The organism is Rhodopila sp., assembly GCF_035548095.1.
Lineage (GTDB): Bacteria > Pseudomonadota > Alphaproteobacteria > Acetobacterales > Acetobacteraceae > Rhodopila.
In genome coordinates, this window is the sequence record NZ_DASZUV010000020.1 from 1 (window position 1) to 112,987 (window position 112,987).

General features: G+C 67.3%; 103 protein-coding genes and 1 tRNA gene (1 of these 104 cut by a window edge). 53 read left to right on the forward strand and 51 right to left on the reverse strand.

Features of this window, described 5'->3' with window-relative positions; translation table 11 throughout:
* Positions 1–210 precede the first annotated feature (210 nt).
* Together VHC04_RS14555 and VHC04_RS14560 are read right to left on the reverse strand one after the other, a co-directional pair.
* Positions 211–873, reverse strand: coding sequence for a protein tyrosine phosphatase (locus tag VHC04_RS14555; RefSeq protein WP_325683064.1), 663 nt, complete (start codon positions 871–873; stop codon positions 211–213).
* Positions 874–906: 33 nt separating this feature from the next.
* Positions 907–1,788: a Kdo hydroxylase family protein gene (locus VHC04_RS14560; protein ID WP_325682475.1), complete on the reverse strand. Its 882-nt coding sequence runs from the start codon at positions 1,786–1,788 to the stop codon at positions 907–909.
* Positions 1,789–2,107: 319 nt separating this feature from the next.
* Between VHC04_RS14560 and VHC04_RS14565 the strand changes: the two genes are divergently transcribed.
* Positions 2,108–4,594 carry a GNAT family N-acetyltransferase gene (locus tag VHC04_RS14565; RefSeq protein ID WP_325682478.1) on the forward strand — a complete coding sequence of 829 codons (2,487 nt, stop codon included), beginning with the start codon at positions 2,108–2,110 and terminating at the stop codon, positions 4,592–4,594.
* Positions 4,595–4,803: 209 nt separating this feature from the next.
* Entirely contained in the window at positions 4,804–5,244 is a 441-nt protein-coding gene (locus tag VHC04_RS14570) for a hypothetical protein (protein ID WP_325682480.1), read from the forward strand.
* A 174-nt stretch (positions 5,245–5,418) separates the two neighbouring features.
* Here VHC04_RS14570 and VHC04_RS14575 read toward each other — a convergent pair whose 3' ends face one another.
* From VHC04_RS14575 to VHC04_RS14605, 7 genes are all read right to left on the reverse strand, one after another.
* Complete coding sequence (locus VHC04_RS14575) at positions 5,419–6,267, reverse strand: TauD/TfdA dioxygenase family protein (protein WP_325682482.1); 849 nt, start codon at positions 6,265–6,267, stop codon at positions 5,419–5,421.
* 50 nt (positions 6,268–6,317) lie between these two features.
* The gene (locus tag VHC04_RS14580) at positions 6,318–7,013 is read right to left on the reverse strand and encodes an ABC transporter ATP-binding protein (RefSeq protein WP_325682484.1); all 696 of its coding nucleotides are present in this window, start codon (positions 7,011–7,013) and stop codon (positions 6,318–6,320) included.
* A complete protein-coding gene (locus tag VHC04_RS14585; protein WP_325682486.1) occupies positions 7,013–7,762 on the reverse strand; it encodes an ABC transporter ATP-binding protein in 750 nt (249 codons plus the stop codon). The genes VHC04_RS14580 and VHC04_RS14585 overlap by 1 nt, the downstream gene beginning before the upstream one ends.
* Positions 7,759–9,024, reverse strand: a complete 1,266-nt coding sequence (locus VHC04_RS14590; protein WP_325682488.1) for a branched-chain amino acid ABC transporter permease — start codon at positions 9,022–9,024, stop codon at positions 7,759–7,761. Before VHC04_RS14590 ends, VHC04_RS14585 begins: the two co-directional genes overlap by 4 nt.
* Complete coding sequence (locus VHC04_RS14595; protein WP_325682490.1) at positions 9,021–9,968, reverse strand: branched-chain amino acid ABC transporter permease; 948 nt, start codon at positions 9,966–9,968, stop codon at positions 9,021–9,023. The genes VHC04_RS14590 and VHC04_RS14595 overlap by 4 nt, the downstream gene beginning before the upstream one ends.
* A 134-nt stretch (positions 9,969–10,102) precedes the next feature.
* On the reverse strand, positions 10,103–11,350 hold the full coding sequence (locus VHC04_RS14600) for a branched-chain amino acid ABC transporter substrate-binding protein (protein WP_325682492.1): 1,248 nt from the start codon (positions 11,348–11,350) through the stop codon (positions 10,103–10,105).
* Positions 11,351–11,808: 458 nt separating this feature from the next.
* Positions 11,809–12,252 carry a c-type cytochrome gene (locus VHC04_RS14605; protein WP_325682494.1) on the reverse strand — a complete coding sequence of 148 codons (444 nt, stop codon included), beginning with the start codon at positions 12,250–12,252 and terminating at the stop codon, positions 11,809–11,811.
* 144 nt (positions 12,253–12,396) lie between these two features.
* On the opposite strand from VHC04_RS14605, the gene VHC04_RS14610 reads away from it, so the two are divergent.
* A complete protein-coding gene (locus VHC04_RS14610; RefSeq protein WP_325682496.1) occupies positions 12,397–13,020 on the forward strand; it encodes a TIGR00730 family Rossman fold protein in 624 nt (207 codons plus the stop codon).
* 25 nt (positions 13,021–13,045) lie between these two features.
* Here VHC04_RS14610 and VHC04_RS14615 read toward each other — a convergent pair whose 3' ends face one another.
* Together VHC04_RS14615 and VHC04_RS14620 are read right to left on the reverse strand one after the other, a co-directional pair.
* The gene (locus VHC04_RS14615) at positions 13,046–13,582 is read right to left on the reverse strand and encodes a demethoxyubiquinone hydroxylase family protein (protein WP_413789120.1); all 537 of its coding nucleotides are present in this window, start codon (positions 13,580–13,582) and stop codon (positions 13,046–13,048) included.
* An 8-nt stretch (positions 13,583–13,590) separates the two neighbouring features.
* On the reverse strand, positions 13,591–14,091 hold the full coding sequence (locus tag VHC04_RS14620; protein WP_325682500.1) for a disulfide bond formation protein B: 501 nt from the start codon (positions 14,089–14,091) through the stop codon (positions 13,591–13,593).
* 60 nt (positions 14,092–14,151) lie between these two features.
* Here VHC04_RS14620 and VHC04_RS14625 point away from each other — a divergent pair, with 60 nt between their 5' ends.
* Together VHC04_RS14625 and VHC04_RS14630 are read left to right on the forward strand one after the other, a co-directional pair.
* Positions 14,152–14,862 (forward strand): glutathione S-transferase family protein, encoded by a 711-nt coding sequence (locus tag VHC04_RS14625; RefSeq protein WP_325682502.1) that lies wholly within the window; start codon positions 14,152–14,154, stop codon positions 14,860–14,862.
* A 63-nt stretch (positions 14,863–14,925) separates the two neighbouring features.
* Positions 14,926–15,336, forward strand: coding sequence for a GNAT family N-acetyltransferase (locus VHC04_RS14630; RefSeq protein WP_325682504.1), 411 nt, complete (start codon positions 14,926–14,928; stop codon positions 15,334–15,336).
* A 114-nt stretch (positions 15,337–15,450) separates the two neighbouring features.
* Here VHC04_RS14630 and VHC04_RS14635 read toward each other — a convergent pair whose 3' ends face one another.
* Both VHC04_RS14635 and VHC04_RS14640 read right to left on the reverse strand, forming a co-directional pair.
* Complete coding sequence (locus tag VHC04_RS14635) at positions 15,451–15,987, reverse strand: glycine cleavage system protein R (protein WP_325682506.1); 537 nt, start codon at positions 15,985–15,987, stop codon at positions 15,451–15,453.
* 18 nt (positions 15,988–16,005) lie between these two features.
* Complete coding sequence (locus tag VHC04_RS14640; protein ID WP_325682508.1) at positions 16,006–16,704, reverse strand: SDR family oxidoreductase; 699 nt, start codon at positions 16,702–16,704, stop codon at positions 16,006–16,008.
* A gap of 250 nt (positions 16,705–16,954) precedes the next feature.
* On the opposite strand from VHC04_RS14640, the gene VHC04_RS14645 reads away from it, so the two are divergent.
* Positions 16,955–18,121 carry a pyridoxal-phosphate-dependent aminotransferase family protein gene (locus VHC04_RS14645; protein WP_325682509.1) on the forward strand — a complete coding sequence of 389 codons (1,167 nt, stop codon included), beginning with the start codon at positions 16,955–16,957 and terminating at the stop codon, positions 18,119–18,121.
* 72 nt (positions 18,122–18,193) lie between these two features.
* Here VHC04_RS14645 and VHC04_RS14650 read toward each other — a convergent pair whose 3' ends face one another.
* Positions 18,194–19,099, reverse strand: a complete 906-nt coding sequence (locus tag VHC04_RS14650; protein ID WP_325682511.1) for a transcriptional regulator GcvA — start codon at positions 19,097–19,099, stop codon at positions 18,194–18,196.
* 110 nt (positions 19,100–19,209) lie between these two features.
* On the opposite strand from VHC04_RS14650, the gene VHC04_RS14655 reads away from it, so the two are divergent.
* The 4 genes from VHC04_RS14655 (at position 19,210) to VHC04_RS14670 (ending at position 23,421) form a co-directional block, all read left to right on the forward strand.
* Positions 19,210–19,431, forward strand: coding sequence for a DUF1127 domain-containing protein (locus tag VHC04_RS14655; protein WP_325682513.1), 222 nt, complete (start codon positions 19,210–19,212; stop codon positions 19,429–19,431).
* Between the two features lie 152 nt (positions 19,432–19,583).
* On the forward strand, positions 19,584–20,444 hold the full coding sequence (locus tag VHC04_RS14660; RefSeq protein WP_325682515.1) for a CmcJ/NvfI family oxidoreductase: 861 nt from the start codon (positions 19,584–19,586) through the stop codon (positions 20,442–20,444).
* 186 nt (positions 20,445–20,630) lie between these two features.
* Positions 20,631–21,944, forward strand: coding sequence for an MFS transporter (locus VHC04_RS14665; RefSeq protein WP_325682517.1), 1,314 nt, complete (start codon positions 20,631–20,633; stop codon positions 21,942–21,944).
* A 244-nt stretch (positions 21,945–22,188) separates the two neighbouring features.
* Positions 22,189–23,421 carry an ABC transporter substrate-binding protein gene (locus VHC04_RS14670; RefSeq protein ID WP_325682519.1) on the forward strand — a complete coding sequence of 411 codons (1,233 nt, stop codon included), beginning with the start codon at positions 22,189–22,191 and terminating at the stop codon, positions 23,419–23,421.
* 82 nt (positions 23,422–23,503) lie between these two features.
* On the opposite strand, the gene VHC04_RS14675 is transcribed toward VHC04_RS14670, so the two are convergent.
* Complete coding sequence (locus tag VHC04_RS14675) at positions 23,504–25,390, reverse strand: AMP-binding protein (protein ID WP_325682521.1); 1,887 nt, start codon at positions 25,388–25,390, stop codon at positions 23,504–23,506.
* A gap of 120 nt (positions 25,391–25,510) precedes the next feature.
* Between VHC04_RS14675 and VHC04_RS14680 the strand changes: the two genes are divergently transcribed.
* Positions 25,511–26,272 carry an SDR family NAD(P)-dependent oxidoreductase gene (locus VHC04_RS14680; RefSeq protein ID WP_325682523.1) on the forward strand — a complete coding sequence of 254 codons (762 nt, stop codon included), beginning with the start codon at positions 25,511–25,513 and terminating at the stop codon, positions 26,270–26,272.
* Positions 26,273–26,536: 264 nt separating this feature from the next.
* Here VHC04_RS14680 and VHC04_RS14685 read toward each other — a convergent pair whose 3' ends face one another.
* Complete coding sequence (locus tag VHC04_RS14685) at positions 26,537–27,502, reverse strand: alpha/beta hydrolase (RefSeq protein ID WP_325682525.1); 966 nt, start codon at positions 27,500–27,502, stop codon at positions 26,537–26,539.
* Positions 27,503–27,576: 74 nt separating this feature from the next.
* Positions 27,577–28,392: an SDR family NAD(P)-dependent oxidoreductase gene (locus tag VHC04_RS14690; protein ID WP_325682528.1), complete on the reverse strand. Its 816-nt coding sequence runs from the start codon at positions 28,390–28,392 to the stop codon at positions 27,577–27,579.
* Positions 28,393–28,526: 134 nt separating this feature from the next.
* On the opposite strand from VHC04_RS14690, the gene VHC04_RS14695 reads away from it, so the two are divergent.
* The 5 genes from VHC04_RS14695 to VHC04_RS14715 all read left to right on the forward strand — a co-directional run bounded on the left by VHC04_RS14695 (position 28,527) and on the right by VHC04_RS14715 (position 33,408).
* The gene (locus VHC04_RS14695) at positions 28,527–29,738 is read left to right on the forward strand and encodes an LLM class flavin-dependent oxidoreductase (protein WP_325682530.1); all 1,212 of its coding nucleotides are present in this window, start codon (positions 28,527–28,529) and stop codon (positions 29,736–29,738) included.
* Between the two features lie 490 nt (positions 29,739–30,228).
* Positions 30,229–30,642 (forward strand): YidB family protein, encoded by a 414-nt coding sequence (locus tag VHC04_RS14700; protein WP_325682532.1) that lies wholly within the window; start codon positions 30,229–30,231, stop codon positions 30,640–30,642.
* A gap of 12 nt (positions 30,643–30,654) precedes the next feature.
* Positions 30,655–30,915: a PsiF family protein gene (locus tag VHC04_RS14705; protein WP_325682534.1), complete on the forward strand. Its 261-nt coding sequence runs from the start codon at positions 30,655–30,657 to the stop codon at positions 30,913–30,915.
* Positions 30,916–31,192: 277 nt separating this feature from the next.
* Positions 31,193–31,801, forward strand: a complete 609-nt coding sequence (locus tag VHC04_RS14710; RefSeq protein WP_325682536.1) for a ComEA family DNA-binding protein — start codon at positions 31,193–31,195, stop codon at positions 31,799–31,801.
* Between the two features lie 212 nt (positions 31,802–32,013).
* Positions 32,014–33,408, forward strand: a complete 1,395-nt coding sequence (locus tag VHC04_RS14715) for an MmgE/PrpD family protein (protein WP_325682538.1) — start codon at positions 32,014–32,016, stop codon at positions 33,406–33,408.
* 55 nt (positions 33,409–33,463) lie between these two features.
* On the opposite strand, the gene VHC04_RS14720 is transcribed toward VHC04_RS14715, so the two are convergent.
* The 5 genes from VHC04_RS14720 to VHC04_RS14740 all read right to left on the reverse strand — a co-directional run bounded on the left by VHC04_RS14720 (position 33,464) and on the right by VHC04_RS14740 (position 42,482).
* On the reverse strand, positions 33,464–34,231 hold the full coding sequence (locus tag VHC04_RS14720; RefSeq protein ID WP_325682540.1) for an MBL fold metallo-hydrolase: 768 nt from the start codon (positions 34,229–34,231) through the stop codon (positions 33,464–33,466).
* A gap of 278 nt (positions 34,232–34,509) precedes the next feature.
* Positions 34,510–36,141 (reverse strand): thiol reductant ABC exporter subunit CydC, encoded by a 1,632-nt coding sequence (cydC, locus tag VHC04_RS14725; RefSeq protein WP_325682542.1) that lies wholly within the window; start codon positions 36,139–36,141, stop codon positions 34,510–34,512.
* Positions 36,141–37,841 carry a thiol reductant ABC exporter subunit CydD gene (cydD, locus tag VHC04_RS14730; RefSeq protein ID WP_325682544.1) on the reverse strand — a complete coding sequence of 567 codons (1,701 nt, stop codon included), beginning with the start codon at positions 37,839–37,841 and terminating at the stop codon, positions 36,141–36,143. The genes cydC and cydD overlap by 1 nt, the downstream gene beginning before the upstream one ends.
* 331 nt (positions 37,842–38,172) lie before the next feature.
* On the reverse strand, positions 38,173–41,328 hold the full coding sequence (locus VHC04_RS14735) for an efflux RND transporter permease subunit (RefSeq protein WP_325682546.1): 3,156 nt from the start codon (positions 41,326–41,328) through the stop codon (positions 38,173–38,175).
* Entirely contained in the window at positions 41,325–42,482 is a 1,158-nt protein-coding gene (locus tag VHC04_RS14740; RefSeq protein ID WP_325682548.1) for an efflux RND transporter periplasmic adaptor subunit, read from the reverse strand. The genes VHC04_RS14735 and VHC04_RS14740 overlap by 4 nt, the downstream gene beginning before the upstream one ends.
* 132 nt (positions 42,483–42,614) lie before the next feature.
* Between VHC04_RS14740 and VHC04_RS14745 the strand changes: the two genes are divergently transcribed.
* The 3 genes from VHC04_RS14745 to VHC04_RS14755 all read left to right on the forward strand — a co-directional run bounded on the left by VHC04_RS14745 (position 42,615) and on the right by VHC04_RS14755 (position 45,749).
* Positions 42,615–43,469, forward strand: coding sequence for a crotonase/enoyl-CoA hydratase family protein (locus VHC04_RS14745; RefSeq protein WP_325682551.1), 855 nt, complete (start codon positions 42,615–42,617; stop codon positions 43,467–43,469).
* Between the two features lie 40 nt (positions 43,470–43,509).
* Entirely contained in the window at positions 43,510–44,973 is a 1,464-nt protein-coding gene (locus VHC04_RS14750) for a cryptochrome/photolyase family protein (protein WP_325682553.1), read from the forward strand.
* 95 nt (positions 44,974–45,068) lie between these two features.
* Complete coding sequence (locus VHC04_RS14755) at positions 45,069–45,749, forward strand: metallophosphoesterase (RefSeq protein ID WP_325682555.1); 681 nt, start codon at positions 45,069–45,071, stop codon at positions 45,747–45,749.
* Positions 45,750–46,974: 1,225 nt separating this feature from the next.
* Here the strand turns inward: VHC04_RS14755 and VHC04_RS14760 are convergent.
* Entirely contained in the window at positions 46,975–47,358 is a 384-nt protein-coding gene (locus VHC04_RS14760) for a hypothetical protein (protein ID WP_325682557.1), read from the reverse strand.
* Between the two features lie 209 nt (positions 47,359–47,567).
* Here VHC04_RS14760 and VHC04_RS14765 point away from each other — a divergent pair, with 209 nt between their 5' ends.
* Both VHC04_RS14765 and VHC04_RS14770 read left to right on the forward strand, forming a co-directional pair.
* A complete protein-coding gene (locus tag VHC04_RS14765; protein WP_325682559.1) occupies positions 47,568–47,771 on the forward strand; it encodes a hypothetical protein in 204 nt (67 codons plus the stop codon).
* 799 nt (positions 47,772–48,570) lie between these two features.
* Positions 48,571–49,881: an MFS transporter gene (locus VHC04_RS14770; protein ID WP_325682561.1), complete on the forward strand. Its 1,311-nt coding sequence runs from the start codon at positions 48,571–48,573 to the stop codon at positions 49,879–49,881.
* A gap of 273 nt (positions 49,882–50,154) precedes the next feature.
* On the opposite strand, the gene VHC04_RS14775 is transcribed toward VHC04_RS14770, so the two are convergent.
* A complete protein-coding gene (locus tag VHC04_RS14775) occupies positions 50,155–51,027 on the reverse strand; it encodes a DUF72 domain-containing protein (protein ID WP_325682563.1) in 873 nt (290 codons plus the stop codon).
* 212 nt (positions 51,028–51,239) lie between these two features.
* Positions 51,240–52,184 carry a LysR family transcriptional regulator gene (locus VHC04_RS14780; RefSeq protein ID WP_325682565.1) on the reverse strand — a complete coding sequence of 315 codons (945 nt, stop codon included), beginning with the start codon at positions 52,182–52,184 and terminating at the stop codon, positions 51,240–51,242.
* Positions 52,185–52,325: 141 nt separating this feature from the next.
* Here VHC04_RS14780 and VHC04_RS14785 point away from each other — a divergent pair, with 141 nt between their 5' ends.
* From VHC04_RS14785 to VHC04_RS14805, 5 genes are all read left to right on the forward strand, one after another.
* Entirely contained in the window at positions 52,326–53,465 is a 1,140-nt protein-coding gene (locus VHC04_RS14785; protein WP_325682567.1) for a pyridoxal-phosphate dependent enzyme, read from the forward strand.
* Positions 53,462–55,003, forward strand: coding sequence for a M81 family metallopeptidase (locus VHC04_RS14790; protein WP_325682569.1), 1,542 nt, complete (start codon positions 53,462–53,464; stop codon positions 55,001–55,003). The genes VHC04_RS14785 and VHC04_RS14790 overlap by 4 nt, the downstream gene beginning before the upstream one ends.
* Entirely contained in the window at positions 55,000–56,097 is a 1,098-nt protein-coding gene (locus VHC04_RS14795) for an alanine racemase (protein ID WP_325682571.1), read from the forward strand. Before VHC04_RS14790 ends, VHC04_RS14795 begins: the two co-directional genes overlap by 4 nt.
* Before the next feature lie 278 nt (positions 56,098–56,375).
* Positions 56,376–56,924 (forward strand): TspO/MBR family protein, encoded by a 549-nt coding sequence (locus tag VHC04_RS14800; protein WP_325682573.1) that lies wholly within the window; start codon positions 56,376–56,378, stop codon positions 56,922–56,924.
* A 119-nt stretch (positions 56,925–57,043) separates the two neighbouring features.
* On the forward strand, positions 57,044–57,718 hold the full coding sequence (locus VHC04_RS14805) for a hypothetical protein (RefSeq protein WP_325682575.1): 675 nt from the start codon (positions 57,044–57,046) through the stop codon (positions 57,716–57,718).
* A gap of 244 nt (positions 57,719–57,962) precedes the next feature.
* Here VHC04_RS14805 and VHC04_RS14810 read toward each other — a convergent pair whose 3' ends face one another.
* Positions 57,963–58,265 carry a hypothetical protein gene (locus VHC04_RS14810; RefSeq protein WP_325682577.1) on the reverse strand — a complete coding sequence of 101 codons (303 nt, stop codon included), beginning with the start codon at positions 58,263–58,265 and terminating at the stop codon, positions 57,963–57,965.
* 165 nt (positions 58,266–58,430) lie between these two features.
* Between VHC04_RS14810 and VHC04_RS14815 the strand changes: the two genes are divergently transcribed.
* A complete protein-coding gene (locus VHC04_RS14815) occupies positions 58,431–59,273 on the forward strand; it encodes an MlaA family lipoprotein (protein WP_325682579.1) in 843 nt (280 codons plus the stop codon).
* Positions 59,274–59,303: 30 nt separating this feature from the next.
* On the opposite strand, the gene VHC04_RS14820 is transcribed toward VHC04_RS14815, so the two are convergent.
* Positions 59,304–59,378, reverse strand: a tRNA-Gln gene (locus VHC04_RS14820).
* A 221-nt stretch (positions 59,379–59,599) separates the two neighbouring features.
* Between VHC04_RS14820 and VHC04_RS14825 the strand changes: the two genes are divergently transcribed.
* Genes VHC04_RS14825 through VHC04_RS14835 form a run of 3 tightly spaced genes read left to right on the forward strand, consistent with a single transcriptional unit; the run spans position 59,600 to position 61,587 of the window.
* A complete protein-coding gene (locus VHC04_RS14825) occupies positions 59,600–60,382 on the forward strand; it encodes a coenzyme F420-0:L-glutamate ligase (RefSeq protein WP_325682581.1) in 783 nt (260 codons plus the stop codon).
* Positions 60,383–60,403: 21 nt separating this feature from the next.
* Positions 60,404–61,231: a hypothetical protein gene (locus VHC04_RS14830; RefSeq protein WP_325682583.1), complete on the forward strand. Its 828-nt coding sequence runs from the start codon at positions 60,404–60,406 to the stop codon at positions 61,229–61,231.
* Entirely contained in the window at positions 61,213–61,587 is a 375-nt protein-coding gene (locus tag VHC04_RS14835) for a glycosyltransferase family protein (RefSeq protein WP_325682585.1), read from the forward strand. Before VHC04_RS14830 ends, VHC04_RS14835 begins: the two co-directional genes overlap by 19 nt.
* A gap of 39 nt (positions 61,588–61,626) precedes the next feature.
* Here VHC04_RS14835 and VHC04_RS14840 read toward each other — a convergent pair whose 3' ends face one another.
* From VHC04_RS14840 to VHC04_RS14850, 3 genes are all read right to left on the reverse strand, one after another.
* Complete coding sequence (locus VHC04_RS14840) at positions 61,627–62,595, reverse strand: 4-(cytidine 5'-diphospho)-2-C-methyl-D-erythritol kinase (protein ID WP_325682587.1); 969 nt, start codon at positions 62,593–62,595, stop codon at positions 61,627–61,629.
* A gap of 14 nt (positions 62,596–62,609) precedes the next feature.
* On the reverse strand, positions 62,610–64,289 hold the full coding sequence (locus tag VHC04_RS14845; RefSeq protein WP_325682589.1) for a tetratricopeptide repeat protein: 1,680 nt from the start codon (positions 64,287–64,289) through the stop codon (positions 62,610–62,612).
* 277 nt (positions 64,290–64,566) lie between these two features.
* On the reverse strand, positions 64,567–66,204 hold the full coding sequence (locus tag VHC04_RS14850; protein ID WP_325682591.1) for an electron transfer flavoprotein-ubiquinone oxidoreductase: 1,638 nt from the start codon (positions 66,202–66,204) through the stop codon (positions 64,567–64,569).
* A gap of 86 nt (positions 66,205–66,290) precedes the next feature.
* Between VHC04_RS14850 and VHC04_RS14855 the strand changes: the two genes are divergently transcribed.
* From VHC04_RS14855 to VHC04_RS14870, 4 genes are all read left to right on the forward strand, one after another.
* Positions 66,291–67,058 (forward strand): CbiX/SirB N-terminal domain-containing protein, encoded by a 768-nt coding sequence (locus VHC04_RS14855; protein ID WP_325682593.1) that lies wholly within the window; start codon positions 66,291–66,293, stop codon positions 67,056–67,058.
* A 127-nt stretch (positions 67,059–67,185) separates the two neighbouring features.
* On the forward strand, positions 67,186–68,247 hold the full coding sequence (locus VHC04_RS14860) for a lactonase family protein (protein ID WP_325682595.1): 1,062 nt from the start codon (positions 67,186–67,188) through the stop codon (positions 68,245–68,247).
* A 158-nt stretch (positions 68,248–68,405) separates the two neighbouring features.
* A complete protein-coding gene (locus tag VHC04_RS14865) occupies positions 68,406–69,254 on the forward strand; it encodes a cupin domain-containing protein (RefSeq protein WP_325682597.1) in 849 nt (282 codons plus the stop codon).
* A 15-nt stretch (positions 69,255–69,269) separates the two neighbouring features.
* Positions 69,270–69,623, forward strand: coding sequence for a YkgJ family cysteine cluster protein (locus VHC04_RS14870; protein ID WP_325682599.1), 354 nt, complete (start codon positions 69,270–69,272; stop codon positions 69,621–69,623).
* 227 nt (positions 69,624–69,850) lie between these two features.
* Here VHC04_RS14870 and VHC04_RS14875 read toward each other — a convergent pair whose 3' ends face one another.
* The 5 genes from VHC04_RS14875 to VHC04_RS14895 all read right to left on the reverse strand — a co-directional run bounded on the left by VHC04_RS14875 (position 69,851) and on the right by VHC04_RS14895 (position 74,344).
* Positions 69,851–70,504, reverse strand: a complete 654-nt coding sequence (locus VHC04_RS14875; protein WP_325682601.1) for an HAD hydrolase-like protein — start codon at positions 70,502–70,504, stop codon at positions 69,851–69,853.
* A gap of 41 nt (positions 70,505–70,545) precedes the next feature.
* Positions 70,546–71,694: an acyl-CoA dehydrogenase family protein gene (locus VHC04_RS14880; RefSeq protein ID WP_325682603.1), complete on the reverse strand. Its 1,149-nt coding sequence runs from the start codon at positions 71,692–71,694 to the stop codon at positions 70,546–70,548.
* A 122-nt stretch (positions 71,695–71,816) separates the two neighbouring features.
* Complete coding sequence (gene pimC / locus VHC04_RS14885) at positions 71,817–73,013, reverse strand: pimeloyl-CoA dehydrogenase large subunit (protein WP_325682605.1); 1,197 nt, start codon at positions 73,011–73,013, stop codon at positions 71,817–71,819.
* A 92-nt stretch (positions 73,014–73,105) separates the two neighbouring features.
* Complete coding sequence (gene msrA / locus VHC04_RS14890; RefSeq protein ID WP_325682607.1) at positions 73,106–73,660, reverse strand: peptide-methionine (S)-S-oxide reductase MsrA; 555 nt, start codon at positions 73,658–73,660, stop codon at positions 73,106–73,108.
* A 66-nt stretch (positions 73,661–73,726) separates the two neighbouring features.
* A complete protein-coding gene (locus VHC04_RS14895) occupies positions 73,727–74,344 on the reverse strand; it encodes a DUF5666 domain-containing protein (protein ID WP_325682609.1) in 618 nt (205 codons plus the stop codon).
* A gap of 210 nt (positions 74,345–74,554) precedes the next feature.
* Here VHC04_RS14895 and VHC04_RS14900 point away from each other — a divergent pair, with 210 nt between their 5' ends.
* The 8 genes from VHC04_RS14900 to VHC04_RS14935 all read left to right on the forward strand — a co-directional run bounded on the left by VHC04_RS14900 (position 74,555) and on the right by VHC04_RS14935 (position 83,663).
* Entirely contained in the window at positions 74,555–76,783 is a 2,229-nt protein-coding gene (locus tag VHC04_RS14900) for a heavy metal translocating P-type ATPase (RefSeq protein ID WP_325682611.1), read from the forward strand.
* A 70-nt stretch (positions 76,784–76,853) separates the two neighbouring features.
* The gene (locus VHC04_RS14905) at positions 76,854–77,429 is read left to right on the forward strand and encodes a hypothetical protein (protein WP_325682613.1); all 576 of its coding nucleotides are present in this window, start codon (positions 76,854–76,856) and stop codon (positions 77,427–77,429) included.
* 197 nt (positions 77,430–77,626) lie between these two features.
* Positions 77,627–78,367: an ABC transporter ATP-binding protein gene (locus VHC04_RS14910; RefSeq protein ID WP_325682615.1), complete on the forward strand. Its 741-nt coding sequence runs from the start codon at positions 77,627–77,629 to the stop codon at positions 78,365–78,367.
* Positions 78,364–79,095 carry an ABC transporter permease subunit gene (locus VHC04_RS14915; RefSeq protein ID WP_325682617.1) on the forward strand — a complete coding sequence of 244 codons (732 nt, stop codon included), beginning with the start codon at positions 78,364–78,366 and terminating at the stop codon, positions 79,093–79,095. Before VHC04_RS14910 ends, VHC04_RS14915 begins: the two co-directional genes overlap by 4 nt.
* A 3-nt stretch (positions 79,096–79,098) precedes the next feature.
* Positions 79,099–80,994 carry a GldG family protein gene (locus VHC04_RS14920; protein ID WP_325682619.1) on the forward strand — a complete coding sequence of 632 codons (1,896 nt, stop codon included), beginning with the start codon at positions 79,099–79,101 and terminating at the stop codon, positions 80,992–80,994.
* A complete protein-coding gene (locus tag VHC04_RS14925) occupies positions 80,991–82,070 on the forward strand; it encodes a DUF4340 domain-containing protein (protein WP_325682621.1) in 1,080 nt (359 codons plus the stop codon). Before VHC04_RS14920 ends, VHC04_RS14925 begins: the two co-directional genes overlap by 4 nt.
* Positions 82,067–82,498 (forward strand): NUDIX hydrolase, encoded by a 432-nt coding sequence (locus tag VHC04_RS14930; protein ID WP_325682623.1) that lies wholly within the window; start codon positions 82,067–82,069, stop codon positions 82,496–82,498. Before VHC04_RS14925 ends, VHC04_RS14930 begins: the two co-directional genes overlap by 4 nt.
* A gap of 109 nt (positions 82,499–82,607) precedes the next feature.
* Positions 82,608–83,663, forward strand: coding sequence for a glycosyltransferase family 4 protein (locus VHC04_RS14935; RefSeq protein WP_325682625.1), 1,056 nt, complete (start codon positions 82,608–82,610; stop codon positions 83,661–83,663).
* A gap of 128 nt (positions 83,664–83,791) precedes the next feature.
* Here VHC04_RS14935 and VHC04_RS14940 read toward each other — a convergent pair whose 3' ends face one another.
* Entirely contained in the window at positions 83,792–85,033 is a 1,242-nt protein-coding gene (locus VHC04_RS14940) for an LLM class flavin-dependent oxidoreductase (protein ID WP_325682627.1), read from the reverse strand.
* A gap of 64 nt (positions 85,034–85,097) precedes the next feature.
* Entirely contained in the window at positions 85,098–85,889 is a 792-nt protein-coding gene (locus VHC04_RS14945; protein ID WP_325682629.1) for an alpha/beta fold hydrolase, read from the reverse strand.
* A gap of 256 nt (positions 85,890–86,145) precedes the next feature.
* On the opposite strand from VHC04_RS14945, the gene VHC04_RS14950 reads away from it, so the two are divergent.
* The 4 genes from VHC04_RS14950 (at position 86,146) to VHC04_RS14965 (ending at position 89,683) form a co-directional block, all read left to right on the forward strand.
* Entirely contained in the window at positions 86,146–86,487 is a 342-nt protein-coding gene (locus VHC04_RS14950; RefSeq protein ID WP_325682631.1) for a hypothetical protein, read from the forward strand.
* 173 nt (positions 86,488–86,660) lie between these two features.
* On the forward strand, positions 86,661–87,494 hold the full coding sequence (locus VHC04_RS14955; RefSeq protein ID WP_325682633.1) for an undecaprenyl-diphosphate phosphatase: 834 nt from the start codon (positions 86,661–86,663) through the stop codon (positions 87,492–87,494).
* A 142-nt stretch (positions 87,495–87,636) separates the two neighbouring features.
* The gene (locus VHC04_RS14960; protein WP_325682635.1) at positions 87,637–88,458 is read left to right on the forward strand and encodes an ABC transporter permease subunit; all 822 of its coding nucleotides are present in this window, start codon (positions 87,637–87,639) and stop codon (positions 88,456–88,458) included.
* Positions 88,459–89,002: 544 nt separating this feature from the next.
* Complete coding sequence (locus VHC04_RS14965) at positions 89,003–89,683, forward strand: GNAT family N-acyltransferase (RefSeq protein WP_325682638.1); 681 nt, start codon at positions 89,003–89,005, stop codon at positions 89,681–89,683.
* A 74-nt stretch (positions 89,684–89,757) separates the two neighbouring features.
* Here VHC04_RS14965 and VHC04_RS14970 read toward each other — a convergent pair whose 3' ends face one another.
* Positions 89,758–91,278, reverse strand: coding sequence for a YifB family Mg chelatase-like AAA ATPase (locus VHC04_RS14970; protein ID WP_408903818.1), 1,521 nt, complete (start codon positions 91,276–91,278; stop codon positions 89,758–89,760).
* Positions 91,279–91,331: 53 nt separating this feature from the next.
* Here VHC04_RS14970 and VHC04_RS14975 point away from each other — a divergent pair, with 53 nt between their 5' ends.
* Positions 91,332–91,739 (forward strand): DUF2237 family protein, encoded by a 408-nt coding sequence (locus VHC04_RS14975; RefSeq protein ID WP_325682640.1) that lies wholly within the window; start codon positions 91,332–91,334, stop codon positions 91,737–91,739.
* Between the two features lie 40 nt (positions 91,740–91,779).
* Here the strand turns inward: VHC04_RS14975 and VHC04_RS14980 are convergent, their stop codons facing one another.
* The 3 genes from VHC04_RS14980 to VHC04_RS14990 form a co-directional block, all read right to left on the reverse strand.
* Positions 91,780–93,306, reverse strand: coding sequence for a S41 family peptidase (locus VHC04_RS14980; protein ID WP_325682642.1), 1,527 nt, complete (start codon positions 93,304–93,306; stop codon positions 91,780–91,782).
* Positions 93,303–95,243, reverse strand: coding sequence for a ribonuclease R (gene rnr, locus VHC04_RS14985; protein ID WP_325682644.1), 1,941 nt, complete (start codon positions 95,241–95,243; stop codon positions 93,303–93,305). Before rnr ends, VHC04_RS14980 begins: the two co-directional genes overlap by 4 nt.
* Before the next feature lie 268 nt (positions 95,244–95,511).
* Complete coding sequence (locus VHC04_RS14990) at positions 95,512–96,609, reverse strand: polyprenyl synthetase family protein (RefSeq protein ID WP_325682646.1); 1,098 nt, start codon at positions 96,607–96,609, stop codon at positions 95,512–95,514.
* A gap of 203 nt (positions 96,610–96,812) precedes the next feature.
* Between VHC04_RS14990 and VHC04_RS14995 the strand changes: the two genes are divergently transcribed.
* The gene (locus VHC04_RS14995; RefSeq protein ID WP_325682648.1) at positions 96,813–97,019 is read left to right on the forward strand and encodes a DUF2007 domain-containing protein; all 207 of its coding nucleotides are present in this window, start codon (positions 96,813–96,815) and stop codon (positions 97,017–97,019) included.
* A complete protein-coding gene (locus VHC04_RS15000) occupies positions 97,013–97,735 on the forward strand; it encodes a tRNA1(Val) (adenine(37)-N6)-methyltransferase (protein WP_325682650.1) in 723 nt (240 codons plus the stop codon). The genes VHC04_RS14995 and VHC04_RS15000 overlap by 7 nt, the downstream gene beginning before the upstream one ends.
* 43 nt (positions 97,736–97,778) lie before the next feature.
* Here the strand turns inward: VHC04_RS15000 and VHC04_RS15005 are convergent, their stop codons facing one another.
* From VHC04_RS15005 to VHC04_RS15015, 3 genes are all read right to left on the reverse strand, one after another.
* Positions 97,779–98,087 (reverse strand): hypothetical protein, encoded by a 309-nt coding sequence (locus tag VHC04_RS15005; protein ID WP_325682652.1) that lies wholly within the window; start codon positions 98,085–98,087, stop codon positions 97,779–97,781.
* Positions 98,088–98,462: 375 nt separating this feature from the next.
* The gene (locus VHC04_RS15010; RefSeq protein WP_325682654.1) at positions 98,463–99,455 is read right to left on the reverse strand and encodes a ribonucleotide-diphosphate reductase subunit beta; all 993 of its coding nucleotides are present in this window, start codon (positions 99,453–99,455) and stop codon (positions 98,463–98,465) included.
* Between the two features lie 146 nt (positions 99,456–99,601).
* On the reverse strand, positions 99,602–101,224 hold the full coding sequence (locus tag VHC04_RS15015) for a thiamine pyrophosphate-dependent enzyme (RefSeq protein WP_325682656.1): 1,623 nt from the start codon (positions 101,222–101,224) through the stop codon (positions 99,602–99,604).
* Positions 101,225–101,643: 419 nt separating this feature from the next.
* Between VHC04_RS15015 and VHC04_RS15020 the strand changes: the two genes are divergently transcribed.
* The gene (locus VHC04_RS15020) at positions 101,644–103,356 is read left to right on the forward strand and encodes a thiamine pyrophosphate-requiring protein (protein WP_325682658.1); all 1,713 of its coding nucleotides are present in this window, start codon (positions 101,644–101,646) and stop codon (positions 103,354–103,356) included.
* Positions 103,357–103,458: 102 nt separating this feature from the next.
* Here VHC04_RS15020 and VHC04_RS15025 read toward each other — a convergent pair whose 3' ends face one another.
* The 3 genes from VHC04_RS15025 to VHC04_RS15035 form a co-directional block, all read right to left on the reverse strand.
* A complete protein-coding gene (locus VHC04_RS15025) occupies positions 103,459–104,328 on the reverse strand; it encodes an FTR1 family iron permease (protein ID WP_325682660.1) in 870 nt (289 codons plus the stop codon).
* 315 nt (positions 104,329–104,643) lie between these two features.
* Complete coding sequence (locus VHC04_RS15030) at positions 104,644–105,381, reverse strand: GNAT family N-acetyltransferase (protein ID WP_325682662.1); 738 nt, start codon at positions 105,379–105,381, stop codon at positions 104,644–104,646.
* Positions 105,382–105,413: 32 nt separating this feature from the next.
* Entirely contained in the window at positions 105,414–106,373 is a 960-nt protein-coding gene (locus tag VHC04_RS15035; protein WP_325682664.1) for a D-2-hydroxyacid dehydrogenase, read from the reverse strand.
* 321 nt (positions 106,374–106,694) lie between these two features.
* Here VHC04_RS15035 and VHC04_RS15040 point away from each other — a divergent pair, with 321 nt between their 5' ends.
* Entirely contained in the window at positions 106,695–108,413 is a 1,719-nt protein-coding gene (locus tag VHC04_RS15040; RefSeq protein ID WP_325682666.1) for an N-acyl-D-amino-acid deacylase family protein, read from the forward strand.
* Between the two features lie 81 nt (positions 108,414–108,494).
* On the forward strand, positions 108,495–109,280 hold the full coding sequence (locus VHC04_RS15045; RefSeq protein WP_325682668.1) for a 2OG-Fe(II) oxygenase: 786 nt from the start codon (positions 108,495–108,497) through the stop codon (positions 109,278–109,280).
* 42 nt (positions 109,281–109,322) lie between these two features.
* Here the strand turns inward: VHC04_RS15045 and VHC04_RS15050 are convergent, their stop codons facing one another.
* Both VHC04_RS15050 and VHC04_RS15055 read right to left on the reverse strand, forming a co-directional pair.
* Positions 109,323–109,952 (reverse strand): NUDIX hydrolase, encoded by a 630-nt coding sequence (locus VHC04_RS15050; RefSeq protein WP_325682670.1) that lies wholly within the window; start codon positions 109,950–109,952, stop codon positions 109,323–109,325.
* A 4-nt stretch (positions 109,953–109,956) separates the two neighbouring features.
* Positions 109,957–110,100, reverse strand: a complete 144-nt coding sequence (locus VHC04_RS15055; protein ID WP_325682672.1) for a hypothetical protein — start codon at positions 110,098–110,100, stop codon at positions 109,957–109,959.
* Between the two features lie 226 nt (positions 110,101–110,326).
* On the opposite strand from VHC04_RS15055, the gene VHC04_RS15060 reads away from it, so the two are divergent.
* Complete coding sequence (locus VHC04_RS15060; protein WP_325682674.1) at positions 110,327–111,907, forward strand: ABC transporter substrate-binding protein; 1,581 nt, start codon at positions 110,327–110,329, stop codon at positions 111,905–111,907.
* Positions 111,908–111,928: 21 nt separating this feature from the next.
* On the opposite strand, the gene VHC04_RS15065 is transcribed toward VHC04_RS15060, so the two are convergent.
* Entirely contained in the window at positions 111,929–112,708 is a 780-nt protein-coding gene (locus VHC04_RS15065; protein WP_325682676.1) for a DUF169 domain-containing protein, read from the reverse strand.
* A 102-nt stretch (positions 112,709–112,810) separates the two neighbouring features.
* Positions 112,811–112,987, reverse strand: the final stretch of a protein-coding gene (locus tag VHC04_RS15070) for a TIGR02466 family protein (RefSeq protein WP_325682678.1). Its footprint extends 450 nt past the window's final position; 177 of the gene's 627 nt are visible here — the last part of the coding sequence; the start codon falls outside the window, past its right edge; the stop codon is at positions 112,811–112,813.

Below are 112,987 nucleotides of genomic sequence, written 5' to 3' on the forward strand. Positions count from 1 at the left end.
GCGGCCCGACGCGCCGTGCCCGCATGACGACGCCGATGGCCGCGATCTGCTCCACCCCGCGTTCCCCACCGCCCCGGCACACGCCGCCGCAGCAGAGCCCCGCACCGAGGCCGACGGCTCGGTCCACCGCCGGATGGCGGCGGCCACCGCGGTACACGCCGCCGCCTGAGGCCAGGCGGCATGGATGCCGGGTGGCGGTGGGCCGGCGGCCTACTCGTGCGCCAGCACCCAGTCGTTGACGAAGCTCGCCAGCCCGTTGGCACGGAACTCGCGGCGCAGCGCCGCCTCGTCGTAATCCTGGCGGACCCAGTCCAGGAAGGGCTTTCGCCCCTCGGCCTCACGCTGGTAGCGCAGAAAGAACGCGTCCAGCACGCCTGTCTTCGATTGCCGCACATGACCGAAGCGCCAGGATAGCTGCTTCAGCGCCTCGGCCGCCGTCCCGCCCTCGAACAGCACGATCAGCCCGGCGACCAGCCCGGCCCGGTCGGCGCCGGACTTGCAGTGCAGGATGGCCGGCGTCTGCATGGTCTGCCAGATCCCGTGCAGGCGCAGGATGCGGTCGCGATGCGGCGCGCCGCGGCTTTCGAACGCCATGTCATGGAATGCCAGCCCCAGCCTCGCCGCAGCCTCCCGCGACAGCGCGTCGGAGCCGCTGCGCGTCCGGCCGCGCAGGTTGATCAGCGTCTTCAGCCCCAGCTTCCGGGTCAACCGCGCCAGGCGCCGCGGCGTGGGATGGTTGCAGCGATAGACCTTGCCGGGGATCACCGGCGCCAGGTTGCTCCAGGCCAGGCGGAACACCGCATGATCGATGAAGAGCGAATCGATCCAGGCGACGACGCGGCCGCGCCTGGTGCTCAGATCACCCTTGAAGATGGAATCCATGCCGGTCTCAGGACCCACCGGCCGTCATGCCAGGACCCGGCCGGTCAGCCGCTCCAGCACGCGCAGCGGCGCGGTTTCGGGCGACGCCATGGCGCTGACCGGCAGGTAGAATGTCTGCTCCAGCGCGAAATGTCCGGCCATCGCGGCATGCGGTACCTGGTCGGTGAACACCATCCAGGTGGTGCCCGCCGGGAAGGACCAGGGCAGCGCGGGCGCGCGGCTTTGGTACGCCTCGTCCAGCTTCATCGTGTCATGCAGGGCCAGCATCAGCTGGTCGTACCCGCTGCGCACGCCTTTTGTCAGCCCCAGCATCGCATACAGCCGAGCGCGCGCCGCGGTCGGGGTCGGCAGGGAAGGCAGAAAGCGCGCGGCGAGGCTGGCGAACGGCTCGCCCACCCGCCATGCCCGCGCCTTGCCGTCGGGGGCGATGTTGGCGAACAGCCGCAGGATGCGATCGCCATGCAGCGGCCGGGTCGGAAAGGCATCGATGTGCAACCTCCGGTCATCCTTGCGTGGCGAATAGGATCGTCCGGCGATCTCGGCGGGGCGGAAACTGGTGCGGCCGGCACGTAGAGCGGCGCCGTACGGCGCCAGCAGGCCGCGTGCGAGAGAGTCCGCCTGGAACGCAAAGCGGCGCATCAGCGCCTCCAACGGCGCGGGCACAGCCGCGGCGCCGCCGATCTTGCCGGTGGCCCGGTCGAGAGAGATGTTCTTGCGCCTGCCGCTCAACAGATCCGCGGACAGCACCGACAGCTCGGCGGGCTCCGCGGCAAAGGCCAGAGCCGGCAGCACGATCACACGCCCGGCTTCCAACGCCGAGACGGCGGTCTGAACAATCTGCGGCCCGAACGGACCGGTCCAGCCGGTGACGGGAAGTTCGGTGACCACCTGGTCGGGTTGCATCATGCCTGTCCGTTTGCGGAATGGCTTTCCTTACCGGGTCCGTCGCAGGCCGGAAAGGGGAGTCTGGTCCTGGCCGGCATGCTGCGGCATGGCCAACCGCCGCGACGGCGTTGCGCGGCTTTCCGATGGTCCCGGCCGCGCGGGAAGCCAGGCACCGCCCGGTGTCGCCACCGCGGCGCGGTGTGGACGGCCGCGGCCGCCTGCCCCATCGGGTGGCAACCACGCGGCGCCGGGCATATCCTGATTGCCACTTGCGCCGATTGCCACTTGCGCCGAGAGCCTGTCCTTCTTCTATGCTGCGGCGCAGCATATATGGGAAGCCATGTCGGTCCCTCGCCTCCACTCCGTCGGCCGTTTCGATCCGGCCAGCCTGTTCAACCCGAAATCGGTCGCCGTCCTGGGCGCCGACAGTGAGGCTGGATCGCAGCTCCTCGCGAACCTGGCCCTGGGCGGCTTCAAGGGAGACATCCACGTGCCGCGCGCGGTGGCCGATCTCCCGGCCAATACGTCGCTGACGGTGCTGGCGTTGCCGGAGGATGAGATCGGCCCGGCCATGCAGCTCATGGCCGGCCGCAACTGCCACGCGGCGATCGTGCCCGGCCCGTGCGCGGCCCTGCGGGATCACGCGGACCGGACCGGGGTCCGCGCGCTGGGGGCCCATTCTTTCGGGCTGGTGGTGCCACGCCATGGCCTGAATGCCGCGCGCACCCATGTCCAGCCCCCGTCGGGCCGGCTTGGCCTGATTTCCCAGTCCGGCGCGCTGACCCGAGCGGTGATCGACTGGGCGGGGCCGAACGGCATCGGGTTCAGCCATATCGTCGGGCTGGGCGGCAACAACGATATCGGCTTCGGCATCACGCTGGACTGGCTGTCGCGCGATCCCGGCACCGGCGCGATCCTGCTTGACATCCGGCGGATCAAGGACCCGCGCATGTTCCTGTCCGCCGCCCGCGCCGCGGCGCGCATCCGGCCAGTGGTGGCGATCCGGGCGGGGCTGCGCTTGCTGGATGAGGACGGGTCCGCCGACCGCGCCTTCGACGCGGCCCTGCGCCGGGCCGGCGTGCTGTGCGTCACCCATATGGAAGACCTGCTGGCGGCGGCCGAGACGCTGACCCGGGTGAAGCCGATCCGCCGCGATTCCGTCGCCATCGTATCCAATGCCATCGGCCCGGCCCGGCTGGCCGCCGATACCGTGCTGCGCCACGGCCTGTGCCTGGTGAAGGACCCGGCGCTGGACCACGGCATCCTGCACGTGCCGTCGGAGCGGCTGGCGGCGTGGGCGCACGAGATGGCCGGCCGCGACGGCCTGGGCGCCGTGCTGGTGGTGCACGCGCCGATGGGGCCGCCGGACACCGCCACGATCGCCGCCCTGTGTGAGAAGCGGCCACCGCCCAAGGCCGCCATGCTGTATTGCATCATGGGCGAGACCACCGGCGCGGCGCATCGCCAGCAGGCGGGCGCGGCCGGCCTGGCGGTATTCGACACCCCCACCCAGGCCGTCGCCGGCTTTGCGCATCTGGTGCACGACCGCCGTAACCGCGAGGCGGCTCGGGAGCTGCCCGGCAGCGCGGTGCTGGCGCTCGCCCCCGATCAGCGCTGGGTGCGGCGCATCTTCCGGGGCCTGCGCGACCGCGACCGCCTGGTGCTGACCCAGGACGAGGCGATGGACGTGCTGACCGCCTATGGCATCCCGGTGGTGCCGACCCGGTTCGCCGCCACGCCCGAGGACGCGGTCACCGCCGCCGACCTGCTGGGCTATCCGGTGGTGGTGAAGCGGCGCTCGACGCAGCGGCCGGCGGAACGCCACCATGGCGGGATGGCCTTCGACCTGCCCGACAGCGCCGCGACCCTGCAGGCGGCGCGCGTGCTGGCCGGACGCGACTCCGCCAGCCTGCTGGTGCAGCGCCAGGTCGGACGGGCACGCGAGCTGGCGGTCGGTGTGGCTGATGACATGACCTTCGGTCCGATCATCAGCGCCGGCGCCGGCGGCACGCTGCCATCCGGCCACGACGTCGCCGCCGACCTGCCGCCGCTGAACCTGCCACTGGCCAACGCCCTGCTGCGGCGTTGCCAGGCCGGGGCATCGCTGGCGCGGGCGTTGCGCGACCGCCCGGCCGCCGATGGCGGCGCCATGGCCGAGGTACTGGTGCGCGTCAGCCAGCTGATCGTCGACTTCCCCGAGATCGAGGCGCTGGATATCCCGTCCATCTTCGTCGACGATGACGGCGTCGCGGTGGCCGACGCCTGGCTGAAGCTGCGCCCCGCCACGGCGCACGGGAGCGGCCTGGCCATCGCCCCCTACCCGACCGAGCTGGTCACCCATCGCGTGTTCGGCGGCGAGGCCATCACGATCCGCCCGATTCGCCCCGAGGACGCCGAACAACACAAGGCCTTCTTCCAGCGCCTGTCGCCCGAGGACATCCGCTACCGCTTCTTCAGCGCCGTCCGCGAATTATCGCCGGAGCAGATGGCGAGGCTGACCCAGGTCGATTACGACCGGGAGATGGCGTTCATCGCCAAGCGCGACGCCAACGACGACACGCTGGGAGTGGCGCGGCTGGTCATCGAGGCCGACGGGCAGAGCGGCGAATTCGCGGTGATCGTCCAGCCCGACATGAAGGGGCGCGGCCTCGCCCGCGAGCTGATGCTGCGGCTGATCGACTGGGCGCGGTCGCGCGGCCTGGCCGAGATTGTCGGCCAGGTGCTGGCCGACAATCCGGCCATGCTGGCCTTCGTCCGCCGGCTGGGCTTCACCGTGCGCCGGATGGAGGACGAGCCGGATGTCATGGAGGTGCGGCTCGCGACGTAAGCCGCGCGCCGCCACCCATGACGTGCCCAATGACGTATCCAATGACGTATCGGGGGCGATTGGCTCCGCCGCTGTGGCAGGATCGTGGGCGAACATGTTGAATTGAGACGCGGGGGGCGGCGATACCGCGGAGGAATTGAAACCGCTGGTTGCTTGCCTCCCGACCATGTTCGACGCATACCCCGGTCGGGGGAACTCAGGAGATCGCTATGCCAGCCATTCGACGGCTCGCGGTGATCGCTGCCTGCGCCGCTGGGGTCGCCCTGCCGGCCTGGGCGCAGACGCCGCCACCGGGTGACAGTAAAGTGTCGTTCCAGTCGGGACTGATCCAGCGGAAACCGAAGGCCGGTCCTCCTGACGTGCCCGCGCCGCCGCAGGCCTGGCCGCGGCTGGATCCGGGCGCCGTGCTGTGCAAGACCGAGGATGACCTGGACCGGCTGGCCGCCCGTAATGCCGGCGAGTCCTCCGGCGGACCGGTGGATTGCCGGATTCTTCAGAACACCACGGCGATCACGATTTTGAACCGGTTCGGCCCGGGCAAGTCCGAGGTCAAGCTGACCAGCGGCCAGGTCGGCACGGTCGGGTGGACGAACACCTGGCTGCCGGAAAGCCCGCCGGGGATCAAGCGGACGGCGGCGCGGCCGCAATAACGGCGCCGCGCGCGGCGCCGTTGGAACGAGGCCGGGGCCGCCTGCCCCGAGCCATGGCCCCTTGGCCATAAGCCCTTGGCCCATAATCCTTTGGCCCATGACCTCTTGCCGGTAACCCTCGCCATGTCCCGCGGCCCATCGCTCTCGCGGCTCGTCATGCCTGGGCGGGGCGGGTCAGTGCCGCGTGACGTGATGTGGCCAGTCCTTGATCGAGGTGCGCCAGTGGATGCGATCCTGCTCCGGCGGGTAGTCGCCCGCCGCCTTGTGATAGGAACAGCGATTATCCCAGATCACCACGTCGCCGACATGCCATCGATGACGATATTCGGCGTCGGGCTGGATCATCAGCGCCGTCAGCTCCTCGATCAGCGCATCGCTGTCGGACGGGGTGAAGCCCTCGATCGCCAGGATTTTTCCGGGATCGAAATACAATGACTTGCGCCCCGTCTCGGGATGCGTGCGGATGATCCTGTGCCTGGCCGGCGGCCGGTCCCGATCCTCGGGGTTCAGCAGGGCGTTGTTCTTCCTGCGCCCGCCATAGGTGAAGGCGCCGATGGCGCCGTCCAGCCGTTCCTTCAGTCGTTGCGGCATCGCCGCATAGGCGGCGTAGCCGCTGGCGAACAGCGTGTCGCCGCCGCGATCGGGGATGGCGACGCCGAACAGCTGCGTCGCCTTGAACGGGACTTCGTCATAGGCGCCATCGGTGTGCCAGCCTTCGGCGCCGCGGCGATAGATCGCCTGGTTCAAGCTGCCATCCGGGTTGAACTTGTTGACGCCAAGCATGGTGATTTCCGGAATCTCCGGATGTCTCGTGCTTTTCGACGGGTGCGGCGACACCGGTCCGAAGCGGCGGCTATGTGCCAGGAACGCCTGCAGCGTCAGCTCCTGCCCGGTCACCACCATCACATTGGCATCCAGCCACGCCTTGTAGATGGTGTCGAACATGGCGTCATCGATCGTGCGGAGATCGATGCCCGACACCTCCACGCCGATATGGGGACCCAGCTTGCGGATCTGCACCATCGTCCTGCCCTCCCGGTTTCCCGGAAGCGTTCACCCGAGCGGCGGCGCTGTCAAACCTCCAGCCATTCCTGCCGGATTCGCGGGTTGGCGGCGAGTTCATCAGGGGTGCCTTCGAACACGATCTGGCCGTGCCCCATGACATAGAGGCGATGGCAGATCTTCAGCGCGATCGTCAGCTTCTGCTCGACCAGCAGGATCGCCACGCCGCGGCTGGCGATTTCCGCAAGCAGCACGCCCACCTGCTCGACCAGCAGCGGTGCCAGCCCCTCGGTCGGCTCATCGATCAGGATCAGGTCCGGATCGCCCATCAGCGTGCGGCACATGGTCAGCATCTGCTGCTCGCCGCCCGACAGCACGCCGGCGGGATTGTTCTGGCGCGCGGCCAGGTTGGGGAACAGCCGGAAGACGTCATCGAAGGTCCAGCGGCCGAACCTGTTGGCCCGTTTCAGGCCGAGTTCCAGGTTCTGCCGGACGGTCAGGGTGGGAAACACCTGCCGATCCTCGGGCACATAGCCGATCCCCGCCCTGGCCACGAGGTCGGTGCGCAGGCCGGCGAGGTCCTTGCCCCGATACAAGACCTGCCCCACCGGTTCGACCAGGCCCATGATCGCCTTGCACATGGTGGAGCGGCCGACACCGTTGCGCCCCAGCAGGGAAACGATCTCGCCGTCCTCGACGTCTATATTGACGCCATGCAGGATGTGGCTCTGCCCGTAATAGGCGTGGAGGTCGCGGACTTGCAGCATCAGCCTTCCAGCGCTCCCAGATAGGCTTCCTGCACCGCCCGGCTCGCCCGCACCTCGGCCGGCCGGCCCGAGGCGATCACCTGGCCATAGACCAGCACGGTGATCGCGTCGGCGAGGTCGAACACCACCTTCATGTCGTGCTCCACCATCAGCAGCGTCTTGCCCTCCGTCACCCGGCGGATCAGCGCCATGGCATAATCCGTTTCGGTGTTGCTCATGCCGGCGGTGGGTTCGTCCAGCAGGACCACGCTGGCGCCGCCGGCGATGGTCATGCCGATCTCCAGCGCCCGCTGCTCTGCATAGGACAGCAGCCCGGCCGGGATGTTGCGCCGGTCGTGCAGGTTCAGCTCCACCAGCAGCCGCTCCGCTTCCTCATTCAGCGCCGTCTGCCGGCCCAGCGGCGACCAGAAGGAATATTTGTAACCCCGGCTCCACAGCAGCGAGCAGCGCAGGTTCTCGAACACCGACAGCCGGTGGAAGATCGAGGTGATCTGGAAGCTGCGCGACAGCCCCATGCGGTTGATCCGATGTGGCGGAAGCGTATCGATCCGCCGTCCCTTCAAATGGATCTCCCCCGTGGTGATGGGGAAGCGGCCGCTGATCAGGTTGAAGCACGTGGTCTTGCCCGCGCCGTTTGGACCGATAATGCAATGACGCTCGCCCTCCGCGATGTCGAGCGTGACGCCACGGATGATCTCGGTCGGGCCGAAGCTCTTGCGCACGTCGCGCAATGACAGGGCGGGCGTCACCGGTTTGGCCTCAGATCGGCGATCAGGTCCTCCCAGACACGGTGAAAATGCCCGGCCTCGAATTTCAGCCAGACGGCACCGATCAGCAGGCTGCCGCCCGACAATGCCCATGGCAGCGCTGCCTGGACATCGATCTGGCTGCCGAACAGGACCAGCTTCTTGCCCTGCGCCGCACCGATGGTCAGGAACGACAGCAGCTCCACCATGCCGACGAAGCCCAGGACCAGGGCGATGCCGGGCAGCACCAGCCGGGCATAGGGTACGATCAGCCCGCGCAGCCGGCCGGCCCGCCGGATCGGGCCATGCGCCACGATCATCCCGGCCAGGCCGGTGGGCGCATAGATCACCATCGCAATGAACAGCACGCCCACATAGATCAGCCAGGAATTCGACAGCAGGCTGACGCCGCTTTGCAGCACGGTGATCAGGATTGCCCCCAGGATCGGACCGCCGAACACCGCCGTGCCGCCGATATAGGCCATCAGCAGCGCGTTCGCCGACAATGGCGCGGCGAGCGAGTCGAAGGTGACGATCTCATAGGTGATGGCGTACAGGCCGCCGCCGATCCCGGCGAAGAATCCGGCCAGGGTGAATTGCAGGAAGCGCACCATGCGCGGGTCATACCCCATGAACTGTGCGCGCTCGTAATTGTCGCGCGTGGCATTGGCCATGCGGCCCAGCGGGGTCTGGGTCAGGAAATACATCAGCGCGATGGCGATCACGGTCCAGGCCAGGATCAGGTAATAGACCTGCAGTCCGGAGGCATAGGACAGGCCGAACAGGCTGTTGTCGATCATCCGGTCGGTGCTGACGCCGCCCTCGCCGCCGAAGAAGTGATGGAACATCAGCGCCGATGTGGCCATCAGCTCACCGATGCCAAAGGTGATCATGGCGAAGGCGGTGGCGCGCTGCCGAGCGGCGATGGAGCCGAAGACGGCGGCGAGGGCGAGGCCGGCGCAGCCGGCCAGCGGCGGCATCAGCTCCATCGGCACCGGGAAGCCGTCCTTTCCCGCGGCATCCAGCAGGTGCACCATGGCGTAGCCGCCAATGCCGAAAAACGTCGCGTGGCACAGCGAGAACAGGCCCGCCTGTCCCAGCAGCATGTTGTACGACAAGGCCAGGATGACCATCATGCCCATCTGGCTCAGCATGGAGATCATGAAGCCGGACTGCCGATGATGCACCCAGTCGTAGAACACCCATGGCATGGCGGCCGCGACGGCGATCAGCACAAGCAGAACCAGGATCCAGCGCGCCTTCATGTGTCGCGGGTCCCCATCAGGCCGCGCGGCCGCACCGCCAGGATGGCCACCATCATCACCAGGGGCAGCAGCGCGCCGATCCGGGCCACCGGGACCGTGAGGACCTCGGTCAGCAGCGTGTCGCCGCTGATCGCGATGCCCAGCGGCCTCACCAGGTCGGCGAAGGACCAGTCGATGACGACGGCGAAGGTCTGGATCATTCCCATGATGATGGAGGCGATGAAACAACCGGCCAGCGAGCCGAGGCCGCCGAACACGACGACGACGAAGACGATCGGCCCCATGGCGTCGGCCATGCCCGGCTCGGTGGTCTGGTAGTTGCCGCCGATCACGCCCGCGAGGCCGGCCAGCAGGCAGCCGCCGGCGAAGACCGTGGTGAACACCACCGGCACGTTATGGCCCAGGGCGCCGACCATGCCCGGATGCGTCAGGGAGGCCTGGATGATCAGTCCCACCCGCGTCTTCTTCAGCAGCAGCCAGGTGCCCAGCAGCATCAGCGCCGATACCAGCAGCATGAACCCGCGATAGGCCGGGAAATTCGCGCCGTACAGCGTGAATAGCGGGAAATCCAGCAGCGGCGGCACGCGATACGCCATCGGCAGCATGCCCCATGTCATCTGCACCGCCCGGCCGATGATGAAGACGAGGCCGAAGGTGAACAGCAGCTCCGCGATATGGCCGTTGTGATGCACGCGGCGCAGGCCCCAGACCTCGATCGCCGCGCCGATCAGCCCGCACAGCAGCGGCGCGACGATCAGCGCCGGGAAGAAGCCGATCCATTCGCTGATCTGATAGGCGAAGTAGGCACCCAGCATGTAGATGCTGGCGTGGGCGAAGTTCAGCACGCCCATCATGCTGAAGATCAGGGTCAATCCGCTGGCCAGCATGAACAGCAGCATGCCGTAGACCAGCCCGTTCAGCAGCGAGATGACGAAGACCTCCATGCGCCGGGATCTCCGTCAGACCGTCTCGGGGCGCGTCATGCTCGGACCGGTCCGGTCCAGGCATGACGCATCGGCAACCGTTGCGGCACGCGACGGGCACATTGCGGCCTCCGATAAGCGGTGTCGCGACGGCGTCAGGAGGCCGGCCGCTTCATCTTGCACGTGGTCGGCAATGTCAGGTCCTTGCTGGTGGCAATGAAGTCGGTCTTCCAGCCGAACCCGGTCTTTTCGGAGTCGAACTTGACGCCCTTGGTGAAGGTCGCGGCGTAGAACGGCATCAGAAGCTGGTGATCCTGTTTCCGCATCTCCACCGGCGAACCGACGAGATCGGTCGCCTGCATGCCCTCCAGCGCCAGCGCCACCTTCAGCGGATCCGTGGACCCGGCCTTGTCGATGGCGCGGGACAGCATCTGGAACATGGTCAGGAACGGCACTTCCGAGAAATCGGTCTCATGGTTGGCACGCCAGGCCTCGACGAAGGCCAGGGCCTCGGGCTTGTTCAGCTCGACCGGCACGTTCGGATGGAACTCGGTGATCGTCGACAGCCGGTTTTCCCCCGCCGCGCCGATTGCGGTCGGGCCGCCGATCAGGTGCGCCAGATAGGTGTCGAAACGGACATCCAGCCCGGCATCCACCCCCGCCTTGATCAGCAGGTTCAGGTCCCGGTTATAGTTGCCGGTGATGACCGACTGCGCGCCCGACGCCCTGATCTTTTCGATATAGGACGAGAAATCCTGCACCTTGCCGAAGGGCATCAGCTCATCGCCGACGATCTCGATATCCGGGCGGAGCTCCTTGAGGTATTTGCGCGTGTCATGCTGGATGGACTGGCCGAACAGGTAGTCCTGGTTCAGCAGATAGACCTTCTTGACGGTTGACGGCAGCGCCTTGACCCGCGCGGCGGCCCGCATCTCCACATTGCCGCTGAAGCGGAACTGCCAGAAATCGCATTTCTCATTGGTCAACTCGGTGGCCAGCGCGCCGCAGTTGAGATACAGGACCCGGTGGTCGGGATTGCGGGCGTTGTTCTTCGCCACGCCTTCCACCAGCGCCGAGCCGACATTCGATCCGGTGCAGGACATCACGAACGGGATATTCTGGTCGACCGCGGATTTCAGCGCGATCAGCGCTTCCGCCGGTTGCAGCTTGTCGTCGAACGGCACGAGCTCGAACGTGCGGCCCAGCGCGCCGCCATCGGCGTTCACCTTCTGCAGGATATAGGCGAACACCTTCAGGAATTCGTCGCCCCCCGAGGCGAACGGTCCCGAGAACGGATCGATATAGGCAACCTTGATCGTGTCGGCGGCCATGGCCGGGCGCAGGCCCAAGGCGGCCGCGGCCATGACAACTGTCACACAGGCATATCGGATCAGGCGCTTCATGTTTCCCCCCGGCCGCAGCCGCGTGGCGGCTGCTTGTTTGATAAAGCATGATGGGGTCGGATTGACCCGTCACGCTTTATCAACTCCTTGATTCAAGGGCGCGATTCTCGCCTTCCCACCGCCGGCTTCAGGCGACCGCGCTCTGCCGAGACACTAGGCATCGGCGTGCCGGCAAGTCAATCCGACGCGCCGGCCGTTCAGGCCGGCCCGGGTTGACGGAACCGATGTACCGAACCACCGATGTACCGAACCAATGTATCGGCGCTGGCGCGCCGACGGGACCCCGGCGGGACCAATGTACCGGCGCTGGCACGCCGGCGGGACCGATGCACCGGCGCTCGCGCGCCGGCCGGTTCAGACACCGCGTATATACAGAAACGGCACTTCCGTCGTGACAGGGCGGCAGCGCGGCACGGCACCATGCCCGCGATGTCCGGGCACGGCGGCCGTCACGGATGTTACTTCTTGCGGAACGTCTTGTGGCAGGCGCCACACGCCTCGCCCACCGCCTTGGTGGCCGCGGCGACGCCGGCCTCATCCCCCGCCTTCGCCGCGTCGGCGAGCTTGAGGGCGGCGGCGCTGAAATCATCGGCCGCCTTCTTGAAGCCGGCCGCGTCCGACCAGATGGCCGGCAGGGCCTTGGTGTCGCCCTGGTCGCTGCCCGGCGGGAACAGCGACGGTATCAACTTGCCCCATTCCGCCATGCCGCGTGCCGGCCCCTCGATGGGCTTCACATCCAGCTTGTTGGCGACGATGGTGCGCGCCAGCGTAAAGGAGCCGGAATTCAGGTCGAAGATCGTCTTCCGCAGGGTGACCGGATCAGGTGTCTGGGCCTGGACCTGTGCCGCCGCGCCAGCCACCAGCAGCACCGCGGCCGGTATCGCAATCCTGTGCAATCTCACTGAGAAATCCCCCCGCTTGGCATCACGTCTTGGCATCATGTTTCGGCGGCTCTGCGTCACGTCAGACCCTCCGATTGCTCGTTAGCAGATCGGCGCGCCCCGCGACAGACTGGAACTTTGACGAAAAAGGACTTTGATTGGGGCATGGTTACGCCGTCCCACGCGACCCGATCCACCTCGGCCCACACCCCCTCCATCCGGTCCCTTGCCGTGTTCTGCGGTTCCCGGGTCGGCAATAACCCGGCCTATACCGAAGCCGGGCGCGCGCTTGGCGCCGGCCTGGCGGTGGCCGGCATCCGCCTGGTCTATGGCGGCGGCCGCATCGGCATCATGGGCGTGATCGCCGACGCGGTGCTGCAGGCCGGCGGCACCGTCCTGGGCGTGATCCCGGATTTCCTGAAGCAGTGGGAGGTCGAGCATCAGGGCGTCCAGAAGATGATCGTCACCGATTCGATGCACGAGCGGAAGACGCGGCTGTATGAAGAATCGGATGCGTTCCTGACGATGCCCGGCGGGCTGGGCACGTTCGATGAGACGTTCGAAATCATCACCTGGCGGCAGTTGCGCCTGCACGACAAGCCGATCCTGCTGTGCAACGTCGAAGGCTGGGCCGATCCGCTGATCGCCATGCTGGAGAATGCGATCGGCGACGGCTTCGCCGCCGCTTCGGCGCGGGCGCTGGTGGAGGTGCTGGATGACGTGCCCGCGGTGATGGAGCGCCTGGCGAGTCTGCCGCGGGTCCAGAACGGGTCGGCGGCACGGCTGTGATCCGCCGGCCTGCCGGCCGCCGACGTCACACCCGTTCGCTGATGGCGATCGCCGCTCTGCAACCGGCCTTGATCAGCCCGGTCAGCAGCCGGTAGGCCGGCGCCTGCTCCGCCCCGTTCTCCAGGCCGATGTCGCGATGTTCCAGCTCTTCCCGCCGGAAGGTCTCCAGCGTCTCCCGCAGGTCGGGCGCCACCTCGTCGGTCTCCTCGATCTGCCGGGCGTAATGGGCATCGATGGTTTCCTCCACCGCCACGGTGCAGGCCATCGCCGCCTTCGCCCCCATCGCGGCGGTCACCGCGCCCAGCGCGAAGCCGGCCAGGTGCCAGAACGGCAGCAGCGCGGTGGGCCGCACCCGCCGTTCCACGATCAGCGTGTTGAACGTGTCCAGGTGCACCTGCTCCTGCGCCTCCATGTGGCGCAACAGGTCGCCCTTCGGTCCCCGCCCCAGCACCGCCAGCTGGCCGGTATAGATGCGGGCGGCGCCGTATTCGCCGGCCTGATCGACACGGATCATGCGTTCGGCACGCCGGCGCACCGAAAGATCACCAGGCAGGTTCGGCATATTCCGCATCAGTGGTAGCGCCGCCTTTCGCGCAGGGAGAGTCCGAGGCCCACGGCAAACGCCAGGGCAAACACCATGTTCGCCGCCGCCACCGAGACCGGCACGCCAGGAAGCAGGAAGGTCGGGTCATCGCACGGCTTTGCCGGACGGTCCGGCATCGAGGCCAGGCGGTCGGCGATCGAGCCGCCCTGGAAACGGGGTGCCGCGCATTCCGGCAGCGGACTGGGCCACCAGCCGAACTCGACCCCGACATGCACGAAGCCGACGGCGGCATCGAACAGCAGCGCCACCACCGCCAGCGCCAGCAGCACCCGCGCCGGCCGTCGCGGCAGAATGGCGGCGACGAGACCCAGCACGATGACGATCCGGTATGGCCAGCGCTCCAGCAGACACAGGGCGCAAGGCACCAGCCCGCCCCAATCCTCCAGCACATAGGCGAAACCAAGCGCCAGCGCGCCCAGCAGGGCCGCGGTCAGGGCGATCGGGCGCGTCGAGGGGCGGCGGCGCATGTACGCGATGTGCGCCCACGGCGCGGCGGTGGCAAGATCTCATCACGTGGCAGCTTGCGAATGACGGTGAACACGGGAACCATGCCGCCGCGCAACGGCGGCATCGGGAAGGGCCAGGGCATGGGCGGCAGTCAGCAACGCATCGTCTGGGGACGCGCGTCATCCAGCAACGTGATGAAGGTGCTGTGGGCACTGGGGGAACTCGACCTGCCGTTCGAGCGGATCGATGTCGGCGGCGCGTTCGGCCAGACCGATACGGCGTCCTATCGCGCGATGAACCCCACCGGGCTGGTGCCCACGCTGCAGGAGGCCGATTTCACCCTGTGGGAAAGCAACGCCATCGTGCGCTACCTGGGGTCGGTCCATGCCGGCGGCGGCGCGCTGTGGCCGGCGGAACCGCAGGCGCGCGCCCATATCGATCGCTGGATGGACGCGCAGCAGACCCTGCTGAACCGGCCGATGAGCCAGGTATTCTGGGGCCTGGTGCGCACGCCGGCGGACCAGCGCGACATGCCGGCGATCGCCGCCGCCATCGCGGATACCGCCAAGGCCTGGCGCTATATCGAGCCGCGGCTGGAACGCCATGCGTTCATCGCCGGGCCGGATTTCACCCTGTGCGACATTCCATGGGGCGTCCACGCGCATCGCTGGTTCAACATCGACTATCTCGGCCTGAACCGTCCGGAGCTGCCGGCGCTGCGCGCCTGGTACGACCGGCTGTGCCAGCGCCCGGCCTATCGGCAGCACATCGTCGGCTGCCCGATCACCTGAACCGCCCGTCTCCTCACGCGCCAAGGTCCCATCCCCAAGGTCCCATCCCCAAGGTCCCATTCGATGAGCACCATCCGCTATGCGCAGGAACCCGCGTTGTCGGCCGACGAATTCATCGCCGTGCTGCAGGCCTCCGGCCTGGCGGAGCGGCGGCCGGTGGCCGATCGCCCGCGCATCGAGCGCATGCTGGCCCATGCCACCCTGATCGTCACCGCCAGGGACGAGTCCGGCCGGCTGGTGGGGGTGTCCCGCGCGCTGACCGACCATGCCTATTGCTGCTACCTGTCGGACCTGGCGGTGGACAGGGCATGCCAGGGCCAGGGCATCGGCCGCCGGCTGATCGCCGAGACGCGACGGCTCGCCGGGCCGGAAACGATGTGCCTGCTGCTGTCGGCGCCGGACGCGATGCCGTTCTACCGCGCCATCGGCATGCCGCAGCCGGACAACGCGTTCATGTTCAAGCGGGAGCGGTAGCAGGCGGCAGCCCATCCGGCGCGCCCCCTGGCATCGTCGCGCCCCCGGCGGACATCGTCGCGCCGGCCGTCGTCATCCGGCCGCCGTCATCCGGACGTCGTCATCCGGACGTCGTCATCCGGTCTGGGGATCGGTGCCCGTGGTGTCGGCGGCCGGGCGGATATCCACCATCAGGTCGTTGCCCAGGGTTTCCAGCCCGGTGCGGACCGCGTCGATCGAGGCGGCGGTCGGCGCGCGCAGCCGCGCCACCGCGCGGAACAGCGTGCCGCCGGAGAACGAGGCATCCTCCACATGCGTCGCCAGTTCCTCGATGTTCACGCCGCTGCCGGCCAGGATGGCGGTGACGTCCCGGACGATGCCGGGCCGGTCGTTGCCAACGACCTCCAGCGCCAGCGCCTCACCCGACCGGACGGTCGGCGCTTCAGCGCCCACCAGCTGGCCGGCGATGCGCAGCCCCTCGCGCTCCAGCGCCGGCAGATCGTCCAGCAGGGATTCCGGCGCCTCCACCCGCACGATGCCGGCGAACTGGCCGGCCAGGCGCGCCATCCGGCTTTCCAGCCAGCTGCCGCCGCGCGCCGCCACGGCGTGGGACAGCATGTTGACGAGGCCGGGCCGGTCGGGACCCACCACGGTCAGGATCAGCGATGCCATGCGCGGCCTCCTGCCTGCTCAGCCGACCTGCACCAGCTGGCCGGTCACGCCGCTGGCGGCGCCGGACAGCAGGAACAGCATGGTCTCGGCCACCTGCTCCGGCGTGACCCAGCGCGTGGTATCGGCGTCCGGCATCGCGGCCCGGTTCTGCGGCGTATCGATGGTCGTCGGCATCACCGCGTTGACCCGGATATGCTCCGACCGCAGCTCATCGGCGAGACTTTCGGTCAGGCGCAGCACCGCCGCCTTGGTCGCCGCATAGGGCGCCATCTGCGCGCCGCCCTTCAGCCCGGCGACGCTGCCGACACCGACCAGGGCGCCGCCGCCACGCGCCCGCAGCGCCGGCACCGCGGCCTGGTAGATAGCCCAGGTGGTCTTCACGTTCAGAGCGAACATCCTGTCCCAGTCCGCCAGGCCGGTCTGATCCAGCGGCGCCATGGCAAAGCCGCCGACCGTGGTGACCACGCCATAGAGCCCGCCGAAGGACGCGGTGACCCGCGCGACCAGCGCGGCACAGGCCGCCGGGTCCAGCAGGTCGACCCCGGCGCAGGCCAGGTGCCTTTCGGCATGCGGCAGCGCAGCCACCGCCGCCTCCAGCCTGTCCTTCACCATGTCCACGGCAGCGACGCGGGCGCCCCGCTCGGCCAGCAGCCGTGCCGCCGCGCCGCCGACATTGCCGGCCGCGCCGGTAACGATGATGGGCAGATCGGTGAACATGAAACCCTCCCGCTCGCGTCGTGGCTCAGCAGCCCGCCCGGTCCGACATCACCGCCGCCGCCGGGCCGGGGCGGATGTCTGAACCGGGACACCCGGAACATTAGCCTGTCCTGCCTCCGCACCCTACGGATCGCCGCGCGGTTCGCGAAGGGGGCATGCTCCCGGCAACGCATTCCACCCATACGGGTTCGATGATTGTCATCCTGCCGGCGCCGTGCTTGGAGCCACGGCCTTGGAGGATTTCATCGCCATGTCCGAGTTCGTTTCTGGCCGCCATTTCCTGCACACGCCTGGACCGAGCAACGTGCCGGACCGGGTGCTGCGGGCGATGGACCGTAACGGCATCAACCATCGCGGGCCGGAATTCGGCGCGCTGGGCCGCGCCGTGATCGCCCAGATGCAGGAGGTATTCCAGACCCGGGGCATCATCGGCATCTATCCGTCCTCGGGCACCGGCGCGTGGGAGGCGGCCCTGGTCAACACGCTGGCGCCGGGCGACCGGGTGCTGGTGAACCGCACCGGCCAGTTCGCCCATCTCTGGGAACAGATGGCCCTGCGCTTCGGCCTGGACGTGGTTGCCCTGGAGACCGACTGGCGGCACGGCGCCGATCCCGCGGCGATCGAGCAGGTCCTGGAACAGGACCGGGAGCACCGGATCAAGGCGGTGTTCGTGGTGCATTCCGAAACCTCCACCAGCTGCATGTCCGACATTCCCGCCGTGCGCCAGGCGATGCACCAGCATCCGGCGATGCTGATGGTGGACGCCATCTCCTCGCTGGGCTGCTGCGAGTATCGGCATGACGACTGGGGCGTGGACGTCACGATCGCCGGCTCGCAGAAGGGCCTGATGGTGCCGCCGGGCCTGTCCTTCACCGCGATCAGCGACAAGGCACTGGCCGCCTCCCGCGCCGGCGGATCGCGCCGCAGCTACTGGGACTGGGAACCGCTGGTGACGGCGAACAAGACCGGCTTCTTCCCCTATACCCCGGCGATGTCGCTGCTGTTCGGCCTGCACGAAGCGATCCGCATGATGCAGGAGGAAGGTTTCCCGAGAGTCTTCGCCCGCCACGCCCGCTATGCGGAAGCGACGCGCCGCGCCGCCCATGGCTGGGGGCTGGAGCTGCAATGCGCCGATCCGGGCGCCTATGCGCCGGGCGTGACCGCGATCCGCGTGCCGGACGGCCACAGCGCCGACAAGCTGCGCGCGGTGATCCTGGAGCGCTACAACATGAGCCTGGGCAACGGGCTGGGCCGGATCGACGACAAGGTCTTCCGCATCGGCCATATGGGCGACCTGGGTGTGCTGTCGCTGACCGGCGCGCTGACCGGCGTGGAGATGGGCCTGCGGGCCGCCGGCATTCCGCACAAGGCCGGCGGGGTGCTGGCAGCGATGGCCTATCTGGCCTCGACGGACTGACCGCCGATCCGGCGGTAGGGCCGGTCTGGCCGCCGGTCCGGCGGTAGGGCCGGGACGACAGCGCGGCCGCGGTCAGACCGGCGGCTGGGTGACGGGCGTCGCCCGCGCGGCCTTCAGCAGCCAGTCCCGGAACAGCGTGATCTTCGGGCTGTCCGCCCTGCTGTCCAGGCTGACGACATAGTAGCCGGCGTCCTGCGGCAGCACCGTGTCGAACGGCACCGCGAGGCGGCCGGCGGCGATGTCGGCCGCGACCAGGTGGGTGCGGCCCAGCGCGACTCCCATCCCCTCCATCGCCGCCTGGATCGCCATGAACCACTGGTCGAACACCGGACCGCGGCGGGCGGCGGCGGTGGCCGGCAGGCCGGCGGCCGTCAGCCAGACCTGCCAGTCCTCCCGCGACGTCGTGGTGTGCAGCAGCGTGTGGTTGGCGAGGTCCGCCGGGCTGCGCAGCGGCGCCGGACCAGTCAGCAGCGACGGGTGGCAGACCGGAAACAGGTGCTCCGCCAGCAGCCAGTCGGCGCGCAGGCCCGGCCAGGACCCGCGCCCATAGCGGATGCCGATATCCACGTCCTCCCGCCGGAAATCCACCAGATGCGCGGATGTGGTCAGCCGCACCTCGATCGCCGGATGCGCTTCCTGGAAGGCGGCCACGTGTCCGACCAGCCACTTCGCCGCCAGCGAGGCGGTGGTGGTGACGGTCAGCACCCCCTCCTGATCCGCGCGGCGCAGCCGGTCCGTGGCTTTCCGCAGGTCGTCGAAGGCGGAGCGGATGGAGGGCAGATAGTCCCGCGCTTCCGCGGTCAGCGCCAGGGCACGGTTGCGGCGGATGAACAGCGTCAGGCCCAGCTGCTCCTCCAGCCGGCGGATCTGATGGCTGATCGCGGTCTGGGTGACGTTCAGCTCCGCCGCGGCCAACGTGAAGCTCATGTGCCTGGCGGCGGCCTCGAAGGCGCGCAGGCCGTTCAGGGAGGGCAACATCGCTCACGCGTATCATGAATTTATGTCATCTGAAAGCTGACAATTCGTCGTTTGCGGATACCCGCTACGAACCCAGTTCTGGTGCTGACCATCCAATCTGGAGGCACAGCATGGCTTTCTGCAGCCACGAATCCCTGACAATTTCTCAGGCAGCGACGATCCCTGCCCCACCCGGCCTGCTGACGCGGATGCAGCACCTGTTCGATGTCTGGACCGAGCGGCGGCGCGGGCGGGCGACGTTTGCCCGCATGTCCGAGCGCGATATCGAGGATACCGGCATCGCGCGTTGGGAGATCGAACGCGAACTCGCCCGGCCGTTCTGGCGGGACTGAAAGGCCCGGGCATGACGGGTCGGTCCGACCCTGCCATGCTCCGCTCCTCCCACGCTCCGCTCCTCCTTGCTTCCTCTTTGCTTCAAGGGCGCGATCCCCGCGTCGCGGCCGCCGGCTTCAAACGAGCACGTTCTAGTTCCGGAGACTCTGCAATGAATCATGTGGTTTCCCAGTTGGACCCCGATCTCGGCGCGCTGGCGCATGTGGAAGCGGCGCTGCACTACACCGCCGCTTCGGCGGAGCGGCCGTTCACCTATACCTTCGACCCGCCGGCCGGGACGAAACGGACCAACATCGTCCAGGATACTCGCCTGGTGCCGATCCACGATCTGCGGCCGATCGCCGGCACGCTGGAGCTGGACCGGGGGGGATTCGTGTTGCTGCACGCGCCGACGGCGATGGGGGATTTCGGCGACGAGGACGCGATCCGCCGCTACTACTACCCCGAGACCGAGCGGCTGATCGCCGAGGCGACCGGCGCCAGCCGGGTCTTCATCTTCGATCACACCGTGCGCCGCCGGGTGCATGGCGCGGAGGATCGCTCTGCCGGGACGCCGCGCCAGCCGGCGACGCGGGTCCATGTCGATCACACCGAGAAGTCGGGTGCCCAGCGGGTCCGCGACTTCTTCGGCGATGCGGCGGAGGAACTGCTGAAGGGCCGTGTGCAGGTGATCAACCTGTGGCGCCCGATCCGTGGCCCGCTGCGCGACGCGCCGCTGGCGTTGTGCGACACGCGGTCGGTCGGACCGGACGATCTGGTGGCGTCGGACCTGATCTACCGCGACCGTGTCGGCGAGATCTACAGCGTGCGGTTCAATCCGGCGCATCGCTGGTTCTACGTGCCGGAGATGCAGCGGGATGAAGCCCTGCTGCTGAAATGTTACGACTCCGCGACCGACGGACGGTCGCGCTTCATGCCGCACTCCGCGTTCGAGGACCCGACGGCGCCGGCCGATGTGCTGCCGCGCGAGAGCATCGAGATCCGGTCACTGGTGTTTCACCCGGCCGGATGAAGACCGCCGCGATGGCGGTGCATGATGCGCACGGTGGTGGCGCGCAAGGTGGCGGCCTGCGTTTTCCGGCAGGCCGCCCGCCCGCGCCGATGTCTCCGAGCTTGACGCCATCCGCCATATCGCCGACCTGATCGGCCAAGATGGACGCCCCGCACCGGGGCATTTTCGACGCTCCGGAGCAGGACGATGACATCCGCGACCCCGCGCTGGCCGGCGCACCTGCCCTTCTATTTCGGCTGGGTGATCATCGGCGTCGCCTTCGTCACCATGGCCATCGGGGTCACCGCGCGCACCGCCTTCTCCCTGCTGCTGCCGCCGCTGATCCAGGAGTTCGGGTGGGACCGCGGAGAGGTCGCGGGCGCCTTCTCCTTCGGGTTCCTCGTCTCGGCGTTCCTGAGCCCGATTGCCGGGCGGATGATGGACCGGCAGGGGCCCCGCGTGGTGATCCTGGCCGGCGTCGCGTTGATGTCGAGCGGGCTGCTGCTGGCACCGTGGATCGCCAGGCCGTGGCAGCTTTACCTGACACTGGGCGTGCTGGTCGGCTGCGGCACCAACCTGGCCGGCTACACGGTCCAGTCGCTGTATGTGCCGAACTGGTTCGTGCGGCGGCGCGGGCTGGCGATGGGGCTGGCGTTTTCTGGCGTCGGCATCGGGGCCGTGATCCTGCTGCCCTGGCTGCAATCGCTGATCGTGCAGCAAGGCTGGCGCGCGGCAAGTCACGCCATGGGCCTGCTGGCGCTGATCGTGCTGGCGCCGCTGAACCTGCTGGTCTGGCGCCGTCCGACGGATGTGGGCCTACTACCGGACGGTGTCCGCTCCATCGACGCGGCCCGGCCTGGCCGCGGCGCGGCCCATATCGTCGACCCCGCCTGGACCGGCATCGGCTGGACGCTGCGCCGCGCCATCCGCACCGGGCGGTTCTGGTGGCTGAGCCTGGGGTTCTGCATGGCGCTGTTCGTCTGGTACGGCGTGCAGGTCCACCAGACGAAATACCTGGTCGAGGTCGGGTTCAGCCCGCTTACCGCCGCCTGGGCACTGGGAATCGTCAGCCTGGTCGGCATTCCGGGCCAGATCGGCCTCGGCGCGCTGTCCGACCGTATCGGCCGCGAGGCGGTATGGGCCATCGCCTGCCTGGGCTTCGCCATCTGCTACGCCGCCCTGATCGCGCTGGAGCACACGCCGTCACCGGCGCTGCTCTACCTGATGGTGCTCGCCCAAGGCTGCCTGGGCTATGGCCTGACCTCGGTCATGGGGCCGATCGTGCTGGAGATCTTCGAAGGTCCCCATTACGGCTCCATCATGGGCACCATCAACATCGCCGCGATCTGCGGCGGAGCGCTCGGCCCCTGGGTGACCGGCCTGATCCACGACCGGACCGGCAGCTACCAAGTGGCGTTTCTGATCGCCATCCTGTGCTGCGCGGTCTCGGCCGCGTCGGTGTGGATGGCGTCGCCACGCAAGATACGGTCGGTGCCGGGACGCGCGCGGGTCGGCCGGTGACCGCCGGGCGATGGTTGCGCGCGCATTCCGTTTCTTTCCCCGTATGGTTGCACTCGGCTCGGCGCCCCGGCCGAGCCACCGGCTGCACGCCGCGGGCGCGACCAACGCCATGCCCAACGCCATGCCGCGGGTGCGCCGCCTGTGTCGGTCGACACAATACGATACATATCTTCCATTTTCGAGAAACAGTGCCACGGCTATGGTCCCGATCTCTAAAAAATAAACTATTCCAGGGAGTTCACGTGTGACCATCACCCGACGCCATATCCTTGGCTCCGCGGCTGCCCTTTCCAGCGTCCCCATCCTCCGCGCTCGGGCGGCGTCGCCTCCGACCATCAGCGTCGGCGTGCTGACCGACCTGTCCGGCACCTACCGCGACAATACCGGCCCGACCTCGATCGCCTGCGCGCAGCAGGCCATCGCCGAAATCGCCGCGCATTCGCCGGGATTCACCGTCGCGTTCCGGTCCGCCGACCATCAGAACAAACCGGATGTCGCCTCCTCCATCGCTCGGCAATGGTTCGATGAAGGGGTCGATGCGATCATCGATGTACCGACATCCTCGGTCGCGCTCGCGGTGTCCCAGATTGCCCGCGAGAAAGACAAGATCATGCTGAACGCCAGTGCCGCGGCGATGGAGATCACGGCCGATCAGTGCAGCCCCAATACGATCGTCTGGTGCTTCGATACATATGAAAAGGCGCATTCGACCGGCGGTGCCCTGATGAAGCAGGGCAAGACGAGCTGGGTGTTCGTCACCGCCGATTACGTCTTCGGTCATTCGCTCGCGGAACAGACCGCCGATGTGGTGCGCAAGGGAGGCGGCCAGGTGAAGGGCGACATCCGCTATCCGTTTCCCGAAACGACCGATTTTTCCGGCTTCCTGCAGCAGGCCGCCGCATCCGGCGCACAGGTGCTGGGCCTGGCGAACGCGGGGCTCGACACCGTCAACTGCATCAAGCAGGCTGACGAGTTCGGCTTGAACAAGACGATGACGATCGCGCCGCTGATCATGTTCCTGCAGGACGTGCATTCGGTGGGATTGAAGACCGCGCAGGGATTGATCACCAGCGAGCCGTTCTACTGGAACATGAACGATCGCACGCGTGCGTTCACCAAGCGTGTCCTGCCCCGGATCGGGACCAACAATTATCCCAGCCAGGCGCATGCCGCCGCCTATGCGATCACGCTGCATTATCTGAAGACAGTCCACGCGATGGGTGCGGCGAACGCGAAGAAAAGCGGGCGGGCCACCGTCGCGCGCATGAAAGGTCTGCCGACCGAGGACGACGCCTTCGGCAAGGGCGGCATCCGGGCCGACGGTCGCGGCGAGTTCCCGAGCTACCTGCTGCAGGTCAAGACGCCGGCGGAAAGCACCGGCGAATGGGACCTCTACAAGGTGATGGCCACCACCCCCGCGTCGGAGGTCCTGCATCCCTTGCTGGACAAGTGCAAGTTCCCCGTCTCATCGGCATAGCATGCCGGCCTGGCGCTGACCCTCGGTCACCGCGGCACGCGGCCAGGCAAGGCTCTGCCTGAGCTTGCAACGCCGGCAGGCATCAGGCGCTGAAAATCGATTTCAGTTCTTCCAGCGCCTGTGGATCCTCGATCGTCGGCGGCACCGGTGCGGTCTCGCCGTCGGCGATCCTGCGGATGGAGGCACGCAGGATCTTGCCCGACCTGGTCTTCGGCAGCCGCGAGACGACCCGGGCTTCCTTGAAGGCCGCCACCGGACCGATCCGTTCCCGCACCAGCGCCACCAACTCGGCCGTCACCTCGGCCTCCGGGCGGTCGACGCCGGCCTTCAGCACGACGAAACCCATCGGGGCCTGGCCTTTCAAGTCGTCCCTGGCGCCGATCACGGCGCATTCGGCGACATCCTTGTGGGAGGCCAGCACTTCCTCCATCGAGCCGGTGGACAGGCGATGGCCGGCGACGTTGATGATGTCGTCGGTCCGGCCCATCACCCAGACATCGCCATCCTCGTCCACCGTGCCGGCATCGCCGGTGCGATACCAGCCGGGGAAGTCGGACAGATAGGACCGTTTGTAACCTTCCGCGTTGTTCCACAGGGTCGGTCCGCAGCCGGGCGGCAGCGGCAGCTTCAGCGACAGATTGCCGGACGTGCCGCGCGGCAGCGGCTTGCCGTCATCATCCAGCGCATGCAGGTCATAGCCCGGGCAGGGCCGCCCGCCGGAACCGGGCTTGAACGGGAACAGGCCGAACTGGCGGAACCCGGCGGTGATCGGCCAGCCGGTCTCGGTCTGCCACCAATGGTCGACGACGGGCTTGCCCAGCAACGCATGCGCCCAGACGCCGGTGGGCGGGTCGCAGCGCTCGCCGGCCAGGTACAGCGCCTCGAACCCCGACAGGTCATAGTGTCGTGCCAGCTTGCCTTCCGGGTCCTGCTGCTTGATCGCGCGCATCGCGGTGGGCGCGGTGAACAGCACCTTCGCCTTGTGCTGGGCGATGACACGCCAGAAAGCGCCGGCATCCGGCGTGCCGACCGGCTTGCCCTCATACATGACGGAGGTGCATCCGCGCAGCAGCGGGCCATAGACGATGTAGGAATGCCCGACGACCCAGCCGACGTCAGAGGCGGTCCACCAGACGTCGCCGGCGTCGATGCCGTAGATCATCCGCATCGAGTTCCACAGCGCGACGGCATGGCCGCCATTGTCGCGCACCACGCCTTTCGGCTTGCCGGTCGTGCCGGATGTGTAAAGGATATACAGCGGATCGGTGGCCAGCACCGGCACGCAGCCATGCGGCGCGGCGGCCGACACGACCGCCTGAAAATCCAGGTCCCGCCCGGCGGTCATCGCTGCCTCGGCCTGCGGGCGCTGCAGCACGACGACGTTGGACGGCTTGTGCGCCGACATGGCGATCGCCGCATCCAGCAGCGGCTTGTATTTCACCACGCGCCCCGGCTCCAGCCCGCAGGAGGCGGTGACGACGACCTTGGGCTGCGCATCCTCGATCCGCGTCGCCAGCTCCGCCGCGGCGAAGCCGCCGAACACCACGGAGTGGATGGCGCCCAGCCGGGCGGAGGCGAGCATGGCAAAGGCGGCTTCGGGGACCATCGGCATGTAGATGACGACCCGGTCGCCCTTGCCGACGCCCAGTCCGGCCAGCGCGCCGGCCAGCTTCTCCACATGGCCCAGCATTTCGGCATAGGTGAACGCCTTCACCTGGCCGGTCATCGGGCTGTCGTAGATCAGCGCGGTCTGGCCGCCGCGTCCGGCTTCCACATGCCGGTCAAGGCAGTTGTGGCAGGTGTTCAGCTCCGCCCCGGCAAACCATTGGCCAAAGGCACCCAGCGACGGATCGAACACCCGATGCCAGCGTTTCGACCAGGTGATTCCCTCCGCCTCCCCGGCCCACCAGGCTTCGGGGTCCTTCCGCCAGGCGCCATAGGCCTCGTCATAGGATGTGAGGTCGGTCATCGGCTTGGGCTCCTCCCTGCGTTTCCGCGTTGTCCGGCGGGACCGCGGCGGGGTCAAGGACGGGCTTGCGCGGCGGTCCCGACCGGTGGTTTCTGACCGCCTTCGTTTCAGGAGGGGATGATGCAGATCAATGGATTGGCCGCCATGGTGACCGGCGGCGGATCGGGGTTGGGCGCCGCCACGGCGGCGCACCTGGCCGCGCTGGGCGCCCGCGTGGCAGTGGTGGACATCAACCGGGCAGCGGCCGAGGCGCAGGCGGCGGCGATCGGCGGCATCGGCATTGGCTGCGACGTCGCCGACGCCGCCGCCGCCGAGGCAGCCTTCGCGGCTGCTCGGGCCAAGCACGGGCCGGTGCGGGTGCTGGTCAACTGCGCCGGGGTGGGCACCCCGGGCCGCGTGGTCGGCCGCGACGGGCCGCTGAAACTGGATGCGTTCGAGCGGGTGATCCGCATCAACCTGATCGGCAGCTTCAACATGCTGCGCCTGGCCGCCGCCGAAATGAGCGCGGCCGACCCGCTGGAGGAGAATGAGCGCGGGGTGATCGTCAACACTGCCTCGATCGCCGCCTATGAGGGCCAGATCGGCCAGCCGGCCTATGCTGCCTCCAAGGCCGGTGTCGTCGGCATGACCTTGCCGGCGGCCCGCGAACTGGCGCGCGCCGGTGTCCGCGTGGTGAGCATCGCGCCCGGCCTGTTCTCCACCCCGATGGTGGAAGCGCTGCCGGAAGAGGCGCAACGCAGCCTGGGCGCCTCGATTCCCTATCCGCCGCGGCTGGGCCAGCCATCCGAATATGCCGCGCTGGTGGCGCATATCGTGGAGAACCGGTTCCTCAACGGTGAGACGATCCGGCTGGATGGCGCGCTGCGCATGGCGCCGCGATAGAGCATGATAGGGTCAGGTTGACCCTATCATGCTCTATCAACTCTTTGATTCAAGAGCGCGATTCACGCCTTCCCACCGCCGGCTTCAGGCGATCGCGCTCTGGCCGGCGGTCGCGGCCCGCAGCCTTGGCTGCCCCGCGTTGGGCGCGGCGGCTGTTCCGGGGCTTCGGCCTGGCGCGCGGCCGCACCGCGCCGCGCCGCTGACACGGGGGACACTGACACGGGGTACGCTGACATGGGGGACGCTGACATGGGGACGTGGCGGCTATCCGGTCACCGCCCGCAGGAATGCGTTGCCGCGTGCCAACGCCTCGTCATATTGACGGTTCGGAAAGAGCGTGAACCCGTGGGCGCCGCCTGGGTAGACGGCCAGGTCCGCCTCGTTCCCCGCCGCGATCCAGCGCGTGTACATGAACAGCGTATCGTCCAGCAGCGCATCCTTGGTGCCGACGGTGAACAGCGCCGGGCACAGGCCTTTCAGATCGGCGTAGAGCGGGGAGATGTCGGGGACCTGCCGATCCCGTTGCGCCGGCAGGAAGGCATTATAGAATTGCTGCATGTCGATGGTCCGCAGCACCAGGCGCGTATTGCCGAACTGGCGCTGGCTGGGCGTCATGCTGAGGTCGTAGACGCCGTATACCAGGTTGGCGCCCCGGAACGCGATGCCGTAACGGTCACGCATGCGCAGGATCGTCACCGCCGACAGATGTCCGCCAGCGGATTCACCGCCCACCGTCATGACATCGGTGCCGAACGCCGCCTTGCCGTTCTGTGCCAGCCAGGCCGCCGCCGACTCGCAATCGTCGGGGCCGGCCGGGTACGGGTGTTCCGGTGCCAGGCGATAGTCGACGCTGGCCACTGTCAGACCGGTGCCGTCGGCGATCTGCTCCAGCATCGGGTCCTGCAGGTCGGCGGCACCCAGCACCCAGCCGCCGCCATGGATGTGCAGGTAGATCCCGCGCGTGCCGCCATCCTTCGGGCGCACCACCCGCAGCGGGATTTCGTTGCCGTCACGGCCGGTGATGGTCCTCACCTCCGCCCGGTCGGAAAACACCGGCGGGGGGAATGGTCCGCGGCCTGACCGTCGGCCGTCGCGCGTGACCTGGGCGCCGACGTTCCACCACTCCGGCAGCGGTGTCATCAGCGCGATCATCGCCTGGTTCAGCTTGGCGGTGTCCTCGGCGATCGCGTCGTCACGGAACAGGGCTGGGTTCAGCGGAGTATCGGCCATGGTGTCCTCTGCGGTCGGTATCCGGCCGGAGTTATCGCGTCACCCCGGCCGGCGCAATCGGGCGGGCGGTCGCGCTACTTCGCGATCACCCCGCCATCGATCACCAGTTCGGAACCGGTGACCCAGGCGGCTTCATCGGATGCCAGGTACAGGCAGCCCATGGCGATGTCGTACGGCTTGCCGAAACGGCCCAGCGGCGTGGCGTCCATCCTCGCCTTGCCGCTTTCGTTGCCCAGCAGCCCGGGCCGCGCCATCGGGGTGTCGACGAAGCCGGGGTGGATGGAGTTCACCCGGATCTGGTCCTTGGCATATTGGATCGCCGCCGACTTGGAGAAGATGCGCACGGCGCCCTTCGACGCGTGATAGGCGGCGTTGGCGAAGGAGCCGATGATGCCGCAGATGGACGAGATGTTGATGACAGACCCGCCGCCGGCGCGTTGCATTGCCGGAATGACGCTCTTGGTGCCCAGGAACACGCCGGTGCTGTTGACCTCCATGATCCGGTTCCAGCTTTCCAGCGTCTGATCCTTCATTTCAACGCCGGTCATCACGCCCGGCGACACCGTGACCCCGGCGGGCCGGCCGGAGATGCCGGCGATATTCGCCAGCACGTCGACCTTTCCGTATCGGTGTTCGGTGTCGGCGACCAGCGCGATCCACTGGTCCTCCTTCGTCACGTCCAGCGGCCGGTACTCCGCGGTGCCCCCAGCCTCCTGGATCTCCCGCGCCACGGCCTGACCGGCCTCATTCTGCACGTCGCACAGCACGACGGCGGCCCCGTGCCGGGCGAATTGCCGAGCGGTCTCGGCGCCGATGCCGGAGGCGCCGCCGGTGACGATCGCCACCTTGCCGGTGAGTCTTTTGCCTGGTTCCATGAGCCGTTGTTCCATGGGTCGTTTCCTCTGTTTGCCGGGACAGATTACCCGCCACGCGCGGCGGCGCCAGGGCGCCGGCGGGGCTTCCCTCGACAGCCCATCACGGCCAGCCGTAGAATACCGGCCAGTAGGACCCTTGGGAGCGAACGATGAAATTCGGCATTTTCTATGAACTGCAAAGCCCGCGGCCTTGGGAGGCGGATACGGACCACAAGCTGTATCAGGACGCACTGAGCCAGGTCGAGCTGGCCGACAAGCTGGGCTATCATTACGCCTGGGAGGTGGAGCATCACTTCCTGGAGGAATATTCCCACTCCCCGCAGCCCGAGGTGTTCCTAGCCGCTGCCAGCCAGCGGACGAAGACGATCCGCCTGGGCCACGGCATCATCCAGCTGACCACCAACCATCCGGCGCGCGTTGCCGAGAAGGTCGCCTGCCTGGACCTGGTCAGCAACGGCCGCGTCGAGTTCGGGATGGGTGAAGGCGCCTCGATCACCGAGCTGGGGCCGTTCGAGCGGACGATGGAGGAAAAGCAGGCGGTGTGGGAGGACGGCGTGCGCTGCGTCCTGCCGATGTTCAAGGATGGCGGCTGGGAATATGACGGCCCCTATTTCAAGTTTCCGTTGCGGAACGTGCTGCCGAAGCCGATCCAGAAGCCGAACCCGCCGCTATGGGTTGCCTGCTCGCAGCTTGAGACGATCGAGCTGGCCGGGCGCTGCGGCATCGGCGCGCTGGGCTTCCAGTTCCTGTCGGCGGAAATGGCGCATGCCTGGGTGCATGCCTACTATAACTCGTTCACCCGCCGGCAGCGGAAGCTGACCGACTATGCGTCGAACTGCAACATCGCCATGGTCAGTTATTTCATGTGCGCCGAAACCGATGAGGAAGCCCGCCGTCGCGCGGACGGCGTCACGTTCTTCCAGTTCTCGCTGGCCTACTACAGCGGGTCCCGCAACCGGGAGCGGGCGAAGCCGGGGACTGTCAGCCTGTGGGACGAGTACAACAAGTGGAAGAAGGAAAACCCCGAGAAGGCGGAAGCGGCCCTGCGCGGCGGCCTGATCGGATCACCGGAAACCATCCGCAGAAAGCTGCGGCGCTTCGAATCCTCGCATGTCGACCAGATCATCCTGCTGAACCAGGCCGGCAAGAATTCTCATGAGCATATCTGCGAAAGCCTGGAGCTGTTCGCCAGGGAGGTGATGCCGGAATTCACCGGCCGCGAGGCAGAGCACCAAGCCTGGAAGCAGAAGGTGCTGTCGGGCGAGATCGTGCTGGAGGATATCGATACGACCCCGTACAAGGAACGCGCCGGCGTCGGCAAGGGCGTCGCGATCGACAAGCTGGCCACCGCGGCGGAATAAGCCACTCCCCTCACCCCACCCGGGTCCGCCGCAAGCGGGCTCGGCCGGGCGGATGACGATCGCCTGGGTCCGCCGGTTCCTGGCCTTCACAGGGCCGGGATGCGCTTTCCCCGCGAATAAGGGGAAGAAGAGCCGCCGATTTCGGGGGCAGCCCTGGCCGGGCACGCGACCCCGGTGAGCTGAAGCGCGATGGCCCGGAGCCGGCGACCGCGGGGCATCCCCAGCCAGGGTATCAGGGAGCGTGACAGGGCTCAGCCCGATCCTGTCACGTTCGGCCCTGCAACGCGCTTCGAAAAGCCGCCGTTCCGTCGCTACCATGGCGCCGCCGGATCGTTCCGGGAAATCACGAAGAAGGCATTTGCCGGTGCCGGCCAAATATGATCTGTTGTTGACGACTTCGGTCAAAATCGGAAGTCGCTCGGCTCATAAACCACCAATTTCTATCGGAAGTTGTATAATTTTATTTGACGACACGTGCATGGAGGGAGCCATGGGCTTGTTCGATCAGGTCTTCAACGCGCTGACGGGTGAAACACCCGGTGAAGCCGCATCCACCCATGCCGCGCTGGTGGAGACTCTGGCAGGCAGCCAAGGCGGACTGAATGGCATCCTGGACAAGCTGCGCGGCGCCGGCCTGGACGAGGTCGTCGGTTCCTGGATCGGTCATGGACAGAACATGCCCATCAGCGCCGAAACGATCCAGCAAGTGCTGGGATCCGGCTTCGTGCAGCAGCTTGCACAACGGACGGGACTGCCGCTGGACCAGATCGCGCCGCTGATCGCGCAACATCTGCCCGGCGTCGTCGACGGACTGACACCGGATGGGGAAGTGCGGGCCAATAGCGGGTCGGAGCTTCTGGTGCTGGGCGCGTCGCTGTTGAAGAACCGGTTTGGTATTGGCTGAAGGATGCAACCGATGAAGTCAGTTTTTCTCGCCGCGATGCTGTCGGTCGCGATGGGCAGCGCGTGGGTGGCCACAGCCCGGGCGGATACGACCAGTTGCGCCGCCACGGCAGCCGACAAGAAGCTGGCCGGCGCGGCCAAGACCAGCTTCATGAAGAAGTGCACCACCGACGCGACCGCCGCCTGCACCACGCAGGCGACCGACAAGAAGCTGGCTGGCGCGGCCAAGACCAGTTTCATGAAGAAATGCGTCAGCGACGCCACCGGGAGCTGATGCCGCTGCCCCGGATCCCGCTGTCGTCAATCGCGCTGGCCGTCGATCGCGCTGGCCGTCAATCGCGTTGGCCGCCGATCCCGTTGGCCACCCGATCCGGCTGCGCGGCCGGACGGCCACGGACGCAACGCCGCGCGTGGCGGCCCGCCATGCTGACGGCCCGCTATGCCCACGGCTTGGACCATGGCAGGGCCGATCCGGCCTTCCATGCGTCCGTTTCCCGCCCCGGCCTGACACGGCTTGCCCGCAAAAGATTTGCACCCGAGAGGTTGCCGCCATGTCCCTGAAGACACTCACCGCCGCTCTCGCCAGCCTGCTGATCGCCGGCGCCACCCTTGTCTCGGGCGCGCTGGCCCAGTCGACAACCGCCCCGGCAACGCCGGCACCCGCCACCACACAGGCACCCGCCCCACAGACACCCGCCCCACAGGCACCCACAGCGCAGACCCCGTCCCCATCGTCCACGACAGCCCCGGCCAAGGCCCATAAGGGTCACAAGGCAAAAGCCGCGGCGACGGACACGACCGGTACGGCCACCGGCACGACCACTGGCACCTCCACTGGCACGACCACTGGCACCCCCACGGGGACCTCCGCCGGCACCACGGCCACGGACACCGCCAGGCCCGCGCATGCCAGGGCCGCATCAAAACCGGCGGCTTCGGAGGCCGGCAAGCTGCCTCCGGGCGGCAAGGTCGACCTGAACACGGCGACGGCGGAACAGCTGGATGCCCTGCCGCAGATCGGCGCCGCGCGCGCCAAGGCGATCCTGACGGAGCGCGCGAAAGGCCCGTTCAAGGACTGGAACGATTTCGACACCCGCATGGCCCACAGTTCGGTCAACGCTGGCGTCAAGGCGAAGATCAAGGACAAGGTCACATTCTGACCGGATGACGCTCTGGCCGGATGACGCTCTGGCCGGATGACGCTCTGACCGGATGACGCTCTGACCGGATGACGCTCTGGCCGGATGGGCCGGTTCGGCAATTCCGCCCTGCGGGATTGCCAACCTGCCCCCGACATCGCGATAGTCCGCGCCAGACTGGCTATCATCCGGGCTGGCCATCATCTAGGCTGGCCATCATCAGGAAAACGTCCATGACCGCAGCCCCTGCCCTGGCGTTGCAGATCGCCGAACGCATCCATGCCATCGGATTTGACGACATCCCGACGGCCGAACGCGACTGGGCGGCCAGCGCCTTCGTCGACACGATCGGCGTCACCCTGGCCGGCATCGTGGAGGATGGGCCGCGAATCCTGATGCGCGTGCCGGGCGTGGCAACCGCGGACGGGCCGGCGCTGATTCACGGCACCAGCCGGCGCACCAGCGTGCTGGACGCCGCCCTGGTCAATGGTGTCGCCGCCCATGCGCTGGATTTCGACGACGTGGCGGCCTCGCTAGGCGGCCATCCCTCCGCCATGCTGGTCCCGGCGCTGATCCCGCTGGCCGAGGCGCTGGGGCGTTCCGGCCAGGACCTCGTGCTGGCCTATGTGGTGGGGTTCGAAACCGCATGCCGCATCGCCCGCGGCGTGCATTTCCACCATTATGAGAAAGGCTGGCACCCGACCGCCACGCTGGGCATCTTCGGCACGGTGGCCGGCGCGTCAGTGCTGCTGGGCCTCCCGGTGGACCGCACGGCGGTGGCGCTGGGCATGGCGGCCTCTCTGGCGTCCGGCCTGAAGGCGAATTTTGGCACCATGACGAAGCCGCTGCATGTCGGCCACGCGGTGCGCAACGGCGTGTTCGCGGCCTTGATGGCGCGGGAGGGATTCACCGCCAATCCGGCCGCGTTCGAGCACAGGCAGGGCTTCCTGGACGTCTTCAACGGCCCCGGCACCTATGAAACGGCGCGCATATTGGACGAGTGGTACGCCCCCTTCGAATGCGGCGGCGCCGGCGATCCCGGTCTGAAGCCATATCCCTGCTGCGGCAGCACGCATCCGTCGATCGGGCGCATGCTGGATCTGGCCCGGCATCATGACCTGAAGCCGGATCAGGTCGCCCGTATCACCGTGATGCCGCACGCCCGCCGCCTGCCGCACACCAACAATCCCGATCCGCGCACCCCGCTCGCCGCCAAGTTCTCCATCCAATACGTCGTGGCCAGGGCACTGGTGGACCGTTCGGTCAAGCTGGCGGATTTTGAGGGCGAGGCGCATTTCGATCCGGCGATCCGCGCGGTGATGGCAAAGATCATCGCCCAGCCGCATCCGGACATGCCGGAGGACTGGGGCACGGAAGTGGTCGTGGAGACGACCGACGGGCGCCGCCTCGCCTCCCGGCTGGACGATTATCCAAGCCGCGGGCCTGCCGGGGACCCGATGACCCATGCGGAGCTATGGGGCAAGTTCGCCGACTGTGCGGAACGCAGCCTGCCGCGCGGCCGGCTGTCGGCGTTGTTCGATACGCTCATGGGCGTCGCCACCCTGGCCGATGTCAGGGAACTCACCGCCCTGCTCTCCCCACCCGCCGACGCCGCCCAAGCTGCCTGATCCACGCCGCGCCGCCTGATCGACCTCAGCCAGCGGCACCGGTGGGACGATGATTTCACACCGCCAGGACCATTCCCTCGGCCGCGGCGACGGTGCCAGGCAGCGCCGCCGCCGCGGCGGTGCCCAGCTTGTCGAGCGCATCGTCGGTGCGCCACGGATCGTGATGAAACAGCACCAAACGCCGTGCGCCGGCGGCGTATGCGAGACGGACGCCCTCCTGCCAGGTCGAATGGCCCCAGCCGATCCGTTGCGCAAACTCATCATCCGTATAGTTGCAATCGTAAATGAAGATATCGGCTTCCCGAGCAAGGCGAAGCACGGCCTGGTCGGGTTGCCCCGGCACGTGTTCCGTGTCGGTCACGTAGGCCACGCAGCGTCCCCGCCACTCGATCCGGAACCCGACCGAACCGCCTGGATGGCGCAGATGCTCCGCGGTGACGGAGAGTCCGGGATGCAATTCCACCGGCCGCCCGGCGGCCAGCACGCCGATCGACAGACCCTTGCCCACCAGCGACCACAGGTCCGGCATCAGCGGCGGCGATAGCGCGGCCGACAGCGCCGAGGTGAGCGCCGGCAGCGCCAGATGGCCGCCATGCAGGCGCAGCCGGGTTCCGGGCCGCATCAACGGCTCGAAGAAGCCAAGGCCGACGATATGATCCAGATGCGTGTGGGTCAGCAGAAGGTCCGCATCCACCTGGTCGGGCAGCCCGTTTCCCAGCGCCCGCAGACCGGTGCCGGCATCCAGAATCAGGAGATGGTCGCCACATCGGACCTCGATGCAGGATGTATTGCCTCCGTAACGCTGTGTTGTTGATCCCGGCACCGCGATACCTCCGCGCGTGCCCCAGAACCGAACACTCATTTCGACCATCGCCGCGCAATCTACAGACTGGCGAGGCCAATGTCATGAAAAAGAAACCGTTCGGCCGGAAACCGCCCGCGACGACCACTTCGCCTGTCCCGTCGCCGCCGGGCCGGCATGACGCCTGTGTCAAGTGTGCAAGTGTCAAATGTGCAAGAACAACCGGTGATGGCGGTTCCGCGCGGCCGCGCACGGGTAATATTACGATCAAAAAACAGTCTGCCCGGTGACGGAATATTCTATCCGGCGGCCGAGATGGCCTTGCCGCCGGACAGGCGGAAGATCCGGTCCAGCTTCTCCACGCCGGTCAGCCGGTGGATGATCAGGATGACGGTGCGCCCGGCCGTGGTCTCATTCAGCGTCTCCAGGAACGCCCGCTCGGTCTCGGCATCGAGGCCGGCGGCAGGCTCATCCAGGATCAGGATCGGCGCGTCCGACAGCAGCGTCCGCGCCAGCGCCAGGCGCCGCCCCTGGCCGCCGGAGAACCGCGTGCCACCCTCGCCGACCCAGGTATCCAGCCCATCCGGCAGGGCCCGAACCACATCGCCGATCCGGGCCGCGTCCAATGCCGCCCACAACGCCGCATCATCCGCGGTCGGGTCCGCCAGCAGCAGGTTTGCCCGGATCGTGTCATCGAACAGGTGCGTCGCCTGGGACAGCCAGCCGATCCGGGCGCGCAGCGCCGCGGCCGGCAGCGAGGCGATATCGACGCCGCCCAGCCGAATCTGTCCGGACCGCGGGGCGGCCACTTTCAGCACCAATGCCGCCAGGGTCGACTTGCCGGCGCCCGACGGCCCCAGCAGGGCGACGCGGGCTCCCTCGGGAACCTCCAGCGTCAACCCGTCGAACACCGGTGGACGATCGGGCTGCCAGCGGAACTGCACCGCCTCGAACCGCAGCGAGTTGCCCTTGGGCATTGCAACGGGATCAACCGGCTCTGCGACCGGCATCGGGCTGTCGGCGGCTTCCAGCACGCGGGCGGCGGCGGCGGCGGCGTGGCCGGCGGCGGCGCCAGCGCGCGGCAGCATGCCGACCGCCTCGAACGCCGCGATCACCAGGAAGGCCGCCGCGATCGCCCCGGCAGGGTCCGTCCCCGCCGCCAGCAGCACCGCCAGCACGGCGGCCTGGGCGCACAGGAAGGACGCCGTCCCGGCCAGCGAGATGCGCGTGTTCATGCCGCGCTGCGCCGACAGCATCGCCGCCTCCTGCGCCTGGACGTTCGCCAGCATGCGGCCCTCGGCAGCGAAGGCACGCACCTCCCGCAAGCCGGTCAGCGCGTCCAGCGCGGCAATCCGCAGCGCGCCGGTGGCGCGGGCCAGCGCCGCGCCGGCATCGGCGGAGGCACGGGCCGCCATCCAGGGCAGGACAAACGCGGCGAGCGCGAACAGCAGCCCGATTTCCAGCGCCAGGGCGGGCGCGTGGTGGCCGATCAGGATCACCAGCACCGGCAGCAGCAGCACCGCGCCGGCCAGCGGCAGGATGATGCGCAGATACAGGCCGTCCAGCGCCTCCACATCCGAAACCAGCCGGCCCAGCACATCGCCCGCTTGGCGGAACCCCAGCCCGCCGGCGGCGGTGCGCGCCAGGCCGCGGAAGAACCAGACGCGGATATCGGCCAACGCTCGGAAGGTCGCGCCATGCGTCACCAGTCGCTCCAGGTAGCGCGAGACGACGCGGAAGCCGCCGATCCAGCGCAGGATCAGCGGCGCGAGCAGCGCGCCGGACACGATGGCGGCGCTGACCGTCACGCCGGCAAAGGCCATCAGCCCGACGCCGGCGGCCAGCGCGGCCAGCGACAGCAGGGCGCCGATCAGCAGCCACCAGAATTGCGGCAGCCACAGGACCAGGATGCGGCCAAGCGGTTGGAACATCACGCAGCCCCCCGTGCCACCGACACGGCCTGTCCATGCCGCAGGTCCAGGCGCCGTCCACCCCAGGCATGGGCGGCCGAGGAGTGGCTGGCCAGGATCACCGTGCGCCCGATCGCCAGGCGTTTCAGGCTGTCCAGCACCTCCTGCTCCGTCGCCGGGTCCAGATGCGCGGTCGGCTCATCCAGCAGCAGCAGCGGCGCGTTCTTCAGATAGGCCCTGGCGATGGCGATGCGCTGCGCCTGGCCGCCGGACAGGCCATATCCGCCTTCGCCGATGCGCGTTTCCAGACCGGACGGCAGCAGCGCGGCGAACTGCTCCACGCGGGCGGCCTTGGCGGCGGCGTTGACTTCCTCGTCGCTGGCCTCCGGCCGGGCGAAGCGGATGTTGTCGCGGATCGAGCCGGCGAACAGGACAGGCCGCTGGCCGATCCAGGCCGTCAGGCGCGACAACGCCTGCGGCACGAGGTCGGTGATGTCGGCGCCGTTGATGGTGACGCGGCCGCTATCGGGGCGGACGAAACCCAGCACGATCTCGATCACCGAGGATTTGCCGGCCCCGGACGGTCCGGCCAGCACCAACGTTTCCCCGGCGGCGACGCGGAACGACAGGCCGTCCAGCGCCGGACCACGCGCCGGGTCCCAGGTGAGCGTTACGTTGTCGAAGGCAATGGTCACGCCCTGGGCGGCGACGGTGCGGGTTTCCCGCGCCGGGGCCGGTTCCGGCAGCGGCGGCAGATCCACCAGCGACTCGGCGGCTCCCGTGGCATGCAGCCGGTCCTGGTAGGCGGCGGCGAAGGTGCGCAGCGGGGCGAAGAATTCGGGCGTCAGCAGCAGCACCATCATCGCCGGGCCGACATGCGCCGCCAGATCCGGTTCCTGGCCGGGGCGCAGCAGGACGAAGTAGTGAATTGCCAGGATGACCAGGGCCGCCGCCGCCGCCAGGTCCAGCACCACCGATGAGAGGAAGGCGACGCGCAGGATGCGCATGGTGCGCTTGCGCAGATCGGTGGCGGCCAAGGCGAGGTCGCGGGCCTCGTCCTCCGTGCGGCCGGCCATGACGATGGTGGTGATGCCGCGCACACGGTCCAGGAACCGCGCCTGCAGCCGCGCCATGGCCAGGAACTGGCTGCGCGACGCGGCGGCGGCGCCGATGCCCGCCACGGCCATGCCGACTGGCACCAGCACGCCGCAGACCGCCAGCACGACCGCCGCCCAGGGGTCGATCCACAGCACCGCCAGCAGCACGACCACCGGCCCGGCCAGCGCGAAGGTCATCGCCGGGACGTAGCGGGAGAACAGGCCGTCCATCGCCTCCACCCGATCAACGACGATGCTGGCGAGGTCACCGGAATGGCGGCGGCGCAGCAGCGCGGGCCCGGCGGCCAGCAAGCGGGTCAGCGCGTCGGTGCGCAACCGGCGGCGGGCGGCGGCGCCGGCGGCGAAAGCACCTTGCTCCGTGGCGTACACCAGGCACACCCGCACCAGCGCCAGGCCGGCGAAGACGGCGATCGGACCGAAGGAGACGGCGCCGGCGGTCAACGCGTCGGTCAAGCCCAGGGCCAGGGCGATCGCCTGGCCGACGGCGGCGAGCGTATTGAGGATCAGCAAGACCAGGACAGGCCGGGCGGCACGACTGCCGGCGCGTTGCTGCTGCCGGAGCCAGGTTTTCGCGGCTGCCTTGCCGGGATCGGTGTTCGCCATGCGGGGTGGAATAGAACACCGATTCGGCTGTCGACAGGGGATGGATCAAACGCCGGGGGTTAATTTCCTTCCATGTGTGACGTTCCCGCCATGGAGCTCACGCGGGCCATCGATGACATGCAGGTGGTGGCGGATGCGGGCGAGGCGCGAGGCCGGCCACCGGAATGACGCAGCCACGAAGGCGATCCGGGCACGGCGGATGCCGGCACGCCATCCTGGCTGGGCAAAATATCATTTCCAGTATCGGATTCGTTTCTCCACCGCCTGCCTGCATGGAAGGACTGCGTGGGACCGTTGCGTTCCGGTATGTATCATGCCGGCGCGAAGCCGGTCAGGGCCCGGCTCCCTGACCGGCCGCCAGGGGCTTCTTCTTCCGGCTGATCCGCCATTCCTCGATGCGCTGGATCATCACGAAGAAGCACGGCACGAACACCACCGCCAGGCAGGTGGAGGCCAGCATTCCGGTCGACACCGTAATGCCCAGCGACTTGCGCGCATTGGCGCCGGCGCCGGTGGCCAGCACCAGCGGCACCACGCCCAGGATGAAGGCGAAGGACGTCATCAGGATCGGACGAAACCGGACCTTGGCGGCATCGATCGCGGCGGCCAGGATGTCCTGGCCATGGTGCCGGCGCTCCCGCGCCACCTCGACGATCAGGATCGCGTTCTTCGCGCCCAGCGCGATCAGCAGCATCAGGCCGATCTGCGTATACAGGTTGTTGTCCACCCCCAGGGCCATCAGGGTCAGTACCGGCCCGGCTAGCGCCAGCGGCACGGCCAGGATCACCGATAGCGGCGCGAACCAGCTTTCATACTGGCCGGCCAGCACCAGGTAGACCAGCAGGATCGCCAGGCCGAATACGTAATAGATCTGGTGGCCGACCGCTTTCTCCTGATACGACATCGCGGTCCAGTCGAAGCCGGTGCCGCGCGGCAGGTCGCGGGCGGCAATCTCCTCCATCAGGCTCAGCGCCTGGCCGGAGCTGAAGCCTTGTGCCTGCGAGCCGATGATCGTTGCCGACGGATACAGGTTGTACAGCTGGATCAGCGCCGGTCCGGTGACCGGCCGCAGGCTGACGATCGTGCCCAGCGGCACCATGGTCCCGTCCGCCGCCCGCACCGGCAGCCGCTCGATCGCCGCCGGCGTCAGCCGAGCGTCCGGATCGGCCTGGGCATAGACCTGGAAGGTCAGCCCGAACCGATTGATCTGGCCAACGAAGCTGGAGCCGACATAGGTCGACAGCGTCTGGAACACCTGCGCGACGGTGACGCCCAGCCTTTCGGCCTTCGCGCGGTCCACGTCGACGTACATCTGCGGCACGTTCGCGCGAAAGGCCGAGGCGGCACGCGTGATTTCGGCCTGGTGCAGCGCATGATCGACGATGGTCCGGGTCAGTGCCTGCAGCTTGGTGAAATCGGCGCTGCCGTCCCGCAGCTCGACCTGCATGGTGAAGCCGCCGGCATTGCCGATACCCTGGATCGCCGGCGGAACGATCACGAAGGCGTTGGCCGCCTGGATCGGCGCCACCGCGTCGCTGACCGCCAGGTACATGCCCTGCAGGCCCTCGGACGCGGTCTTGCGCTGGCTCCAGTCCTTCAGCGTAACATACAACGTACCTGCGTTGGACAGGCTGGCGCTGTTGTCCATGACGGAGATTCCGGCGATGCCGACCACATTGGCCACGCCCGGCACCTTGGACACGCGGCGCTGAATGGCATCGATCACCGCCTGGGTGCGGCCCAGCGTCGCGGCATCCGGCAGCTGCACGGCGATGATCATGTAGCCCTGATCCTCCAGCGGCAGAAAACCGGTGGACAGACGGGCGAGCCCGGCGACGCACAGCCCCATCAGCAGCAATGCCAGCACGCTCATGACCGTGGCGCGGCGGACCATGCGGCCGATCAGGCGGACATACCAGCGTTCCACCCCGCCATAGACACGGTTGAAACCACGGTAGAAAAAATTTGGCCGGTCATCGGGATTGTGCGGCCGCAGCCATAGCGCGCATTGCGTCGGCTTCAGCGTCGCGGCGTTGATCGCGCTGATCAATGCGGTGGCGGCGATCACCAGGGCGAACTGGGCGTAGAGCCGCCCGGTCAGGCCGGGCAGGAAGGCAGCCGGGATGAACACCGACATCAATACCAGGGTGATGCCGATGATCGGCCCGAACAGGTCGTTCATCGCCTTCACCGCGGCGTCATGTCCGCTCATGCCGCGTTCGATATATTGCGCCGCGCCCTCCACCACCACGATGGCGTCATCGACGACGATGCCGATCGCCAGCACGATCGCGAACAACGTGGACAGGTTGATGGTGAAGCCCAGCGCCGCCATCGCCGCGAAGGCGCCGATGATCGTCACCGGCACCGTCGTCGCCGGCACCAATGTCGCCCGAATATCCTGCAGAAACACCAGGATCACGATCAGCACCAGCACGCCGCCCTCGATCAGGGTGCGATAGACTTCCTTGATCGAGGCGTTGACGAATTCCGTGGTGTCGAACGGCATCGAATAGACGACGCCGGGCGGGAAGCCGGATGCCAGCTCCCGCATCCGTTGCGACACCGCCTGCTCGACGGCCAGCGCGTTGGCGCCCGGCAGCTGATAGACGGCGATGCCGGCCGAGGGTTGGCCATTCAGGGTGAATTGCTGCGCGTAGCTCTGCGCCCCCAGCTCCACATGGCCGATGTCGCGGATGCGGGTGATGGCGCCGTCCGCGCCGGTCTTGACGATGATGGCGCCGAACTGCTCCGGCGTTTCCAGCCGGCCGGTGACCAGCAAGGTCAACTGGAACGCCTGCGTCGCCGGCGCCGGCGGCGCGCCGATCTGGCCGCTGGACACCTGCACGCTTTGCTGTTGCAAAGCAGCAACGACATCCTGGGTGGTCAGGCCGCGTGCCTGCATCAAGGCCGGATCCAGCCAGACACGCATCGCATATTGGCCGGCGCCGAACACGCCGACATTGCCGACGCCGGGAACGCGCGCCAGCTCCTGCTGTAGGTTGATCGCGGCATAATTGCTCAGGAACAGGCTGTCATATTTCCTGTCGGGCGAAGACAGCGTAATGATGCCCAGGATGTTGGTGGATTTCTGCTGCACCGTCACGCCCTGCTGCTGCACGGAAGCGGGCAGCTGCGCCAGCGCGATGGCGACACGGTTCTGCACCAGCACCTGCGCGAAATTCAGGTCGGTGCCGATGGCGAAGGTGACGATCAGGGAGTACGTGCCGTCCGAGGTGCTGTAGGACTGCATATACAACATGCCGGGCACGCCGTTGACCTGCTGCTCGATCGGCAGCGCCACGGCGTTCATCGTGTCGCGGGCACTGGCGCCGGGATAGCGGGTGGTGACCTGCACGGTGGGCGGCACCACGTCCGGATACAGCGCCACCGGCAGCTTCAGCAGCGCGACACCGCCGATCAGCACGAACAGGATCGCCAGCACATTCGCCAGCACCGGCCGCTCGATGAAGAATGTCGCGATCATTGCGCCGCCGGCCCGGCAGCGCCTGATTGAGCGGCAGCGGGCCGGGGCGCGGGACCCTCGGGCGCCACCTTCTGGCCGGGCACGGCCCGCTGCAACCCGTCCACCACCACGCGGTCCGTCGCCGACAGGCCGGTCTCGACGACCCGCAACGAGCCCTCCTGCGGGCCCAGCGTCACCGGGCGCTGCTGCACGACGTCATCCGGCCCGACGACCAGCACATAGGCACCGCCCTGGTCGCTGCCCAGCGCGGTCGCCGGCACCAGCAGTGCGTCGACATCCTGCTGGATCGGCACACGGACCCGCACGAAATTGCCGGGCAGCAGCGCGTAATCCTGGTTTTCCAGCACGCCGCGCACCGCCAGCGTGCCGGTCGCGGCGTTGATCACCGGCGCCGCGTAATCCAGGTGGCCGACATGCGGGAAGCCGTTCTCCGACTGCAGCCCGACCTCCAGCGGCACCTTCTCCAGGTCCGCGCGAGTGAGGCCGCGCCGGCGCATTTCCGCCCGGACCCGCTCGACTTCCTGTTCGCTCAGGCTGAAATTCACATAGATCGGCCGCGCCTGCACGATGGTCGCCAGATGCGTGGGCGAGGTGCCGACCAGTTCGCCCACGGACACCAGATGGGCCGAGACCAGGCCGTCGAACGGCGCGGTGACATGGGTGTAGGAATAGGTGATCGCGGCCAGTTGCGTGTTGGCCCGCGCCTGGTCCAGCGCGGCCTGGGCGGCATCGCGCGCGGCCCTGGCATCGTCCAGGTTCTGCACCGACGCTACGTTATTTTTCTGCAACGACATCTGGCGGTCGAAGTTGATCCTGGCATTGACCAGTTGCGCCTGCGCTCCCGCCTCCGCCGCCTGCGCCTGCTGCAGCTTGGTCTGGAACGGCAAGGGCTCGATCACGAACAGCAGATCGCCCTTCTTGACCGCGGCACCGTCGGTATAGGCGATCTCCTGCAGCGTGCCCTGCACGCGTGCCACCAGATCGACGGTGTTGTAGGCGGCGGCGTTGCCGGTTTCCTCCAGGTAGCGGTTGATGCGCTTCGCGATCGGCACCGCCACCGTCACCTTGGGCGGCGGTGGCTGGATGAAACTGTTCTGCTTCTTGCATCCCGCCAGGGCGACGAGCGTCAGAACGATGACGACGAATCGGCGCATGTCTCCCCTTTTCCCGGCCGCTCGGCCGACGGACCATAGCGACCCGGACAGCACCACGGAAGCCAGGTCCCGATCGCGGGTTGATCTTCGCCGCCGGCATGGGAAGCTGGCCGGCGGACAAGGAGGAAACGGATGCCCTACGAACAGATCGCATACGAGGTCGTGCGTACCACGGCGATCATCACGCTGAACCGGCCGGAGCGACGCAACGCGCTCAGCGGGAAGCTGCTGCGGGAGCTGCACGAGGCGCTGCTGGAGGCCGACGAGCATAACGCGGTGCATTGCGTGGTGCTGCGCGGCGCCGGTCCGCATTTCTGCGCCGGGGCGGACCTGAACGAATTCTCCTCGGGACGCGGGCCGGAATACCGCGGACGGGTCGAGATCGATGACGATGTCTGGCGGCTCGAACAAGGCCAGCGCATGCGGATCCAGATCTTCGACATGCACAAGCCGGTGATCGCCCAGGTGCACGGGACCTGCATCGGCATCGGCACCGAACTGGCCTGGTTCTGCGACATGGTGGTCGTCGCCGACGATGCGCGGATCGGCTTCCCGCCGACCCGGGACCTGGGAACGCCGCCAGGGTCGATGTGGCTGTATCATTGCGGGCCGCAATGGGCGAAGCGCCTGCTGCTGACCGGTGACAGCCTGACCGGGACCGATGCGGTGGAGATCGGACTGGCGATGAAATCGTATCCGGCGGCGGAACTGGAGCGGGAGGTGATGCGCCTGGCCGATCGCATGGGGCTGGTCGATCCGCACCTGCTGTCGGCGAACAAGCGGATCGTCAATCTGGGGCTGGAGCTGATGGGCGCGCGCACGGCGATGCGGATCGGCGCCGAGATCGACGCGCGCGGCCATCTGGCGCCGAAGGCGGTGGCCTTCAGGCAGACGATGCGAGAGCACGGGGTGAAATACGCTTTTCAGCAGCGCGACGCGGCTTTCGGCTCAGGCTACGCACGCGTGAAGGGGCCGGACCCGGACTGAGGCTGGACCGCGCGCCGGTGGTCCATGCCATCCTTACCGGATGAGCGCGCCCGCCATCCTATGGTTCCGCAACGATCTGCGCCTGGCCGACCAGGCCGCCCTGCATGCGGCGCTGGCGGGCGGGCGAGCGGTGGTGCCGGTATTCATCCTGGACGCGGCAGCCGCCGGCGCCTGGGCGCCGGGCGCGGCCTCGCGCTGGTGGCTGCATCATTCCCTGGCCGCGCTGCACACTGCGTTGCGGCAATCGGGCGGCGGGCTGGTCCTGCGGCGGGGTGACAGCCCCGCCATCCTGGCGGAGCTGACTGAAACAACCGGCGCCACCGACATCTACACCGGCGGGTCCGCGGAACCCTGGGCAAGGCGGCTGGACCGAACGGTCGCCGATGCGATGCGACGGCGAGGCGTGGCGCTGCACCGCATGCGGACCATGACGCTGTTCGGGCCGGAGCAGGTGCAGACCCGCACCGGCGGCCCGTTCCAGGTCTACACGCCCTTCGCCAAGGCCTGCCTCGCGCTGGGCGGCCCGCGCGCCCCGCTGCCCGCCCCCGCGGCATTGCCGCGGGTCACACTGCCGCGATCCGATCGGCTGGCGGACTGGGACCTGCGGCCGCGGAAGCCGGACTGGGCAGGCGGCCTGCGTGCCACCTGGACCCCCGGCGAGGCCGGCGCGCGGCGGCGGCTGCGGGACTTTCTGGCGGAGTCCCTCGCCGCCTATGCGGATTGCCGCGACCGGCCGGACCTGGAGGCGACCTCCCGCTTGTCGCCGCATCTGCATTTCGGCGAGGTTTCGGCGGCGCGGGTATGGCATGCGGTCCAGGCCGCCGCGCCCGGCAAGGGCGGCGAGGCCTTCATCCGCGAGCTGCTATGGCGGGAATTCTCCCTGCACCTGCTTTGGCACCATCCGACCATGCCGGAGGCACCGCTGCGGCCCGGCTTCGCCGCCATGCCCTGGCGCGACGACCGCGCCCAGCTGCGCGCGTGGCAGAACGGCGAGACCGGAATCCCGATCGTCGATGCCGGGATGCAGCAACTCTGGCAGACGGGATGGATGCACAATCGCGTGCGCATGATCGTCGCCAGCCTGCTGGTGAAGCACCTGCTGATCCCCTGGCAGGCGGGCGAGGCATGGTTCTGGGACACGCTGGTGGATGCCGACCTGGCGAACAACGCGGCGAGCTGGCAGTGGGTCGCCGGCTGCGGCGCCGACGCCGCGCCTTATTTCCGTGTCTTCAACCCCGTGCTGCAGAGCCGGACATTCGATCCCGATGGCACCTATATCCGCCGGTTCGTGCCAGCTCTGGCCGAATTGGATGCCGCGCATATCCATGCGCCGTGGCAGGCACCGGCAGCGGCGCTGGTCCAGGCGGGGGTGGTGCTGGGCACGTCGTATCCCCGTCCGATCGTCGATCTGGCGAGCGGGCGCGCCCGCGCGCTGGATGCCTATGCAATGGTAAGGGAAGCGGGGCTGACCGACTTTCTGCTCCGGCCGTCCGGCGGTCGCTGAACCTGCCTTGATGGTTGTGCCGCCCGGTTTGGAGGAGCGCCGTTTTTGTTGCCCTGGGCAGGGTCGGCGCGCCACCCTATCTGTCAGACAGTTCAATGACTCGCTTCGCGATCCCTCCCGGTGCCCGGCTGCGCGTGGTCGGTGATGTTCATGGCGATGCCACCGCATTTGCCTATGCGCTGGCAACCGACCGGTTCGTCGTGCAACTCGGCGATCTCGCCGATCACGGGCCAGAGAGCGGAGCGACGCTGCGGATGATGTTCGACCGGGTCGAACAGGGGCGAGGGCTGTTTCTCCTCGGTAACCACGACTTGAAGCTGGCCCGCACGCTGGCCGGCGAGCCGGTCCGGCCGGAACCGGTGGTGCAGGCGACGATCGCGCAGATGGACGAGCCGCTGAAGGCACGGGCGGTGCAGCTGATCACGCAGGCGCCGGGCTGGATCCGCCGCGGCGACGACCTGTTCGTGCATGGCGGGTTCCATACCGAGATGTTGGAGCACCCTGCCCCGCCCCATGGGCTGGCCCGGCCGCACGGGCCGATGGCCCGAGCGCTGTATGGGGAACCCACCGGCCGCACCCAGCAGGACGGCTATCCGGAGCGCAGCCTGCGCTGGGTCGACCGGATTCCGGCGGGGATCACGGTTTATTGTGGCCATGATCGCCGCAGCTCGGACGGGCGCCCGTACGTGCGGCGCGGCATTCTGGGCGGCAAGGCCATCTTCCTGGACACCGGCGCCGGCAAGGGCGGTCACTTGTCCTGGATCGACCTGGAGTGAACGGACCGCGAGTGAACGGACGGCGATGGAACGAATGGGCGCTCCGGCCCGCCGCGCCGGCAGGGGCGGGCGTCGCCTCCTCCAATCACCGTGAACCCGATGTCCCACATCGGTGGTGGCTGGGCAGCCAGCGCGGAACTATCTTATGGACGGATCGGCGCCACATCCGATGAGACGACCGCCCTGCGTGGAGACATGATGACCGCGAAAATAACCGTTGCCACCGCTGCCCTGATGTCGCTGGCATCGTTGCCGTCCAACGCCTTGCCACTGGCCACCATGGCAGCCGGTCCCTTGGCGGCTGCGCCTTTGGCGACTGCCCCGATGAATGGGCTGATCCTGGTCCAGCAGGGACCGCCCGAGGGCCATCCCGGTGGCCGTCCTCCTCCGGCGGGACATCCCGGTGGACCGGGCGCGCGGCCGGCGCCTCAGGGTGGGCGGCCGCCACAGGGGCCGGCGATGCGGCCTCCACCCGGGCATCCGCCGCCGCAAGGCATGCGGCCCCAGCCAGGCTACGGCATGCGGCCGCCGCCGCATCCCGCCATGCGGCCGCCACCGGGGCCGGCGATGCGTCCGCCTCCACCGGGCCCCGGCCCGTGGGCGGGTGGCTGGCGCCCACCGCCGCGTCCGCCGGCCTTCGCGCCACCGCCCCCGCCGCCGGGCGGCTGGGGGTGGGGCCGGCCGTCGGGCTATTGGTGGGGACCGGGCGGTGCTATCGCGGCCGGCGTCGCGCTGGGCTTCCTCGGCGCCGCCGCGGCAGGCGCGTTTGCTCCGCCGCCGCCCGCGCCCAACCTGTGCTGGTACTACACCGACCCGAGCCAGACAGCTGGGTTCTGGGATTCCTGCCCGTAGGCCCGTGATCGTCCGTAGTCCCGTGACAGGCCGGTAGCCTGACCGATATTGGCGGAACGCCCGTCCATGCCGGGTGAGCTGCCAATGATCGGCCCTGCCGGCCGAGCGGACGCGTGCGCCGCGCCTTGGCCGGTGGTGGGCCGCTCACCGGCAGCGGTCTCCAAGCTGTTTCGGGAGCGCTGCGACGTAAATCGCGAGGTGGCATCGGCATCTTGCCGGCCACCCCGCTTCTCATCGCTCGTCATCCGCGGCTTTCCGGCGGCGAATTTCATCCACAACCTGTGCCTCTTCGGCAAAGGCGTGGCTGGCCGGGCTGCGCCGCCATGACGGACGCGGCGGCGGAACAACCGGCCTTGATGCCGCCCGCGCGGTGTTACTTGCCGCTGCCGCTACCGCCCGGCATGCTACCGGTCTTGTTCAGTTCGGTGGCGCCCCGGTCGCCGCTCACGGTACTATTCGACCCCGGAACCACCGTCTGCCCCGTGGCGCCCGGAACATGGGAGTTCTGGCTCGGCGTCATCCCGCTGGGAGAGGGGTTGGTGGGTGCCCCTGTCTGTCGGCCGAGGCGGGACTGGTCGGCCGTGGACGATCCGCCCGTTTGCGCAAACAGCGCCGACGCGGGCAGCACGGCCAATGCAGACGCCAGCACAATCATCCTGTGGGATTTCATCATATCGGGTTCCTCTTGAAACTGTGTGCGAACCGTACGTCCGCAGACGACGCCCCAACGCCACGCGCGGCCTTTCTGTTCAGCCATTGCTCCATCACCTTGCGGCGATGCTGCGCGAGTCAGAAGGTCACGGCTTCCCGCGATGCCGGAAGGCGGCCCGACCCGGTCGGCGTCGAGGGGCGCGGGATGAGGCAGCCGCCGCGCCGCCCGGTATAGGCAGCGGCGGTATGAAGTACTTCGTGGCTGACGGACCTATACTCCAGTACCTGTCCGCTCAATACCGGGGAGGACGTATTATGAAGGACTCCAATTTACTGTCGCCGGACCTTCATGATTTCAGCGACATCAACGTTGGTCTTGGAAAAACCGCCGCCATGGTTGGCCGAGGCATCATGGCCTGTCTGGTTATTGGCGCCCGGATGGCCTCCTTGCGCATGACACCGGCGATAAAAGCCCCTGTTCGCCGTCGACCGGCCACGGTCCCGCAGGTGAAGCCATAGGGCTGGTGACCGGACCCGGCGGAGGACGAGCGCTACATCCCGGCCAGCTTGCGCGAAGGCGCGCGCACGTGCCTGCAATATCCCTCTATGATGGACGGCAGTGCTCGGCGCCTGAGTAACAGCTGTGACCACATCGCGCCCGTCGAGCGACAGGCTCCGTTCCAGCCCCTCGTGGATTTGGGAAACGACCTGGTATTTTCCCGCGGATTGCTTCGACCTGGCGCACGCCGCCCAGATAACGGGCCTGCCGCACGGGGTTCGAATGCGGGGTTCGAATGATGGTCGCTGCCCATACGGCAGATGAAGCCGGATGACGTGTTTCTCCGAATTGATTTCGATCGCTACCAGAAACGGAATCGGCTCGGCCCGCGCCTGCTTGCCGGCCTGTTGAACGCTGGCAGGCGGATTCGGCCTTTTCGACCCGGTCGGGGCGGCACCGCCGGAAACCCGTCATGGCAAGAGTACCCGGCCCCCGCGAGCCAGTGACCGGACGGTCGGCGTTTGAAATATCCTGGATTTTCTCAAAGATTTCGAATCATGAGAATATACTTCCGCAAGGAATGGAGTTCAGAACAGATTTTTGTCTGAACCGAGCGAATGCGCGGTACAGATGGCTGACATGGTCGCAGATGGCTCCCGTTCCGGCCGGCCCCCGCCAAGAGCGAATTTCTGGACTAATCAACAATAAATCCGCATTCTTTCAGAGTCGGGACAACGCTCCCCCGTTTCTGGGAGCCGTTTCGCTATGCCCGGCGACAGCGTCCAGAAGGGCGCACAAAAATAATGGGAGGCTAAAAACATGTCGGCAACAACCCGAGGATCGGCCGTGCCCTGGTGGAGGGAACCCACCAAGGACCAATGGTATGCCTATATCGCGGCCTGGCTTGGCTGGACGCTGGATGCGTTCGACTTCACCGTCTTTCTCCTGATCATGGCGCCGATCGCGCAGTATTTCCATGTGCCGCTCATCGACGTCACGGCGATCTTCACGATCACGCTGATCATGCGCCTGACGGGCGCCACGGCGTCCGGCTGGCTGGCGGACCGGCTGGGACGCCGCGCGCCGCTGATGATCTCCATCCTGTGGTATTCCATCTGCAACCTTCTCGCCGGCCTTGCACCCACGTTCATGTTCCTGTTCGTGGTCCGGGCACTGCTGGGTATCGGGATGGGCGCCGAATGGCCGGCTGGCGCGGCGCTGGCCATGGAGTCATGGCCGGCCCGATCGCGCGGCTTCATGTCCGGCATCCTTCAAGGCTCCTGGGGACTGGGCTTCGCGTTGTCCGCGGCTGCTTATGGCCTTCTCTACTCGCCGCTCGAAGCCTGGCATCCGGGCTGGGGCTGGCGTGGCATGTTGGTCCTGGGCGTGCTGCCTGCCCTGGCCTGCGTCTGGGTCCGGATGTACGTGAAGGAGCCGGAGGTCTGGGCCGAGAACAAGAAGATCCAGGATACGAGCCAGAAGCAGGTTTCCCTGCCGTTGTTCGAGATATTCAGGCCCAAATACCTGTTCAACACCCTGACGGGCTGCCTGTGGATGGCCGCGAATTTCTGGGTCTACTACTCGATGTGGGCCATGCTCGGCACCTATCTGCAAAAGGAGCTGGGCTGGACCCCGGCCGAGGTAGCCGTCCCGGTCTTCTGGGGCAACATCCTGAGCTTCGCCGCCTGTGGCTTCTGGGGGGCGGTGTCGGAAAAGGTCGGGCGCCGATGGGCGCTGATGATCCCGACCTTCATCGCCATCTTCATCGCGCCGCTCTATCTGACGACGAACGATCCGACCATGTTCATGGTCTGGTTCATGCTGATGCTCTGCTTCGTCAGCGGCAAGGATGCCCTCAATCCCGGCTGGCTTTCAGAGCGCTTCCCGACCGAGGTGCGGGCCACCGCGGCCGGCTTCGTGTATCATCAGGGCGCCGTGTGGGGCGCGTTCGTTGCGCCGGTGCTGACCTGGTTCGCGGTCAACCAGGGGATGGGCTTCGCCAGGCCGATGCTGTACGCCACGGTCGGGTCCCTGATCATCTACGTCATCTCGGTGTATCTGGGGCCGGAGACCAGGGGCAAGGAAATGACCGCCGAACTGGAGATCTTTGAGCGGGAAGAATACCCGTAAGCTGCCGCGACGGCCTGAGGACAGCGGTCGGGGCACAGGTCCCGGCCGCTGTTCCGGACGGACGCAGGGCCGAATGGGCGCAGGGCCGAATGGACGCAGGGCCGAATGCACGCAGGGCCGATCGACCCGCTATGGGCTGAATGCTGTTGCCAGCCTTTCCGCAAGACATCTGCCTGGTGGACGTTGGGTGCGGCCTCGGCTGGAACACGCCGCACCGGCCCGTGACCAGGCGCCGTCACGGGATGGCTTCCTCCACACCGCGCGTGGCCGAGGTCATCCGCCGCCCAGCTTGCGCACCAAGGCAGCCGCGTCGTCCGGCGCCCGCAGCTTGTCGGTGTTATCGAAATACAGAAAGACATCGCGGCGCTTGGGGTGCCGGTCCGGCTTGCCGGCGAAATCGCCGTCCCGCATCGGCTTTCCCCTCGCCCAGGCCGTAACCCGGCCCGCCCAACCGTCCAGCGCCGCGTCATCGTAGCCGCTGCGATAGAGTTCCCGCGAGCCGTGCAGCCGGCAGTAGACAAAATCCGCTGTCAGATCCATCAGCCGCGGCCATTTTACGGTATCGGCGCAGACCAGCGCCGCACCATGTTTCCGCAGCAGGTCGACGAAGGCCGGATCGCGGAAACTCTCCTCGCGGATCTCGATCGCATGGCGCAGGGGCCTGGCGGCGTCGGTTTTCGTCCAGCTCTCCTTGATCCGTGCTTCATGCTGGCGGGCCCTGTCGGCGGCCGCCTCCGTATCCCGTGGCAGCAGCGCCAGAAACGCGTCCATGATCTCGGGGTCAAATCGAAAGCCTGGCGGGAATTGCCACAGGATCGGCCCCAGCTTGCGACCCAGGCGCAGCAGGCCGGAGGCTAGAAAGTTCGCCAGCGGCGCGGTGGGATCGCGCAACCGGCGGACATGCGTGATGAAACGTGGTCCCTTCACGGCAAAGACGAAGTCTTCCGGCGTCTCGTCAGCCCATCGCGCGAAGGAGGCCGGTTTCTGCAGACCATAGAACGTGCCGTTGATCTCGATCGAGCGGAACCGCTCCGCCGCGTAGCGCAGTTCATCCTTCTGCCGCAGCCCCTTCGGATAGAAGGCGCCGCGCCAAGGGGCATAGGTCCAACCGGATATGCCAATGCGGATGTCCCCGGCCTTGACCATGTCACGTCCGATCAGGGACGCATTGGCGATGAAGCACGGGCACGTCCACGTCGTTGCCTCCCTCCGGCCACGGCGGCGAGCCTTGGCGAATGCGATGCGCCCGCCAGTTCTACGCGCCCTTGCAGCCTCCGAAACGTCCCGCCGGGACGGAAAGTTCCGATGCCGGCTTTGAAAGGCCGAAGGGGTGGACCGTGGCGTGTCCGTAACGCCGCTCAGCCCAGCCAGCTCGATTCGCTCTCCCCCCACATCCGGCCATCCTGCAGCCAGCTGTCCAGCACGCGGAACCGTTCCACGACGAAATCGATCACCACCCGCGTGCGCTGCGGCAGGTTGCGGCGCGAGGGATAGACGACATAGGCCTGCCGCTGCCGAGCGACGAAGTTCGGCATCAGGCGATACAGGCGCTGGCTGCGAATGTCGTTGATGGTCAGCGCATCCCCCAGCAGGGCGATGCCGTACCCTGCCAGCGCCGCCTGCCGCACCGCCAGCGTGTTATTGGAGCGGAACGACGACGTCACTTCGACATCCACATGCCCTTCCGGGCCGCTGAACAGCCAATGCGCGCTCTCCGGCCCGTTATCCAGCAGGATGCAGGTATGCTGCGCCAGTTCGCTGGGGTGCGATGGCGCGCCGCAACGCTCCAGATAGGCGGGGGCGGCCACCGCCGATGCGCCCAGCGTCGCCAGCGCGCGCGCCACCAGCGACGTATCGCCGCCGCTGGGGCCCAGCCGGATGGCCAGGTCCAGCCGCTCTGCCACCAGATCCTCGATGCGCTCGTTGACGACCAGTTCCACCGATAGGGCGGGATGGCGCTGCAGCAGCTCCGTCAGGTCCGGCGTCATCAGCATGGCGGTCGCCACCGGCACCCCCATCCGCACCAGGCCGCTGACGCTGTCCCGCTGGCGGCCGAATGTCTCCTCCAGCTCCGCTGCTTCCTCCAGCAGATGCCGGGCGCGCGTCAGCAACGCCTGACCGTCATCCGTCAGGCTGAGTTTCCGGGTCGTGCGATGCAGCAGCCGGACACCGAAATGCGCCTCCAGCTGCGCCACCTGGCGGGTGACCGCGGACTGGCTGACATGACTCTCCCGCGCCACAGCCGAGAAGGAACCGGTCTCCACGACTCGGATGAAGGACTGCAGGCTGCTGATCAGATCCATGGCTCGGGCAAGATGGGATGTTGCCGCCTCATGGCAATCGCCAATTCGTCATGGCCGCTGGACGCCCCGCCATCCGCGGTATCGTCCTCGGCCGCGTTTGCGACCTTGAGGCGGCGGCGGGCTTCGGCGCACACTCCCGCAATGGACCCCACCACTGCCTATCTGGACCCGCGCTCTGGCGCCACCTATCCGCTCGACCAGCCCCGCTGGTGCGGCCCCGACGGGGCACCCCTGCTGCTGACGCCGCTGCCCGGGCTGGCGCCCGATGACATCGACCACTCGCTGCGCAGCCTGTGGCGCTACCGCGCTGCCTTCCCGCTCCTGCCCGAGACGCCGATCAGCCTGGGCGAAGGCCTGACCCCGCTGCTGGAGGCCAGAGTTGCCGACGCGCCGGTGCGGCTGAAATGCGAGTGGTTCAATCCGACCTGCAGCTTCAAGGACCGCGGCGCCAGCGTCATGCTGTCGCTGTTGCGCGCGCAGGGAATCGACCACGTGCTGGAGGACAGTTCCGGCAATGGTGGCGCCGCCATCGCCGCTTATGCGGCGGCCGGCGGCATGCGCGCCACGATCCTGACCCCGGATTCGACCAGCCCGGCGAAGACCGTGCAGATGCGCGCCCACGGCGCCGCCGTCGACCTGATCCCCGGCACCCGCCAGGACACCGCCGATGCCGCCGTCGCCCGTTCGGCCTCGGTGTTCTACGCCAGCCATAACTGGCACCCGTTCTTCCTGCACGGCACCAAGACGCTGGCCTATGAGCTGTGGGAGGATCTGGGCTTTCGCGCGCCGGACAATGTCATCACGCCATGCGGTGCCGGATCGAACGTGCTGGGCTGCGAGATCGGTTTTTCCGAATTGCTGCGCGCCGGCCAGATTACCCGGATACCCCGGCTTTTCGCCGCCCAGCCCGCCAATTGCGCGCCGATCGCCACCGCCTTCCTGGACGGCGCCGAGGACGCGGTGCCGACCGATATCGCCCCGACCATCGCCGAGGGCACCGCCATCGCCAGGCCGGTCCGGCTGCGCGAGGTGCTCGGCGCACTGTATGCCACGGAGGGCGGTGCCGTCGCGCTCACCGAGGCCGAGATCGGCCAGGCGACGCTCGATCTGGCGCGCATGGGCATCTACGTCGAACCGACCAGCGCCCAGGCGATCGCCGCGTTTGAGAAACTGCTGCGGACGGGCACGGTGACGGCGGAGCAGACCACCGTGATCGTATTGACCGGCACCGGCATCAAGGCCACGCCCCGCATCGCCGCGCTGCTGGGAGTAGCCTTGTGAACCGGCCGCGGGTCGCCCTGCTGGGGTTCTCGATCGAATGCAACCGGTTCGCGCCGGTTGCCACCGAAGCCGATTTCCGCGAACGCACGCTGATCGGCGGGCCGGACCTGGTGGCCGAGGCGCGTGCCGTGGCACCGCGCATGCTGGGCGAGCTGCCGGGCTTCATCGCCGCCATGGACGCCACCGGCACCTGGACGCCGGTGCCCAGCATGCTGGCGATGGCGGAGCCGAACGGACCGGTGGACCAGGGCTTCTTCGACCGGTTGATGCAGCGCTGGGAGGCCGACCTCAGCGGGGCCGGCCTGCTGGATGGCGTCTACCTGGTGCTGCACGGCGCCGGCCTGACCACGGCCGATCACGATCCGGAAGGCACATTGCTGGCCCTGGTGCGTCGCGTCGTCGGACCCGACGTGCCGGTCGTGGCCACGTTCGACCTGCACGCCAATGTGTCCGACGCCGACGTCGCGCTGCTGAACGGCTTCATCGGCTATCGGACCAACCCGCACCTGGACATGCGCGAGCGCGGCGCCGAGGCAGCCATGCTGCTGCGCCGCCTGATCGCCGGGACGAAAACCTGCCTCAGCCGCATCCGCCTGCCGATCGTGCCGCCGACGGTGACGCAGCTCACCGGCCGGGATGCCCCGCACCGGCCCTACGGCGAATTGATCGATCTGGGCCAGCAGCGCATGGCCGAGGCGCCTTATCAGGGAAAGGTGTTGAACGTGTCGGTCATGGGCGGCTTCGCCTATGCCGATACGCCGTTCAATGGCCTGACGGTGGTGGTAACGGCAACGGAGCAGCGGGCAGCCGATGCCCTCGCAAGGGAGATCGCCATCGCGGGATGGCAGCGGCGGGCACGGTTCCGGCCGGCGCTGACCGGGCTGGATACCGCGGTGATGCTGGCCAAGGGCACCGAGGATCTTGGCAAGCCGGCGCTGGCTTTTGCCGATGTCGCCGACAATCCCGGCGGCGGCGGGCGCGGTAACACGATGACCATCCTGCAGGCCTTTCATGCGGCCGGCGTGCGCGAGGCGCTGGTGGGCATCATCCATGACCCGGCGTTGGCGGCCGAAGCCCACGCGCTGGGCCTGGGCGCCGAACTCGAGGCGCGATTCAACCGCGATGGCGGCGACGCCTTCTCCAAGCCGTTCGCGGCGCCGGCCGTGGTGGCCGCGCTGCTGGACCATCCGGTCACCGGCCGCCGCGGCATTTATGCCAACAACACGCTGGACCTCGGCAAGGCGGCGGCCCTGCGGTTGGGCGGGATCACCGTGGTCGTGGTATCCAACCGCTTCCAATGTGCCGACCCGATGTTTTTCGAGGCCTTCGGGCTGGATATCGGCCGAGCACGGGCCGTGGTTGTGAAATCGCGCGGCCATTTCCGCGGCGGCTTCGACGAGTTCTTTCGTCACGACCAGATCGTGGAGGTCGACGCGCCGGGTCTGACCAGCCCGATCTTGTCCCGCTTCCCCTGGCAGTACATGCCCCGGCCGGTGCTGCCGATCGACGACGACGCCCAATGGACTCCGCCCGCATGAACCTCATCGAGCTGCCGACCCCCTGCCTGGTGCTGGACCGCACCATCCTGGCCCGCAACCTGCTGGTCATGGCGAACACGCTGAAGCGGCTGAATGTGCCGCTGCGTCCGCACATGAAGACCGCGAAGTCGATCGACGTCGCCCGCATGGCGCTGGAGGGGCAGCCCGGCGGCATCACCGTCTCCACCCTGGCGGAGGCGGAATATTTTGCCGGCCACGGGATCCACGACATCCTGTATGCCGTCGGCATCACGCCGCAGAAGCTGGAGCAGGTCGCCAAGCTGAATGCCGCCGGGGCTGACATCATCGTCATCACCGACGATCTGGATACCGCCGATGCCATCGCCGCCCAGCCGAACCCGCCCCGCGCGCTGATCGAAATCGACAGCGGTGAGGAACGCGGCGGCCTGACGCCGGATGACGACCGGCTGACGGATATCGCCCGCCGCCTGGGCCGCAGCCTGACCGGGATCATGACCCATGCTGGCCATTCCTATGCCGGCCGCGGCGTCGCCCAGATGGAGCGCATCGCCGAACAGGAACGCAACGCGATGAACCAGGCGGCTGGCCGCCTGCGCCAGCATGGGCATCGGATCGAAATCGTCTCGGCCGGCAGTTCCCCCACCGCCCGGCATGCGGAAAACCTGTCCGGCATCACCGAGATGCGGGCCGGCGTGTACATGTTCGGTGACCTGTTCCAGTCGGAGATCGAGACGCATGGCGCCGACGACATCGCGGTGACGGTGCTGACCAGCGTCATCGGCCGGCGGAACGGGCGCATCCTGGTCGACGCCGGGGGCCTGGCGCTGTCGAAGGACCGCAGCACGCAGGACGCGCCGGTGGATTTCGGCTTCGGCCTGGCACTGGACCTCGGCGGCCGCCGCGGCTACGGCAACGCCATCGTCCGCAAGGCCTATCAGGAGCATGGCGTGATCGAGATCGATCCGGCTTATCCGATCGATCTGCCGGTCGGCGGCAAACTGCGCATCGCGCCCAATCACGTCTGCATGACCGCGGCCGCGCATGACCGGTATTTCGTCACCGAGGGCGGGCTGGAGGTTACCGCGATCTGGCATCGGATCAACGGCTGGTAGTGGCCGTCGCCCTGGTGATACGCGCCCCTCGGGTGATACGCGCCCCCCGCCCCGGCGGTGAGGCCGTGGCACCGGCGTCCCGTTCGGCCGTGGCGGACCACCCGTTCGGCACGATGCCGCGGCGATCCCGCTTCCGGTCGGGCGGGGATGGCGCTACGCTCGTGCCGAAGCGTGAACGCCGGACGGTTTGCCAATCGAGCCGGCCGCATCGACCTCCCTGCACGAAGGCCTGCGATCGGGCCTGGTTTCACGGAGGCCGAGCCATTGAGGCCAAGCCATTGGCATCACAGCAGTCGAAAGGACGTGTCTTCCAGCAGTCGGGTCCCAATGACGGCGGGTCTTATCCCGGTTCCTCGACACCCGTCTCGCCGATCCTGGCGCTGATCGGGTTCGTCGGGCTGTGCCTGCTGGTGGGGGCGGTGGATGGCACGATCACGGCCAGGGCGGTCCGCACCTGGTATCGCAGCATGACGATGGCGCCAGGGACGCCGCCCGATTGGGTTTTCGCACCGGTTTGGACCGTTCTGTATATTTTGATAGGCACCGCCGCCTGGCTGGTGTGGAAACAACATGGCCCGTCACGGCCGCTGCGCCTGTGGGGCTGGCAGCTGGCGGCGAATGCGATGTGGACGCCGATCTTCTTCGGCCTGCACAGCCCCGGGTTTGGATTGGCGGTGCTGATCGTCCTGCTGATCCTGATCGCGCTGACGATGCAGGCCTTTCTGCACGCCAGCCGCCCGGCCTTCTGGCTGATGGTGCCTTATGCGTGCTGGACGCTGTATGCTACCTATCTGGACGCTGGATTCTGGCTGCTGAACCGCGCCTGACGGCGTCCGGCCCTTCACATTCCAAGCGAGCGGCCTGTTTTTTGGGCAAATCTATCGACGCGCGGACCGGTGCGCTGCTACAAGCGTCCTCAACGAATGTGACAGAACGGGTAGAAAACATGGCACAGACCGCCGGGACATGTCGCGGCCTCCGGTTGCTCGGCGCCGTCGTGGGCGCCCTGTCGATCTCCACCGCTTTTGTGGGCGAAGCCTCCGCGCAGGGCATCACGGGCGATCCGCTCAGCCAGCAATCCTCGATCCAGCGGCGCGTCGACACCGCCAACGCACGGGACGCGCAGAAGAAGCGGGAGCGGGCACCGGACACCCTGCCGGGCGCCCAGGCTCGGGCACCCGTGGCGCCGGCGCAGAAATCACCGAACGACATGTCGCCCAACGATGCGATGTTCGACGCCATCAACCGCGGCGATATCGCGACCGTGCGGGATGCGATCAGCCGCGGCGCGCAGCTGGATGCCCGCAACGTGTTGGGCATGACCCCGCTGGAACTGTCGGTCGACCTGGGCCGCAACGATATTTCCTTCCTGCTGCTGTCGATGCGCGGCGAGTACGGCAGCGACGGCGCGCGGCATACGGGCGCCTTGGACAAGGCATTCGCGGCGGATGCGGCGGCAGAAGGCAAGGCCAGCCGGAAGAAGCCTGCCCGCGTCACCCCGGCCGCGGCGGTGGTGGCGACGAAACCGGTCTCGGCCCCCAAGCTGTTTGCCAATGATGGCGGTGCGCCGGTGCCCAGCGCCGGCTTCCTGGGGTTCGGGACCCGCAGCGCCGCCAATTAAGGCATTCCCGGGCTGAGCGGATGTTCCCAGCCTGAGCGGAATCGCGCCGCGATCCTCAGAACCAGGGACATTGCCGGCGGAACAGGACTTCGCCGCGTTTCCAGTGGTCCGGAAAGCGCTCCAGGGAAGGCGCCCGGCCAGCTTGCGGCAGCCATCCCCTGCCATCACACATTCCAGGTCAGGAGGCCCAGGGGCAGGAAGCCCAGGGTCAGGAAACCCAGGGCCAGGCAAGCCGGCAGCCTGGCTACACCGCCCCCATGGCGCGCAGCTCGCGGCTGAGCTGCTGCACCGCCTTGGCGCCGAACGCAACGTAAAGGCGGCGCCGGACGATCACAGCCAGCCAGTCCGGCCGCTCCCGCAACACGCCATCGGCGATCAGCCGATCCGCCTCCTCGGCCACGGCTGCGTTGATCCTGTCCATGACATCGTCGGACAATGGCTGCCCCGCGAAGGCCTTGACCCGGGCGTTCAGGCGGGCGGTGGCCAGCACTTCCCGATCGGAGACGGTGGCTCGCTGTTCAAAGAGCAGCTTGTGCAGATCCGCCATGTCGCTGGCTCCCTGTTATCACTGGCTCCCGCCGATTCGCGCCCGCGGCTCCTTCAGCATGGTCGGGGGGTTGATCGACTTCAATGGAACTCTGCATGACGGTGGCATTCTCTCCCGACCGTGAAGAGACCGGCCATGATGCCAGGGAAATGGAGGCTTCGAACCGTGAGGATTGCCGTACCCTGCAAGCAGGCCCGCCTCTCTGTCGACCCTTGCCGGCACGGTGCGGTCCGGCATGGCCTCTGCGTCGCATTGCAGCTTGTCGTGGCGCTGCTGCTGGGGATGGCGGGCTGCGCGACGGCGCCGCCGGCCGACGATCCGGAGGCATCGGCCGAGTTCAAGGCCCGGAACGACCCGTTCGAACCCGCCAACCGTGCCGTGTTCGCCTTCAACAATGCGGTCGATTCCGCGGTGCTGCGGCCGACCGCCAAAGCCTATGAGGCGGTGCTGCCGGATGCGGTGCGGGAGAGCATTCACAACCTGCTGGGCAATCTGGGCGGACCGGCGCGGCTGGCCAATGACATGCTGCAAGGCAAGCCCAGGCGCGCGGGCGACACGGCGATGCGGTTCGCGATCAATTCGACCCTCGGCGTGGCGGGCCTGTTCGATGTCGCCGCGAAACTCGGCTATCCCGACCACGGCTCCGATGGCGGGCTCACCCTGGCGAGCTGGGGCGTGCCGGACGGCCCGTATGTGGTGCTGCCCCTGATCGGCCCCTCCAGCGCACGAGATGCCACCGGCTATGCCGCCACCCTGGCCTCCGATCCCTTCATCTGGATCGGCCAGGGTGCGGCGGTGATCGGCCTGAAATCCTCCCGCATCGCCGTGCGCGCCGTGGATGAGCGGGCTCGGCATGCCACCGACCTGGACGCGGTCAAGCAGACCGCGCTGGACCCGTACGCCACATTCCGCAGCCTGTACCGGCAATCCCGCGCCGCTGAGCTGGAGACGCTGCGCGCTGACGACAGGGCGACGGTGCCCGCGTGGTTTCCGCAGCCGGAGAAGTGATCGGGACGAGGTGGGACGCTGGTTAGGAGATGGCTGGGGCGGGAGGGATCGAACCTCCGTATGACGGAATCAAAATCCGTTGCCTTACCGCTTGGCGACGCCCCAAGGCGCGCGGGGTAGATAGGTCGGTCCGCTCGCCGCGTAAAGCGCGAAGAGCATCCAGGCCTTCTCGCCTCTTTGCAGCGATCCGGCTTCCTCGGCCGGACAGCAGGCTGCTGATCTCCCGAGTGGGCCGTCATGCCAGCGTCCCAGCCGGCGGATGGATTGCCGACCGTGATGGCCGGGTCTAGGGTCCGCCCCCGTCCATCCAACCTGCCCGAGGTGGCATGCCCGCCAGTCCTTCCGATTCCGCCGTCACCAGCCTGATCCGGGTGAAGACGCGGCCGATGCTGCCGCCGCGCGATGACCTGTATGCCGTCCTGGGCGACCACCTGCCGCCGCTGCGGGAGGGCGATGTGCTCGTCATCACCTCCAAGATCGTCGCCATCCACCAGGGCCGCTGCGTGGCGATGGCCTCGGTCGGCGACAAGGAGGAGCTGGTGGAGGCCGAGGCGGATGCCTGGATTCCCAAGGCCTCCTCGAAATACGGCATCACCCTGGCGATCAAGGGCGGCACGCTGATCGCCAGCGCCGGGATCGATGCCAGCAACTCCAAGGACCATTACGTGCTGTGGCCGGACGACCCGTCCGGCGCAGCGGCCGAGATCGGACGCTGGCTGAAGCAGCGCCATGGATTGCAGCGACTGGGCGTGATTCTGTCCGATAGCCATTGCATCCCGCTGCGCCGCGGCACCACCGGCATCACCATCGGCTTCTACGGGTTCGAGGCGCTGATGGATTATCGCGGCACCCCCGACATTTTCGGCCGACCGCTTGCCGTCACGTTGTCAAATCGGGCCGATGCGATGGCAGCGGCCGCGGTGGGATTGATGGGCGAAGGGGCCGAATGCGTTCCGGTCGTCATCGTGCGCGACTGGCCCGACCTCGTGTTCAACGACCAGGCCGGGCAGGACGGGTTCTTCATCCCGCCGGACGAGGACATCTTCTCCCCGCTGATGGAGGGATTCCGCACGCATGGCCGCGCGCCGTCCCGACCGCGCGGCGACTGAGAGCGCGGGCCACGCCACGCCATGGCCAGGATCCTGCTGATCCAATGGTCGGGAAGCGCATATGATTCGTTACGCTTCATCCTCGACCTCACCGCGGCCGAAATGGCCGCGGACGGCCATCGGATCGAGCGTGTCATCATCGGCGAGAATGGCTGGCAGCAGCGGTTGCGGCAGCTCATCCAGCAGCAGGGTCCCTGGCAGCTCGCGCTCGGCATGTCGGGCGTCGGGCTGGAATTGGGGATGGAGAACGGCCCGCACCTCTGGGACACGGCGAAGATCCCCTTCTTCACCTGGTTCTGCGATCATCCAGCCTATTTCCCCGCGCGCCACATGGCCCGCTCCCCCTACAGCGTGATGGGCTATGTATTCCCCGACCACGCCCGCTATGCGCGCGACCACCTGAATGCCAACGGCGTCACCTTCGCGGTGCACCTGGGCATGCCGAGCCGCGCCACCTTTCCGGATGCGGCCCGTCCCCTGGACCGGCGGAATGATCGCATCGCGTTCTTCAAGAGCGGTGCTGACGACAACGCGCTGCGTACGGCCTGGCGGCAATCCTTGCCGTCGCCGCTGGCACACCTGATGGATGAGGCGGCGGAAGCCTGTGCCGGCACCGACGTCGCCGGCATGGTGGCCGAGTTGCAACGGGCGGGTGAGCGGCATGACGTCTTCCTGGCCCCGGATGGCAAGCTGTGCCTCGCCCTGCTGCAGCGCCTGGACGCCTTTGAACGGCCCGCCGCGCCAACAACGTGGTGCGCGGGCTGCTGGACCTGCCGGTGGATGTCTACGGCGCCAACTGGGGTCATATCGACTGGCAGGGGAAGCGGGCGATGCTGCGCGCGCCGCTGAGCTTTCCCGACATGCTGGTCCGCCTTCCCGCCTATATCGGCAGCCTTTCGGTCAACCCGTTGGTATCGGACTCGGTGCATGACCGGGTGTTCTTCGCTCTGGCGGCTGGCGTGGTGCCGGTGGCGGATGGCAACCGTTTCTCCGTCGAACACATGCCGGGATTGGGCGCGTATAGCTTCGATGTGAGCCCAGGTTCCGCCGCGGCGGCGGCCGACGCCTTGCTGACCGAACCGCAGCGGGCACTCGACCGGGCCGAAGCCACCTATCAAGCCCTGCTGCCCCGCTTCTCCCTGCGCGAGTCCGCGCGGCGCATCGTGACGTTCTGCGGCCTGCATGCGGCGAACGCCAAGGCGTAGTGCGATCGCCTGCGGCTGGATGTCCCCAATCGTCGATGGTCAGGCCCCAGGCCCGACGGCTTCGGCGGCCGCAGCTCCCTTGGGGGCGTATACCGAACCGCCCCAGACCCACCAGCCTGGACGCGACAGCCGGGCTGCCGCCCCCGCGGCCGCTTCGGCCGAGGCATAGACGCCGAAGCATGTGGCGCCGGACCCGCTCATGCGCGCCAGCAGGCAATCCGGGTCGCCGCTCAGCGCCGCGAGGGCGCCACCGATCGCCGGCGCCAGCGCCAGCGCCGGCGGCTGCAGATCGTTGCATGTGCCGTGCAGCCAGCCGGCGAGGTCGCCGGCGTCGCGCCAGCCAGGCGGCAGCACGGCGGGCGGTGAGAATTCTCCATGGCGCGCCTTGAACACCGAAGCTGTCGCCACCGCGACGCCGGGATTGACCAGGACCAGTCCGAAGGGCGGCAGCTCGGGAACGGCCGTCAGCACCTCCCCGATTCCCTGCATCCGGGCCGGCGTGCAGCGCAGGCAGACCGGTACGTCCGCACCCAGCGCCGCGCCGATCGCCGCCAGCCGCTCGACCCCTGGATCGATCGACCAGGTTCGGCACAGCAGCCGCAATGCCGCCGCGGCATCCGCCGATCCGCCGCCGATACCGGATGCGATGGGCAGGTTCTTCCGCAGCACCAGCCGGCCGCGCGATGTCACGCCGGCTTCCACCGCCAGGGCACGCGCCGCGCGCAGCACCAGATTATCCGCCTCGGCCGTCAGGCCGCCGGCAAACGGACCGGTCACCGCCAGCGACAGCTCGGCGGCGGCGGCCACGGCCAGACGATCGCCGATATCGGCAAATACCGTCAGGCTATCCAGGAGGTGATATCCATCCGCCCGGCGGCCGGTGACATGCAGGTAAAGGTTGATCTTGGCTGGCGCGAATTCCTCCGCCCCAGGTGACGCGACGTCGGATAGCCCGATGGCGGACAACCCGGCGCGTGACGGCGTGCCGCCGGTTTCGCGGCCGGACATGGCGGTCAGGTCCGCTACTGGCCGCTGAGCACTGGTCCGACGTGCCCGGTGTTCAACTTCGCCTCCAGCTTGGCCGCGTCATCCGGGGCAGGGTTCAACGTCAACGCGCGGCGCCACTGATATTGCGCCTCGATCTTGCGACCGACCGCCGCGTAGGCGTCACCCAGATGTCCGTTGATGGTGGGATCTTCGGGCTCCAGCTCCACCGCCCGCTCCAGCGTCTTCACCGCGCCGGCGATGTCGCCCTGGCGGAACTGGATCCACCCCAGGCTGTCGGTGATGGCGCCATCATTCGGCCGCGCCTGCGCCGCCGCCTGGATCATCTGCCGCGCCTTGTCCAGGTGTTCACCCCGGTCGGCCCAGGAATAGCCCAGATAATTCAGCACGAAGGGCTGGTTGGGCGACAACTCCAGCGCCCGCTTCAAGTCGGCTTCCGCCTTGCTCCACTGACGCGCCTGATCCTCGGCCACACCGCGGCTGTAGAACAGCACCCAGTCGGTCGGCAGCGGGTCCTGCAGACGGGCGATCGCCTTGTCGTAAGCCTGCACCGCCTCGGGGTACTGTTTCTTGGCCCGCAGTATGTCGCCACGCGCCGTGTCCGGCAGCGAGCTCGACGGATAATCCTCCGACAGGCGCTGCAGAATCCGCATGGTTTCATCCGTGCGTCCCAGCATGTTCAGCAGCGTCGCCCGCCGCAGCTCGACCACCGGATACATCGGATCGCCCGACGGCACGTCGGACAGCGCCGCCAGGGCCAGCGCCGGGTGGTGCTGGCTGGCCATCAGGTCCGCCATCAGCAGCCGAGCGGCTGCCAGATCGGGCCGCAGGTCCAGCGCCATGCGCAGCATGATCAGCGCCGGGTCGTTCATGTCCTGCGCCCGCAGCATCGCGGCGAAGGTGAAATACGTCTCCGCGATGCCGTCGCCGGGCTTGGTCACCACCCGCTTGGTCACGTTCGCCAGCAGGCCGGGCAGAGCGATTGACGTATCGGTCGCCACCTTCGCCAGGCTGGCGAGCGATCGCTGCGCATCCACCGGCTGCCCGGTACGGGCCTGCCAGCTCGCAAGGATCTGCGTCAGCCGCAGATTCGGCTCCGCCATCGTGGTTTCCAGCGCGTGATACAGCTTGCCGGCTTCGTCCCTGCGGTTGCCGAGATCGGCGATCAGCGCGGCATTGGCCAGGAACAGGGTGCGGAAGCGCGGATCCTCCACATAGGGCTGCAGGGTCGAGAGCGCCGAGTCGGGATGGCCGTCGCCCAGCTGTGCCCAGGCCACCAGCAGCGGCTGCAAAACCTGGCTGAGGCCCTGGCGGGGCAATTTTCGAAATTGCTGCTCCGCCGCCGACCACCGACCGGACCGGATTTCGACATTCGCCAGCACCAGGCGGGAGAACTGGTTGTTCGGCAGCCGCGCCGCCAGCTTCACCGCCTCCGGCCGGCCGGCCAGCAAGGTGGCGATAAAGGCCTGCTCCATCAGTTCCTGGTCGTTCGGCCGCGCCGCCAGGGCCTTCAGCAAGTCGCGGGAGGCAGTGGCGGCGTCGCCTTCGGACATGGCGAAGCGTCCGGCAAGATAGTTGCCCAGCACGCCGCTTTGCATGGCATCGCCGGCGCCGCGAGACGGGTCGGACGCCGCACAGGCGGACAACATCGACAGAGACAGCAGCACGGCCCGGAAGCCGCCACGGAGATTTGCCATGCCGCCAACCTATCAAGCCGCTCGGCCGATGTCAGCAACCTTGCAGCCGTTCCTCACGGTGCATGGCAGCTTTCCCGGCGGCGTAACCATTGGTTACGCATACAGTTTTCGCGATTGCAGCAAACCGGATCGGGCACGGCCATGGGACACACTTCCGGCGCAGTGGACGCGTCTCGGACCCCACCCTTCGAAAGAGCACACGGCGAAGGCGGGGCCCTGGGCGCCGCGGCCGGAGGCCCTGCCACTGACCGGCGCGCCCTGCCCCGCGAGGCGGACCCTACATGCCGCCCGGATAGACCGGGCCACCGCCGCCCTCGGGCGTCACCCAGTTGATGTTCTGGTCCGGGTCCTTGATGTCACAAGTCTTGCAGTGCACGCAGTTCTGCGCGTTGATTTGCAGCTTCGGGTCGCCTTCCTCGGCGCCGACGATCTCATACACGCCCGCCGGGCAATAGCGCTGCTCCGGGCTGCGGTACTTGTCCCAGTTGATGTCGATCGCCTTCGCCGGATCCTTCAAGACCAGATGGACCGGCTGGTTTTCCTCATGATTGGTGTTGCTGATGAACACCGAGGACAGGCGGTCGAACGTCAGCACGCCATCCGGTTTCGGATAGTCGATCCGCGGCGCCTGGGCGGCGGGGATCAGCGTTTCATTGTCACCGTGCGGATAATGGAACGTCCAGGGTGCCTTGCCGCGAAGCAGATAAGTGTCGATTCCGGCATAGACCAGCCCGCCATAGCGGCCGAATTTCTGGAACGCCGGGCGGATGTTGCGTACGCTCTGCAGTTCCTCCCACACCCAGCTGTTGCGGACGCGGTCCGTGTAGCTGGTCACCTCGGCCGGCCCGTCACTGGCCAGCGCCTCGGCGATCGCTTCGGCGGCCAGCATGCCGGACTTCATCGAGGTATGGGTGCCCTTCACCTTCGGCACGTTCAGGAAGCCGGCGGCATCACCGACCAGCACGCCGCCCGGGAAGGTCAGCTTCGGCAGTGCCTGGATGCCGCCCTCGATCAGCGCCCGGGCGCCATAGGCGATACGGCGGCCGCCCTCGAAATACGGCCTGATCGACGGGTGCGTCTTGAAGCGCTGCATTTCCTCGAACGGCGACAGCCAGGGATTCTTGTAGTCCAGGCCGACGACGAAACCGTACGACAGCAGATTTTCACCGAAATGGTAAAGAAACGACCCGCCATAGGTGACGCTGTCCAGCGGCCAGCCCAGCGCGTGCTCGATCAGCCCCGGCTTGTGGTTCGCCGCCGGGATTTCCCACAGCTCCTTGATGCCGATGCCATAGGTCTGCGGGTCGCGGCCCGCGCGCAGATTGAACCGGCTCATGAGCTGCTTCGACAACGAGCCGCGGCAACCCTCGGCGAAGATCGTATATTTCGCGCGCAGCTCCATGCCGCGCTGGAAATTGGCGGTGGGTTCGCCGTCACGCCCGATGCCCATGTCGCCGGTGGCGATACCGACGACGCGGCCATCCTCCTCCAGCAGCTCCGCCGCCGCGAAACCGGGATAGATCTCGACGCCGGCCGCCTCGGCCTGCTCACCGAGCCAGCGGACGACGTTGCCAAGAGAGACGATGTAGTTGCCGTGATTGTGCATCTGCGGCGGGGTGGGCAGCTTGAACGACTTCGTCTCGGTCAGAAAAAGAAACCGATCCTCCCTCGCCGGCGTGTCCAGCGGCGCGCCCTTTTCCTTCCAGTCCGGGATCAGCTCGTTCAGCGCCCGCGGCTCCACCACCGCGCCGGACAGGATATGCGCGCCCACTTCGGCGGCTTTTTCCACGAGGCAGACAGAGATGTCGGGCGAGATCTGCTTCAGCCGGATGGCCGCGGACAGGCCTGACGGTCCCCCGCCCACGATCACCACGTCGAATTCCATCGCCTCACGCGGGGGTAGTTCCTCCGCCATCTTTGTCTCCTTGTTTATCGCTTGTCGGTGCCTACCCCGTCTAACGTATGGGCGCCAGATCGGGAGGCGATGAAACCGGCTTCCGCATGCCAGGAATGATCACGGTGGAGCAAGACACGTTGCCGCGCGTCGACAACCGGGAGCCGCCCATCCTGCTGATCGCCCACGGCTCGGCGCGGTATGCCGAGGCCGCGCGGCCGGCCCTGGCGCAGCTGCCGCGGTTGCGCGCCGCCGCGCCCGGCCGCTGCGTGACGCTGGGGCTGCTGGCCGGTCGCCCCGGCGTGTCCGATACGCTGGCCAGGATCGACGCGCCGGCGATCCGGGCGGTGCCGTTCTTCATGGAGGACGGGTATTTCGTCCGCGTCGCCGTACCGCGCGCGATCGGCGGCGACAGGCGGGTGACACGGTGTCGGCCGGTGGGGGTGCATCCCGGCATGGCGGACGTGATCGCCGGGCATGCGCGCGACGGCTGCGCGGCACGGGACCTCGTGCCGGCCGAGGTCGCGTTGCTGCTGGTCGGCCATGGCTCCGCCTCGGCGCCGGGCCGGGCCATGGCACTGCGCCGGCACGCGGCGGCGCTGGCGGCATCCAGCCTGTTTCAGACCGTGCACATCGCGCATCTGGAGGAGCCGCCGCTGCTGGCGGACGCTCTGGCGGCCCTGCGCCCGTGGCCCGTGGCGGTGGTCGGCTTCTTCGCCGGCGAGGGCAAACATGTGCGCGACGACGTGCCGGCGGCGCTGGCCGCCGAGACCGCCACGCGCGCCGGCTCGGCCGGGGTGGTTCACAATTTCGGCTCCGTGGCGGACAATCCGGCCCTGGCCCGGATCATCCTGGACCAGGCCGCATCCGACTGAACGCCAGGCCTGCTCGCCGGCGGAACAACGGCGCCAAGGCTCGCCGGGGTAAAGGTGCCAGGCGGGACGTGTTCACCGGAACCGCGGGACCACCACGGGGCGCGGTCACCAGAGGGAGGATACGACGATGTTCGCCTATATCGGCGGCTATACCACGCCGGATCGCGACGGGCGCGGCAACGGCATCAACGTGTTCGACGTCCGCCCGGACGGCGAATGGGTCCATGTGCAGCTTGTCGGCGGGTTGGAAAACCCCTCGCTGTTCACCCTGAATGCCGCCGGCACACGGCTGTATAGCGTGCATGGGGGCCGGACCATGGTCAGCGCCTTCGCGATCGATCCCGCCACCGGCCAACTGACCCTGATCAACCAGGTCGACCCCGGCGGCGGCAACCCCGTGGATTCGGCGCTGGACCCCACCGAGCGCTTCCTGATCGTCGCAAACTATTCCAGCGGTACGGTGGCGGTGCTGCCGGTGGGCGAGGACGGGTCGCTGGGGGCGCCGTCGCAACTGTCGGCATTGCCCGGGCAACCGGGACCGCATCCGAAGGAGCAGACTTCATCCCATCCGCACGGCGTGATCATGGACCCCAGCGGCCGCTTCGTGATCGTGCCCGACAAGGGCCTGGACCGGACGTTCCTCTTCCGCTTCGCGGATGGCACGCTGACACCGACCGCCCAGGGTTGGGTGAGCGCGCGCCCTGGCGCAGCGCCTCGTCACGCCGCGTTCCACCCGACGCTGCCGGTGCTGTATGTGAACAATGAGCTGGATTCGACCGTCAGCGTCTATGACTGGGCGCCTGACACCGGCCATGCCGCCGAGAAGCAGGTGATCGGGACGCTGTCCGCCGGCTTCACCGGCCGCAACACGACGGCCGAAATCGTGCCATCCCCGGAAGGCCGCGTGCTGTATGTGTCGAACCGCGGCCAGGACAGCGTCGCCTACCTGGACATCGATCCGGCGACCGGCCTGCTGCGCCATGGCGGCTTCATCCCCACGGGCGGCGCTCGCCCGCGCTTCTTCACCCTGGGGCCGGACGGCAAGCGCGCCTATGTCGCGAACCAGGACAGCGACAGCGTGACGGTCTTCGACATTTCGGACACCACCGGGCGGTTCACCGATACCGGACGGCGCATCATGGTGGGCAGTCCCTCGGCGATCAGTTTCGTTGGCGGCGCGGCCGGTTGACCGCCGACGCCCGGGCTTGAAACCGACCGGACGTCGCGCCGATACTGTCGTTACGCGCGAAAGACTCGAGGAACGATGTCATGGCCAGAGCCACTACCGCCCCGGGCAAGAAGAAAAAGGCGCCCGCGACGGCACTCCCCGAAAAGAAGGCCGCGCCGATGAAGGCGGCGGCCAAGGCCCCCGTTTCGGCAAAGGTGGCGGCAAAGAAGGCCGCCCCCCCGAAGGCGCCGCAAAAAGCGGCCCCGAAGAAGGCGGCCCCCCTGAAAGCGGCCCCCCCCAAAGCGGCGAAGAAGATGGCCGCCGCCATGAAGGCTGCGGCAAAAAAGACGGCGGCACCGATGAAAGCGGCGGCGAAGGCCGCAGCAAAGCAGGCGGGATCGGCCAAGGGCGGCGTGGCGAAAGCCGCGCCAAAAAAAGCCGCGTCCGGGAAGGCTGCTTCCGGGAAAGCCGCCGCCGCGAAAGCCGGACCGGCCAAATCCATGGCAGTGACGAAGGCCGCCCCGCGCCGCATCCCGGCCAAGATACCCGCCCCGGCCACCCGCCGCCTGCGCGCCACCGCTGTCAAGCGCATCGCTTCGGTGCCGAAGCGGCCGGCTGCACCCAGCCCGGCGGCGCCTGCCGCCCGGCCGCCCCAGCACTTCACCGTCAGCCATCTGCATGAGGATGATTTCAAGCGCGACGGCCTGCGCCCTTATGCGCTGTACCGTGATCTGGGTATCGCGGCCGCCACCGCCGGCCTGTGCCAGGCCCATGTCATCCGCTTCATCCCGCCGACGACGGATGAGGTCCGCAAGCAGCACACCCATACGGTCGATCTGCAACTGGTCTACGTGCTGAAGGGCTGGATCAAGAATGAGTTCGAAGGCCATGGCCCGCAGATGATGTCCACCGGCAGCTGCTGGCTGCAGCCCAGCGGCATCAAGCACACCGTGCTGGAATACTCGGCCGACTGCGAGGTGCTGGAGATCATCGTCCCCGCCGACTTCGAGACCAGCGAGACGAGCTGAGCCCTCGCGCCCACCATGGCGCATGAACGCCTCGATTGCCTGAAATGTCCGGCACTATGTTGTCGGATGGCGGGCTATGTCCGCGTGAGCCGGGAGGATATCCGCCGGCTGGCGAAACATCTCGGCCTGTCGGTGCCGGAATTCGAGCGCCGCCATATCGTTGAGGTCACCAAGAAGGGCGAGAAGCGGATCAAGGAGGGCTACAAGACCTGCCAGTTCCTGACCGATGACCATATGTGCGGTGTGTACGAGGCGCGGCCACATGATTGCCGCGGCTATGTCTGCTGGAACCAGCCGGATGAGACGGTGTACGGGTATGCGGTGTTCCTGCAGACCCCGGTGCGGCGGCTGCGAGAGGCGGAGGGGTAGCGGCGGCCGACGGCAGGCCGGGCCTCAGAGGGTCGGGTTGACCCGATCATGCTTTATCAAAGCTTTGATTCAACAGCGCGATTCGCACCTTCTGACCGCCGGCTTCAGGCGATCGCGCTCTGCTCCGGAAAGCACCCGCTGGCACAGGAGCACCCGCTGCCGGCCCGGCCATCCGCCCGGTTGCGGGCGCGGGCCTGGCCAAATCCGCCAAAGCGAGGCGCGTACGGTTATGCCGCGACCAGCCTCGCCACATCGACCGGAGCGTTCGCCAGCATGTCGGCGCCGGCCCGGCGCAGCTCCGCCTCGCCGCCATAGCCCCACAGCACGCCGATCGCCCGCAGCCCGTTCGCCTGCGCGGCGTGGATGTCATGATGGCGGTCGCCCACCATGATCGTCCCCGCCGGATCGTAGCCCTCGGCACGCAGCAGTTCCGCGATCAGATCTTTCTTGTCGTCCAGCCCGCCACCTGGCAGCGCGCCATACACCGTCGGCAGCATCTCGGAGAAACCCAGATACGCCACCACTCTCTCTGCGAAATCCCGTCGCTTGGCGGTGGCGACGCAGAGCCGCCGTCCGCTCGCCCGCAGTGTCGCCAGCATGTCGCCGATGCCGGGAAATGCGGCCACGTCGTAAAGCGCCACCTCGGAGTAATGCGCGCGATAGGTCCTCAGCCCCAGATCGATACGGTCATCGCCATAACGGCCCAGCAGCGTGCGGATCGATACGGCGATCGGCGGGCCGACAAGCTCCGTCAGGTCGCCAGCCGTCGCCGGATCGTGGCCCAGCGCCGACAGCATGAACTTGAAGCAGCCCTCGATTCCCGCCCGGGAATCGGCCAGCGTGCCGTCGAGATCCAGCAGGATGGCGGGTGGCTTGCTCAAGCCATCACCGATCGGGCCGCCATCCTGGGAACCACGCGCATTCAGGCCGCCTTGCCGAACAGTCCGCCCAGGCGCGCCAGCCGCGCCAGATGCGTGTCGGCATCGCCGTAAAGCTGATCGATCATCGTCGTGCGCTTGAAGTAATGCCCGACGGCGTACTCCGCCGTCATGCCGATGCCGCCGTGCAGCTGTATCGCCTCCTGCCCCACCAGGCGGGCGGAGCGGCCGATCTGCACCTTGGCCGCCGAGATCGCCTTGCGCCGCTCGACCGGGTTTTCCTCGGCGGCGCTGATGGCGGCGAACAACGCCATGCTGCGGGCCTGCTCCACCGCGACCAGCATGTCCACCGAGCGATGCTGCAGCGCCTGGAAGGAGCCGATGGGGCGGCCGAACTGTTTCCGCGTCTTCAGGTATTCCAGCGTCAGTTCCTGCATCGCCTGCATCGCGCCGACCGCCTCGGCGCATAGCGCGGCGATCGCCTCGTCCACCACGTGCTCGATCGGCGCCAGCGCGTTGTCATGCACCATGTCATCCGCGGTGACGCGGGCATTGGCCAGGGAGATTTCAGCCGCGCGCAGGCCGTCCTGCGTGCCATAGCCGCGGCGCGACACGCCCGGCGTCGCCGGGTCGACCAGGAACAACCCGATCCCGTCGGGATCGCGCCTGCCGCCGGACAGGCGGGCGGTGACGAAGATACGGTCGGCGGCATCACCGTGCAGCACCACGCTTTTGGCGCCGTTCAGCACATACCCGGCGCCGTCCCTGGCCGCGGTGGTCGTCACATCCGACAGGTCGTAGCGCGAATGCCGCTCGACATGCGCGAAGGCCAGCTTCAGCTTGCCGGCGGCCACCTGCGGTGCCAGCGCGCCGCGCATCGCGTCTGGCGCCGCCCGCCGCAGCAGGCCGCCGCCCAGGATGATGGTGGCGAAGAACGGCTCCAGCACCAGACCGCGGCCGAAGGCCTCCATCACGATCGCGGTTTCCACCGGCCCGCCGCCAAACCCGCCCAGGGTTTCCGGGAACGGCAGGCCCAGCAGGCCCAGTTCGGTCAGGTGCGACCACATGGCCGCCGACCATCCGGCGGCTTCAGCCAGGTATTTCTTGCGCTGCTCAAACGAGTATTCGCCGGCGATCAGCCGATCGACACTTTCCTTCAGCAGCCGCTGGTCCTCGGAGAGATCGAAATCCATGATTACCTCATTTTGCGCATAGCCGCCACGCCAACCCTATGCGCGCGGGGTTTTGCGCATAGCCGCCACGCCAACCCTATGCGCGCGGGGTTTCGCGCATAGCCGCACATCAACCTGATACGTTACAAGCCAAGAATGGCCTTGGCGATGATGTTGCGCTGGATCTCGTTCGAGCCGCCGTAGATCGAGACTTTCCGATAGTTGAAATACATCGGCGCCGCCTCGGTCGCATAGCCGGGTCCGACCACCGGTTCGTTGTTGCCGTCGAAATCGCGCTGATACGGCATCGCGTACGGACCGACGACTTCCATCAGCAGCTCCGTCAACTGCTGCTGGATCACCGACCCTTTCAGCTTCAGGATCGACGAGGCCGGGTTCTGCTTGCCCTTGGCCAGCTTGCGCTCATCCGACACCACGCGAAGCTGGGTCATTTCCAGCGCCTTCAACTCCACCTCGATCGCGGCCAGTTTCTCCTGGAAGCGCGGATCCTCGATCAACGGCTGCTCGCCGGCGAATTCCAGCGCGGCCAGATGCTTGATGCGGGCGATCTTGGCCTTCGAGTTGCCGACGCGGGCGATGCCCGTGCGTTCGTTGCCCAGCAGGAATTTCGCGTAGTCCCAGCCTTTGTTCTCCTGCCCGACCAGGTTCTCGGCGGGTACTTCGACATTGTCGAAGAATACCTCGTTCACCTCGCGCCCGCCGTCGATCGTATAGATCGGCCGCACGGTGATCCCCGGCGTCTTCATGTCGATCAGGATGAAGGAAATGCCTTCCTGCTGCTTCGCCGAGGGATCGGTGCGGCACAGGCAGAAGATCCAGTCGGCGTACTGCGCCAGCGTGGTCCAGATCTTCTGACCGTTGATGATCCACTTGTCGCCCTTGCGCTCGGCCTTCGTGCGCAGCGACGCCAGGTCGGATCCCGAACCGGGTTCGGAAAATCCCTGGCACCAGAAGATGTCGGCGTTCGCGGTGGCCGGCAGGAAGCGCTGCTTCATCTCCTCGCTGCCGAACTGCGCGATCACCGGCCCGACCATGGACGCGTTGAAGGCGATCGGCGGCGGGCAATCGGCCTGCTGCATTTCGTCCTGGTATAGATAGACCTGGATCGGCGACCAGTCCTGCCCGCCCCATTGCACGGGCCAGTTCGGCACCGCCCAGCCACGCGCGTTCAGGATGCGCTGCGACGTGATCATGTCGTCGCGCGTCAGCCCCTCGCCCTCGGCGACCTTTGCCCTGATCGCGGCGGGGATTTCCGTGCGAAAGAAACGCCGAGCCTCTTCGCGGAAGGCGATCTCCTCGGGGGTGAAATTCAGGTCCATGGCCGGCTCCCTCTCCTGCCATGTTCGTTAAACGCGGGCCCGAAACCCGTCAATGGACCAGGAGAAGGCGCCGGTCGGGCTTCCGCCGCGCGCTACTCGGCGGCGGTGCGGCGCAGCTTGTCGGCGAACTGTTTCCGAAATTTCGCCACCTTTGGCGCCACCACGACCTGGCAGTAGCCGGTGAACGGGTTGCGGGCGAAATAGTCGTGATGGTACGGCTCCGCCTCATAGAAGACGGTCAGCGGCTCGATCTCCGTCACCAGCGTGCCGGGCCAGATCCTGGCATCCGAAATTTCCCGCATCACCGCCTCGGCGGTCGCCTTCTGCTGGTCGGAGTGGGTCAGGATGATGGAGCGGTATTGCGGTCCGACATCGTTGCCCTGCCGGTCCTTGGTGGTCGGGTCATGGATCGTGAAGAACACCCGCAGCAGGTCGGCATAGGAGAGTTGCGACGGATCGAACGTCACCTGCACCACCTCGGCGTGCCCCGTCCGCCCCGTGCATACCTGCTCATAGCTCGGGTTCGGCACATGGCCGGCGGCGTAGCCGGACATGACGGAGATGACGCCCCTCAGATCCTTGAACACTGCCTCCAGGCACCAGAAGCAGCCGCCGCCCAACGTCGCCGTCTCTACTGTCGTGCTCATGTGTCCAGCCCTCCCATGGCTGGCCGCGCCTTGGCGGCCGGATACGTCCCGGGCGGCCGCGCCGCGTCAGGTGCCGGCGCCCTGGGTCCTGTCATGCAGGACGATGCGGTCGGCGGTGACGCTGCCGTCGGGCATCAGCGGCCCGGCGAGAAACACGGTCTCCCCTGCCTTCAGATCGCCGCGGGACGCGGGCTGCAATGTGGCGACCGGCGTCTTCGGCGACAGGAAGACCACCTTGGTGCCGTCCCAGCCGGAAACCGTCAACTGTTGCAGCATACCATCGCGCTCGGTTCGGCCAATAATGCGGCCTGTCACCAAGGTCTGGCCGGGCGGTACGTCCCAGGTGACGCCGCTATCCCTGGCCTGGGCCATGGCTTCCGTCACCGCCAGGACCTGCCGCGCCTGCAAGGATCCGTCCAGCGCCTGGGAGGCAACGACCGCCACGCCGCGGCCCATGGACAACAGCGTCTGGTCCGCCGGCCGGGCCACCAGCACCGTCAGCTTGCTGGCCAGTTGCACGTCGAAGCGGATGCCGGTGCGGTCATCGACCACCATGCCGTTGCCAGACACGCTTTCGATCGGGCCATGGACGCGCTGCTCCATGGCGGCCCGCAGCGGCGACACGACAGCCACAAAAGCAGCCAACGCAATGGTCGGCAGCAGCCATGATTTAAGGATTGGCATGTCCTGGATTCTCTGGACCACGCCCGCCAGGATTGCGGAGCGACCGTGTGCGTTTCTAGCAGTGGCGGTAGAGAGCCTGCCACTGAGATATTTCATACCGTCGCATGACAGCTATGAGAGGTTACAAACACCCGCGCCGGTGGCGGCACCGCTGATACGCGGTCAGCTTCTCTTGACCCATCGCTCACGCCAGCCCTTATCCACAGCGCCATGAACGCCATCAGCAAGCCGGACCAGACGACCGATCTGTCCATCTCCGGCATGACCTGCGCCGCCTGCGTCAGCCGGGTGGAGAAAGTGCTCGCGCGCGTGCCCGGCGTGACCCAGGCGACGGTGAACCTGGCCACCGAACGGGCGCATGTGGTGGGCCGGTCGCCCGACGTGGCCGCGCTGATCCGCGCGGTGGAGAAAGCCGGCTATGGCGCGTCGGAGATCCGCGCGCAGGCACCGCCTCCCGACCACACGGCGCAGGACCGGCGGGACCTGCTGCATCTGATCGCCGCCGTGGTGCTCAGCGCGCCGCTGCTGGCGGGAATGCTGGTCCCGGCGCTGATGCTGTCCGGCTGGGCGCAGTTCGCCCTCGGCTCCATCGTTCAGTTCTGGCTCGGCCTGCGCTTTTACAAGGCCGGCTGGCACGCGGTGCGTTCGCTATCGGGCAACATGGACCTGCTGGTGGCGCTGGGCACGTCCGCCGCCTGGGGCTTGTCCGCCTTCCTGTGGCTGCGCGACGGCCACGCGCATGGCCTGTATTTCGAGTCCGCCGCCGTGCTGATCACCTTCGTGCTGGTCGGCAAATGGCTGGAATCCCGCGCCCGCCGCAGCACCGCCAGCGCCATGGCCGCGCTGATGCGGCTGCGGCCCGACACCGCCCGGCTGCGCCGTCCCGATGGATCGGAGACCGACGTGCCGGTCGAGCAAGTGCGTCCCGGCGACCTGGTCGTCGTGCGGCCGGGGGAGCGCATCCCGGTGGACGGGATCATCCGCGAAGGCAACGGGGCGATCGACAATGCCATGCTGACCGGCGAGAGCCTGCCCGCCGATCACGGCCCCGGCGACAGCATCGCCGCGGGGGCCATCAACACCGACGGCCACCTGCTGATGGAGACCAGGGCGGTCGGTTCCGAAACCATGCTGGCCCGCGTCGTCCGGCTGGTAGAGGACGCGCAGGCCGCCAAGCCGCCCGTCCAGCGTCTTGCCGACCGGGTCAGCGCCGTCTTCGTGCCGGCGGTGCTGGGGATTGCGGCGGTGACGCTGATCTTCTGGCTGCTGACCGGCGCGGGGGCGACGGCGGCGATCCTGAATGCTGTCTCGGTCCTGGTCATCGCCTGCCCCTGCGCGCTGGGCCTGGCCACCCCCACCGCCATCATGGTGGGAACCGGCCTGGCGGCGCGGCACGGTATCCTGATCCGCGACGCCGAGGCGCTGGAACGGGCCCATGCCGTCCGTGTCGTGGCCTTCGATAAGACCGGCACCCTGACCGTTGGCGAACCGGTGCTGGAGGAGGTCATCCCGTTCGCCGCCACCGAGGCCGATAGCCTGGCCGAGGCCGCTGCCTTGCAGGCCGGCAGCGAACACCCTTTGGCCGCCGCGTTGCGCCAGGCCGCCGCGGCGCGTGCCAACGGCGGCAGCCCGGTCAGCACCGCATCCACGCCGGCCGCGACACAGCCCGAACGGTCTTCCGCCGTCGCCGATTTCCGGACACTGGCCGGGCGTGGCGTGTCCGGCGTGATGAACGGACGCACGCTGATCCTGGGCAACGCGCGTCTGTTGCGGGAACACGACATTTCCCCGGAAGGGGTGGATTTCGACGCTCTCACTGGCAGCGGCCGCACGCTGTCCTACCTCGCCGAGGCCGCTCCGTCGCCCCGGCTGCTCGCCGCCTTCGCCTTCTCGGACGCGCCGCGCCCCACCGCCGGGGCCGCCGTGGCGGCGCTGCATCGCATGGGGCTGCGCACGGTCATGCTGACCGGCGATGCCGAGGCGGCGGCCCGCCGCGTCGGCGAGGCCATCGGCATCGACCAGGTGCGTGCCGGCATCCTGCCCGCCGACAAGGCAGAGGCCGTGGCGGCGCTGCGGCAGGACGGCAGCACCGTGGTCGCCATGGTGGGTGATGGCATCAATGACGCCCCTGCCCTGGCCGCCGCCGATATCGGCATTGCCATGGCCAGCGGCACCGACGTGGCGATGCAGACGGCCGGCATCACGCTGATGCGCCCCGATCCGATGCTGGTGCCCGCCGCGCTGGACATTTCCGGCAAGACACTGTCGAAAATCCGCCAGGGCCTGATCTGGGCGTTCGGCTACAACATCCTGGGCATCCCGCTGGCCGCCGCGGGCTTCCTCAGCCCGGTGATCGCCGGCGCGGCGATGGCGCTGTCCTCGGTCTCGGTCGTGTGCAACGCACTGCTGCTGCGCGCATGGGAGCCGCCGCAGCGCTGAGTTACGCGCCGGTTTACCGGTTCTTAATCGGTTCCTGGTGTGCTGGGCGCATGCGAACCGGGATACGGCGATGACACAGACCGAGGCGATCAGGCGGATCGTCGCTGAGACCGTGCGATCGGAAATCGCCGAGCTGCGCGGCTTCGTGGATCGGCGGCTGGCGGAGCTCAGCGCCGAGGTGCACGGCACCATGCAGCTGATGGACTTTTCCGAAACCAGCCTCACCAGCCAGTTGCGCACCATCCATGACCAGGTGGCCGGGCTGCTCGCCTCGCCCGCCAGCAGCCGCAACCGCGGCCTGGAGCTGGAAGCGGTGGTCCAGGCAACCGAGAGCGCGGCAAACCGCATCATGGAAGCCGCCGAGGCGATCGCTGTCTGGCTGCGCGACGGCGCCAGGGATCCCGCCTCGATCGCGCTCGCCACCGAGAGCGTGAATGCAATCTTCGAGGCGTGCAGCTTCCAGGACGTCACCGGTCAGCGAATCCGCCGCGCGATTCGCGATCTGCAGCATGTCGAATCGATCCTCACGGACCTGACCCCGGCTGTCGCGGCGGCCCCGCCGGCCGCCGCGGCCGATGCGCCACCGTCGGAAGACCCGCCGCAGACCGCCCTGTCGCAGGACGCGGTGGACGCGCTGTTCGGTTAATCCTCCGTAAGGCAGCGGCCAGGCGGTTTGCATTCACGCCGGCATCCGCTATCCCGCCCGCCGTTCGGGTGCCGCGCGTCTGTGCCGTCCCGAGGCAGAGTGGGGAACGCAGCGTGACAGAATCGACCCCGATGTCAGCCCCTGGGAAAGCCCCTGGGAAAGCCCTTGGGAAAGCCCGAACGGCCCCAGCTGGCGCGATGGCGCCGGCGGACACGCCGCTGATCGATATCGATCACCTGACCAAGCGGTTCGGCGGTTTCACCGCCGTGGACGATCTGCGCTTCCAGGTCCGGCGGGGTGAGGTGCTGGGCTTCCTGGGTCCCAACGGTGCCGGCAAATCGACCACGATGCGCATGCTGGCCGGCTTCATGACCCCCACCAGCGGCACCGCCCGCATCCAGGGCCATGACGTGCAGAGCGATGGCGTCGCCGCGCGCCGCGTGCTGGGCTTTCTTCCCGAAGGCGCGCCGACCTATCCGGAAATGTCGGTCATCGGCTTTCTGCGCTTCTGTGCCCGCGTGCGGGGCTTTTCCGGGGCGGGATTGGCGGATCGGGTGGAGCATGCGCTGAACCTGACCAGCCTGCAGGGCGTCCGGCTGCAGCCGGTGGAAACCCTATCGAAAGGGTTCAAGCGCCGCGTCGGCCTGGCGCAGGCGCTGCTGCACGATCCGCCCGTGCTGGTGCTGGATGAGCCCACCGACGGGCTGGATCCCAACCAGAAGCACGAGGTGCGTGGCCTGATCGAACGCATGGCCCCGGCCAAGGCCATCGTCATCTCCACCCATATCCTGGAGGAGGTGGACGCGGTTTGCTCCCGCGCGATCGTCATTGCCGCCGGCCGCATCGTCGCCGACCAGACACCGCGCGACCTGATCCAGCGCCATCCCTCCGGCCGGCTGGAAGCAGTGTTCCGACAGCTGACGATGGAAGCCGCATGAGACCGGCCCTCGCCGTCGCCGGCCGCGAGCTGCGCGCCTATTTCGCCACACCGGTGGCCACGGTGTTCATCGTCATCTTCCTGGCACTGCAGGGCACCCTGACCTTCAACCTGGGCGGCTTCTTCGACCGTGCGCAGGCGGACCTGAATCCGTTCTTCAATTTCATTCCGTGGGTATTCCTGCTGCTGATCCCGGCCATCACCATGCGACTCTGGGCCGAGGAACGGCGCCTGGGCACGATCGAACTGCTCCTGACCCTGCCGATCACGCAGGCGCAAGCGGTGCTGGGAAAATTCGCCGCGGCCTGGGTGTTCTGCGCCATTGCCCTGGCATTGACCTTCCCCTTCGTCATCGTGGTCAACATCCTGGGCCATCCGGACAACGGCGTGATCGCCGCCGGCTATCTGGGATGCCTGCTGGTGGCCGGCGCATTCCTGTCGGTCGGCGCCGCCATGTCGGCCGTGACGCGCAACCAGGTGATCGCCTTCGTGCTGGCTGTGGCGGTGTGCTTCATTTTTGCCGTCGCATCCAACCCGGTGGTCAACGACTTCCTGGCGCAGAACGCCCCCGCCGCCGGCGCCTTCGCGCGGCGGCTGGCGATCATCGACCGGTTCACCAACTTCACCCGCGGCATCATCGCGCTGCGCGACCTGATCTATTTCGGCACCTTCATGGCGTTCTTCCTGTTCCTGAACACCGTTCTGGTCGATCAGCGGAAGGCGGACTGACCGATGCGCCGACCCATCCTTGCCATCATCGCCGTCCTGGCCGCGGCCGCCATCGCCGTGGGCATCAACATGCTGGCCGATACCCGCCTGGCCAACGCCCGGCTCGACCTGACGCAGGGCCAGCTCTACACGCTGTCGCCCGGCACCAGGCAGGTGCTGGCCGAGCTGAAGGAACCGGTGACGCTCCGCCTGTTCTACTCCCGCCAGCTGGGCGCCGCCGTTCCGACCTACGGCACCTATGCCGACCATGTGCGGGAGATGCTGCGCGACTACGCCGCCCTGTCGCACGGCAAGGTGCGGCTGGAGTTCTACGATCCCGAACCGTTCAGCGACACCGAGGACAGGGCGATCGCCTATGGCCTGCAGGGCGTGCCGGTGGATCAGGGCGGATCGGAGATCTATTTCGGGCTGGCCGGCACCAACCTGGAGGACGATGAGCGGACCATCCCGTTCTTCCAGGCGGATCGCGAGCGCTTCCTGGAATACGACCTGACCAAGCTGGTCTATGAACTGTCCGATCCGAAGCGGCCGGTGGTCGGCCTGATGACCTCGCTGCCGATCGACGGCAGCCCGCAGATGATGATGATGGGCCGCGGCGGGCAACCCTGGGCGGTGGCGACCCTGCTGCGCCAGACCAATGACGTGCGCAGCGTGCCGACCGATGCGCAGGTGATCGAGCCCGACATCCAGGTGCTGCTGGTTGCACAGGCGGCGCATCTGTCCGACGCGACCAAGTACGCCATCGACCAATTCGTCATGCGCGGCGGCCGGCTGATGGTGATGGTCGATCCCTGGAGCGAGGCGATGGCCGCTACGCCCTCGCCCGACGGCATGCCGCCGCAGGATACGCATTCCGACCTGGAGCCGCTGTTCAAGGCCTGGGGGATCGCCTTCGACCCGAACCAGGTGGTGGGCGACCTGACCGGCGCCTGGCGCGTGCGCACCGGCGGCAATGACCGGGTCCAGGCGGTAAACTACGTGGCCTGGATCAATGCCACCGGCCTGAACCACGACGACCCGGCGACGGCGGATCTGAAGCAGGTCACCATCGCGTCAGCCGGGACCTTGTCGAAGGCACCGGGCGCCTCCATCACGCTGACGCCCCTGCTGTCCACCAGCGATCAGAGCGGGCTGATCCCGGTGGACGAGGTGAAGGAGCCTCACCCGGCCCAGATCCTGGCCCGCTTCAAGCCCCAGGGCGGCCCGCGGATCATCGCCGCTCGGGTGCGGGGCATGCTGAAATCCGCCTTCCCCGGCCCGCCACCGTTAGCGAAGGATCAGAAACGGCCGGACCATTTTCCGGCCCACATCACCGAGACGGCGAAGCCCGCATCCATGGTCGTCGTCGCCGACAGCGACATCCTGGCCGACCGGTTCTGGGTGCGGATCAGCGACTTCTTCGGCCAGCCGACGGCGACGCCCTTCGCGGATAACGGCCCGTTCGTCGCCAACCTGGTCGGCACATTGTCGGGCAGCGATGCGCTGATCGGCCTGCGCTCGCGCGGCGACACCAACCGCCCGTTCACCTTGGTCGCCGACATGCAGGCGCATGCCGAGGCGCAATTCCGCCAGAAGGAGCAGGCGCTGCAGACGCACCTGACCGACGTGCAGAAGCAGATCCGCTCGCTGCGCACCGGTGCCGGCCCGGGCAGCGGCCCGGACAAGGCGGATGCTGCGATCACACCCGAACAGCGCGCGGCGATCGACGCGGCCCAGACGGATATCCTGGAAACCCGCCGCCAGCTGCGCGCGGTGCAGCTCGACCTGAACCGTGACATCAACCGGCTGGAGACCGAGACCCGGATCGTCACCATTATCGCGGTGCCCGCCGTGCTGACGGTGCTGGCGATCGGCATCGGCCTGATGCAGCGGCGCCGCAGAGCGAGGGCCCGCCGATGACACCCCGCACCGTTGCCGTCCTGGTCGCGCTGGGCGTCGTATCGCTCGCCGGCGGTTGGTATTTCGGGCCCGGCTCGATCCCGGCGGAGCAGACCTCGGTGCCGCGCGGCGCGCTGATGTTCCCCGGCTTGGCACCGCGGCTGCAGGACGCCACGAAGATCGAGATCCGGCACCAGGACATGACGCTGACGATCGAGAAGCGGCCCGCCGGGGCGATCCCGCCGGGTTGGGGTATCGCCAGCCTGCACGATTATCCGGTGCAGGACACCAAGCTGCGCGGCATGCTGACCGCCCTGACCGAGCTGCGGCTGGCGGAACCGCGCACCGCCGACCCGGCGCATTTTGCGCGGCTGGGCGTGGAGGATCCCACCCAGCCGAAAGCGGCGGGCGACCTGCTGCGCGTGTTGGACGGCACCGGCAAGCCGATCGCCGAGGTGATCATCGGCCATCGCCGCGTGCGAGACGAGCCCAACGTGCCCGAGGAGGTCTATGTCCGCCGCCCGGGCGAGACCCAGTCCTGGCTGGCGGAGGGCAGCCTGACCGCCGACGCCGATCCGGCGCAATGGCTGGACCGCGCCCTGCTGAACATCCCGGCCGACAAGGTCCTGTCCGTCACCGTCGGGGACGGGGCGCTGCGATTCGAGCGCAAGGACGGCGTGTTCGCGCTGCGCCAGCCGGCGGAACACCCGTTGCTGAACCAATACAAGGTCCAGGATGTCGGTCGAGCGCTGGATGGCCTGACGCTGATGGCGGTGAAGCCGGACGCGGATGCGCCGAAGCTGGACGATGCCGGGCACGCTGTGTTCCAGACCGCCGACGGGGTTGCGATCCAGGTCAGCTTGTTTCACGCTGGCAAGGAGGTATGGGGGCGGTTCGCTGCCTCCGGTACCGACAAGGCCGAGGTGGACAGGTTGAATGCGCGCCTTGCGGGCTGGGCGTTTCAGTTGCCGAACTGGAAGGAGAAGGCGCTGGTGCCGACGCTGGCCGACCTGAAAGCGGACGAGCCGGCCAAGCCGGCCGCGTCCGCCTCCGCCCCGGATGGTGATCCGGCAGCCACGCCGGCCGACACCAAATGACCGACCGCGAATATCCGCACCGCCCCTTCGTCGGCATCGGGATCGTCGTCATCAAGGGCGATCACGTGCTGCTGTGCCAGCGCGGCAAACCACCCAACCTGGGCAGTTGGACGCTGCCCGGTGGCGCCCAGGAGCTTGGCGAGACCGCCGAGGAAGCCGCTCGGCGGGAACTGCGGGAGGAATGCGGGCTGGATGTCGGAACGCTGTATTTCTGCGCCAATGTCGACGTGATCCGGCGCGACCCGGACGGGAGGGTGCGCTTCCACTATACGATCCTGGACTTTGCCGCGCGCTGGGTGGCAGGCGATCCGGTGGCCGGTTCGGATGTCTCCGCCGCCCTGTGGGCGCCGATGGATGCGCTGGAACCGTATGGGCTGTGGTCGGAGGCGGTGCGGGTGATCGGCATCGCCCGCCGGCTCGTTGGATAGAGAGCGGGACCGCGGACACGCACTGGCCCCGCCGTCCAATCGACGCTAGACGAACCGCCGCCCCACGCGCCGGCCCTCCTCATCCCTTTCGCCGAGTGACCCTCGCCGCATGACCGCTGCCGCCTTCCTTCGCCACCTGGGCTTTGCCCTCGGGCTGATCCTGCTGTCGGCGGGGATCGTCCGGCTGATGATCACCGTGCGGGTGATGGACACGCCGGAGGCCCGCAAGGCGCACACCCGGCCGACCCCGAAGGGCGGCGGCGTCGGCATCGTGCTGACCTTCCTGGTCGGCATCGCCGTGCTGTACCGCTACGCCGCCTTCGCCCGCCTGGCCGATCCATACTTCCTGGGCGTCATCGAGGCCTCGGTGGCGATCGCCGTGGTTGCCTTCCTGGACGACCTGTTCGACTGGCCGTTCACCGTCAAGCTGGCGGCGCAGTTGCTGGCGACCCTGGTGGCGGTGGCGAGCGGTCTGTACGTCCTCAGCATCAACCTGCCCTATCGCGGCGGCATTCCGCTGGGCTGGATCGGCGTGACGATGACCGTGGTGTGGATCCTGTTCGCCACCAACGCGATGAACTTCATCGACGGGCTGAACGGCCTGGCCAGCGGTACATCGCTGATCGCCTGCCTGTTCCTGGTGTTCATCGCCCAGCAGCAGGGTGCCTGGTTCGCCTATGCCGCCGCCGGGCTGCTGGCCTGCGGGCTGCTGGGCTTTCTGCCGTTCAATTTCCCACGCGCCCGCATCTTCATGGGCGATGTCGGCAGCCAGTTCTGCGGCTTCATGCTGGCGGTGCTGGCGGTCGTCGCCAGCCGCTTCGACGGCATCGAGCTATCCTTCCTGCTGGTGCCGATGCTGCTGGCCGGCGTGCTGTTCGATGTCGCGTTTACCCTGGTTCGCAGGGCCCTGGATGGGGAACGCCTGACCCAGCCGCATCGCGGCCACCTATACCAGGTCGCCCATCGCAGCGGCATGTCAGCAACCGCGGTGACGCTCACGCACTGGGGGTTCGCGAGCTGGGGCGGCCTTTGCTGTCTGGCCTTCATCGCGGTCGAGCCGGCGCTGAAGCCGATTGTTCCGCTGCTGGCGGGTGCGCCGCAACTGGCATGGCTCGCCTATGTCGTACGGCGCGCGCGCACCGCCGGCCTGCATCGCTGGGGATAGGGCGCGACCGCCTGAAGCCGGCGGTTGGAGGGTGAAAATCACGCTTTTGAATCAAAGAGTCGATAAAAGCATGACAGGGTCAACCCGACCCTGTCATGCTTCAGGCTCACGCTGTGTCGTGGCGCCCCCTACTCGGCCGCCGCCTGCCGAGCGGGAATGTCGGTCGAGTAGCGCAGGTGGACGGGCGCATTGGCTTCCCACGGATCCTTCAATCCGAGGGTCGCGCCGTATTCCTTCACCGCCGGGAACACTTCCTTGCACAGCAGCTCGATGCAGCGCCGGCGGTCTTCCTTGCTGACGCAGCCATCGTTGCCCCATACGCCCATGATGCCCGGCCGTGTCTCCCGCACCAGGTATTTCAGGCGCTCGATCACCTGATCCGGCGTACCGGCAATGATCATCGTGTCCTTCACCTGCTGCTCGAAGGTCGGGTTGCCGCGGGGGTTCACTGCGCGGCCGACCGCGAACTCCACGAAGCCGCGGCGGCCGGAGGGCGAGAAATAGCCGGCCGGATTGGCCCAGACCGGATTGGCCAGGCCCGTAAACTCACCCTGCATCCACATGAACTGGCGCGCGTTCTGCAGTGCCTTTTCTTCCGTGTCCTGCACGTGCACACGGATCAGGTAGCCGAAATTCTCCGGCCCCGCCGTGTATCCGGCCTCGGCGGCCGCCTTGTCATACGTCTCATGAATCTGGCGCGTCGCCTCGATGGAGGTGTTCAGCGCGATGTACGGATAGCGCTGCTGCGCCGTCCAGATCACTGTCTCCTTCGACAGCACGCCGGGGATCCACACGCGCGGATACGGCTTCTGCATGGGGATCGCCCAGGGGTTCACCACGCGCTGCTGATAGTGCGTGCCTTCCCAGCGGAACGGTCCGGGTTCGGTCCAGATCTTCTGCACCAGGTCGTGCGCTTCCATGAAGCGTTCCCGGTTGAAGGCGGGGTTCACGCCATTCGCCAACTGCTCCTGCCCGCCGCCGCGAACGAAGCCGGACACCAGCCGACCCTTCGAGATCATGTCGATCATCGCCAGTTCTTCGGCGAGCTGCACCGGGTTTTCCGACAGCGGCAGCGGGTTGCCCAGGATCACGATCTTCACCCGCTTGGTGACCGCCGCCAGGATCGCGGCAAACATGTTGGTGCGGGCCTGCATGCAGAATGGCGCATTATGATGCTCATTCAGCATGATGCCGTCGGCGCCACTCTCCTCGGCCAGGATGTATTCTTCCAGGTATTCGTTGTAGAGGCGACTGCCCTCGTTCGGGTCGAAATACTTGTTCGAGAAGTTCAGTGCCGTCGCCCCGAAATCCAGCCCGGCCTTCGCATCATAGGCGGCCATGGGCTGTTCGGTGAAATACATCATATGCATGGCGAAACCTCCTGCTCGAGAGTGGAACTGGCCCGCGTCGGAGGGCCAGGATCCCGCGATGAACCTAGGCTGTGGGGTGGTCGTTTCCGATGAACCCGGTCACCAGACCGGCAACCTCATCGGGCTTTTCCATTTCCGCGAAATGCCCGCAGGCGGGAATCACGGTCAGCTTGGCGTTCGGCAGCGCCTTCTCATAGGCATGCGCCGCACTGATCGGCACGTGCTGGTCGTCATCGCCCCAGATCAGCAGCGCCGGCGTGCGCACGCCGCCCAGCAGATGCGGCAGCGTCTGGCTGTACATATAAGGTTTCCAGGCGACCCGGAAGCTCATTTCGCGGGCGATATCCCAGGCCTCAAGCTGATCGGTCGAGACGTCGCCATAGACCGCCTTGAATGCCGCCTCGGCATGGAACCCGGAGCGCGGATACACGATGTAGGACACGATCGACTGGTCCATGATGTCGCCTTCGGGCGGTTTGATGCCGGATGCGCCCAGCAACACCAGGCGGCGATACGCGGTGGGCGCCTGGCTGGCCATTTCCGTGGCGATCCAGCCGCCGAAGCCCAGGCCTACCAAAGAGACGCCGGTGACCCCGAGATCGGCCAGCAGCCAGCTGTACATCGCCGCGATGTCACGCGGATGCCGCAGCCAGGCCGGCCGTTCCGACTTGCCCCACCCCGGATGGTGCGGAATGACCACATCATGCTTTTGTGCCAACGCATCATAGAACGGCAGCCGGTCCGGGCTACCGATATCATGGTGCAGGACCAGCACCGTCGGGCCGCTGCCTGCGCGCGAAAGATGCAGTTTGCAGCCAGCAATTTCCTTGACACTATCCGTCCAGATGACAGCCATGAGCCAGTTTCCCTCTCCGCGCATCTTTATGATGCCCGAAGGATACCCATGGGTAGCCTGGTTTGTCCAACCTTGCATCCGCCGCTGACCGATCCGGTTGTCGCCGCGGGCCTTGGTTCCTCGCTTATTCGTTTTGGTAGACCATTCGTTTCCATACATACGATATCATAAGCTGCCACATCCTCGGACCCGACATCCGCAAGCCGCACCCGGACCGGACTGGCACTTCCCCGGGACCAGGTCCTATTCTGCCCATATGAACGGACACGATGCCGAACCGCCCGAGGTGGAGGAGCTGGAGCGCGTTGCCGCCTGGCGCCTGCGCCTGGTCGACGCCGATCCTGCCGACCGCACCAGCCTGGCAGCGGCCGAGCGGCTGCAGGCGCTGGCGGATCAGTTGCGGCGGCCGGATCCTGCGCTGCAGCTGTTATGGACGGAGTTGAGCGCCGTCGGCAACTGGCTGGCGGAGTCCGATGCCATCTCGGACTTCGCCGAACTTGCCGCCGCCTACCGCGCCGGGATTGGGGTTTCCGACTGCCCCGCCGACGCCGCTTCCTATCTGCGTGGCCTGCTGCAGCGCGCGCGCAGCCTGATCTGACCCCGGCTGCCCGCCGGACCGCCCCCCGCGCGGACCGGACTGATCACCGGGTGCCGGACTGACCTCCCACCGGGCCGTCCGCGGATCGGTTTTGTATCCGCGCCTGATCGTTCGCCTTTAGGCCGGGCGGGCACACGCGCTATCGTCTCGACGCGAATCGGCCGGAGCCCTGAATGGACACGTTACACGCTATTGCCATTGCCATCCTGCAAGGGGCCACGGAACTGTTCCCCGTGAGCAGCTTGGGACACGCGGTGGTTTTGCCGGCCATCCTGCATTGGAACATCGATCAGCGGTCCCACGAATTCCTGCCGTTCCTGGTCATGCTGCATCTGGGTACCGCCACGGCGCTGCTGGCGTTTTTCTGGCGCGACTGGTGGATGCTGCTGACCGGCGTGCTGGGAATCGGCGGGCCGCACCAGGTCGGTGAAAGCCGGCGGGTCTTTCTGCTGATAGTCGTTGCCACGCTGCCGGCGGTGGTGATCGGCTTCCTGTTGGAGAAGTTCTTCCGAACCTTGTTCGGCGCCCCGGTCGTCGCCGCCTCGTTTCTTGTGCTTAACGGTCTGCTGCTGCTGGTGGGCGAGCGCATCCGCTCGCGCGGACAGCGCGATCTGTCCACCCTCAGGCCGATCGACGCGCTGGTGATCGGCTTCTGGCAGTGCATGGCGCTGATTCCCGGCATGTCCCGCTCCGGCGCCACCATCGTCGGCGGCCTGACCCGCGGCATCAACCATGAGGGCTCGGCACATTTTTCCTTCCTGATCGCGACGCCGATCATCCTGGGCGCCACCGTGCTGGAGGTGCCGAAACTGCTGCATGAATCGGTGCCGCATGGGGTTCTGGCGATCTCGGTCATCGCCGCGGTGGTCGCAGGCGTCACGGCCTTCCTCAGCACCGCGTTCCTGATGCGGTATTTCCGCAATCACGACAGGCTCGCGCTGAATCCGTTTGCCTATTACTGTATCGTCTTTGGGCTGGGTGCCCTGGCTTGCCTATACCTGTTCTGATCCGGAGGCACGCCGTGCCGATGTCTGCCGCATCGATCTCCACCGCATCGTTGGGGGGCGGACATGGCCGCCGCGGCCGGCACCGCGCGGTCGGTGGCGGTATTGGTCCCGTGCCCGACCGCTAGGCGAGGAGCAGGGCCGGGTGGCGGCACGAGTCTGGCTGGCAGCCTGCCTGATCTTTCTGTACGCGCCGATCGCGTTCCTGGTCGTCTTCAGCTTCAACGATGCGCGGCTGGTGACACAATGGGCCGGCTTCTCCACGCGCTGGTATCAGACGCTGTGGCAGGATCGGGCAATGATCGACGCCGCCCTGCTGTCGGTGCGGGTGGCCGCCGTCTCGGCGACGATGGCCTGCCTGATCGGCGCCGCCGCCGGTATTGCGTTGGCCCGCTTCGGCCGCTTCCGTGGCCGGGCGGCGCTGGCCGCCGCGGTGGTGGTGCCGCTGGTTACCCCCGAGGTGATCACCGGCTTGTCGCTGCTGCTGCTGTTCGTGGCGCTGGAACAGATGATCGGCTGGCCGGCGGGCCGCGGCGCAGTGACCCTGGTGCTGGCCCATGCCTCCGTCTCCGTCGCCTACGTCACTGTCGTCATCCGCGCTCGGCTGACCGATGCGGGCGAGGCGCTGGAACACGCGGCGATGGACCTGTACGCCAGTCCCTGGCGCGCCTTCGTCCTTGTCACGATACCGCTGATGGCGCCGTCGCTGGTATCCGGCTGGCTGCTGGCGTTCACGTTGTCGATGGATGACGTGGTCGTGGCCAGCTTCACGTCGGGGCCGGGCGCCTCGACCTTGCCGATGGTGGTGTTTTCGATGACACGGCTGGGGGTGACGCCGGAAATCTATGCGCTGGCGACGGTGATTGTCGCTGTGGTGGCGCTGGGACTAGGCGTGTTCGGCGTATGGGTGGGCGCTTACCGGATGAGACGATCGCGCGCTGGAGGAGCTTCGGATCAGCTCAGATGACAAAGATTTCACATTTCGTCGCTATCTAACTGATCTTTACAAATTTGCGTTGTACCAAAAGCACAGTACCCGGCTATTTTCGCCCCTTTACACGAGTCTGTGAGGAGATGGGTATGCAAGGTTTCATATCCCCGGTAAAGCGGTTGTGTCGAGGCGGGAAGCCCCGCGTTGACCGATCCGCGGTGGCTGCCACGGTTCGGGCGTATTGACGTCTGGCGCGGGAGATTTGCGACCTACCCACGATAACCCACCCGCATTGCAACCCTTTCATGCACCGCGCATCGATCAGATGCGTCGCATGAGATCTTGTTGCTTCTTTTAGATAATCCGTCCGGCGACTTCGCCCTAATCACCGGTGAGGTATAGACGCTTGTACATCTGAACGCAATCGCAGGAATACTGAGGAGTCCATTAACCCGCCATTAACCAATGACGGCTCGCCTTATTTTGGCACCCATGCCAACGTCGCGCTGTTCGCAGAACGTTCCGCAAACCCGCCAAGGAGACTAAAAATCACGCTAAAAACCAACAAAGGAGTATAACAGTGAGCACACGTCTTTTAACCGACACGATCTTTAACGCGCAACACCCTTTTCGTGTAGAGATCGTAAGAACCAACTCACAATTGCATGAGGTGTTTCAGCTCCGCTATCAGGTCTATTGTCTGGAGCGCGGCTTTGAACGCGGCATGAACGGCGAGGAGTTCGATATCCACGACGACCACGCCATGCACGCGTTGCTGCGCACCACCGACGACGGTGAAGTCATCGGCACCATCCGTGTCATTGGCCCCAAACCGGGCTCCGCCTTTCCCATGCAGGAACTGGTCGATCCGGCCCTGCTGGCCGGCGTCCCGTTGCACAAGTCGGGCGAAATGTCGCGGATGGCGGTGTCAAAGAAGCGCCGCCGCTCGGACATCGATCCGGTGGTGCTGCGTATGGCCCTATGGCGCGCCGTCGTGGAAATGAGCGCGGAAATGGGCCTGACCCACTGGCTCGCCGTCATCGAGCGGACCTCTATCCGATTGCACGCACGCACGGGCCTTTACTTCGACGCGATCGGGCCTCTCGTGTCGCATCACGGGATCCGGCAGCCGATGGTGGGAGAAATCGACAAGGTGCTGCGCCAACTGCACGCCGAGCGACCGCTGATCTGGAAATATGTGACGGGTGACGGGCAGTGGTGTGGGGAGCCCCAACAGGCTCTGCCTCTGTTGGCCGCCTGACCAAGGATGGGCGCCGGGCAGGAAGTCGCCAGGCAGGAAGTCGCCAGGCAGGAAATCGCCGGGGATCATGGTGTTCACCGCCGCCCGACGCGGTGGCGGTACGCCAGCGCCTCCGCTATGTGCGCCCGTCCCACCGTTTCAGTACCGGCGAGATCCGCGATGGTGCGCCCAACGCGCAGGGTTCGGACGAAACCCCGGCCGGACAGATGCAGCTTCTCCATCGCGTCGGCCAGAAGCGTCTCCGCGTCATGTGCCAGAGTGATCCGGGCCTGGGCCGCTTCGGCGTTGCACGCGGGACCATCGGCGCCGTAGCGCGCGGCCTGCCGGGCCCGTGCCTCGGCGACCCTGGCCGCGATCGGCGCGCTGGCCTCTCCCGCCGGCGCGCGGGTCAACTCGGTGGCGGTCACCGGTTGAACCACCACGGTCAGATCGATGCGGTCGATGATGGCGCCGCCCAGCCGGGCAACATAGTCGTCACCGCAGCGCGGCACACGGGCGCATTCGCGCCCCTCCTCGCCCAGATAGCCGCAGCGGCATGGATTCATCGCGGCGACCAGCTGGAACCGCGCAGGGTAGGTGATGTGGGCAGCGGCACGCGCGACTGTCGTGCGGCCGGTTTCCATTGGCTGGCGCAGCGATTCCAGCGCCTGGCGCGGAAACTCCGGCAGTTCGTCCAGAAACAGCACGCCGCGATGCGCCAGGCTGATCTCGCCTGGCCGGGCGCGCTGGCCGCCGCCAGCCAGGGCGGCCTGAGAGGCGGAGTGATGCGGTTCCCGAAAGGGCGGACGCATCACCAGCCGGCCTTCGTCCAGGAGGCCGGCGACGCTGTGAATCATGCTGACCTCCAGCGCCGAACGTGGGTCCAGGTCCGGAAGCAAGCCCGGCATGCGGGCCGCCAGCATCGACTTCCCGGCACCGGGAGGACCGATGAGCAGCAGGTTGTGGCCGCCCGCCGCCGCGATCTCCATCGCGCGCCGGGCACTTTCCATTCCCTTCACGTCGCGCATGTCCGGTGCTGGACCGCCGTCCGCGCGGCCCGAGGGCGTCGGCGGGGTCAATACCTGGGTGCCCCGGAAATGGTTGATCAACGCCAGCAGATCGGTCGGTGCCAGCACGTCGATGCGGCCGGCCCATGCCGCCTCGCCGCCCTGCCCGGCCGGACAGATCAGGCCCAGCCCCTGCGCCGACGCACCGATCGCCGCCGGCAGGACACCCGCCACCTTGTTCAGCGTGCCATCCAGCGAGAGTTCTCCCAGCGATGCGTATTCAGCCAGATCGTCGCGCGCGATCACGTCCATCGCCGCCAGCAACCCCAGCGCAAGCGGCAGGTCGTAGTGACTGCCCTCCTTCAGCAGGTCGGCCGGCTTCAGGTTGATCAGAATCCGGCGCGGCGGCAGTGACAGGCTCATCGCCGCAAAGGCCGCGCGCACGCGTTCGCGCGCTTCGGCCACGGCTTTGTCGGGCAGCCCGACCAGCATGATCGCCGGTGTCCCGGGCGATATCTGTACCTGAACCTCCACCGGGACCGCCTCAATCCCGGCGAAGGCGAAGGTATTGGCGATGGCCATGGTGGAGGATGGACGACGGCTGCTCATGCGCGCATTCTGGTCCGCAGAGGTAAACAAACTCGTAAGGCGGAACTGACCCCATGCCATTCGATGTCGGCGATGGCGGACGCCGCGGACGCCGCCCCTCCCGCAACGTGCTTGGCGGCCCGATCGGGCTGTGCTCCAGCCGGCCGATGACGGGGTTCTTCCGGAACGGCTGCTGTGAGACGGGTCCCGAGGATATCGGCAGCCACACGGTCTGTGCAGTGATGACCGCCGCGTTCCTGGCGTTCAGCAAGGCCAGCGGCAACGACCTGTCGACGCCGCGGCCGGAGTTCGGTTTTCCCGGGCTGAAGCCAGGCGACCGCTGGTGCCTGTGCGCGCCGCGATGGCGGGAGGCCCTGGAGGCTGGCGCCGCGCCGCAGGTCGTGCTGGCCTCAACCGAGGAAGGCGCGCTGGCTTATTGCAGTCTTGCGGACCTGACCCGTTACGCGGTCGACGTGGGCTGACTGCTGTCCAAGGCGCGCCACGGGCGATCCGACAGCGGGATCATTGCATCTTCATGGCGGGCAGCAGCGCCGCCGCATAAGCTGCCGGGTTGGCCAGCAGTCGCCGCGCGATCGTCAGATCGAGCGAGCGTCCTTCGGCGGCGGGACAGGCGGCCCGCACCGCCAGTTCGCGCTCCGGCGCCACCGGCGCGCGGGAAGCCCGAGCCAGCCGCAGCGCCGCGGCCATCGGCTGGACGCCTTCGGACAAGGACTGCATCTGGCGGTTCAACAACTCCGATCCCACGCTGGTGCACACCTGCGGCAAAACCCCGAGGCCCTGCAACGGCCAGCCGCGCGGCGCCAGAAGACGGCTCCAGGTGACGAACAGTTCGCCACCGTCAGGCATCGGATCGATCGTCTGGACAAGGCCCTTGCCGACCGTGGAGCTGCCGACCACGACGGCACGCCCGCGATCGGCCAGCGCGGCCGCCAACACCTCGGCGGCACTGGCGGTATGGCCATCGACCAGCACGATCATCGGGACGTTCGCCGCCAGTTCCCCCTCGACGGAGCGCCAGATATGATCCGCGTCAGGATCGCGGCCGGACGTCGTAACGATGATCCCTTCCGGCAGGAACGTGTCGGCGGCGGTCACCGCCTGGTGCAGCAAGCCGCCACGATTGTCGCGCAGGTCGAGGATGATTCCGGAAACCGGATGCGTTTCGGCCATGGCGTCCTGGACCGACAATGCAATGTGGGAGGCGGTGGTCCGGCTGAAACTGGTGATGCGCAACACCAGCACGTCGCCGGATCGGTCGGAGAAGACCGTCTCCGGCGGGACCATGATCCGGACCATCGCGTTATCGCGTACCCGCCCGTCACGACCGCGCGTGGTCACCGTCACCGGCGTCCCGTCGGCACCGCTCAACAAGGCGCTGATCGTCATGGGATCCTGGTTGAAGGCCCGCTGCCCGTCGATCGAGATGATGACATCGCCAGGCTGGATGCCGGCGATCGCTGCCGGGCTGTCGCGGATGACGGCCGCCGCCACAATCACCCGCCCTCGCCGCTCCAGCGTAATGCCGACGCCTGCCCGGCCGCTCCGCTCCGCCCGGTCCTCGCTTGCCTCGGCCGGAGGCACGTAACGGGAATAGGGATCCAGATGGCTGAACAACTCATCGAAGAATCCCTGGATCACCTCCTGGGTCGCCGCGCGGCGCAGGATTGGCGATCGTGGGTAAAGGGCACTGGTCGCCTGCGCGGCAATTGAGGCCCAGGTCCCTGCCGCGTCGTCGGTCGGCAGCACGATCTCGGGCAGTGGCTCGCCGCGCCGGGTCAGCAGCAGATTGCCCTCCCTCACCGACACGACCACGCTCGGGTCCAGGGCGGCGAGCCCCTGCAGACCCCACAGGGTCAGTTGTGGTATCGGAATGGGCTCCAGGATGCGCGGTGCCATGAAGGCCAGCGCCTCGGTATAGACCGAAACCATGCGTCCGGCGTCCAGCACCGGGGCATTGGCGTTTGGCGCGGCGCGCGCCTGTACATTCCCCAGCAGGAAGACGACGAGCAAGGCAGCCGCACGGATCACCGGGAGCGGGGCCGTTTCCCCGAGGCGGCATGGGGGTGCCTTCGTCCACCACGGCCGCCATTCGCCACACGGGCGCCTTGCAGGATGTGGAACACCATGCCGCCGGTTACCGGATTGGCTTCGCTCAGCAGGACGTCGACCTCCTGCGCCAGGCGAAACACCACACCGGTACGGCGGCCAGTCAACGTCTGCTCCCGTTCATCGAATTGCCAGTAATCGTCCGGCAAGGACGCCATCGGCACGATACCGCTCGCACCGGAATCCGCGACAGTCACGAACAGCCCGAATCGCATCACCCCTGATATGCGCGCAGCGAAATGAGACCCGACCTGCCGGGACATATAGGCGGCGAGGTAGCGGTCCGTCGCGTCACGTTCCGCGAGCTGGGCGCGTCGTTCCGTGGCGGTAATGTGCTCCCCGATTGCCTCGAAGTCCGTCGCCTGGTCACCCGCCAGCCCGTCGGTGCCCAGCCGCAGGCCGCGGATCAGTGCGCGATGCACCAGCAGGTCGGCGTAACGCCGGATCGGGCTGGTGAAGTGCGCGTACCGCGGCAAAGCGAGGCCGAAATGGCCGATATTGTCCGGGCTGTAGGAGGCCTGCGACTGGCTGCGCAACACGATCTCATTCACCAGAGGCGCATCCGGCGTGCCCGCGACGCTTCGGAGTACCCGATCAAGATCGCGAGGATGCACCCGATCGCCCGCCGGCAGAGAGACGCCCAGCCCATCCAGGAAGCGGCGCAGCGTGTCCAGCTTCTCATCCGTCGGCGGCGGATGATCGCGATACATGCAGGGACGGTGCAGGCGTTCCAGTTCCTCGGCCGCGGCGACATTGGCCAGGATCATGAACTCCTCGATCAGCCGGTGGCTGTCCAGCCGGGGCCGCGGCGAAACGGAGACGACATGGCCCGCGTCGTCCAGCACGACCTTGCGCTCCGGCAGATCCAGGTCCAGCGTCCCGCGCGCCTGCCGTGCGGTCAGCAACGCGCGGAACGCGGCATACAGGGGAGCGATCGGCAGGCCCAGCGGGTCGCCGGCATCGTGCGCGGCCTGAACTTCCTCATAGGTCAGCCTCGCCGCACTGCGCATCAAACCTCGGCCGAAACGATGCCCGGTCTTGCGGCCGTGCCGGTCGATGTGCATTTCGACGAACAGGCAACCACGATCCTCATGCGGCCGCAGGCTGCACAGGCCGTTCGACAGTGCCTCGGGCAGCATCGGCACGACGCGGTCGGGGAAATATACGCTGTTGCCGCGTTCCCGCGCGACGCTGTCCAGCGCCGATCCGGGTTTCACGTAATGCGCCACGTCGGCGATCGCCACGATGATGCGGTAGCTGCCGCGATGGTCCGAGTCCGCTTCGGCGAATACCGCATCATCGAAGTCGCGCGCATCCGCACCATCGATGGTAATCAGCGGCAACGCCCGCAGATCGGTGCGCTTGCCCAGCCGCACCTTGCGCGCCCGCTTCGCTTCAGCCTCGGCCTCCGGCGGAAAGACGGTCGGGATGTCGTGTGTGTGGATGGCGATCAGGCTGATCGACCGCGCATCGCCCATGCGCCCCAGGCGCTCGATGACGCGCGCCGGTTTCAGTCCCAGCCGGTGCTGGCGCGGCATCGGCTCCGCCAGCACGATCTCATTGTCCTGGGCACCGTTCTCCTGCCCGGCCGGGATCGTCCACTCCGCCTTGGCACGCCGGTCGGTCGGCACAAGCCGGTGCACCGGGCCGCGCCCACGATGAAAAATCCCGAGCACGCGTGCGGGCATATCGCCGACACGGCGGATCGTTCTGCCTTCATACCGGCCGGGTCCCGCGGGCTTCAGCCGGACCAGCACGCGCTCACCAGGCGCCAGTGCCGGGTGGCCGGGCGCCTCCGGCGTCATCAGGATCATCGGCGGCCGCCCCGCCTCCTTCGCCCAGTCAACGGGACGAGCCAACGCCTCCCCATCCTCGTCCGTGCCGGTAATCTGGACGATGAGGGTTTCCGGCAAACGAGCCGCAAGCGATGCCAAAGGGGACTTTGCGGGGGATGTCGCCCGCGGCCCGCCCGGCACGTGTCGCCGGGGCGCGTGGCTTCCCGTCGTCCGCCCCTGATGCTTCGACTGATGCTTCAACCGCCGTGCCACGCCGACCGCCCAACTCCTTGCTGGCACACTGCCACAGGGCGAAAGCAGGTTGTGAGAAAACCAGGGCGCGCGGTTCGATTTATCGGGCGCGTTGCACGGTATAGTCAGATACCGCGACCAGGGCTCGGCGGATCGGCGAATCAGGAAAGACCATCAGGGCGCTCCGTGCCTCTTCCGCAAACCGGCGGGCACGGTCGAGCGTCACGTCGATCGCGCCATGCCGTGCGATCAGGCGCATCGCTTCGGCCAGGTCGCCATCCTGCTGATCCAGCGTCTCGATGGTCCGCCGCCAGAAGTCCTTTTCCAGGGCACCACCGGCATGGAATGCCACCAGGACCGGCAGAGTAATCTTGCCTTCGCGGAAATCGTCCCCGACCGTCTTGCCCAGGGTGGCCTGATTGGCGGCGTAGTCCAGCGCGTCATCCACCAGCTGGAAGGCGATCCCCAGCTTCATGCCGTACTCCGCCAGGGCTTGTTCCTGCGCAGGCGGTTGTTCGGCCACCACGGCGCCGACCTGGCAGGCCGCCGCGAACAGCGCGGCGGTCTTGCCTTTGATCACTTCCAGATAGCGAGCCTCGGTGGTCGTCAGATCGTTCTGCGTGACGAGTTGCAGCACCTCTCCCTCGGATATCGTCGCCGAGGCCCTGGACAGGATCGCCAGCACGCGCAGCGACCCATCCTTCACCATCAGTTCAAAGGCACGCGCAAACAAGAAGTCACCGACCAGCACCGAGGCCTTGTTGCCGAAGACGGCATTGGCGGAGGCGAGCCCGCGCCGCAGCGCGCTTTCATCGACCACATCGTCGTGCAGCAAGGTAGCCGTGTGAATGAACTCCACGCACGCGGCCAGGTCCACGTGACGCATCCCGCTGGTCGGGTAGCCGCACAGCCGAGCAGCCGCCAGCGTCAGCAACGGGCGCAGACGCTTGCCGCCGGCCGCGACAATATGGGCGGCAAGCTGCGGAATCAGCGCGACCGGGCTGTGCATGCGCTCGACGATCACGCGGTTGCAGGCTTCGAGATCTTCCCGAACCAGAGCGATCAGGGCGGACAGGGCGTCCTCGGCGGCGGCCGCGGCTGCACCGGAGACCGGCGCTCCCGAGGCTGGCGCCGCATCCTGGATGAGCGGCGTGGCGGCAACGGCCAACTGGTTCTCCCGATACCTGATCAGGACCATGATCGCGCCGCACGCGGCTCCATCATCGTCCGGAATTTGCGGATCGAGCGCGGCCTTCACCGTTCGGCCGGGGCCGGACGCGACCGCGCGCCGAATGCGCGCTTCATATCGGTGGGCGACAAACAGGGTCAAGCTGGCATGCGGCAGGATTCCGTTCCCGGCGTCCAGTTGCCGGGGGGTGCCGATCCAGCCACGATCCGGTCATGCGCGCCATCGTGGCCTCGAACAATCCGGTCCGGCTTTCGTTCCTTGCAGCCCTGCTGGCTGATGCGGGGATCGAGACCATGGTGCTGGATACGCATGCCAGCATCCTGGAAGGCAGCATCGGCGCGATTCCCCGGCGCCTGATGGTCGCGACCGAGGACTACGACCGCGCGCGCCGGGTGCTGCGGGAGGCCGGCGAGTGCTGACCACCGAAGGACATCTGCTGGGCGGTCGCCTGCGCTATGGCCAGCCGAAGGGAGGGTTTCGCAGCGGCATCGAGCCGGTGCTGCTGGCCGCCTCGGTTCCGGCCGCCGGCGGCGAACACGTGCTGGAGGGCGGCACAGGGTCCGGCGCGGCACTCCTGTGCCTGCGAGCCCGGATCCCAACCCTGGTCCTGGCTGGCATCGAGATCGACGCCGAGCTGGCCGCCCTGGCGCGACACAACGCGGCGGCCAACGGCTTCCGTGACATCAGCGTGATCACCGGCGATCTGCTGTCCACCCCCTTGCCCGGCCCATGCGATCATGCACTGGCCAACCCGCCTTACCACGGACCGGGCACGCCCTCGCCTTTGCCGGAGCGGGAACGGGCCAAGCGCGGGGCCGGTGAGCTGATCGCGGCCTGGATTGCACGGCTTGTCGGATGTCTGCGGAACCGGGGGTCGTTGACCCTGATATTGCCAGCCGCCGCGGTGCCAGGCGCGCTGGCCGCGATGGACGCGGCGGAATGCGCCGCGACCATCCTGTTCCCGTTATGGCCTAAAACCGGCCGTGACGCGAAGCTGGTCCTGCTGCGCGGCGTCAAAGGCTCCCGCGCGCCGATACGGGTCGCGGCAGGACTGGTGCTGCATGGGCCGGACGGGGCCTTCACCAGTACGGTGGACGCGGTGCTGCGTGATGGGGCCCCGCTGGACCTGGGTTAGACCCGACCTGGGAGTAGGTGTGATCCGCCAAACCTGCTGTCGTTCAGATGTCGCTGGTCGCTGGGTGGCGGAGATACCAAAGCCGCTCATGTGCCGCGACCAGGCTCTCCATATTGCGGCGACGTGTGCCATCCGGCGTCAATGGACGGCGGGTCAGCATCATCTCCAGCGTGCGCAGCAATTGGTCCGCGACTTCATAATCGCCCTGATCGCATGCGTGGTGAAACGCGATCAGGATCTTGTCGGACAGCCGGCGGCTATAGCGAGGCGTCGTGCTCTGGCTGAATTCGCGCCCACCGGCGTCGTCTTCGCCACGTTCCACACGGTGCCCCACGATCAACGCGTCTGCCATCCACACCTCCCCCAAGGGACGATCTCACGCGTCACAGAGACGTGGCGCGTCCGATCCTCGATCAACCAAAGCACTGTTCGCTCGCAAAACTCGCGCAACATGAATAGTGACGACGTGAAAAACGCGTTAACGGACGGGGAAACACAAAAAAAAAGTGCCGCCCGGACAAAAATTCCGAAAGCGTGCCAAACTCCGCACAATTCCGGCATCGGCCGCCACATCGATGGGACACGGCAGCCGCCACGCCACACCAGGCAGGGACGATGACAGCGCGCGCAGCCATGGCCCGACACGGCCGACTCAAATCGGATTATTATATAACTAAATCAATGATTTGATGGGTCGAAACCTGGGCATCCGGCGATGGCGGCCCGGTCAGGCAAACGCTTCTTCCCAGCTCCCCGACGTGGAAGCCTTGCTGTATTCCGTGGCTCGATTCTCGAAGAAATTGACGTGCTCGACCGCGTTCAGCATTTCATCCAGCCAGGGCAGCGGATTGCGTGCGACTCGAAACAGCTCGTTCAGTCCAAGCTGCACCAGGCGGCGGTCGGCGATATAACGGATGTACTGCTTGACCCCGCGTGCGGTCAGGCCCTCGATCGGGCCCTGTTCGAACGCCAGGTCGATGAAAGCATCCTCGTGCGAGACAATCGTCGCGCAGGACAGATAAAGCTCCCGCCGCAGATCCTCATCCCACAACTCCGGATTCTCCTGGATGAAGGTGCGGAACAGCCGGATGACGGAGTTGCAGTGCAGCGTCTCGTCCCGCACGCTCCAGGTCACGATCTGGCCCATGCCCTTCATCTTCCCGAAGCGGGGGAAGTTCAGCAGAATCGCGAAGGAGGCGAACAACTGCAGGCCCTCGGTAAAAGCGCCGAACGCGGCCAGGGTCTTGGCGATCTCCCGCCGTGAATCGACCGTGAAACCCTGCATGTAGTCGTATTTGTCCTTCATCTCCTTGTATTTGAGGAAGGCCTGGTACTCGATCTCCGGCATCCCGATCGTGTCGAGCAGATGGCTGTAGGCGGCAATGTGCACCGTCTCGATGTTGGAAAAGGCGGCCAGCATCATCAGCACTTCGGTGGGTTTGAATACCCGCGCATAGTGCTTCATGTAGCAATTGTTCACCTCGACATCGGCCTGGGTGAAGAAGCGAAAAATCTGCGTCAACAGGTTCCGCTCCGCATCCGTCAGGTTGCGGTGCCAGTCCTTGACGTCGTCAGCCAGCGGCACTTCCTCGGGCAACCAATGGACGCGCTGCTGCATCAGCCAAGCGTCATAGGCCCAGGGATACCGGAACGGCTTGTAGACAGGATTTTCGGTCAGCAGATCAAACCTGACCGGATGCTCATCAAGCCCGCGGGTCATCCCGTCCATACGCTTCCTGTCCTCGGTGCTAAGCGCCGGAATCGCGACTCCGCGATCGGCGTTGAACCCAGACATTGTGGGTCAACCACCTGCCAAAGCGCAATAGATTGTGATGTCTATCGGCCGACCTTCAAGTCACCGGCGGCTCACCCGCGCGTGGGAGAGATGAATTTCCAGGGCGCCGTCTCCTTGGCGATGTCAGTCATCACCTCGATCAGCGTCGGGCTCGGCGTTTTCAGCGCCTCCGCCAGGGCGGCACGAAGGCCGTCCGCGTCGGTTGCCCTCCACGACGGAACCCCAAAGCTTCTGGCATAGGTCTGGAAGTCCGGGTTGCGCAGGGCGGACCCGGAATCCCGCCCCTCGAACAGCCGCCGCTGGTCCCGCATGACATTGCCGTAGGCGGAATTGTTGAACACGATCGTCACCAGGTTGATGCCGAACTGCACAGCGGTCGCCAGATCGGCGCCGCCGAACAGGAAGCCACCATCGCCAGTCAGGGACACCACCGGCCGGTCCGGCATCGCCACCTTCACCCCCAGCGCGGTCGGAAACCCGGCACCAAGTGTGCCGGAGAAGCCGGAGGTCACCAGGGAACGCGGCGTATAGAAGGGAAACCCGAACCAGGAGACATAGCCGACCTGCGTCATCTCATCACACAGAATGCCGTCCTCGGGCAGCACGTCGCGGATCGCCTGGATATAGGAGATCTGCGGTTGGACATCCTGGACCTCGCGGGCCTGTGCCGCCTTGGCCTCGGCGATCGCATCCAGCCGAGCGGCATCACGGCGGGGCGCCAGCTGTGCGATCAGAGCCCGGACGGCATCGGCACTATCGGCGAGGATCCCAAGGTCGACCGCCAGTCGGGGCATCTCAGCCGGGTCGATATCGATGCGTGCCACGGTCAGCCCGGGCTTCGGCCACGCGCCCCAACGCGTGGTCGGGACTTCCAGACGCGTGCCGATGGCCACCAGCAGGTCGGTCTCCGGCCATAGCGCGTAGCCGGCGGGGATCTTTACACTGAGCGGGTGACGGTCATCCAGGATGCCGGCACCGCCGCGGAAGGACACGACTGGGGCGTTGATCATCTCCGCCAGCGCCTTCACTTCGGCCGCGGCGTGCTGGGCGCCGCCGCCGACCCAGATCATCGGTGCCTTGGCCGCATTCAACGATTTTGCGAGTGCGGCGATCTTGTCGGGATCCGGCAACGGGGCCGGATGGGGTGGCAGCGGCCCCTGCGGCGCAACCTCGGCGGTGGCCATGAACTGGTCCCATGGCATTTCCAGCGCCACCGGGCCACGGCGACCACTGGTCATCTCCTGGAAGGCGCGCGCGACGAGATACGGAGCCTGCGCCGGGTGGTCGATCCGCTCCGCCCATTTCAGCAACGAACGCAAGGTCGCAAGCTGGTCAGGCAGTTCGTGCAACTGGCCGCGGCGGCGGCCGATCATGGCGCTGGGAACTTGCCCGGTCAGGCACAGAATCGGGGCATTGACACCCCAGGCAGTGGCGAGCGCGGCGGTGGTATTCAGCACACCGGGGCCGGGCACGACAGCATAGGCCGCCGGCCGGCCCGTCGCGCAAGCATATCCCAGCGCCATATAGGCCGTCGTTTGCTCGTGCCGAGCATTGATCAGCCGAATACGATTGGATGCTCGGGCCAACGCGTCGAACAATCCATAGGTCTGCACGCCCGGCAGGCCGAAGACGGTATCGATGCCGTGCCGCAGCAAGCCGTCGACGATCGCTTCTCCGCCGGTCATGCGGGGCATGGCTCATTCCTCTGTCTGACCCACCGATGGTGGCATGGCGGGCTGGCGGCGAAAAGCCGCGGGCGGGGCAAGACCCATCATGCCCGACCCGCCATTCGCCCGATCCGCCAGTCGCCCGATCCGCCAGTCGCCACGTAGATCGACATCCCGACCGCCAGGACCGGCGGAACCGACAACACCCTCACCCTGGCACCGGACGAAACGCGCCAGCATACAGCGGCCCGGATGATTGGTCTGACGTATTTCACTCGTTACGATATCGATAGAGTTGGCATGCGTCGCCCGCGCGGCCGCCGCGTCGCGGTTCGGGCCGGCACCGGGCTATTGGCCTGACGCGCGCTGACGATGGCAGTCCCACACACAATGGAAGTCCCACACAGCGCAGCCGGTGGGAACCGTCCCATGGGAATCGTCAGGCGTTGCCTTCGAACCGCCCCCGCCCTACCGTCGGCGCACGGTGCGGCGCCTGGGCCGCGGCCGGCAACGGTCAAAACGGAAGGGAAGAACGGATGAAAGTCGGGCAGGCTGTCGCCGAGATCATGAAACGCGAGGGGATCGAGATTCTTTGCGGCTACCCCGTGAACCATCTGCTGGAATTCGCCGCCGCCGCGGACATCCGCCCTGTCATCGTCCGGCAGGAGCGGATCGGTCTGCACATGGCGGATGCGATCAGCCGCGTCACCTCGGGCAAGAAGATCGGCGCCTTCTGCATGCAGCATGGTCCGGGATCGGAAAACGCCTATGGCGGCGTTGCCCAGGCCTATTCGGAATCCGTGCCCATGCTGGTGATCCCGCAGGGCTACCCGCGTCGCATTGCCAATATCGACCCGAATTACAATTCGTCGCGGGAGATGCGTGGCGTCACCAAGCTGGCCGAACCGGTCAACATCCCGGCCGAAACCGCCAACATCCTGCGCCGCGCGTTCAGCGCGATCCGCAACGGCCGCAGCGGACCGGCGCTGGTGGAAGTCCCGACCGATATCTGGAACGAGGAGATCGGTGACATCGACTATACGCCGGTTGGCGTGCACAAATACGGCCCCGACCCGGTCGATGTGCGCAAGGCGGCGGCGGCGATCCTGGAGGCGAAGCGGCCGGTGATCTACGCCGGCACCGGCATCCATTGGGCCGAGGCGTGGGGGGAATTGAAGGAGCTGGCGGAGCTGCTGGGCGCGCCGGTGACCACCAGCCTGGGCGGCAAGAGCGCGTTCCCCGAGAACCATCCGCTGTCGCTGGGTTCCGGCGGCAACGCGGTGCCGAAACCGGTCCATCACTTCGTCCAGAACGCCGACCTGATCATCGGACTCGGCTGCTCTTTCACCGAAACGAATTTCGGCATCAAGTTCCCCAAAAAGAAGTTCATCCATGCCACGCTGGACCCGGCGCACCTGAACAAGGACGTGATCAGCGCCATCGGCCTCGTAGGCGACGCCAGGCTGACGATCGCCGCGCTGATCGGCGAATTGCGGCAGACCATCAAGTCCAACCGCGATGCCTCCGCCGTGGTCGCCGAGATCACCAAAATCCGCGAGGAATGGATGGAGCAGTGGCGGCCGCTGCTGAACAGCAACGAGGCGCCGCTGAGCCCCTACCGCGTCATCTGGGAGCTGATGAACACGGTGGACGTGAAGAACACCATCATCACCCATGACGCCGGCAGCCCGCGGGACCAGATCTCGCCGTTCTGGGTTTCCACCGAACCGCTGTCCTATATCGGCTGGGGCAAGACGACGCAGCTTGGCATGGGCCTGGGGCTGGCGATGGGGGCGAAGCTGGCGAAGCCGGACAAGCTGTGCATCAACCTGTGGGGGGACGCCGCGATCGGCTTCACCGGCATGGACTTCGAGACGGCGGTGCGCGAGCGCATCCCGATCCTGTCGATCCTGCTGAACAATTTCTCCATGGCGATCGAGCTGAAAGTGATGCCGATCTCCACCGAGAAATACCGGTCTACCGACATTTCCGGTGACTACGCGGCCATGGCCCGCGCCTTTGGCGGTTACGGGGAGCGGGTAACGCAGCCCGGCGACATCAAGGCGGCGATCCAGCGCGGCATCGAGCAGACGAAGACGGGCACGCCGGCGTTGCTGGAGTTCATCACCGCGAAGGAAACCCGGGTGTCGAAGTTCTGATCGGAACCGGCGGCGGCATCGTCGCCGCAGCCACGATCACGAGCCGGCCCGACCGTTCGGAGACGAATGGTCGGGCCGTTTCCCGTCGAGAACGGCGCTTTCCTACCGAGGGTGCGCCGATGCGCCCAGGCTACCGTTATCCGTGACCGCGGACAGCATCCTGGCCGGCTGATTGCGGCCAGCGATCCGGGTCAGCGCCCACATCATCACCAAGGTCGCGGCCCACGCAACCAGCTGCAGACCGGTCGGCGTCGCGGTGTAGCCGACAAGGGCGTGCAACGTCCGGCCGGCCATGCCGCCATCGTCCAGCAGCCAACCGGAATTCCAGAGTTGCTCGTTCCACCACGGCAGCATGTCCGCGCCTTGCAGCACGCCGACCGCTGTCGCCGCCATGCCGGCGGCCAGCAGGGCAATCAGGACATTGGTCACCGCGAACAGAGATTTCAGCGGGATGATCAGCAGCCCACGATACAGCACCCAGGATACCGCCGCGGCAGCCGCCAGGCCGCAGATCCCGCCGATCAACATCGAAAGCTGGGAGGTCTGCGATCCTGCCGCGATACCGAACAGGAACAACACGACCTCCGACCCTTCGCGCATCACCGCGACCGCGACGACCGATGCCAGTGCGGCCAGCGATTTTTGACCCAGGCGCACCGCATCGCCCACCTGGCGCAGATCCGCCGCCATCTGCTTGCCATGATGCGACATCCAGGCGACGTGCCAGGTCAGCATCGCGACGGCGAACAGAAGGATCGAGGCGGTGAAAACTTCCTGCCCGGACCCTTGCAGCGCATCTGACAGAGCCGCCGCGAAGACAGCCACCAGGGACGCCCCGGCGGCGCCGGCCACGACACCGCCGGCTATCCAGCGTCCGCGCCCGGCGACGCCCTGGGTTGCCGCCAGAATGATGCCGACGACCAGACCGGCCTCCAGCGCCTCACGGAAAACGATAATCAGGCTGACCAGCACCGAAGCGGTTCCTCATCGCATGCAATTGCGAGCGGTTCGCAAATCAACGGGAAAATAAGCGACGGCCCCCATGCTTGCAACAAGGCGTTTCCCAAGGGGGGCGCGCGATGGTCCGCCGGGCCGAACCGGGAACGCGGATGATGTCTTTTGCCAGAAACCTCGCTGCATCAGCGGGTTAAGTAAAGCCGACCGGCTGCCGGGGAAGCCGGGACGAAACCGAGATGGGCTGACCCTATCGCGCACGACCCGGTGAAGAAAGGTAACTCTAGAAGAAAAGTGACTCTGCCCGCGGGCAAAGCGGACCTTCCTTCCTCATCACCGACCGGCGATACGGTACCCGGCGGGGTCCCGCACCCAGAAGCGGTTCGACGCGCCTGCACGGAAGCCGAGGTTTTCGTACAGGGTTCTGGCCGGGATGTTGGTGCTGACCACCTGCAAGCCCAGCAGGTCCGCTCCTTGCGCGGCCGCCCATGTCTCCAGCGCGCGCATGACCCTGTTCGCGGCGCCCTGCCGGCGAAAACCGGCTCGTGTGGCGACGCACTCCACCACCGCGCAGCCGGCGTCGATCACGCACAGCGCCGTCGCGACGATGTGGCCGTCGCGGCAATGGCCGAAGAACATCCGTGGCGCCGGAATGGCAGCCAGGATTCGCGTGTTCACCTCGCGGCGGTTCGGCGTGATCTCGCCCGTATAGGTGTCGATCCAGCCGGGCCACGGCGTGTCCCGCTGCTCGATATCCGATGGCGCCGGACCGGGCATGGGCCGTTTGAACAGGGTGATCGTGCCCTCGGTCGGCTGATAGCCGCGCTGTTCCAGAAGTGCCGCAAGGCCGGGCGGTTGGGTGTCGTCGAAAGTGTGAAACCGAGCGACGGTGCCCAGCGCGCGGTAGCGGGCTTCGACGGCATCGATGGCCGCGGCCGGATCGATTCCGGTGAAATCCACGGTGGAGACCGAGTTGGCGCGCTGCGATCCGCCGCCAGAGGCGCGCCATAGCCAGCCTTCGATCCGGGCGGTTTCCAGTGCCGGCCAGGCACGCACGTGCGCCCGTTCCATCCGCACGCGATCCTGAGGGCGTGGCGTCACGGTCAGTAGCCGCGCGCGCGGTCCACGACCTCTTTCAACGGCTCGCCGTCCAGGAAGCGGCGCAGATTGTCGACGAACAGGCGGGCGACGATGGTGTCACGGCGCGGGTGCGGACCGCCGATATGGGGCAGCACCATGATATTCTTTGCCGACCAGAACGGGTGATCGGCCGGCAGCGGCTCTTGCCGGAACACGTCCAGCACAGCGCCGGCGATCGTTCCAGCCGCTGTGGCGGCAATCAAGTCTGCATCCTTGATCAAGTGGCCGCGGCCGAAATTCAGCAGCCAGGCGGTCTTCTTCATCTTTGCCAGGCGCCGGGCGTCCATGAAGTTCTCGGTCTGCGGCGTGGCCGGCAGCAGAAGCAGCAGGTAGTCGGACTGGGCGAGGACGTCATCGGTACGGTCGGGCGGCAGCAGGTCCACGCCCGGGACCGGCTCGCCGGTGCTGCGGCGGGTACCGATGACGCGCATCCCCAGGGCGTTCGCCAGCCGCGCGACCTCCTTGCCGATCACGCCGAGGCCGAGGATGCCCAGCGTCTTGTCGTTCAGCGGTTCGGCGACGCGGTGCGTCCATTTATGCGCCGGCTGGTCGGCGGCGATCGCGGCAAAGGGTTTGGCAACGTAGAAAATGGCGGCCAGGATGTTTTCCGGCATCGATTCCGCGTGGGTGCCGCGAGCACAGGTCAAGGTCAGGGCCGGCGGCAGGTCGGGCAGCGCGAGCCAGGATTCCACCCCGGCCGTCATCGCCTGCGCCCATTGCAGGTTCGGCATCTGCCGCAGCAGTCCGGGCGGAACATGCGGGACCATCAGGACGTTGGTCTGCCTGCATTGCGCCTCTGACGGCTTCTCCCTCAGCGGAAGCGTGTCGGCAGCGACACGATCGGCAAGGCCGGCGGCCTGCATCGCGTCGAGATACGGACCGGGATTGTTCGTCCAGAGAAGCAGATGGGGGCGGTTGGTCATCCTGGAGGCTCCTGCGTCGTTGGCAGGAGGTTACTGGGATTCTGGCGGGTCCGCCACGGGTGCATACCACAAGCAGCCGCCGAACGTTGCCCGCGTGCTCTCCCGCCGCATATCCTTGACGGCATCCCACGACAACGTCCCCGTCAAAGTCCCTGACCGTCGCTTCGCGTTTCGGTATCCGATCAATCCCGTCTTCTTGGTCCTGTGACGGAATGATCTGTCTCTCGTCGCGCGCGACCTGTCCCGAGACCTGTCCGGAGAGCTTGCCATCCCCCCGGCCCTCCCGCACACTTGGCCCAATCAAACCCAGGAGAAAACGCCATGCCCGCATTCGATGTGGTGATCCGCGGCGGCCAGGTCGTGGACGGAACCGGCGCCGCCCCGCGTGAGGCCGATGTCGGCATCATCGGCAACCGTATCGCCGAGGTCGGCAAGATCGCGGCCGCCGGCTCCGAGGAGATCGACGCCAAGGGCAAGCTCGTCACCCCCGGATTCGTCGATATCCACACACATTATGACGCGCAGGCGGTGTGGGACAGCCATATGATGCCATCCAGCCAGCACGGCGTCACCACGGCGGTGATGGGCAATTGCGGCGTCGGCTTCGCCCCCTGCAAGCCGGCCGACCGGGAACGGCTGATCGAGCTGATGGAAGGGGTGGAGGACATCCCTGGTGCCGTCATGCATGAGGGTCTGACCTGGGAATGGGAGTCGTTCAACGACTATCTCGGCGCGCTGGACCGCAAGCAGCGCGACATCGACCTGTGCGCGCTGCTGCCGCACGCGGCGGTGCGGGTCTTCGTGATGGGCGACCGGGCGATCAACCTGGAGAACGCGAACCAGGCCGATATCGCGCAGATGCGGCAGATCACGAAGGAGGCGATGCAGGCCGGCGCCTTCGGCTTCTCCACCTCCCGCAGCCTGTCGCACAAGACCTTGCGCGGCGATCCCACCCCGACCCTGCGCGCGCAGGAGGAAGAATTGCGCGGCATCGCCATGGGCATGACCGACGCCGGCTCCGGCATGCTGGAGATGGTGTCGGAATGGTTGCCCGACCATAACGAGGAATTCGCCATGCTGCGCCGCGTGGTGGAAGCCTCGGGCCGGCCCGCGGTGTTCACCCTGACGCAGCGACACTCCCGCCCCGGCGTCTGGCGCGACCTGTTGGCGCACGCCGACAAGGCGGCGGCGGACGGGCTGCACATCCGCCCGGTGGTCGCGCCGCGTGCCATCGGCGTACTGCTGGGCCTGGCGGGCAGCCAGAATCCTTTCAGCGGGTGCCGGACTTACCGTTCCATTGCGCATCTGCCGGCGGCAGAACGCGCGCGGCGCATGGCCGATCCGGCGATCCGCCAGGCCATCCTCAGTGAGGATCCGAAGGAAGGGAATACCTTCCCACTGTTCCATCGCTTGTCGTACGACAAGATGTTCCGCTTCGGCAACCCGCCGAACTACACCCCGGACCCGAACGACAGCATCGAGGCGATCGCAGCCCGCAGCAACCGCACCGCGCCGGAAATCGCCTATGATTGGCTGATCGAGGATGACGGCGCCAATTTCATCTACATGACGCTCAGCAACTACGCGTCGGGGGACCTGTCCATGTCGGAAACGACCCTGGACAACCGCAACTGTATCATGGGCCTGGGTGATGGCGGCGCGCATGTCGCGTTCATCCTGGATGCCGGCTACCAGACCTGGCTGCTGACCCATTGGGGCCGTGACCGCAAGCGATGGGAGGTCGGGGAGCTGATCCGCCGCCTGACATCCGACACCGCCGGCGCCGCGGGGCTGCACGATCGCGGCATGCTGGCGCCGGGTAAGAAGGCTGATGTCAACGTCATCGACTGGGACCGGTTGGGCGCCGATGCACCATACATCGTCAACGACCTGCCGGCCGGGGGCAAGCGGTTGTTACAGAAAGTCAACGGGTACGAGGCGACGCTGGTCTCCGGCAAGGTAACGTTCCGCGAAGGCACGCCGACCGGCACCCTGCCGGGCAGGCTGGTGCGCGGCCCGCAGGCAGACCTGGTGGCCTGACGATGCCGGCTCGGCGGGGTGACCGGCGCCCCGCCGACGCCGCCTGACCGTTTCACGATCGCCATCATGCAGGATCATGCCGTGAGCAAGACAAGTGGCATGTCAACGCCAGCAGGGTTCGGTGGCTTGCTGCGGCAGTCGGTCGATACGTTGGCATCCTTCCTGGCCGATCAGACTGTGCCGGCCGCGCAACGGGCTGATATCGCCTTGCGGCTGCTGGAACTGGGGCTGGGCCGCAGCGACCCTATGCCGGCGCCGTCCCTGCCAACCGGCGGATCCCCGGCCCCGCCCCCTCCTTTCGTGCTCATCCATGACTTCCTGGCGCCCGACCAGCACGCCGCCGTGGTGGATATTGCCGTCTCGCACCAAGGTCATTTCGAAAAATCCTCGGTTACCACCAACGTCGAGGGCTACCGCGAATCGCATGTACTGCACGCGACGGCGTTTCCGGCGCTGTACGACATGATGAAAGCGGAAGTAACGGGCGTCCTGCCGTCGGTGCTGGACCGGCTGGCCCACCCGGCCTTCACCGTGACCCAGGTGGAGATGCAGATGACCGCGCACGGCGACGGCGCGTTCTTCAAGGTACACGACGATGCGTCCTCACCGGATACCCAGCAGCGCGAACTGACCTATGTCTACTACTTCCAGGCCAGCCAGCCGCGCGGGTTCTCGGGCGGTGCGCTGCGACTGTATCCGACGCCCGACGGCACGCTCGACACGAGCCGGTTCCGTGATGTCGACCCGCTGGATAATGCCATCATCTTCTTCAACAGCCGGACCATGCACGAAGTGCTGCCGGTGCAAGTGCCGTCCGGGGCGTTCCAGGACTCCCGGTTCACCTTGAACGGCTGGCTGCATCGATGAGCGGCGGCCCATCCCGGGCGCCTGCTTCCGGCGCACGGTGAATCAGTCAAACTCGGTCGGCAGGCCATCGTCGCGCGCATGGGCGAACATGCGCCGGAGCTGCCGCGGAAGCACCCGGTTCACCGACAGATCGGCCGGCAAGTCATCCTCGGCAAACCAGCCCACCTCCGACGTCTCCAGGCTCGGACGCGCGTCGCCGCCGATCAGGTCGCAGATGAAGAAGAACCGGTAGACCGAAAACAGGCCCGGCGGATGACCTTGCCGGCCACGATCCCAGACCGCCGCCAGCTTCCGTACCCGGACCTCGTAACCGCTTTCCTCTCGTACCTCCTTTACGACATTTTCGGCGGCCGTCAGGTTGGATTCCGCCCAGCCGCCGGGCAATGTCCAGCGGCCGTCATCGACCACCTCCCGCACCAGGAGCAACCGGCCTTGCGCATCGAACACGGCGCCGCGCACCCCGACCTTTGGTGTGGCGTAGCCGCGTTCGGCCGCGAACAGCGCATCGAACCGGCCGGCCGCAATGCCGGTCCGTGCCTCCATGATCCGTGACGCGAGCACGCGCAGCGCCTCATAGCGCTGACGATCATAGGGATCGCGGGTGAAAGCCGACCCTGTCTGCGCGATCGCCTGCAACTCCCGCGCCCAGGTCAACCAGTCCGGCTCGCTCATGAGCTCAGCGCCGGCGACACAGCAGACGCCCCAACGGGACCAGGATGACGCCAGCCGGCAGAGCCGCCGCCAAGCCCACTGGGGCCGCTCGACCGGTGGCGGTGACCGAGGCGACCTTGCCCAGCACGAACGGGACGATGCCCCTCATCTCCTCGGGATGCGGCCGCGGCTGTTTCCGAAATGCCGTCGGACGCATCGTCTGAGGCCTGCATCGCTCTGTCTTCCCAACCCTGCTTCCGATGCGCAGACCATCAGCAATACCGGGCAAACACAAGCACGCACAGCGGCGGTGCCTCAAATGACAATCACCGCTTGGTCCATGACCAATTCTTGCCTAGCCTGACGCCGCTGAAAAAACAGGGAGACTTCCCAGCATGAAACGCCGCACCGTGCTGACATCCGCCATCGCCGCCACCGCGTCCCTCGCCGCCCCCCGTCTCGCGCGGGCCGACGGTCCCAAGACGGTCACCTTCGTGCCACATGCCGACCTGGCCTCGATCGACCCGGTCTGGACGACGGCCGACATCACCCGGAATTACTCGCTGGCGGTGTTCGATACGCTGTACGCCTATGACGCGCAGTTCAAGGTGCAGCCGCAGATGGCCGAGGGCCACAAGGTCGAGGATGGCGGCAAGACGGTCGAGATCACCTTGCGCGACGGCCTGGCCTTCCATGACGGGCAGAAGGTGTTGGCACGGGATTGCGCCCAGTCGATCAAGCGGTTCGGCACCCGCAACCCGTTCGGCCAGGCGCTGATGCAGCGGGTGGATGAGATTTCCGCCCCGTCCGATACCGTAATCCGCTTCCGCCTGAAGAAGCCGTTCCCGCTGCTGACCACGGCGCTGGCCGAGGTCTACTGCGCGATCATGCCGGAACGGCTGGCGCAGACGGACCCGTTGAAGCAGATCCCCGAGGCGATCGGCAGCGGCCCGTTCAAATTCATGGCCGACGAGCGGGTGCCGGGCTCCCGCGTCGTGTTCACCAAGAACGCAGCCTATGTGCCGCGCGCGTCCGGCATCCCCAGTTTCAATGCCGGACCGAAGATCGTGAATGTCGATCGGGTTGTATGGACGTTCATCCCCGATCCGTCCACGGCATCCGCGGCGCTGCAGCAGGGCGAGATCGACTGGTGGGAAAATCCAAGCCTGGACCTGGTGCCGCAGATCAAGACGTACAAGGACGTGACAATGGCGGTGAAGGACCGCACCGGCGAAATCGGCTGTCTGCGCTTCAACCAGCTGTTTCCGCCGTTCGACAGCGCCGCGATCCGCCGTGTCGCACTGCAGGCGATCGACCAGAAGGAGGTGATGGAGGCGGTCTGTGGCGCCGAACCGTCGCTGTACAAAGTCGATGTCGGACTGTTCGTGCCGGGCACGCCGATGGCCAGCACGGTCGGCGTCGAGATCACGCGCGCGCCGAAGGACTACGCGAAGCTGAAGAAGGATCTGGCCGCGGCGGGCTATGACGGGCGGAAGATCGTCGTGCTGGGCGCCACGACGATCCCGACGATCTGGGCGCAGGCGCAGGTTGCCTCCGACATGTTGTCCAAGGCCGGTTTCAACATCGACCTGCAGCCGATGGAATGGGGCTCCGTCGTGCAGCGGCGGGCCAGCCGCGAGCCGGTGGACAAAGGCGGCTGGAACATCTTCTTCACCTGGCTGGGTGGCTTCGGGAACATCTCACCGGCTCCGAACATTGCCATCCGCGGCAACGGCGCGGGCGCCTGGTTCGGCTGGCCGACCAATCCGAAAATCGAGGAATTGTGGGCCGCCTGGTTCGAGGCGCCGGACGAGGCAGCACAGAAGAAAATCTGCGAGCAGATGCAGGTCGCGTTCTGGCAGGACCCGACCTACGTCCCAACCGGGATGTACGAACAGCCAACGGCGTTCAAGACCTACATGAAAGACATCCCGGAAGGCTGGCCGCAATTCTATACACTGAAGAAGCTGGCCTGACGCCAGACTCGCGGCCGGCGGTCAGGCCGCCGGCTTGCGGTCCGCGTAGCTGACGCCCATGCCCGCCCGCACATCCTGCTGGATGCCGTATTGCGGGAACGGGTAGCGCAGCCCGTTCTTCGACAGCGCCTGCATGCCGGTAATCGCCTGCCCCAGCATCTCGGGCGGCAGCGCCATCAGCATCTCATCGTCCAGCACGCCGCCGTAGCGCCGTTCCGCAAAGCACGGGATCGACAGGCTCGGCTGGCGGGTCTTCAAGGCGCGGCCCCATGAATCGGCACAGGCGGACTCACCCACCACGCTCCAGTCGAAACGCTTGTAGCCGGCCCATTGCAGCCCGTTGATGAAGTACATCATGGCGCCGGGCGTCGCGTAGAACAGCACGATGTCCGGCGGGTTGAGCCGCCCTGCCGAGATCGGCGACACGACGATGGCCTGGTAGCGGCCATCGTCCACACAGTTCATCGCCGCCTGGTGGGCGCCGGCATCATCGGGCGTCGAGTACCAGACGCCGACCATGCGTTGGCCCGACCTCCATTCCGCATCCTTCGCGTTGCCCAGCCCGATCACCGCGCGGCACTGCGCGCCGACCAGATCGTCGGCCGTCGCGCCCACGGTCCAGCCCAGGCGGGCGGCCTGCGCGACGACCTGATCGAAGGCATGGATCGCCTTCGGGCGGCGGATGCGCGGAATCGCCTCCATGTCCTCGGCCCGTTCGAAGAGCTTCATGCCGAAGGGCGGGTTGCGCAGCTTCAGCAGATGCTCCAGATCCGCGGCCTGCCTGATCAGATCGGTCGTCATCGTCTCGTTTCTCCCGTGGATGCCGGCTGCCGTCAGTCCTGACGGACAGAAGGCCGTCACGGTAGCGCGATTGGCCGCCCGTGTCTCGGACGGGCCACGCGCTCAGGGAAACGGCTCCTTGCGCACATTGAAGGCGATCGAAATGCGTGGCCGATCGCCCGTGTGCGGCGGCACATGATGCGGCACATAGCTGGGAAACAGGATCATCAGCCCGGGCTGCGGACGGAAGCGGACCGGCTGACAGGACAGCTCAGGAAAGAACACGTTCGAGCGTGCGGC

What these genes read in the sequence shown, in the direction of transcription:
- VHC04_RS14560 (WP_325682475.1), bottom strand. Translation starts at nt 1,788, where the DNA reads ATGATGCAACCCGACCAGGTGGTCACCGAACTTCCCGTCACCGGCTGG.
- VHC04_RS14565 (WP_325682478.1), top strand. Translation starts at nt 2,108, where the DNA reads ATGTCGGTCCCTCGCCTCCACTCCGTCGGCCGTTTCGATCCGGCCAGC.
- VHC04_RS14570 (WP_325682480.1), top strand. Translation starts at nt 4,804, where the DNA reads ATGCCAGCCATTCGACGGCTCGCGGTGATCGCTGCCTGCGCCGCTGGG.
- VHC04_RS14575 (WP_325682482.1), bottom strand. Translation starts at nt 6,267, where the DNA reads ATGGTGCAGATCCGCAAGCTGGGTCCCCATATCGGCGTGGAGGTGTCG.
- VHC04_RS14580 (WP_325682484.1), bottom strand. Translation starts at nt 7,013, where the DNA reads ATGCTGCAAGTCCGCGACCTCCACGCCTATTACGGGCAGAGCCACATC.
- VHC04_RS14590 (WP_325682488.1), bottom strand. Translation starts at nt 9,024, where the DNA reads ATGAAGGCGCGCTGGATCCTGGTTCTGCTTGTGCTGATCGCCGTCGCG.
- VHC04_RS14595 (WP_325682490.1), bottom strand. Translation starts at nt 9,968, where the DNA reads ATGGAGGTCTTCGTCATCTCGCTGCTGAACGGGCTGGTCTACGGCATG.
- VHC04_RS14600 (WP_325682492.1), bottom strand. Translation starts at nt 11,350, where the DNA reads ATGAAGCGCCTGATCCGATATGCCTGTGTGACAGTTGTCATGGCCGCG.
- VHC04_RS14610 (WP_325682496.1), top strand. Translation starts at nt 12,397, where the DNA reads ATGGTTACGCCGTCCCACGCGACCCGATCCACCTCGGCCCACACCCCC.
- VHC04_RS14615 (WP_413789120.1), bottom strand. Translation starts at nt 13,582, where the DNA reads ATGCCGAACCTGCCTGGTGATCTTTCGGTGCGCCGGCGTGCCGAACGC.
- VHC04_RS14620 (WP_325682500.1), bottom strand. Translation starts at nt 14,091, where the DNA reads ATGCGCCGCCGCCCCTCGACGCGCCCGATCGCCCTGACCGCGGCCCTG.
- VHC04_RS14625 (WP_325682502.1), top strand. Translation starts at nt 14,152, where the DNA reads ATGACGGTGAACACGGGAACCATGCCGCCGCGCAACGGCGGCATCGGG.
- VHC04_RS14630 (WP_325682504.1), top strand. Translation starts at nt 14,926, where the DNA reads ATGAGCACCATCCGCTATGCGCAGGAACCCGCGTTGTCGGCCGACGAA.
- VHC04_RS14635 (WP_325682506.1), bottom strand. Translation starts at nt 15,987, where the DNA reads ATGGCATCGCTGATCCTGACCGTGGTGGGTCCCGACCGGCCCGGCCTC.
- VHC04_RS14640 (WP_325682508.1), bottom strand. Translation starts at nt 16,704, where the DNA reads ATGTTCACCGATCTGCCCATCATCGTTACCGGCGCGGCCGGCAATGTC.
- VHC04_RS14645 (WP_325682509.1), top strand. Translation starts at nt 16,955, where the DNA reads ATGTCCGAGTTCGTTTCTGGCCGCCATTTCCTGCACACGCCTGGACCG.
- VHC04_RS14650 (WP_325682511.1), bottom strand. Translation starts at nt 19,099, where the DNA reads ATGTTGCCCTCCCTGAACGGCCTGCGCGCCTTCGAGGCCGCCGCCAGG.
- VHC04_RS14655 (WP_325682513.1), top strand. Translation starts at nt 19,210, where the DNA reads ATGGCTTTCTGCAGCCACGAATCCCTGACAATTTCTCAGGCAGCGACG.
- VHC04_RS14660 (WP_325682515.1), top strand. Translation starts at nt 19,584, where the DNA reads ATGAATCATGTGGTTTCCCAGTTGGACCCCGATCTCGGCGCGCTGGCG.
- VHC04_RS14665 (WP_325682517.1), top strand. Translation starts at nt 20,631, where the DNA reads ATGACATCCGCGACCCCGCGCTGGCCGGCGCACCTGCCCTTCTATTTC.
- VHC04_RS14675 (WP_325682521.1), bottom strand. Translation starts at nt 25,390, where the DNA reads ATGACCGACCTCACATCCTATGACGAGGCCTATGGCGCCTGGCGGAAG.
- VHC04_RS14680 (WP_325682523.1), top strand. Translation starts at nt 25,511, where the DNA reads ATGCAGATCAATGGATTGGCCGCCATGGTGACCGGCGGCGGATCGGGG.
- VHC04_RS14685 (WP_325682525.1), bottom strand. Translation starts at nt 27,502, where the DNA reads ATGGCCGATACTCCGCTGAACCCAGCCCTGTTCCGTGACGACGCGATC.
- VHC04_RS14690 (WP_325682528.1), bottom strand. Translation starts at nt 28,392, where the DNA reads ATGGAACAACGGCTCATGGAACCAGGCAAAAGACTCACCGGCAAGGTG.
- VHC04_RS14695 (WP_325682530.1), top strand. Translation starts at nt 28,527, where the DNA reads ATGAAATTCGGCATTTTCTATGAACTGCAAAGCCCGCGGCCTTGGGAG.
- VHC04_RS14700 (WP_325682532.1), top strand. Translation starts at nt 30,229, where the DNA reads ATGGGCTTGTTCGATCAGGTCTTCAACGCGCTGACGGGTGAAACACCC.
- VHC04_RS14705 (WP_325682534.1), top strand. Translation starts at nt 30,655, where the DNA reads ATGAAGTCAGTTTTTCTCGCCGCGATGCTGTCGGTCGCGATGGGCAGC.
- VHC04_RS14710 (WP_325682536.1), top strand. Translation starts at nt 31,193, where the DNA reads ATGTCCCTGAAGACACTCACCGCCGCTCTCGCCAGCCTGCTGATCGCC.
- VHC04_RS14715 (WP_325682538.1), top strand. Translation starts at nt 32,014, where the DNA reads ATGACCGCAGCCCCTGCCCTGGCGTTGCAGATCGCCGAACGCATCCAT.
- cydC (WP_325682542.1), bottom strand. Translation starts at nt 36,141, where the DNA reads ATGTTCCAACCGCTTGGCCGCATCCTGGTCCTGTGGCTGCCGCAATTC.
- cydD (WP_325682544.1), bottom strand. Translation starts at nt 37,841, where the DNA reads ATGGCGAACACCGATCCCGGCAAGGCAGCCGCGAAAACCTGGCTCCGG.
- VHC04_RS14735 (WP_325682546.1), bottom strand. Translation starts at nt 41,328, where the DNA reads ATGATCGCGACATTCTTCATCGAGCGGCCGGTGCTGGCGAATGTGCTG.
- VHC04_RS14740 (WP_325682548.1), bottom strand. Translation starts at nt 42,482, where the DNA reads ATGCGCCGATTCGTCGTCATCGTTCTGACGCTCGTCGCCCTGGCGGGA.
- VHC04_RS14745 (WP_325682551.1), top strand. Translation starts at nt 42,615, where the DNA reads ATGCCCTACGAACAGATCGCATACGAGGTCGTGCGTACCACGGCGATC.
- VHC04_RS14750 (WP_325682553.1), top strand. Translation starts at nt 43,510, where the DNA reads ATGAGCGCGCCCGCCATCCTATGGTTCCGCAACGATCTGCGCCTGGCC.
- VHC04_RS14755 (WP_325682555.1), top strand. Translation starts at nt 45,069, where the DNA reads ATGACTCGCTTCGCGATCCCTCCCGGTGCCCGGCTGCGCGTGGTCGGT.
- VHC04_RS14760 (WP_325682557.1), bottom strand. Translation starts at nt 47,358, where the DNA reads ATGGCTGAACAGAAAGGCCGCGCGTGGCGTTGGGGCGTCGTCTGCGGA.
- VHC04_RS14765 (WP_325682559.1), top strand. Translation starts at nt 47,568, where the DNA reads ATGAAGGACTCCAATTTACTGTCGCCGGACCTTCATGATTTCAGCGAC.
- VHC04_RS14770 (WP_325682561.1), top strand. Translation starts at nt 48,571, where the DNA reads ATGTCGGCAACAACCCGAGGATCGGCCGTGCCCTGGTGGAGGGAACCC.
- VHC04_RS14775 (WP_325682563.1), bottom strand. Translation starts at nt 51,027, where the DNA reads ATGGTCAAGGCCGGGGACATCCGCATTGGCATATCCGGTTGGACCTAT.
- VHC04_RS14780 (WP_325682565.1), bottom strand. Translation starts at nt 52,184, where the DNA reads ATGGATCTGATCAGCAGCCTGCAGTCCTTCATCCGAGTCGTGGAGACC.
- VHC04_RS14785 (WP_325682567.1), top strand. Translation starts at nt 52,326, where the DNA reads ATGGACCCCACCACTGCCTATCTGGACCCGCGCTCTGGCGCCACCTAT.
- VHC04_RS14795 (WP_325682571.1), top strand. Translation starts at nt 55,000, where the DNA reads ATGAACCTCATCGAGCTGCCGACCCCCTGCCTGGTGCTGGACCGCACC.
- VHC04_RS14805 (WP_325682575.1), top strand. Translation starts at nt 57,044, where the DNA reads ATGGCACAGACCGCCGGGACATGTCGCGGCCTCCGGTTGCTCGGCGCC.
- VHC04_RS14810 (WP_325682577.1), bottom strand. Translation starts at nt 58,265, where the DNA reads ATGGCGGATCTGCACAAGCTGCTCTTTGAACAGCGAGCCACCGTCTCC.
- VHC04_RS14825 (WP_325682581.1), top strand. Translation starts at nt 59,600, where the DNA reads ATGCCCGCCAGTCCTTCCGATTCCGCCGTCACCAGCCTGATCCGGGTG.
- VHC04_RS14830 (WP_325682583.1), top strand. Translation starts at nt 60,404, where the DNA reads ATGGCCAGGATCCTGCTGATCCAATGGTCGGGAAGCGCATATGATTCG.
- VHC04_RS14835 (WP_325682585.1), top strand. Translation starts at nt 61,213, where the DNA reads ATGCTGCGCGCGCCGCTGAGCTTTCCCGACATGCTGGTCCGCCTTCCC.
- VHC04_RS14840 (WP_325682587.1), bottom strand. Translation starts at nt 62,595, where the DNA reads ATGTCCGGCCGCGAAACCGGCGGCACGCCGTCACGCGCCGGGTTGTCC.
- VHC04_RS14845 (WP_325682589.1), bottom strand. Translation starts at nt 64,289, where the DNA reads ATGGCAAATCTCCGTGGCGGCTTCCGGGCCGTGCTGCTGTCTCTGTCG.
- VHC04_RS14850 (WP_325682591.1), bottom strand. Translation starts at nt 66,204, where the DNA reads ATGGCGGAGGAACTACCCCCGCGTGAGGCGATGGAATTCGACGTGGTG.
- VHC04_RS14855 (WP_325682593.1), top strand. Translation starts at nt 66,291, where the DNA reads ATGCCAGGAATGATCACGGTGGAGCAAGACACGTTGCCGCGCGTCGAC.
- VHC04_RS14860 (WP_325682595.1), top strand. Translation starts at nt 67,186, where the DNA reads ATGTTCGCCTATATCGGCGGCTATACCACGCCGGATCGCGACGGGCGC.
- VHC04_RS14865 (WP_325682597.1), top strand. Translation starts at nt 68,406, where the DNA reads ATGAAGGCGGCGGCCAAGGCCCCCGTTTCGGCAAAGGTGGCGGCAAAG.
- VHC04_RS14870 (WP_325682599.1), top strand. Translation starts at nt 69,270, where the DNA reads ATGGCGCATGAACGCCTCGATTGCCTGAAATGTCCGGCACTATGTTGT.
- VHC04_RS14880 (WP_325682603.1), bottom strand. Translation starts at nt 71,694, where the DNA reads ATGGATTTCGATCTCTCCGAGGACCAGCGGCTGCTGAAGGAAAGTGTC.
- pimC (WP_325682605.1), bottom strand. Translation starts at nt 73,013, where the DNA reads ATGGACCTGAATTTCACCCCCGAGGAGATCGCCTTCCGCGAAGAGGCT.
- msrA (WP_325682607.1), bottom strand. Translation starts at nt 73,660, where the DNA reads ATGAGCACGACAGTAGAGACGGCGACGTTGGGCGGCGGCTGCTTCTGG.
- VHC04_RS14895 (WP_325682609.1), bottom strand. Translation starts at nt 74,344, where the DNA reads ATGCCAATCCTTAAATCATGGCTGCTGCCGACCATTGCGTTGGCTGCT.
- VHC04_RS14900 (WP_325682611.1), top strand. Translation starts at nt 74,555, where the DNA reads ATGAACGCCATCAGCAAGCCGGACCAGACGACCGATCTGTCCATCTCC.
- VHC04_RS14905 (WP_325682613.1), top strand. Translation starts at nt 76,854, where the DNA reads ATGACACAGACCGAGGCGATCAGGCGGATCGTCGCTGAGACCGTGCGA.
- VHC04_RS14910 (WP_325682615.1), top strand. Translation starts at nt 77,627, where the DNA reads ATGGCGCCGGCGGACACGCCGCTGATCGATATCGATCACCTGACCAAG.
- VHC04_RS14915 (WP_325682617.1), top strand. Translation starts at nt 78,364, where the DNA reads ATGAGACCGGCCCTCGCCGTCGCCGGCCGCGAGCTGCGCGCCTATTTC.
- VHC04_RS14920 (WP_325682619.1), top strand. Translation starts at nt 79,099, where the DNA reads ATGCGCCGACCCATCCTTGCCATCATCGCCGTCCTGGCCGCGGCCGCC.
- VHC04_RS14925 (WP_325682621.1), top strand. Translation starts at nt 80,991, where the DNA reads ATGACACCCCGCACCGTTGCCGTCCTGGTCGCGCTGGGCGTCGTATCG.
- VHC04_RS14930 (WP_325682623.1), top strand. Translation starts at nt 82,067, where the DNA reads ATGACCGACCGCGAATATCCGCACCGCCCCTTCGTCGGCATCGGGATC.
- VHC04_RS14935 (WP_325682625.1), top strand. Translation starts at nt 82,608, where the DNA reads ATGACCGCTGCCGCCTTCCTTCGCCACCTGGGCTTTGCCCTCGGGCTG.
- VHC04_RS14940 (WP_325682627.1), bottom strand. Translation starts at nt 85,033, where the DNA reads ATGCATATGATGTATTTCACCGAACAGCCCATGGCCGCCTATGATGCG.
- VHC04_RS14945 (WP_325682629.1), bottom strand. Translation starts at nt 85,889, where the DNA reads ATGGCTGTCATCTGGACGGATAGTGTCAAGGAAATTGCTGGCTGCAAA.
- VHC04_RS14950 (WP_325682631.1), top strand. Translation starts at nt 86,146, where the DNA reads ATGAACGGACACGATGCCGAACCGCCCGAGGTGGAGGAGCTGGAGCGC.
- VHC04_RS14955 (WP_325682633.1), top strand. Translation starts at nt 86,661, where the DNA reads ATGGACACGTTACACGCTATTGCCATTGCCATCCTGCAAGGGGCCACG.
- VHC04_RS14970 (WP_408903818.1), bottom strand. Translation starts at nt 91,278, where the DNA reads ATGAGCAGCCGTCGTCCATCCTCCACCATGGCCATCGCCAATACCTTC.
- VHC04_RS14975 (WP_325682640.1), top strand. Translation starts at nt 91,332, where the DNA reads ATGCCATTCGATGTCGGCGATGGCGGACGCCGCGGACGCCGCCCCTCC.
- VHC04_RS14990 (WP_325682646.1), bottom strand. Translation starts at nt 96,609, where the DNA reads ATGGTCCTGATCAGGTATCGGGAGAACCAGTTGGCCGTTGCCGCCACG.
- VHC04_RS14995 (WP_325682648.1), top strand. Translation starts at nt 96,813, where the DNA reads ATGCGCGCCATCGTGGCCTCGAACAATCCGGTCCGGCTTTCGTTCCTT.
- VHC04_RS15005 (WP_325682652.1), bottom strand. Translation starts at nt 98,087, where the DNA reads ATGGCAGACGCGTTGATCGTGGGGCACCGTGTGGAACGTGGCGAAGAC.
- VHC04_RS15010 (WP_325682654.1), bottom strand. Translation starts at nt 99,455, where the DNA reads ATGACCCGCGGGCTTGATGAGCATCCGGTCAGGTTTGATCTGCTGACC.
- VHC04_RS15015 (WP_325682656.1), bottom strand. Translation starts at nt 101,224, where the DNA reads ATGCCCCGCATGACCGGCGGAGAAGCGATCGTCGACGGCTTGCTGCGG.
- VHC04_RS15030 (WP_325682662.1), bottom strand. Translation starts at nt 105,381, where the DNA reads ATGGAACGGGCGCACGTGCGTGCCTGGCCGGCACTGGAAACCGCCCGG.
- VHC04_RS15035 (WP_325682664.1), bottom strand. Translation starts at nt 106,373, where the DNA reads ATGACCAACCGCCCCCATCTGCTTCTCTGGACGAACAATCCCGGTCCG.
- VHC04_RS15040 (WP_325682666.1), top strand. Translation starts at nt 106,695, where the DNA reads ATGCCCGCATTCGATGTGGTGATCCGCGGCGGCCAGGTCGTGGACGGA.
- VHC04_RS15050 (WP_325682670.1), bottom strand. Translation starts at nt 109,952, where the DNA reads ATGAGCGAGCCGGACTGGTTGACCTGGGCGCGGGAGTTGCAGGCGATC.
- VHC04_RS15055 (WP_325682672.1), bottom strand. Translation starts at nt 110,100, where the DNA reads ATGAGGGGCATCGTCCCGTTCGTGCTGGGCAAGGTCGCCTCGGTCACC.
- VHC04_RS15060 (WP_325682674.1), top strand. Translation starts at nt 110,327, where the DNA reads ATGAAACGCCGCACCGTGCTGACATCCGCCATCGCCGCCACCGCGTCC.
- VHC04_RS15065 (WP_325682676.1), bottom strand. Translation starts at nt 112,708, where the DNA reads ATGACGACCGATCTGATCAGGCAGGCCGCGGATCTGGAGCATCTGCTG.